The organism is Desulfobacula phenolica (assembly GCF_900105645.1).
Taxonomy (GTDB): Bacteria; Desulfobacterota; Desulfobacteria; order Desulfobacterales; family Desulfobacteraceae; genus Desulfobacula; species Desulfobacula toluolica.
This window is the reverse complement of sequence record NZ_FNLL01000001.1, coordinates 288,358-403,700: the sequence shown is the minus strand read 5'-3', so window position 1 is coordinate 403,700 and position 115,343 is coordinate 288,358. Positions and strand designations below refer to the sequence as shown.

Genomic DNA, 115,343 nt, shown 5'->3' with positions numbered 1-115,343 from the left:
AATAACTGTTTTTTTCATAATTTTTATTTTATATTCAATCAAATTACCGTAAAGACGGCAGAACAGCTTTTAAAAAAAGATCTTCGATTCTTTGATTCGAAAACCGGTGGATATTTTTTCTGCCTTCTCTTGCAACATAGTCACGATAGTTTTTGTTATTGGATAAAACATGGATGGCGGCTGCAAACCGTTGATAATCCGGCGTATCAAACAGAACCTGGTTTTCACCCAGGGTTTCCGGCACTGCGCCTGCATCCAGTGCAACAATGGCCAGAGAATGAAACTGTGCCTCTAAAATCGGCAGACAAAACCCTTCATGGCAGGACATCAGCAAAAAAACATGGGAAAATTGATAATAGGTGTGCAGCTCATCAAAGCTTACAGAGCCCCTTATATCCACCATCCCATTTAACCGGTTCACCCGGATTAAATGGTTCAGTTCCTCCAGATACCCGCTCAAACCGGGATCAATGCCACCCACAATGGTCAGCCGTATATTTGAATCATACATGGCGGCATAACCGGCAATAACCCCGAGCAGATGCTTGTGACCCTTGTTGGGCACCAGGCGGCCCACAAACAGGATGTTCACCTTGCCGTCGTCTAAACTGCAGGCCAGATCCGTATGGATGCCCGCGGTTTTAAAATCATCCAGTTTGTGGAAAGGGGGAATGATCCTGATTCTGGACGCATCTATTTTCTGCATTAAAAAATCTTCTGCATTAAACCGTGAATCGCATAAAAATGTCGTATCCTGCTTTAAGCCCGCAATGGCAAGGGTCTGGTCCATGCCGTGTTTACAATAGGTTTCATGGAACCGGTTGTAAGGTTCAAAAAATCCGGGTGGTGTGATGTTGTGATATTTAATAAAAATTCGGCACCTTGCTTTTTCCAAAACCTGTTGGCCATCACCCCAGCAACCGCCATGGTGATAAATCAATATATTGTCAGGATCATCAATCATATCATACAGGGTCGTCTTGTCTGTCACATATTGGGCCATGCGGTCATTTGCCGTTTCCTGGGCATAAATAACCGTTGGGATATGGTTGCTGGTCAGCAGGAAAAACTGATGGGAGACATCGTTTCCAATGGCATCATGTTCCAGCAGGGAACCGACGGCAATACAGATTTTCATGCCTTAAACCCAATAACCGAATAATCCCTGCCAATGGTAAAATAATGATTTAAAAATTGATCTTCGATGTGAATGGAATTTTCCGGGTGAAGTCTTAAAATTTCAGGATTTACAAATCCCCGCGCTTCAATCAAATATGCCAGCGTATTGGGCGGTATGGGATTCTGATGGGAGGGATCCGTGTAAAAATCACACGCCCCCACCATTAAATTTTCAGGATTCGGAGTTTCAAAAACAACCATCCCGCCGGGTTTTAATACTCTCAGGGATTCATCAAACAGGGCAATCATTGTTTTAAAGGGCAAATGCTCCACAATGTGAAAACCTGTAACAACCGAAAGGGTAGTGGATTTCTGATCTCTCAGATACGCCAGAACCTCCGATTCCACAACATCCAGGCCCGCCTCCCGGCATTTTCCGACCATCAAGCGGTTTAAATCCAGACCTGTGGCCGTAATCTTATTTTCTTTTAAAACCTTGAGCCATTCCCCGCGACCGCAGCCCACGTCCAGTACGAGTCCGTTGTTTGTCTTTTCACAAGCCTTTTGCACATAGGGCAGATAAACGCTTACCCGCTCTTTGATATCAGCTTCCTCACCCCTGAACCGGTCTTCAAAACTCAGGTACATGGCATCCATGATATGATCTTCTTCTTTGACCATGTTTGTAAGCGCTTCATTTGAAATAGGTTCAGGAAGCCTTTTCCGGGCCTCTTCCAGGAGTAACAGAATCCTGCGCTGCATATCCAGGAGCGTTATTTTTTGATCTTTTATCTGTTTTGGCAGTTTCAAAAAATCATTTTTATCTGCTTTGCCTATCATTAAAGCCTCTTCACCAAACCTGGCCTGTTCCCTGGATATCTCTGTAATCCGGGTGTCCCGAACAGCTCCGGCCCGGATGATATCTTTTTTCAGGTTTTCAATCTCATCTTTTAATTGGCGCAGTGTCTTTTCCATCTTCTCTTCCATCAAGAAAGTTTGCTCAATTGACGCACTTTCAAGCTTCCGTATGTTTTTCAAAACAGCGGGAAGATTCAACAAACAGGTAACAAATCTCAATCCCCATCCCAGCAAGGGTATTTTAAAAAAAATCCGGAGCAGAAAGGGAAGCAAAAGACCTTTTACCAAAACCTTTTTCCGGCGTCCTTCACGGGAATACCGGAGCCGGCCGATAATATCCACTTTTGTCAATTCACCACTCTGCAGTTTATCAAGATAAATTTTTCCCCCTTGGGGATCGGGTTCCCGGTGAAGAATTGAAGCATAAACCCGGTTGATAAACTCCTGCCCGTGAAACTGTAAAAAATAGTCTTTGGAAACATCCCTGGGGACAGATTCGACATCCCTGGAGTCTCTGGGGACGGATTTGAAATCCGTCCCTTTTAAAAGAGGATGCACCGTCTTGTGCTGTTGAAGCTCTTCCTCTATGCGGACCTTTATTTCATCGATATTTATCTCAGGATTATTAATTTCAATCATAATTTAATCTCCCCCCTGTACATTCAAATCCGGTGTAAGCCTTACCAGGCCGGTGAAAAAATATCCATCTCCTGCAACGACCTCAAACACTGCACATCCATCCATCCAGTGAACACACTCGTCAATATGACTTGGACCTGTGTGAATTGCTGCGGTGATGGAATATTTGCCGGCTCCCAGATTAAACTCTTTAAAGGCATAGGTCACATAACGGGTCTGTCCTGATTTGATACTGATCGGTGTTTTAAGATAAAAAGAATTTGTTCCGTATATATCCTGCCCGAACCTGTCCCGTATGACAATCCCCAGGGTAAGATTCTCCATGGCAACATGGCCTGTAAAACAAACCCTGATATTAACCGGATGACCGCTCATGAGTATTTCAGAAGCATTGTTATTTTCATCCAGAACTGCAACCTCATCAATCATGACCTTGTGGTTACCGTACCCGGAAGACGCAAGATCATCCCTGTAGCTGATCTCTTCGCCCCTGGATCGCTGCGCAATGAAAAAATTATAACGGTTAATGATGGCTTCCGGCTCGCCATATTCAACCGCTGTGCCGTGATCCAGCAAAATCGCCTTGTCACACAAAACTTTTACCGCATTCATGTCATGGGAAACAAAAACAATAGACCCCCCGTTGTCCTTAAACGCCTTGATCTTTTTCATGCATTTCTGCTGAAAATAAGCGTCTCCAACGGACAGGGCTTCATCTACAACAAATGCGCGGGGTTCCGCATGAATGGCAACGGAAAATGCCAACCGCATGACCATGCCTGAAGAATAAGTTTTCAAAGGTTCGTGGATAAACTCACCCAGTTCCGTAAACCCAATGATGGTATCCAGTTTTTTATCGATCTCCCGGCGGGAAAGCCCGAGATAGGTGGCATTATGAATAATATTGTCAATGCCTGAAAACTCAGAGTTAAACCCTGTCCCAAGTTCCAGCAGGCCCGTGATCTTACCGGAAATATGGATAGAACCTGAATCCGGTATGAGAATCCCGGTCAACAACTTTAAAATGGTTGATTTACCGGCACCGTTTTCCCCTACTATCCCAAGTGTTTCACCCTCCTGAACCTCAAAGCTGACCGCATTGACCGCATGAAACTCCTTGTGATAACACCGCCGTAACAAGATCTCCTTGAGCCTTTCCGATGGTTTCCGGTAAAGTTTAAATGTTTTTGAAATTTTTTTAACCGCTATCATTCTGCCACCCGTTTAAAAACATCAAGGGTTTGCCCGGCTGTTTTCTCCCAGGTAAAAGCGGCTGCCCGCAGCCGTCCTTTTTTCACCAGATCGTTTCTCGTTTCAGTGTCATGGACAAGAATTTCAATGGCATGGGCAAGATCATCGCTCCGGGCAGGATCGATCAAAACGGCAGCGTCCCCGGCAACCTCGGGCATGCTGGCCGTGTCGGAACAGATAACCGGACAATTGCAGGCCATGGCCTCAACAATCGGAAGCCCGAATCCCTCGTAAAGGCTGGGATACACCAGGGCAGTTGCCCCGGTATAAACCGCCCTTAAATCATGGTCGGGAATATGACCGGTGAGATAAATCCTGTTTTTAAAATTTTTGCCCTTAATTTTCTCAAGCCAGCGTTTTTTCCCCCATCCCTGCCAGCCCACAAAAACCATGGGAATATCGGTATGGGCAAGGGCAAGGGCATCAATTAAAAGATCAATATTTTTTCGGGGCTCAAGGGAACTGACAAACAGCAGGTAGGACTCGGGCAGATTGTAGTAACGCCTTACAGCTTTCACACCCTCATCACTACAGGGAAAAAACAAAGGATCCGGTGCCAGGGGAACGGCTGTTACCATAGAAGGCGGAACCTTGAATTCATCCATTATCTCCTGCCTTATGAACTCGGAAATAGTGAGGATATGTTTTGCATAGCGCAGCCGGATTTTTATGAAATATTCAAACAGCCACACCCGTTCTTTTGGATGGGTATCCCTATATCGGCGCAACGACAGATCATAAACCGAATAAACCGTTGGAATAGCTGTCAGCTTTGCCGGGGTAAAGGCAGTTTCATGATAAACGGAAAAAGCTGACGGGTCTTTTCTGCAGATTTTATTGAGATAATATTCATATTTAAACCACCGGGCGGCCCGCAAACCAAAGACAAGAGCATCCGGCAGGGTTCGCACCGACCGGTTGGTATTCTGCCAACTGAGCGAATCTGCCGACGGCGGCATGGCATCTGTTGTAGTCCTGCCGTTAAAATAGGCGACATCAACCGGGTCCATGCTATTCATGGTAGTGTACAAATTGCGCAGATACCTGGCAATGCCGGTCAAAAGCCCGCTCATAGGAATGGAATCAACTAAAATTTTCATAACCTGCCCGACATTGATAGAACGATTGGATATAAATAAAACAGTGTGGCAAGAAAAACCAGGTTCAGCAGAATCAAAAGATAAAGCCGGATACGATTGAGCAGCCGCCTCCAAATCAGAAAAGCCCCGGCCATAAACACGAATGTCAAGCACACGAGAAAAAGCAGCTCCATTATAAAAAGTCCCTGATATCTTTTTCCAGATAACGAAGCATCAGAAAAGAAAAAAACAATACAAAATGAGTCATAACCGTTAACAAAACAAGGGCCTTAAACGGTGGATAATCATTAAACACAAATATCCTGTGGTAGGATTGAATGAGAATATATGCCGGGTTATAAATCATGAATTTCTGTAAAACAGACGGAAGGATATCCGGAATATAAACAATGGGCGTAAACCAGAACCAGAGTTGCAGAATCACACCTGTGATTTCACGAACATCACGAATAAACACATTCAATACGGCTGCAAACAATCCAAGACCCAGCGCCAGCAGTTGTTGAAGGTAATAGAGAAAAGGAATCAACAAAAAAGATCCGTGAAAATCATACCCCTGAAAAACCAGGATGATAAAAAAAACCAGCATGGAGATGCCATAGGTAATGGTTTCAGACAGGTTGATATGCAGCAGTAAAGAGGAAAAGGATGTATTCACCTTGGTAATGATATGCTTTTTTTCCAGAAACACCGAAGCACTGCGATTGATCGTTGCAGCAAAGGCTGTCCAGGGAATAAGACCTGCAGCCAGATAAATGCCATAGGCATTCATCTGGGAGGTTCCCGGAAGACGCGCGCCCATGACCTTGCCAAAAATAACAATATAAATAAAAAGATTGACCATGGGCCATATAATGGCCCACAAAGACCCGAGTACCGACCCGGCAAACCGTTCTGCAAAATCACGCCGGGTGATTTCCATGATGTATGAGACATTCAGCGTTGACATGGTTATTCTATTCCGGGGACAGATTTATAAATCTGTCCCCCCTTGCATTGTTATTCAAATCTATTCATAAAAATTACAGACCTTGAATCCCTCCTGCCGGCAAAGGGCATCCCGTTTTGCTTCTTCCATGTCATGACAGACCATCTCCCGGACCAGTTCCTCAAAAGAGATACAGGGTTTCCAGCCAAGCTCCCTGTTGGCCTTGGAAGGATCACCCAGAAGAGTTTCAACTTCGGCAGGACGAAAATAGCGGGGATCAATTTGAACAATTACATCCCCGGGTTTTAAAGCCGGGTATTGATTCACATCCCCGGGGACAAATTTGACCTGGGGGACAGAATTCAAATCTGTCATCTTGAAATCCTCAACAATCCCTTTTTCCTCAACACCGTTTCCTTCCCATGCAAGGGTCACCCCCAGCTCTGCTGCTGCAATCTCTACAAACTGTCTTACAGAATGCTGGACACCCGTTGCAATGACATAATCATCCGGTGTCTCCTGCTGGAGCATAAGCCACTGCATCTCCACATAATCTCTTGCGTGTCCCCAGTCTCTTCGGGCATCAAGATTCCCCAGATAAAGACAGTCCTTGCTCCCCAGGACAATCCGGGCCAGAGCCCGGGTAATTTTCCGGGTCACAAAAGTCTCTCCCCGAAGGGGGGATTCATGGTTGAACAATATCCCGTTGCACGCATACATGCCATAGGCTTCCCTGTAATTCACCACAATCCAGTAGGCATAGAGTTTTGCAACAGAATAAGGACTTCTGGGATGAAAAGGGGTTTTTTCCGTCTGGGGCGTCTCCTGCACACTGCCATAAAGTTCCGATGTGGAGGCCTGGTAAAACCGACAGGTTTCATGAAGGCCAATGGTTTTAACGGCCTCGAGCAGACGAAGCGTCCCCAGGGCATCCGTATCAGCCGTATATTCAGGTGCCTCAAACGATACCGCCACATGGGACTGGGCTGCAAGGTTATAGACCTCGTCGGGCTGAACCGTCTGAACGATCTTGATCAGATTGGACGAATCCGTCATGTCACCGTAATGAAGTATGAGATGTCTGTCTTTTATGTGCTGGTCCTGATAAAGATGATCGATCCGATGGGTATTAAATAAAGAGGCCCGCCTTTTTATTCCATGTACTTCATAGCCTTTATTGATAAGAAACTCAGTAAGATACGCCCCGTCCTGCCCTGTAATACCTGTTATTAACGCTTTTTTCATTTATCGTCCTGGTGTCAGGGGACATATTTAAAATCTGTCCCCGAGTACTGTTAAATCTGTTAGGAGACAGATTTTAAATATGTCTCCAAGCCCTATCCGTTTTCCAGCTCAGCATCAACCATCATTTCGGCCACGTCACAGCCATGAAATTCGGCTTTCCAGCTCAGTTCTTTTTCTGCTTTTCCAGGGTTGGCACGGATGGTCTGTATGTCAGCGGGACGTAAAAGCCGAGTGTCGATTTTTACATATTTTCTCCAGTCCAGATCAAGGCGCTTAAAAACCTCGGCAATAAAATCTTTCAGGCTAATGGTGGTGCCTGTGGCAATAATATAATCATCCGGTTTTTCCTGCTGCAGCATCATCCACATGGCATTTACATACTCGGGTGCCCAGCCCCAGTCCCGCTCAATTAAAATATTCCCGAGCAAGAGTTCTTTGCTTTTTCCTCCGGCAATCCGGCAGGCTGTTTTCACAATCTTGCGGGTAACAAAATGTTCCGGCCTTAAATAGGATTCATGGTTAAACAAAATCCCTGTGCAGGCAAACATATTATAGGCTTCCCGATAGTTGGCTGTCAGCCGGTAAGCGGCCGCCTTGGCAATCCCATAGGGACTTCGGGGGCTAAAAGGGGTGTCTTCCGTTGCCGGTCGACCGTGAATATTGCCGAAACAATCACCTGAACCTGCATTGTATAACCTTACTGGAATGTTTAAAATTCGAATCACTTCAAGAATATTCAGGGTTGCCATACTGATACTTTCAAAGGTTTCAAACGGTTCATCAAAAGAACGGGCAACGGAACTTTGCCCAGTAAGATTGTAAACCTCATCCGGTTGATGCTCATTCATAACTTTTATAACATTTCTAAAATCGCATAGTGATGATGAAACCAGTTCTATATTATTCCGTATATTTAAACGGTCAAGATTATCAAAAGAAGCTGCATGGATATTTCGGGAAACGCCTGTCACCCGATAACCTTTTTTCAGCAATAAGTTAGCTAAAAAAGCCCCATCCTGACCTGAAACACCAAATATAACAGCCTTCTTCATTCACTTACCTAATTTTTAATTAATTTTTGCATGCCAAAGAATGCAATTATGTATCAAACATCTCTTTACATCGCAAGTTTTTCATGAAAAAAATGGAATATTCCTACAGAGGATGGGGGATGCAGGGCAACTTGACAAATTTATCCGTGGCTACAAAAATTTTTTCAGAGACAGAAGAACCTTCCGGTTCAGAGCTGAAAAAATAATTTTTATTGGATTCAAGTGTTATGGAAAAATGACCGGCATTATTGGTAACAACACTTTTAAGCGGGTTCAGGTCTTCATCATAAACCATAACCGTTTCCCGGGCAATTTCCTCTCCTGGCGTGTAAAGGCTGTTTTCATCATTATCCCAAAAGAGAATTCCATAGATCCTTGAATTTTGTTCATCCGTATCATTGACACCGATTCCGACATCAAGCGTTAAGACCATATCAAATTCTTTTTCGGAACATAACGATATCCCCAGGCCGGCATTTTGAAACTCACTCGAAAAGACAGTGGCACCAGCAGGCCAAGCTTTAAATTCATTCAGCACCAGGGATGAAAAAATTTTATTGACACATGCGACAGTATTATCTTTTTCACAGGCAACCTCTACAACTGATTCCAGGACAGACGGCCCGTTGTATCCATAATGAACACTTCTTTCCGAAGGAGTCATGGGAAATAGCAACGGTTCTGGATAAATTCCGTTGAGCATATAAAAAGAACCGGCAACGGCCGACAAGTGCAAAGAAGAATCAAAAAAAAGAGGGGAATACTCTCGTCCAAGCGAATGAAAAACATTCCAGTTTTCATAAAAAATTTCAATCAGTTCCTTATCAAGATATGCCTGTACCTTCCATGGTTCAGACCGAACCTGGTTTATCAGGTTTAAAACCTGTCCTTCAGATTTTAAAACCGAAGACCCCAGACGAATTGTAAAAAACCATGCATTCATCTGGGCTTCCGTAACACCTGATTTAATGGAAAAACCCACATAGGCGTAATCACTTGAAAGGATATATTGGAAATTTTTATTTTCAAGCTCTTGTTTAAAAAGGTAATCAATAAAAATTTTACCGGCAATATCTGAAGACATGAAATTTAAAAAAGTAACAACCCCGCCTGTTTCAACCGTCAAAAGATGGACTTGGCCGTTTTCCTCCGCCGCTGTACTTTTTTCATCCACAAAAATATTTTCATCAGCAGCCCCGGAACTTAAAGATTCATCCATCACATAAGGTTCCAATGCGGTATCCGGCAGAATGCCCTTCTCTTTCAAAAATTCCGTGTCATACCCCAGAGAGAGGGCATAAGAAAAAGGGGCCGTTCTGATCTGATTTATAAGACCCAGAAGAGAGGATTGATTCCCGGATGTCTCCGCAGATGAAAAGCTGCAGACACAAAAAATGATAATAGCCAAGACTGTCGTATATATTTTAATTTGTTTCAACATAATACTTAAATGAGAAAGCAAGATACATACCATATTATCAGCGAATTCTGGCACAACCTTGATGATTCGTTCATAAAAAGGCCTTGGCTAAGGGCCTTTGAACTTTTTTATCAGATGTTTTATTTTTTTTTTGGCAAGATACTGGGCATGGCCGCTGTTCAGAACTGGTCATATCCGGCCCCATTTGGTCAGGACCGAAGAAAAGATCTATAGATCCGGATATATTTATCTCCCTGAACAGCAGCCGTGAAATTGTCCAGGTAGTGGTGAAACGCATTTTTAGAAAATCTTTCACACAGCGCCTCATCGTTTACGATGGCATTGATTGCTCCTGCCAGAGCAACGCTTGATCCGGGCTGAACAACAAAACCGGTATAATTATGCCGGTTGACAAGGCTTGTGCCCGTACCCAGCTGTGTTGAAACAAGGGGTTTTGAAAAATAGAGCCCTTCGAGAAGGATCTGGCCGAATGCTTCGGCCGGCGTGATTGAAGGCAGGACAATAAGTTTTGATTTTTCAATTAAAAACTTAAGATTATTGTCACCCTGGAATCCCATCAAATGAACATTTCCCAGGTTTTCATTCTTTATTCTGGATGCAAGTTTGTAATACAGATCCCCTTTGCCCACTATCACAATATCATTGTCGATTTTCTTTGCGGCATCCAAAAGAATATCAAGCCCTTTATACCATCTTAACACACCGACAAACAATGCATATCCTTTGAATTTTTCCGTGAATTCAATGATATCAGGGTCTGGATCAGGAAGATTGAAGAATCGTTTTTCGTTTATAAAATAAGAGACCTCTTCTATTTTATCCCTGAATTGGGCAAGGTATGGTGTTATTTTTAAAAGGCCTCTGGTTGAAATGCAGATTTTATCCATTTTTTTAAAAAATTGCTTCATAAACGGAAGGTAAATTCTTTTTAAAGGCTTAATTTTATGAATATCACAGTGGAATGTCACCAAAGCGGGTTTTCTGATGGTATGAAAAAGTGCCAGAAGTTCTGCTGTCGGCCAGGGAAAATGAAAGTGAAGGATATCGGCATTCGCACATATTTCCCTGAATGAACGGGCAAAAGCCATACTGAACGGATTTGAAAAAACATCAACCGTTGTTTTGTAAAATTTTGTTTTTATACCGTCAGGTGTTTTAATGGTATAAGTTTCAGCCCCCACAGAGACAACTTCAACATCAAACCCGTTCTTTCGGGCATGGGTTCCGTACTGCCGGATGGCCTCTTCCAGGCCCCCATTGGTTTCCGGAAAATAGGTTTTAAAAATATGGGTTATTTTTGCCATAAATAATCTTTCTGGGGACAGGGACAGATTTCAAATCTGCCCCCAATGTCCCCAAAGCAGAACATTCGAGCATTCAACAGAGCAGAGCAGCCAAGCAGATTAGCTCTACTCCCGCATGGCCATGTCAACATTTTTAAGCAGAGGCCCCAAAAGATAGCTGATCACGGTGCGCTTATCGGTTGTAATATAACAGGACACGGGCATACCGGGTGACAAATAAGCATTTTTGGCTTTTAAATCATTTTTATCCACTTCCACATGGGCTTCATAATAGGACATGATACCCTGGGCCGTCTGCTGGCTCATTAAATCCGGAGACACATAGGTAACCATGCCTTTTACGGGGGGAGTGGATTTTCGTTGAAACGCAGCCAGCTGCACCTTGGTATCCTGCCCTTTTTTCACACTGATGATATCCTGGGGCCGTACCTGTGTCGTAATAATCATTTTCAAGTCTTCCGGCACGATTTCAAGCAAGGGCATACCAGGCCGGATCACACCGCTGTCTTCGGAATGTACCTGCATATTAATGACCACCCCGCTGACAGGTGCCCGTATTTCCAAGCGCTCCTTGGCATCCAGCTGAGGTTTGATCTGTTCTTTTATTTCAAATATTACATCAGTCAGATCTCCCAGCCTTGACACGGCCTGTTCCCTGTACTGGTTCTCTATGTCCACAATCCGAAGTTTGAGTTCCTCAATCATCTGAAGAAATTGTGCAATATCCTGGTTAAGTTTGCCTTTTTGTCCCTTGTAAGTGGACAGGCTTCTTTCAAGTTCAAGGATATTTGTTTTTCCCATATATTTTTCTTTTAGCAAAGGCCGTTTGCTCTTTAAATCTTCTTCCAGGTTCTCGATGATCTCCACCTGACTGGCAAGTTCTTCCCTGGCTCCTTCAATACGGTTTTCCAACTGCTTTATCTGTGAATAGTGCAGTTCTATCTTTCCTTGTATGTCAGAACGCCTGGATGTAAAAATATCTGTTTCAGTAGCGATATTCTCAACAATCTCAGGGTTGGTTTTTAATTTTTCAAACTCTTTGGGCCAGACAATCTCTGATTTCATGCCCGCTTCCGCCCGGAGCCTTGCCGCCTCTGCCTGCTTAGCCCGCAGCCGCCCCCGGAGCAGATCCACATTGGAACTGACCTGGGAACCTTTCAGCTCAATAAGAACATCCCCTTCCTTAACCGTGTCCCCTTCCTTTATAAAAATTTTATCAATGATTCCACCCTCAAGGTGCTGAACAACTTTTCTTTCTCCAGACACCTTGACCACCCCAGAGGCAATGACCGCACCCTGAAAAGGAAAATATACAGACCAGACCGTAATCCCCCCGAAAAACAGGGCAATAACAAATAACCCGGCAATGATATATTTCAAGGGATTTGTATTTAATATTTTATTTTGTTCTTCCATATCTATACTCCTGCTGCTCCTGCTGCCTGCTGGGGCTGTTGTTTGTTGGCAAGCTGACTTAAGACCTCCTTACCAGGTCCATACATAGCCACCTGGCCTTCCTTAATCACTAAAAGCTTATCCATGTTCACTAACAAATTGGGCCTGTCCGTGACTACGATGGTTGTAATTTTTTCCTGCTTCAAATTATTCAAAGCAACTAACAACATCCTAAGCCCCAGTTCATCCAAGTGGGTATGGGGTTCATCCAAAACCACGAACTTCGGATCATCATACAGGGCCCTGGCCATAGAAATCAACTGCCGCTGACCGGCAGCAAGATTTTTCCCGGTCCGGTCAATTTTTGTATCATACCCTTGAGGAAGTTTTAAAATCATCTGATGAACCCCGGCCTTTTGAGCCGCTTTCACAACTTTTTCCGAATCCACTTTCCGGAGTCTTGAAATATTTTGAGCCACACTTGCCGGAAACAATTCCGGTTCCTGGGGCAGATAACCCACATATGTTCCAAATTCATCGCGTGGCCAATGGGCAATCTCAGCCCCGTCCAGCCTTACTTTGCCTGCCAAAGCAGGCCAGATACCCAGCAAAACCTTGCACAAAGATGTTTTTCCGGACGATGAAGGCCCGAAAATACCCAAGGTTTCTCCGGGTTCCAGGGCAAAGGATATATTATGTAAAATTGTCCTGCTGTTTAATGCCAGAGTAACGGCCTGTGCATCAAATTTTCCGGCCGGTTCAGGCAAAGAAAGCTTCTTTTTCTGCTTCCTGGTATCCACAAACTGTTTTAACCTTTTGTATGCCGCCATGGCCTCAATGGAAATTTTCATATCTGACAGGCTTCGTTCAAACGGATAAAAAAGCCGTGCAAGGATTATCACACTTGCAAAAATAACCCCAACAGTAATCTCATCTCTGAAAAAAACAAAGGCTCCCACTCCAAATACCGCAGCCAGGGACATCACATGAAGCAAACGAAGAACAGCCCCGGCAAATGCTTGATATGCATCAGCCCCGGACCTTTCAGCCAAAATCTTTTGGTATCTGTCCCGGTATGTTTCCATAACATCCGGCAGCATCCCCATCCCGGAAACAATCCCGGCATGCTTCAGACAGGTTCCGGCAAAATCGGCATTTGCCTGAAACGCCACATCAGCAACCATATAACGCTTTTTTGCAAGCTTTCTTAGCAGAATCTGAAAAAGTGCTACCAGGAAAACCCCGGCAATGGCCACAACCCCGACCAGCGGATGCATGATATAAAGGATGCCAAGATAGATCAACACCCAGGGCAAATCAAGAATATAAAAAATATGACCGTGGACAACGGCATCCTTTAACAATTCAAGATCATACAACCCTCGGTTATAACCATGACCGGTAGTCCCTGCTGCATCAGCCTGCATACTTTTAACCACAAAGGGCATCATTTTTTGAACCAGGTTGTTTCCAGCCTGTCCCAGTATCAGCATACGCAAATAATCCATCAGGCCCATACCAATAAGGCTGATCAGCACACCCACGCTCAATGCATACAAGGTTGCTCTGCTGAAGCTGAACAGAACCCGGTCATACACGACCATCATGTAAACGGGTATGGCAAGGTAGATCAGGTTGATACACACCCCGAAAAGCCCCACAAAAATAAAATATTTAAACCAGGATTTAATTATAGTTTGCATTCACATCTCCCATCATTTGTCCAAAGACCTCATCCCTGTCACCGAACCGGGCCTGTTCTCCGTTTTTAAGCACTAAAATTTTATCCACTGTATACAAAAGACTTGGCTTATGCGTAATCATAATTGTTGTAGCTCCCATTTCCTTAAGGTTTTTTAAGGCTCCCAGCAGGGCCTGTTCCCCTGCTTCATCCAGATTGGAATTGGGTTCGTCCAGAATTACCAGTTTAGGATTACCGTAAAGTGCCCTGGCAAGTCCCACCCGCTGCCGCTGCCCCCCGGAAAGGCTCTGGCCTGCCTCCCCTATATCGGTGTCATACCCTTGGGGAAACCTTAAAATAGTCTCGTGGGCACCGGCTTGTGTTGCGGCATCCAGTATTTTTTTCGAATCAACCTTACCCATCCGGGCAATATTTTCCGTAACAGTACCTGTGAACAATTCAACATTCTGGGGCAGATACCCTAAAGATTGTCCAAGGGCATCATTATCCAGCTTGAACATATCATGACCATCCAGAGTGACCACACCCCGGGTCGGGACCCACATTCCCAAAATCATCCGGCACAAAGAGGTTTTGCCTGCGCCATTGGGCCCCACAAGCCCCATTATCTGACCGGGTTTTAATTCAAAAGAGATGGATTTCAACACCTTGGCTTCCCCGATATCAAGGCTGACATCATCAACTTTTAACTCCCCGTTCACAGTCTCGAGTTCCAGCGGATCTTCATTGTCAGATGTTTTTAAAAGTTTATTTAAATTATCATATGCGCTCCTGGCACCGGACGTCTGTTTCCAGGCTGCAATACCCTGGTTCACTGGTGCAAGGGCCCTTCCCATGATAATGGAAGCGGCAATGATTACCCCTGGATTGGCCTCGTGGGCCAGCACCAGGGCAGCTCCAGCCCCAAAAATAATCACCTGCATGAGAACCCCGAAACTCTGGCTGAAAGATCCCAGTATATGCCCGATATTGCCCACCTTGTCCTGCAATACAATTTCCTTATCATTGATTTTACAAAACCCGTCTGCCGCATGGTCAATCATTCCCATACTTTGAAGCTCCCTTGCCGTTCTAAAGCTTGTGAAAAGCCACTGCCGCCCTTGAATATTCAAGGCTCCTGTATTTTCAATATCTTTTTTTGTCAAGCTGTTTTGCAGCAGCCCGATGATAAATATCACCACTGCACCGCCAGTGGCTGTCAGGCCCAGTACGGGATGAACAAGATAAATCACCCAAAGATAAATAAAAATCCAGGGCACATCAAAAAAAGCAAAAATGGAATTACCACCAAGATAGTTTCGCAAGGTATTAATATCTTTAAGCCCCTGGGTGTATTTCATGCTGTCAGCACGACACAGATCCCGGAGCATATCCTTTAATACTCTCCGGCTCAACAGGCCGTCAAGCTTAACCCCTGCCCTGACCAGAAGTCTGGACCTGCAGAATTCAAGACTTCCCAGGACTGTCAGGGCCACAAGTGCCAGCGCAGTTATCGCATAAAGTGTTGGAAAACTGTAACTGGAAAGGACATTGTCATAAACTGCAAGCATATACAATGAAAAGGTTAGGTGCAGGGTATTGATAAACATGGAAAACAGCCCTGCAAATAAAAAATATTTAAAACAAGACCTCAGAAAAAAAATCATGCCGCCCCCGTAAACTTTGCAAACACTTCATCTTTTGGCCCGAACATTGCTATCTGGCCGTCCCGCATCACCAGAATCTTGTCCATGGAGTGTAACAGAGACGGTTTGTGCGTCACCATAATACAAGTGCATCCATTGTGCTTTTTCATAGAGGCTAATGCAGCTAATAACTGTTGTTCTCCCTGCTCGTCCAGATTGGAGGTGGGTTCATCCAGAACCAGGAACTTTGGGTTCTTATACATTGCTCTGGCAAGGCCGATTTTCTGTTTCTGCCCCCCGGAAAGACGGAGCCCGTTCTCCCCCTCCAGTTGTGTCTCAAGCCCCTGGGGAAAACTGTCCACCATATCTTTTATACCGCAGATATCCAGGGTATTTTCAACCTGTTCCCTATCCACTGTTCCAAGCCGTGCAATATTTTGTTCCACTGTTCCGGGAAACAATTCTATTTCCTGGGGCAAATACCCTATGTACTGTCCAAGTTCTTCCTTGTTCCAGGAAAAAATATCTTTCCCATCAAGATAAACCTTGCCGCCAAGGGAAGGCCATATACCTAAAAGCAATCGGCACAAGGTGGTTTTCCCTGCCCCGCTGGGTCCTATGACTCCTAAAAACTCTCCGGGTTTCAATTCAAAGGACACTCCTTTAAGCAGCACCTGATCTTTAATCCTGAAAACAGCCCCGGCCACATTGAGATGACCTTTTGGCTCCGGCAGGGGCATGGTTTGGGCCTGCTGTTCAAGCATGGCTGAAAACCCTTTCAAGCGCTGGTACGACTCTTTTGCCTGAGTGGTCAAACGCCAGGAAGACATGACTTGCATTAAGGGGGCAAGCCCCCTGCCCATGATTATGGAAGCCGCCACCATTAGTCCGACATTAAATCCCTCTTTCATGGCATAATAGGCCCCGGCACAATAAATCAGCACCTGGATAACATTCTGCATGGGCTTGATCAAAGCCTGTATAGTACCTGCATGACAACTGGATTTTGTCTGGTTCATCAGCACCTGATTATTTCCTTGAACAAATCTGTCACTTATGGCATTGATCATTCCCATTCCGTTGATCACCTCGGCATTTCTCATAAATGAATCCACAAAACGATAATTATGGGCATTTTTAATATTGGCGGCTTTCATGCTCTTACGGACAAGTATTTCCTGCAATGCGCTCAAACCAACCATAACAAGAGCCCCGCAAGTGGCAATAATACCAAGTACAGGATGAAACAAATAAATAAGTGCAAGATAAAAAGGAGCCCAGGGTGCATCAAACAATGCATAAATGGATGGAGAAGACAAATAATTATGCAATACTTCAAGATCGTTCAATCCACCTTGATATGCTCTTTTATTGTCCAGCACACACCCTTTGATCATGCCAGAATAGATTCCCTGTCTCAGCTCAAAACTTAAATCTTTTCCAGCCAGAGCCAGAAGCCTTGATCTAAGATAGCTGAAAAGCCCTAAGACCATGACTGCAAAAAAGGCCGCAGTCGTAATATTTGCAAGGGAAAACCCACTGTAGGAGATTATAACATTGCGGTATATGGTAAACATATAAAAGGGAAAGGTCAGTTGAAGAATATTAACAAAACAGCTTAAAAGCGCGGCAAAAGTAAAATATTTTTTCCATTTTTTAAAAAAAGCAGTCACAGGTCAGATCCGGTCCATATAAAGGTCAATATCATCATTTGTCCATACGGCAGGATCTTTTTTTCCGGTTATCTCATCCTGACTCTGCCGGACAGGTTTACCGGATCTGTCAAGAGAATCAAACAGAACATAAATGGCAAATAAAACAAGAGGCCCCAGAGTGGTATACAGCAACACAACATCAATAGCAATCAACGGTCCCGGACCAAGCATTTTTATCTCCTTAAAAAAAACTGTCAGTTCTGCGTTAACTTAAAACTCGGATCATTATAATAAAGCCCACGGTCAATGCGTTACGTTACAATAACCAGCATTAATATTGTGTCAATAGAACCGACAGCCAATCAAATAAATGGCGTGCATTTATCGTTTCTAAATTAACAGTTCCAGCCTTTTTTTATTTTTCTGCCGTCATCAATTTCAATTCCGATTTTGCCAGCTGATAGTCTAAAACAGCACGGGTCTGATTTCCCTGGGCACGAATCAAGCGGTACTGGGCATCCAAAAGCGATGGAACTGTTGAAAGACCTGCATTGAGGCGCTTTTCTTCCATCTCGTAATACTCTTTGGCAGCAATCAATGCTTCACCGGAAGTTAAGATGCGCTGCTGAGCTTCAGACATGGAATAAAGCGCCTTATGGATTCCTGTGGAAATCATGTTTTCTGCTTCTTTGATCAAAGATTTTATCTTTCTTGCTTGTGCATTGTATTTTTCTTTTTCATACCATGACCTGCCGCCGTCAAACATATCCCAGGTGGCATAAATACCGGTTGACCAGTAACGGTTTCTCTGATCCCTGTCATAGTCCCCGGATGTTGAAGTGCCCGGTTTGTCATAATCTCTGTCCTGGTCATAATACCCAATGTCAAATCTGACCATAGGCAGATATTTTCCCATTGCAATCCCGGCATCTTTGTTTGCAGCATCAAGCTGATATTCAAGACTCTTGATATCCGGCCGGTTTTCAAAGGCTTGCTGCAGGCATGATTCAAAAGAAGGATCATCCGTTACAGTATTATACTGTCCGCCGGAAAATTCCATGTCCGGATCCAGCGGCAGGTCCATCAGGGCGAACAATGCTACGCGCTCGCGGTTTAAATTATTTTTTGCGATCCCCAACTGCTCTTTTGCATCTGCCAGGTCCACGCGGGCCTGAAGGACATCCACATAAGGAACAAGTTCTTTTTCAAAAAACGCTTTGGCAGACTTGATGCTTTCACTCAACCTGTTGACTGACTCGGTAACTGTAATCACATCCTGCCGGGCTTTCATTACTCTATAAAAAGTTATTTCAATATTATAAATCAGCTCCAGCTTTTCAAGGTCCATCTGAGCCCGGGTTGCCTGCTCAAGGATTTTGGCTTTGCCATAAGCATTGACAACTCTTGATCCGGCATAAAGAATCTGGGTCATCTTGATATTGAATGTCCTGCTCTCCTGATCAAGATAATCGGTTTCCGTAGGGCCTTTTGAACTTATGCTGCCAAGCATGCTGTAAGAATAGCCCGATGATACGAACGGCAGAAAATCAGCCCTGGCCACCTTGATGTCATGGCCGGCAGCAGCCACGCCAAGCCCTGAGGCTTTAAGGGAAGGGTTGTTCTTGATTCCTGTTTCCAGGCATTGTTCCAGGGTCATGGTCTGTCCGGCAAATGCCGTACCATTTAACAGGGTCAGGGTAAAAATCAGTATAAAAGCGGTATAAAAAATAGGGTGTTTCACTTTGCCTCCATCTGCAGTTTAATCATCCCGGATGCCCAGGAATGGATATATGTATCAGCCATTTCCTTCCTGCGCAAATCTATCCAGGACTTGAAAATTTCTTCCCATTGTTTTGAAGATATCTGAACGATATTATCTTTTTCCGATGCCAGGTGACAAAACTCATCGTCTTTAAGTATTTCCTCATAATGAAGTATCACCATGTCAAAAACCGATCTTATATAAAACATTCTGGCGGCAATGCGCAAGGGAAAATCCGTTTTTACGGCCCAGTTCCTGAAGCCTTCAAGGGACTGCTCAGGCAGGGCTGCCATATGGGATGTATCATCGGTTGTACAGATCCTGAAAATATGGGCAAGATATCTGCGCAAAGACACAGGCACATTGTCAAACCAGTTGATAAATGCTTGCAAGGGTGTTTTCACAGGATTTCTCTCTTCGTTTTTTTGGTTAACCGTCAAATCAAACAACCGGTCTAAAGATACTGTAAAAATAAATTCCAAGTTCATTAATGCGCTACTATGGGCATTAATTGCCATGTTGTCAATAAAACCCTTCTTTAATATTGCCGTAATTGATCAGAAGAAAAACAACACAAAAACATGCCACAAACAATTCTGGTTTACCATTTGTATTTAAGGGTAATCCCTGCACTTACGGACTCGCTGGAATGGTCTGATGCCGCATCAAAGGTCTTATACTTGTTGCTGAAAACATTGTTTACAAACAAGTCAATATCCCAGGAATTGACATCCTCAAACCTCAAGCGCAGATTGCACAGCCACGCATCAGGATACTTCCGCGTTTCATCATCCATGGAATAATAAAGTTCCCGCCCGGAAAAATACTCGATCTGAGAAACCAGTTTGATATGCTCTGCCATCTGCCAAACCCCGCTCAAATTGAACATAATATCCGAGCCTGTGTCATAACTGTGGTGCAATACCGGATAATAATCAGGATAACTGATATGTTCGTAACTAAGAAAAGTTTCATAAGTTCCGTCATTGTCTAAAAAAGTGGCATTCCCTGAAAAAGACAGGGATTGAGTTGCCGCAAACTCCCATTCCAATTCAATACCATCAATTGTCTGGCTGTTTGACAAAGAGACCCCGGCCCCTTCATATCGGTCCCCCACCACATGATCCTTAATGTCGTTCCTGAAAACCGTTATAGAGAACAGGGTCTTGGGATTGGGTTTGTACTGCAGCTGGAGATTAATATTGTTAATCTGTTCAAGGCAGTTTTCCGTAATTGTATCCACCTGCTTGGCAAACGGCGTTCGATACCCCGAACCATATATGGCCTTGACCATCAGTTCAGAAGATAACTCCCAAGCAATACCGGAACTGAAACTGACCTTGTCTTCAAATTTTTCATGATCGTCGTTCCTGAAGCCGGCCCAGAACTCGATATCCTGTATTTTGTGGCGGTACTGGCCAAAAACGGAAAACAGGGTGTTTTCATAATCCTTTTGCGAGAAGTCCGGCAAAAAACCCTGGTTTTCGGGCACCAGGAATCCGGGATAAAAACTATTCCACACAAGAATATCCTTAAAATGATCCTCTTTATAGGAAGTTCCTACTGTTAACAGCGCATCTGAAGAGAACAAAGACTTCTCATAAATCAATTCTCCGAACACGGAATATTCATTCTGGTCAAACTGCCGGTCAATAAACGTCTTTTCAAGCCCGATATCCGAGTAATACACGGCAAACCGAATACCCGAATCAATGCTGATATCTTTTGACGCCTCCAGTTTAAACATTTTTGAACCATATGATTTTTGCTCTTCCCAAATATATTCGCGGTCCCAGTCGGTTACGGAAAAGGCCTTTTGACCGTCCGACAATTTTGCAGAAATCACCAGCCAGTCTGAAAACGACACGTTGCCGTACAAATCAACATATTGAGAATCATCCGGAGTACTGCTTCCAAACCGCTCTTCCGCCGGTGTAGGGTTAATGCCGTCATTCCAGAAACTGATAACATTGACGGGGGTGTCATCTTCTGTTGCCTGCCGGGCGGAAACACAGAAAAAAGAGGACCATGCCCCCTTGCTTGCCCCGTATCTTACATATGCCTGTTTGCCCTGGTCAGCAGACGACAGGGCCAAGCCGGTCTCAACCCCGGAAAAATCCCGACCCGTAAAGGGGACGGCATTGATCACACCGGCAAATGCATCCGGGCCCCACAGAACAGAACCCGCACCCCTTATAATTTCGATCCGTTTAATGGATGCCAGGGAGTTTTCATAATCTATCAGGTGATCGGATTTATCAGCCCCGGACCCAATGGGAACGGTGTCATATAACACCAGTGCTGAATTGGGTATACCCCTTAAATACGGAATGGACCCTTTGTTGGTTTTTTCAACATGAAAGCCTGCCACATCATCAATGGCCTCGGTAATAGTCAGCGCCCCAGACTCCGACAGATCTTCGTTGGTGATCACCTTGGCAATGGCAGGCGCACTCCAGGCGGATTCTTCTTTTCTTGAGGCAATGGAAAGCACATCCAGATCTTCTCCCACAAACATCAGCATGGTGTCGGATGCATGAACCGGAACGACAGACAAAAAAACAACAGATACAAGAACGACCGTGGCAATCATAACCAGTTTCATGTAAGTGTCTGATATCATTTATTGCTCACCATCCATATTTTTTAAAAGTACCCTGAGTTTTGACCGGCTCAGGCCCAGAAGTTTTGCCGCAGTTGTCTGGTTGTTACCGGCCGCCTGTAATGCCTGCTTGACCAGGCTGAACTGAACATGATGGAGTTGAACCCCTCCCGGCGGCAATTTGACAATCACTCTGCCGCCAGCCGCAGGTTCATTGGGTTTTAAAAAAGAAAGCGTATCAGATGTGATCTTTTGGGTTTCCCTGGTTAAAATCAGGCACCGTTCAATCACATTTGCAAGTTCACGCACATTTCCGGGCCAAGGATATTCATTGAGCTTGCGGCAGGCACCTTCGCTGATGGTATGGGATTTTCCAAAGGGAAATTTTTTCATCAGGTACATGGCAAGCGGAACCACGTCCTCTTTTCTCTGGCGCAGAGGCGGAATAGAAATGGGAAACACATTGATTCTGTAAAAAAGATCCTGCCGGAATTTTTTCTGCTGGACCATGTTTTCAAGATTTCTATTGGTGGCACATATAACCCTTACATCAACTGGAATCTCCTGGTTTCCCCCGACTCGCTGGAATTTTTTTTCCTGAAGGGCCCGCAACAGTTTCCCCTGGGAATCCAGGGGCATATCCCCTATTTCATCCAGAAAAAGAGTACCGCCGGTGGCATACTCAAATTTCCCTCTCCGCCGGGAATCAGCACCTGTAAAAGATCCTTTTTCATATCCGAACAATTCCGACTCAACCAGGTTGGAAGAAATTGCAGCACAGTTCACAGGAACAAACCGGTTGAGGCTTCTTTGGCTTTGAGAATGGATATGACGCGCAATAATTTCCTTGCCCGTACCCGATTCCCCCAGTATCAGGACTGCCGTATCAACCGATGCCACATTGTTTACAAGACCTACAACCCCCCCCATACTTTCGGATTCATAAATCAGTTGCCGGGTCTCCTGTTTTTCTTCAAGGGCCTGTTTCAGTTCAAGATTTTCACTTACAATACGAGAAAAATTTAAGGCCCGTTCAACCGTGATCTGAATTTTGGATTCGTCAAAAGGTTTAGTGACATAATCAGCAGCGCCCTGACGCATCATTTCAACGGCGGAATCAACCGTTGCAAAGGCTGTAATGAAAACAACAGGGGTTACAATGTTCTGTTTTCTCATCCGGTTTATCAGTTCTTTTCCATCCATTTCCGGCATTTTAATATCGGAAATCACAAGATCATATGTACCTACGGATACCTTTTTCAAGGCGTCTTTCCCGTCGGTTGCCTGATCAATCTGATATCCTTTTCTTTCCAGCATCATGGAAAGAAGATTTCTCATTTTTGCTTCATCATCAACAATAAGTATAGTGGATATGTCTGCCATTTATACCAAACTTCCTTGATTTTCCATATCGTTTAAACTTGAAAACAATGTCACACAAAACACAGCACCTCCGTGGGGACTGTTTTCGGCCTTAATGCTTCCGCCATGGGCCTTGACCACCTGGTCTGCAAAGGCAAGACCTAGCCCGCTCCCTTTTGCCTTTGTTGTAAAAAAAGGTTCAAAAATTTTTTTTAGTTTTTCTTCGGGGATACCCTTGCCCTGATCTTTTACCCAAAGCTGCCATTTTTTATTTTGGCACCCAATTGAAATATCAACACTACCCCTGCCCTGGTTTGCCTCGCAGGCATTCCTGATAATATTGGTTATCCCCCTTGAAAGCAGATCAAAATCAGCTTTGGCATAAAACGGGTTTTCCGGGACAAAGGATCTTATTTCAAGCCGGGTTGAATTGTATTGTATTTCAAAGCCCATAACCACCTGGTACATAAGCCGGTTTAAATCCGTTTTTTCAAAATTGGGCCGGGCCGGTCTGGCAAACATAAGAAAACTTTCGATCAGATCGTTTAAACTTTCTATTTCTTCTTCCGCATAAGTCAAAGCAATGTTTTCCTGAGGAATGGCAAGCTCGCGTTTAAGCATTTCAAGAGAACTTTTTATAATTCCCAAAGGATTTTTCACCTCGTGGGCAATCAGCATGGAAAATTTACCCACCTCGGCAAGAGTTTCCTGTTTTGCCATTTTTTCATATGCCTGAACAATGGTTTGCCGCCCCCGCGCAATGGAATCAAGCATGTCGTTAAATGCATCGGCAAGCTTGATGGTTTCAGGTGTGTTTCCTTCCGAAGCCCGGATCAAATGATTGCCCATTGATACTTTTCTGGCAATTTTTGCAAGGGATATCACAGGAGTAACCAGAGACCTGGAAATCACATAAAATATCAGGCCGGATACTATGATAAGAATCAGAGCGATCATTAAAAACCGATGTTTCATTGTTGTTACCAGATCTTCAATTCCTTTTGTGGAATAAGTTACTATAACCCTGCCTATCCTGTCGGCATCAACATGTCCGCCAACGAGATCCATGGTATCATTGTCTTCCATGATGTCAGACAAATAAACCCCTTTTCGGGTTGTTTCAAACGGTCCTGGAATCTGGCGAATTTCCCTTACCAGTTCCCGGCCCTGGCCATCCTCGATTACTACACCGGCAATATCATTTTCCCCAAGCATATTTATGGCCAGATCCCTTAAAAGTCCTTGTTCATTGATCAGGATGCCCAGCTCCGAATTAAGTGCCAGGTATTGAGTCATAAACTCAATCTGCCGGCTGAAACGGGATGTCACGAACTGGTTGATGATATTCACCCCCCAATACCCCAATGACATGGTGGAGGCACTGATAAGAATCACCGCTGCTGAAAGAACCCTTGCGTGTATGCCGATATTCCTGAAGTTCATTCTTTTGAAGTTCATTCTTATGGTCACTCCCTCACCTGAAGGCCGATTTTATCAACCATTTTACGGTTAATGACGGTCTTGAATTCCGGCGGGTCTGCGCTGCACTCACCGGTTTTAAAATAGGCCTCAATTTTTCCGGCAGTCTGTAATCCCAATGCCGTATAATCAAAATCAAAAGAAAAAATCGCACCTGAACGAATAAAAAAAGAATTATACCCGATCACGCCTGTTTTATGGTAAATACCAAGCCTGATAATATATTGTATGATTTTTTCAGAAATCACGGTCCGGTCCGGAATCATCCAGACACAGTCAATATTTTGCCAGTTTTTTGCCAGCACTCCGGGAATCTGCTTCATGGCTTCAACCTGCAACGGGATAAGGGCAATGCCATATTGTTGTGATGCAAAACCGGCTGTTTCATAAAACCCTTTATTGTTCCGGGCATCAAACAGCAACCCGATTTTTTTTACATTGATAAATGCTTGTGCAATTTCCCGAACCTGTCTATCAACTGGAATCCTCAAGGAAATACCACAGCTGGGGACAGATTGCATATTTGTAGAATCTGAATATTCAAAAGATTTGGAAATAAATTTGGAATCAGCTCCCAAACTAACGGGATCAAGAACGGCTGTGAACAATTTTTGAGGACTTATTTGAAATTTGTCCCCTGTTCTCCAAACCATTTTCGCCGCCTCGGGTCCGACAGCTACAATCAAATCAAACTGACCTTTTTCCAGTTTGTCTGAAACCTGTTCATTGTGTTGGGGATCTGAATCGGAAAGAAAAAACACCCGGATTGAGATTGTTTCTTTCAAGCCCTTTGTAATGCCTTCCATTACATTCATATATGGCCTGATCTTCTTTGAAACAACAACGGCAATACTATGGTCTTCACCGGCAAATGCATCACCGGCAAATACGGACAGATATCCGCAAATACAGATCATGACAAAATATATATATGGATATTTTTTTTTATTCATTCAAAATTGCACCAAAAATTTCATCATAATCACGTTCATATATCAGAACAATTTAATAAATACAAATGAGGGTTTTCGGGCAGCCGTAAATTATGGTATATGCACAACCAGGGGACACACAACCGAACCTGGAACGGATTTCCGGCAACCGCCGATGACGAAACCTATGACAGATTTTAAATCCATCCCCACATAACATACGCGAAGGGATTGAACAATGCCGGTTTATGAATACACTGCATTAAACAAAAAAGGAAAAAATATTTCCGGATTACTCAATGCAGACAACATCAAAGCTGCAACAGGCAAATTACGCAGTTCGAAAATATTTCCCATCTCAATAACAGAAATCACGACCCGTGCCGGAAAACAAAAAAAAGGGTTCTCTTTTTTCTATTCACCCGTCCGGTCATCTGAAATTGCAATGATGACAAGGCAACTGGCCACTCTTATTACAGCCGGATTCCCACTGACCACTGCACTGAACACCCTGCTTCCCCAGACAAAAAATCAATCTTTTAAACGAATTTTATCCGGGATCAAAGATGCCATTGAGGAAGGCAGCAGTTTTGCCGCAGCCCTGTCGCAATACCCTGGAATTTTTTCGGTTATCTATATTAATATGGTCAAGGCCGGAGAAGCCTCCGGCACCCTGGAGATTGTTCTGGAAAGATTGGCCGATATTTATGAAAAACAAAACAAACTGAACAGAAAAATCAAATCAGCAATGGCCTACCCTCTGTTGATGACGCTTGTGGGCATAGGTGTTTTGTTCTTTCTTCTGACGGTTATCGTTCCCAATATCACCTCCATCTTTGAAGAGATGAACCAGTCACTCCCATTGACAACACAAATCCTGATCAATACCAGCCGGTTTTTAAAACACTGGTGGTGGGTGATTGCCGGTATCATAGGGTTGTTGATGATTTTCTATCATATCATCAGCAAAAAATCTGCTGTTCAAACAGCCATTGATAAATTTATCTTAAATCTTCCAGTGGCAGGGGAACTGGTTCAAAAAATATCCGTTGCCAGATTAACCAGAACCCTGGGATCTTTGCTGGAAAACGGAGTCTCTTTGCTGGATGCCCTTGAAATCGTGAAAAATATTACGGGCAATAAAATTATAGCAAATGCCATTCTGGAAGCGAAACAAGAAGTTGAATGCGGCCGTGAGTTAGGGGATGTATTGAGTCAAAACGCCCATTTTCCCTACCTGGCAGTGCAGATGATAAAAGTGGGCGAACAAAGCGGCAATCTTGAATCCATGTTAAAAAAAACCGCCCGGGTATATGATGATGAAATCGAAACAACTATTATCGGCATGACCACCATTATGGAGCCTTTGATCATACTGGTAATGGGAGTTGTGGTAGGATTTATTGTTCTGTCTATCTGTCTGCCCATTTTTGAAATGAACCAGTTGGTAAGGTAATATTAAAATTTATATTTCAACATGAATGCCATGCCGTTTTTTACAAAACCGGGATGAAACGATACTTTATTTTTATGGTCACGATAGTCTTGTTTCAAACTATCAATAAACTGTTTTTGTTTTGTTTGATTGTATTTATGAGCGCTGGTGATAGACCCGTAAATATTACCGGTATAAAAACCGGCTTCGACAAAACAGATCGCTCCACCCAGAAACTTATTGTCGTTTTCAAATGATTCATAGGCCGCCAGCATAAGAGACGAATTCAACAAAAAGGAGACCAGGGCGTCTTGATATCTTTCACAATACAAAAACCCGCCCCCGGGGACAACGGACAATGCACCTGCCACAGCAGGGATTTTCTTTTTTAATTGACCTATTTTTTCAAGAGAAGCGATACTGTTTTCCATCCGGTATTTTTTTTTACCTTCAAGGCTGATCATTGAAAAATATTTTTCAGCCTCCCGGACCGGGTATACCGGATAATCACTCCGGGATTTTAACACATCTGCCTTGTCAAGCAGTAGCCATCCCAGCACAAAGCAGGCCCTGTCACCAATACTGCCAATTTCTGAGACAGATTGTGTTCCACCGGGGACCGGTTTCAAATCTGTTTCCAATGGCAATGGTGATATAAAATCTGCCCCGGATTTCAAATTTATCTCCAAGTCACCGGCCCGGGTCAGCGTTACCAGGTTTCGGAGAACAGATACGGCCATGCCGGGTTTATCCATGGCCACATAAACTTCACTTAGCTTAAACATGGCGTCGACTGCAAGGCCGGATTGTGTTCCATCAAATTTTGTTCCATCAAATTTTGTTCTACCTGATTTTAGTCTATCTGGGACAAATTTCAAATCCGTTCCCAATTCAGCCACTGCTGCAAGATGCCTTACAGCATCGTCAAACCGACCCGCATTAAAAAAAGAAACTCCAGTGTTATATCTGGCCTCAACCACCCGTTCATGATGGGGAAACAAATGAAAAAACCGAATATATTCATGGGCAGCAGCAGAAAACTCTTTTTCTTCAAACAAGGTCTGTGCAAGTTGATACTGTTTTTGGGCATCCACCATAACCACATCTGCCATCACCACATCTGCCGGGAATACGCTGACCGGAGAAAATAAAAGTATCGCCAAAGAAAGAATAAAAACCATGATTGAAAAAATACTGTTCATTTATTCGACCACCAAAAATCATTATTTTCAACCGGATCGTATATATATTTTTTCCCGTTTATCCATAACGGAGAAGAGGTTTTAACTTCATCCCTGCCGCAACGGACCAGCCGGTCCATTCCCATTATCCATCCCATAAAAACCCCGTGTTTTTTGACGCTGTTTTTTATATAGGTAGAACAGGACGGAACCATGGGACACCGATCACCGTCAACCGGCGAGATATAGACCTGATAAAAACCAATAAGGCCCGGAATATGGTTCAAAGAAGCCGTTTCCATAGAAAATGCAAAAGAAGCAGGAATCAGAATCAAAACAATGAATGCCCAGGCAATAGATGTCCGGATATTAAATACGCGGATACCAAATAGTTGTAAAAGCACACACAAATTACACCTGGGTAACACGTAACACTTCCTCAATGGTTGTCATACCTTTAAATATTTTTTCAATACCGTCATGGAGCAGGGTTGTCATATTTTGTTCAAGGGCAAGATCCCTTATTTTTGTTGAATCAGAGGTTTTTAAAATAAGAGATTTATGATGCTTATCTATAACAAGAATTTCAAATATCGGCATCCGTCCCTTATATCCGGTATGAAAACATTTGCCGCACCCTTTTGCCTGGAAAATATTTTTTTGAGCAACATCTGCCTCTGTCAGACCTATGCTTTTCAGGGCCAGAGCATCAGGACGACAGGGTTCTTTGCACTCATGGCACAACACCCGGATAAGGCGCTGGGCAATCACAGCCCGCACAGCCGAAGTGATCAAAAAGGGTTCTATCCCCATATCCACCAGACGGGTAATGGCACTGGCTGCATCATTGGTATGAAGGGTTGACAGCACCAGGTGGCCGGTAAGAGCCGATTGCACGGCAATGGAAGAGGTCTCATGGTCCCGGATCTCTCCGATCAGTATCACATCCGGGTCCTGCCGAACAATTGATCTGAGGCTTTTGGCAAAGGTCAGGCCGATTTTGGGATTCACCTGGATCTGGTTAATTCCTTCAAGCTTATATTCAACCGGATCTTCCACGGTAATAATATTAATATCCGGTTTGTTAATTTCCGACAGCATGGCATACAATGTGGTTGTTTTTCCACTGCCCGTCGGACCTGTCATCAGGATAATCCCATTGGGCATGGAGGAAAGTTTGCGGATAAGGTTAAGCCGTTCCTGGTCAATACCAAACTCCGACAAGGTCAAAAGGGAACTGGATTTATCCAGCAAGCGTAAGACGATCCTTTCGCCAAGGGTGGTGGGAATGGATGAAATTCTGATGTCAACATTCTTATTACCGATACGCACTTCAATGCGGTTGTCCTGGGGAAGCCGTTTTTCCGCGATATCCATATCTGCCATGACCTTAATCCGCGTGATCAAGGAGGCCTGTATCCTTTTTGGCGGCTCAAGCAGATCATAAAGGATGCCGTCAATCCGATACCGTATTTTCAAACTGTCCCGGCCCGGTTCAATATGAATATCACTGGCTTTTGCTTTCACTGATTGGGAAATCATATGATTCACAAGCTTGATTATGGGAGCATCACTGGTATCATCCAACAGATCCGACGTCTGAGCGATCTCATTGATGATGCTGTCATCACCTTCCATATCATCCACAATCTTCTGGGCATTGTCGCTCTTTTTATCGTAAAGATTATTAATAGTCGAAAGAATCTCACCTTTGGTGGACAGCACCAGTTGATACTTTTCAATCTTCAATATGGAAACCAGGTCATCCACTGCCTGCAGGGATGAGGGGTCATTCACAACAATGACCGGTTCCAGGGCAGACGGTTCTCCTTGCTCATCGTTTTTTATCAGAGGAACGATATGATAATTTTTAAAAAAATGAATCGGAATGATCCGGGTAAAGCCGGATCGGATATTTTGCACATCCAGCCTCTCCTGAAAAGGAATATCATATTGTAATTCAAGAGCTTTTAAAATTAATTTTTCCGGGGCAATCTTTTTTCTTATCAAAGCGTCCTGAAGTGATTCACCCTGCTTTTTAGCAGACTCTCTTGCCGTCGCAACCATATCCTCTGGTATGCCGAACCGGTTTTGCAGTATATTGGAAAGCGTTTCGATTTTCATCTCCTGCCTGTTGCTATTTTTTATCCTTGTATAATTTAATGGTGTTCTCCTTGACCTTTGAAATCTCTTTATGTTTTTCCCGGTACACGGTTTCCGCCTCAACAGGATTCTCAATAATATGAGGAGTCAAAAAAATATACAGATTTGTCTTGACCCCTTTCCTGCCGGTTGATTTAAACAAATTCCCAGCAAATGGAATATCCCCGAGACAAGGCACCTTATAATCAGTTGATGTCAGGTCTTCCCCGATCAATCCTCCAATAACAACGGTAGCGGCATCCTTTACCACAACCGTGGTTTGAGCCGTTCGTTTCAAGGTTGTGGGGGTGTTTTCTTCAGTTGATGCAACCTTTTCAACCTTTTGATAAATATTCAGCCTGACAAAACGCCCCTGGCTTATCTGGGGTGTGATTTTCAGAGTCACACCCACGTCTTTGTATTCAAAATTTTCATAATTTTGATCACCTGAACCGCTGGTTGTCTTATACGGAATATTTTCACCCACACTGATCTCAGCCTCCTCATTATCCGTGGTCATGATCTGAGGGGTGGAAATGATCTGCACTTTTTCATTTTTTTTCATGGCCCGAATAGCAGCGCCAAGATTGGGGAAGGAAATCCCGCCAATGGTTATATTTTCCGCCATGATTCCCAGGGCAAAACCGCCGGGAACATTAAGAATATTATTGGTAATGGTCGGCAAAGCAGAAATTCCATTGCTTGAACTTTCACTGGTAAATGCTCCATAAACACCGGCATCATTTCCATCAACACTGCCGGCAGACATTCCGGCCATCCATTCAACCCCCAGCATAAAGTCATCCGTATCTCGTATTTCCATGATCAAGGCTTCAATATAGACCATGGGCCTGGGGATATCGAGCTTTTGTATAATGGTTTCCAGCACAGGATAATCATCTTTTTCAGCCATGATAATCAGGCTGTTGGTGGCCTTATCCGCTGTAATTTTAACTGTATCAGACACCACCGGGGCTGTTTTTTTTCCTTTTTCCTGGACAGATGCTTTGCCGGAAAGCGACTGAAGTACGGTTGCCAGCTCTTCTGCGTTTGCATTTTCAAGATAAAAAACACGGATTTTTGAATCGCTTTTAGGCACCTGCTTATCCATGATCTCTACCAGTTCTTTGACCTTGACAGTATCAAACTCGTTGGCCAGGAGAACAAGGGTGTTTGTTCGTTCATCAGGTATGATTTTGACCATCTGATCCAAGGCTGTCTTTTTGCCCTTTGCTGTTTTTGTCTGGAAAAGCGTATTCAGTGTTTTCCCAAGCTTGAGGGCATCGGCATAGCTGACCGGTATCACAGATATCTGTTGCCCCACATCTTTTACATCAATGGCTGTAATGATTTTCACCAGCCGGTTAATATTTGAATACACATCCGTTATAATCAGGGTATTTGTGGGCGCGTATGCCAGTATCACACTTGTTTTGGACACAAGAGGAACAAAAAGCCTTTTAATTTCATTTGTGTCTGCGTATTTTAACGGAATCAGCTGGGTCACAATTTTATCTCCAGTTCCGCCGTAACCTTTTTCAAATCGTGTTTCTACATTTTTTGACGTGGCCATCTGCATAGGAATAATCTTTGAAATTTCACCTGCCTTTACCACAGTAAACCCATTCACTTCAAGCACGGATTCAAATACTTTGTATGCTTCTTGCTTTGTAATTTTGCCCGGAGATATAATATTCACCGTCCCCTTAACCCTGTTGTCAACAATAAAATTTTTATTAGTCAATTCACTGATAAACTTTATAAAAATCCGTATATCCACATCATTAAAATCAATAGAGACATATTTCTGCTGAGCGTTTTGTTCTTTATTGTCCTCTTTATTTTCCTCAGCAACAACCAGACTTAAATTAAAAATTATCCAGCAAAGAGCTGAAATAACAAATAAAAATTTACTGTTTTTCTGTAACAGTTTCATAATTCAACATACCTTTTTATATGAAAGTCTTAAAAAATCCAAACAGTGACTTTCAATCTTTGTTGTGGGCAAACCAAGCTGAAATAACAGGTCTGCCCGTGGCAGTCATATAAAAATCCGCCCAATATACTTTAATAAGCAAGTTGCGAACAAACCCGTATTAAATATCAGTTATGACCGTGGCAGTTACTCAAGTGAATATCTAATCTCCCCTGTCACTCCATTGCGTTTTATTTGAATAACCATGTCATTTTTACCTAATAATTTAAAATCATTATATAACCTTGTGAAATCAACTATAGATTTGACATCTTCCCCATTAACACCCGCCACAACATCACCATTTCTCAATCCCAGCTTTTCATAAAAAATCGAGTCGTTTTTAATATTGCTCAGCCTAAATCCATCCATTTTGCCTCGATAAAAGTGGTGCCGAACCCTGACATGTTTTCGTATATTTTTTAAATCATTAGCCAAGCCATTTACATCTGCCCATTTTAATTTGACGGTATCAAAAATTCTCTCACGCCCCCCCCCGGCAGGAACGCCTGAAAAAACACCAGGGCCTTTATTAAAAATTTCTTTAGGCTTGCTTTCTTCCATGAGAAGAGTTTCTTCATTTCCATCTACCAGCAAGACAACTCTTTTTCTGAATATCGCCTTTATAACGGCCCGATCAATCATGTCATCAGTTTTATAAAGTTCTTCTTTTTTTTCACCCTTTTTCTTAATAACTGCAAAAAGTTCTGATCCATTGCCTGTGATCGTACCTTTAAGCTCAAGCTTAAGCTCGGTTAGCCTGATCTTTTGAGCGGATGCAGATTTTGAGGATATTTGTTTTTCAGGGATTGCATTTTTTTTTGTTTTAAAAAGGTCACGCACGGTAATGGCATTATAATAGGATTGATTCTGATTTTTTTTGTTTTCAACCGGTTGAAGCTGAACATCAACGGTTTTGAAATCATCACTGGTTTCAAATTCTGTTGAAAAATATGTATAAAAGCCTGATACGGAAAAATCAATAATAAAAAAGATTAACACCAAATTTATGATTGTAAAAACTTGCTTCATTTGATCCCCGGGTCAATGGTAATTATCGGATATTGAATGGTTCCGCCAATCCGCAGATGAATAAAGGCATTATCGGAATCTGTTCTTGACACATCAACCGGCATTTCATCTCCCGCATTCATAAAAAACAAGGGGTACAATACAATTTTGGTCTTAAGGTTCAACCGGCTGTTTTGAAATATTTTGGCCATACTGATTATACCCGATAAATGCAGATCTATCTGCCGACCCGTTAAACTGCAATTTTCTACCTTGACAAGATGATCTTCAGACATGGAAAATTTTAACTTTCCGGAAGAAAAAGAATAGGTTTCAACAGAAAACAAGGCTTCTGGGAATTGCAAGACCAGATCTGCAAAATTCAGGTCTCCTTTATTTTGAAGAATATTGCCCTGCTCAAAAACTGCGGTCAGGGTTCCATTGAGTATTCCTGACAATTGACCGTCTGACAAAAGTTCACCCAGACGTATATCTTCTAATTTAAAATTGTCAAGCACAGCTTCAACACCGGCATCTCCTTTTGTTTCCTTTGACAGACGCATAAAAACTGACAGGGCACCATCTAAAACATTTGCCTTAAATGTGCCTGTCACAGGATTGCCCCAAAATGTGGTTAAATCAAAAAACAATCTGGAGTTGTCAAGAGTTGCGATGGGGACACCGGCATAATGGATTTGAACAGCATCTGCCTTTAGACCGGGGGGAAAACAAGGATTAAGCGTATCAATCCGTAAAGTTACGCCGGGATGTATCTGTGACAACATTTGTTCAATATATTTTGCTGCAGTCTTACCCGGAAAATGGACATATAAAGAAAAAAGGAGGCAAACGGCAATAAATATAAAGTATCCAAAAATTTTAAGTTTCATTCAACAATCTTCTGTTTTCAGCTCCTTATGGTCTCGACATGAAGAACAGCACTGATATAACCCTCATCTCTCCCATCCCTGGAGATGGCAAGACGTTTGACAAAAACAATATTTTGGGATGTTTCCACAAGATACAAATATGCTGCTAACTGGGATAATTTTATTGACTTTAACTTCATTTCAACCAGGGATAATTCAATTTTTGACGCCTTATCCAAAGAGGACGACGGTTTCATATAATCAATATTCCCATCAAGGCCTGCTTTAACGGCAAGCTTTTCAAGAAATGCAAACAATGTAAATGCTTTCTCTCTCTGGGAATTTATTTTTTTTAAATTGTTATTCTTATTTAAGAAGCTCTCATATTCCGACTTTAAGCGGTTAATTTGCACAAGCGCTGTCTTTTTGGATGCCAACTGCCGCTCAAAAAGCTTTTTTTTTTCTGTAAACGGAGCTATTCCAAACTGATACACGATGACGGCAAGTATTAGAATACAAGCAAAAAAAACAGAATACCTTTCCCGCCGGTTCATTCTTAAAGCCAAAGTATACTTTCTCCTAAGATTTAAATTCAGAGTACAATCTTCAGATTAAACTTCACACGTTTATCTGTTTTGTCCATTGAGGCCGACTGTATATCAACACCTCTAAACAACGTAATATTTTCAAATTTATTTTTCATATTATCAATGGTATTGAATTGATCCGCACTTCCGCTTAAAAGCAACTGATCTTCTGTTCTGACAAGTCGTGAAAAAACGATATCTAAAGAAGGCGGTAAGGATTTGCTTATTTCATTTAACACATCAATGCAAAGCAGATGCTCACCCAAAAAATTTGTATTTTTATTTTCCTGTAAGGCAGAAACTTTAACCTGCATTTGATGGACCGGATCAACAATTGTTTTTACATCCGGAAAACACGATTTAAAAACTCCAATGACCTTTTTGTCAAGCTGCTCTATACTGTTTTGCATCCGGTTAATCTGTATAATAGGATTAATCGTCCATGCCAGAAAAAGCAAGACAGACAAAACAGCAACCGCTGTTATATTAAATTTGTTTTCCTGATAAAACAATGTAAAATTCGAAACCTGGCGGCTGAAATTAAATATTTCAGCACCTTTTATTTCGTTGATACCCATGGCAATTGCATTTTGATAAAAATTGGTATGAGAGTCAGAAAATTGTCCTGATACAAAAGATAGCTTTTCAAGCTTGAAAAGATCAAATTCATGAACCGGTACAGCCATTTCTTTTTCGATATCACCACAAAGCTCTTTTAGAAAAGAAGCGGTTCCCGATATAATAATATCTTTGAGTTCAAGCTGATTGCCGATTGATTCGTTAAAGGACAAAAATGTATGGATAAGATTTGTTTTTACGGACCCAACCGGGTGACCGGAATCCAATAAAAAAGCTCTGCTAAAAGCCATTTCACCAAACCGCACTAAATGGATGGATGCCATAAGGGGTTCTGCATGAATAAAACAATAAAAGTCAGGTAGGTCTGCCGTTCCGGCATATACAAAGGCGGCTGCATAACCGCTTCCGACCGTGACCACATCAGGATGAACACCACACTGGTCAAAAAGGTTTTTGAACGGTTCCAGACAACTATTTTGTATGCCTGCAACCCCTGCCATATTAGTGTCCATAGAGCTATTAAAATTTTTATGAAGCATACAAAAATCAGCTTCAATCTCTTCAACCGGCCATGGCAGATAGCGCTCCAGCTCAAAAGAAAAAATCCGGCTGTTTTTTTTTCTGTTTTTAAATGGCAGGTCGATTGTTCTGAAAAAAAAACAAATACCTGGAATGCTTATAATACATCTGTCATACCGGGTATTCATTTTTATAAGGATTTGCTTAAGTGCGTCCTTAACCTCCTGAAAAGAGGGCGCTCCGTTTGTTTTTTGACCATTTGTGTTCTGAGCAATCGTGATGCAGGCTGCCTCAACGACACGAATCCCCTTAAGGCCATGGCTTAATAAAACAGATGCAATCTGATTCTGTTGAATATCAATTGTCAACACTCTGCTGCTCATATTTTTTTCCACAAAAAGGCAAATAGGAAGTTTAAGCTGATTTTATATCCTCTAACTTAGTTTTATGCAACCCTATTCAATAATTCAATTATCTGATACAAGCTGTGAAATAAACTTGAAAGGTTTGATTTCCAGCGATAAAATAATTTTATATGAAAGTCTTGAAAAATCCAAACCATGACTTTCCTGTTTTATTGTGGGCAAACCAAGGTGAAATAGCATGTCTGCCCGTGGCAGTTATTTAAAGAAACAAAATGGCTCGATAGAGGACAAAAAAAAAATGGTTAAAAAAACAGTGACCAATATCAGGGGTTTTTCTTTGATCGAATTAATGGTTGTCATTGTCATCCTTGGCATTCTTGCCGGAATGATCATGCCCAAGCTGATGGGAAGAACCGACGACGCAAAGCAGGTAAAAGCACAGGTTGATATTGCAGCCCTTACTACGGCGTTGCAGCTTTACAAACTGGACAATGGAGACTATCCCACAACCGAGCAGGGGCTTAAAGCCCTGATTGAGCCGCCGGACAAAGAAGAAGGTACGGGTAACTGGAAAAAGGGCGGGTATCTTGAAAAATCAACTCTGCCAAAAGATCCCTGGAAAAGGCAGTTTATATACCTGAGTCCTGGAATTCACGGAGAATATGATATCATCTCCTATGGGGCGGATGGCGTGCCGGGCGGAGAAGATAAGAACAAGGATATTAAAAGCTGGGAAATTGAATAGAATATCACCCCATTCCGGTTTCACACTAATGGAGCTGATTGTGGTTCTCTTTATCATCAGTATCATGATGACATTTGCTGTTCCTGAATTCAGCGGGAAAATTTTCAGAAGTGATACTGAAACCACCTTGAACTGGATTATTTTCAATGTCGGCAAATTAAAAACAGAATCCCGGCATCAGGGAAAAAATCTGTTTATGTGCATACGCCCGGACACAAACACCATAAGCATCAAAGAAACCCAACCTGATCCTGACATATCAGACGGCGAAACCATTTGTGAATTTTTACTGCCCGAAGATGTCCGTCTTGACGGAGTCGACTTCAATGTCCAAGGGCAGGAAGCCGACAATGGCCTATGTATTCAATTTTACAAAAAAGGATATTCGGATCATGCAATCATCCATATTTCAGACAATGACGGAAACACTTTTTCATGTTTAATCCAACCTTTTCTTCAAAAAGTCAACATTTATGAAAGATATATTCAATTTGACTAACTGCCAAAGGCAGACCGGGTATTTCTCCTTGATTTGCCCACAAAAAAACACAAAAGTCGCTGTTTGGATTTTTGAAGGTTTTCATATAAAAGCGAATCAAAAAGGGTTCACCCTTCTTGAAATCATGGTGGCTGTTTCCATTATCGCCATTGCATTTACAAGTGTAATAAAACTTCATACCCAGACCGTAGCCATGAATATTGCTTCAAATTTTTATGCCAAAGCACCGCTTCTTGCCCAGAGAATAATCGCGGAATGGGAAACCGGCATGGCAACTGATACTACCCCCTTGGCCGTAAGTGATTACCTGAAGGACTTCCCGGGTTTCGCCTTTGACATAAATCATGAAGCGCTTGCTTTTGAAGATCTGTATTCCGGGAACCCGGATGACAATGACAGGCTGCTTGTTGAAATTGTCTGTACGATTCTCTACAACCATGGTGAATATCATTACACCGCCAAATCCTTAAGATTCATATCCCAATGACAAAATCAAAGATGACAAGATCAAACCGGCATAAGGGATTCACTCTGATCGAAGTCCTGGTGGCCGTCACCATCTTTGGCATAGCCGTTTCAACGCTGTTTGCCTCATTTAATATCATCATATCCCATATTGATCCCATTAACACGGGGCTGGATGATTATGAAATGGCCCAGGCTGCCATGGACAGAATCAAAAAAGATCTCATGTCTCTGTGTCTGACCCAAGACCCCGTATACAGACCCCCGGACATGGAAGGATCGGATGATCCGGACCGGTTCAGGTTTGTATCAAAAACCATTTCTCTTGATGGAAATTCTTATACTCAACTGCGGTTTGCATCATTTGAACATATTGCTTTTAACCGGGGTCAACAAAGCAGGATTGGAATTATCAACTATTATGTGGAATCTTTGGAAAATGGAACCATTGTTCTGAAACGCTCTGATATCGGATCTGTTTTTTTTGATGATAGCCTGGAAAATAAAACCAAACATGATCCGCTGTTATGTGAAAGGGTAAAGGCATTTGAGCTGATTTTTATAGATCAGGACGGCAAATCCCATGAAGACTGGGATTCTGATTCCTCTGATTTTGATTATGCCACTCCTTATGCCATAAGAATCAAACTTGTGATTCAAAAGCCAGGAAGATCGGGTGAAAAATCAGGAGAACGATCAAATAGTTTTTCCACTACCCTTGTATTGCCTTTAATAAGGGAAAAAAATGAATCGTAAAATTCTTGTAAACATATTGAAAAATGAAAACGGCGTGGCCCTGCTGATAACGCTTTCCATTATTGCCATTCTTCTTACAATCTCACTGGAACTTAATCGTCGGGTTAAAATCAGAACCATTGCAGCACAAACCGGTAAAACAGACTATTGTTTAATGGAAATGGCCGAATCCGGCATCAATGTAGCAAAAGCCGCCCTTGTGAAAGATGCGAATCAAAATCATATTGATTCGGTTCAGGAGGAATGGTCGGATACTGAAGTCCTGGACAAAATAATACACTCCCTTGCATTTGATGAGGGTGATATCAAATTAAAAATTAATGATGAGATGGGTAAACTTCAGATCAATGCTTTGATCAATAACTATCCCGGCCATGAAGTCAATCAGGATCAAAAGCAGATCTGTGAAACTCTTCTGTCCTTTTTTATCAGCAAAGACAAGTCTGAAGACAAAAGAGATCCCAGGCAAATCACAAATTGCCTCATTGACTGGTTGGACGACAAAGATGGAGATATGATCACGGGAATTTCAGGTGCGGAATCCTCCTATTATGAATCCCTTAAAACCCCTTATAGATGTGCCAACAGGGAATTTTTTGATTTAAATGAACTGTTTTTTGTTAAAGGCATATCAAACAATTTACTTTCAAAAACAGAGAATATTGACTCTCTGTTTTTTGATCAAAAAGATCTGAAAAAAGAATTGCAATTGGATGACCTGTTCACTGTTTTTGGTGCTGAAAAAAACAAGAACAGCAAAAATAAACATTATCAATTTTCAGGAAAAATAAATATTAATACCGCCCCTATCAAGGTTATTGCGGCAATTCTTCCTTTTGACAAACAGGATCTTGCAGAAAGTATCAGTGAATACCGTCTTATGAAACCGGATGAGGAAAGCGGCTATGCCAATGACCTGTCCGTTAAGAACTGGTATGCGGGTATTGCAGGTTTAACCCAAAAGGAAACAGAACAGATAGCGAAAACAGTCACCTATTCAAGTGATATTTTTTCCATAGAATCCCATGCCCTTTTAAAAGGAAGATCTCTTGTTTTAAAAAGTTTTGTCAAAAGACAAAAGGATAAAAACGGCAAATGGTTTTGCAAGACACTCAGACAGCAGATTGATTAAGTATTGGGTATTAGGTTCTCTGGGTATTGAGGATTATCAGAACCCAAAACGAGGCAATCACCCTGAAAAAACGACCGTCACCTCTGCACGTCTTTCAAAGGTTTTCTGTTTTGACATTCCTTTTGCTGAAAATCGATATTTCCCTGGGGATGCTATTTTAAATATGGACGGCTTAAGCCCGGAATTTATCAGCAGATGAACAATATTTGCCGCCCTTTTTGCACCCAGTTCAAAATTGGACGGATATGTTTTATTTTTAATGGGAACCGTATCTGCATATCCGTTTACAAGAATTTTAACGTCATAAGGTTTTAAAAAGGTTGCCAGTTTTTTAAAAAAAGATTTGTATTCGCCTGCAACATCGGCACTGCCGCTTGAAAACAGAATCGGCAGTATGGTTTTCATTTGAAGACATGTACCTGTTCCGACTATTTCCACCCAGTCGCCCAAATCCGATTTATTTATGGCTGCCTGAAGATCTGATTTACTGATCTGATTATCATTATTGTTTAAATCAGCCACACTTTTATGCTCAATCAGGGCCGGGGGTTTCAGAATAGCCGATTTTTCAGGAAGAGGATTTTCAGAACCGTTTTTTTTCAAAATATTCTCAACCAGGCTCTGCTTATTATTTTTGGAAACTGCTGCAGAATAATACCGCACAAGGGATTCTATCCTGTTTTTGTTTTTATGCAATACATCCTTCTTTTTTTCTTTTATTGTAATTGCGTCTTTGAGTTTTGAAGATACGGTTCGTCCTGAATCCCGGATTTGATTTATTTTTAACACCAACCAGTCAATATCTTTTTCAACGACTTTTATCTGATGATCAATCACTTTAAGTTCTTTATTGTGAGTCTCAATTTTTTTAATCAACTCTTTTATTGAGTAAAAATCCCCGTCAAATAATTTTTGTTCCTGAAACCCTGCACTCCAAACAAGGGAAGGCAAACCCAGGTATATGATCAATAAAAAAATCAAAACACCTGTCATAAGCTTATGGTTAATCAAACGATATCCCATTCCAACCTCCAATAACTGTATGATTTAATGCTATTTTCAAGCGTAATTTTGCATTTGTGATTCCATGATCACCCTGATAAATTTCCATAATTTCCGCACCCCGGAGCCATGATTGGGTCTGAACCCGAATTGCATCATGAGTTATAATGCCCCGTCCTGATTGCATAACGGCGTCAACATAAACCCCATGGACCTTTTCCGCAAGCTGCCGATATCCATCTGCAACAGCAGCTCTTTGGGCCATTAAAACAGCCTCTGCTTTTGAAAGCGCGTTTTCAGGTTCAAGCCCTTTGCCGATGACCTGGAATGCAACCATTTTTTGATCATACCCCTCGCCACCTGCCATACCACATATATTACCCGGGCCTACGGCAATGGAAGAGATGTTAAACCTGCTGCATCCTGAAAAAAACAAGACGGAAAAAAAAAGTCCACATACCATAATGCTTGTTTTTTTCATTTTTCTTCCCTATTTTAAAAAAAATTCCCAACCAACAAACCGGAAGCAAACCCATTTAACATTGATTCCCGACATTTTTTTATGGTACTGATAGCAATCGTCAGGAGTTGCTGTTAACTTTAATCCGTACGGATCACTTCCATGATAAATTGTCATTATAAAAAAACACAACTAAGAGGCAACATATAAAAACAAGACTAAAAGACCATATAATAAAGACCACATGATAAAAATCATGCCTGAATATTACAAATACCTGTTGACATACACAATGGTTATGGTTCAATTCTTTTTCATCGCACCCATCAGCACAATAAATGCGGATGAAGGGATTGGAAAATACTATATAAGATATGATGTTAAATCATCAAAAAACAGAATAACAAATGATAATTTATTGATGGTCCCGGCAGAAAATGATTTCAGGGCGGAAAAATTTTCTCGAATTTCCACGGCAGGCTTGATATCTACCACTCCGGGAGAATCAAAAACATCTATTGAAAAGCGGATCAGAGAAAATTCTTTAAAAACAATTCTTGCCAATAAGGGGCTCAAATCCGTAAAAACAAAAGGCTATGACACAGTTATAAGCTATGAGGGGATCATCATACCCCCTTTAATTATCCTGAAAAATACTTACCATGAGGATCAGAATAAGCATTTTTATGAAGTTCAAATTGAGTTTTGTCCCATTGCTTTTCCGGATAAATGGAAAAACCTTAATATAAAGCATAAAATCAAACAGATATTTTATGACTTTTTTCAATTGTTAAAATAATGAAAGGTCATATCAATATAATTAGATTTCCAGAGACAAATTTCAAATCGACAGCGGGGACAGATTTGAAATCTGTCCCCAAGCAAAAAGGACAGATCAAATGAATAAAGCCCAGTTAAAAAAAATAAAAGACACTATTTTAAAAAAATCCCCCCTGGTTTTTGATCAGTTGAATAAACAACAAAAATCAGACCTGTTTAAATTTAATGAAACCTATAAACAATTTCTTAATAAATCCAAAACCGAAAGAGAGGCTGCCCGGCAAATCATTACGGCTGCAAAGGCCAGAGGATTTGTTGATATTGATACTTTGCTTAAAAACAAAACAAGCTCTGCAAAAAAAGTTTATAAAGTTTTTCAGGGGAAGTGTGTGGCCCTGGCTGTTTTGGGAAAAGAACCACTTGTCTTTGGTGCCAACATCATTGCTTCCCACATTGATTCACCCAGGCTTGATTTAAAGCAGAACCCCATTTATGAAGATTTGAGCATGGGATTGATGAAAACACATTATTACGGTGGGATTAGAAAGTATCACTGGCTGGCCATACCATTGGCACTCCATGGAACAATCATCAAATCCGATGGTGAAACAATCGATATCACAATTGGCGAAGACCCGGATGACCCGGTTTTCACCGTGACCGATCTTCTGCCTCACCTGGCCGGAAAAATCCAGGCAAACAAAAAATTATCAGACGCATTTGAAGGGGAAAAATTAAATCTGATTGCCGGAAGCATACCATTGGGAAGTGATGAAGAAAAAAACCGGTTCAAATTAGGGGTATTAAATCTTTTACATGAAACATATAAGATTACAGAAGAAGATTTTGTCAGTGCGGAAATTGAAGCCGTACCTGTAGGAAAAGCAAAGGATGTCGGATTTGACAAATCAATGATAGGGTCCTATGGCCAGGATGACAGGATATGTGCTTATACAAGCCTTGAAGCATTACTGGATCAGCAATCTTCTGATAAAACCGCCATTGCCATGTTTTTTGACAAAGAAGAGATCGGCAGTGAGGGAAACAGCGGAGCAAAATCCAGCTTTCTTGAAGATTTTATGTCTGATTTGCTTTTTATCAGTAACCAGGATACGGACAACCGCTCTCTTAGAAAAGCCCTGATCAACTCATCTTGTCTTTCTGCCGATGTAAATGCTGCCATGGATCCTGATTTTAAAGAGGTTCACGAAAAATTAAATGCTGCAAAACTTGGATTTGGTATCTGTATGACAAAATTTACAGGTGTGGCAGGAAAATCCGGATCAAGTGATGCAGGTGCAGAGTTTGTGGGCAAAATCAGACAAATATTTAATAAAAACAACATTGTCTGGCAAACAGGAGAACTGGGGAAAATAGACCAGGGCGGCGGCGGTACAGTGGCAAAATTCCTTGCCAAATACGGAATGAATGTGCTGGACTGCGGCCCTGCGATTCTTTCCATGCACTCACCGTTTGAAGTTGCAAGCAAGGCGGATGTATACATGACATACCTTGGTTATAAAGCCTTTTATGCTGAAAACAGATGAATTTTTTAAAACAAATACCCATTATTTTAATATGAAACTCTGCGCAACATACTGCCACAATAAAAATTTCAATTTTTATTGTGGCAGACAAATCTGCCATGTGGACTTACATGAAAGTCCCGACAAACCAGGTATTAACTTTCACCTTTTATTCCCGGCAAACCCAGGCAAAATATCAGATCTGCTCACAGCAGTTATAATTAGCTTGATCCTCTGCAGCGTCGGTCTATTGGCTCCGCCCTGTATTGTTGCAAAAAATTTGCCCGCAAGCATTGTTGCCGCAGATGATCCTATCGGCATTGTATTAGCCGATGACCAAGGAAATATACTGTATAGTCAAAACAAGGACCGACAATTTATCCCCGCCTCTATTTTAAAAATTCTGACCAGCCTTGCCGCCATTAATATCCTTGGACAAGACTATCGTTTTTCAACTGCTTATTTTTTTGATAAAAACTCAAAAAATCTTTATATCAAAGGCTTTGGTGACCCTTTATTGATTTCAGAAGTCATTGAAAAGCTGTGCTTGGACATTATTTTAACAACAAAAATCAAACAAATTCACCATATCATTCTTGATCCAACATATTTTTCAGAACAGATAACGGTTCCCGGCAAAAGCAATTCTTTAAATCCCTATGATGCCCCTGTCGGTGCCTTATGTGCCAATTTCAACACAATTATGTTCAAATGGAGTTCAAAACAAAACAGGTTTGTCAGTGCGGAACCACAGACACCGTTGCTTTCAGTCTTTTATGACGACATTAACAGATCAGGCCTCCGAAAGGGCAGAATAATTCTTTCAAAACAGCAAAGCCTCTTGTATCCGGGTCAGTTGATCAAATACTTTCTTGAAAAAAATCATATCAAAATCACCGGAGATATTTTACAAGGAAAAAGGGATACCAGAAAACTTGATATCAAAGAAAAAGACAAACACCTTTTTGTGTCCCCTTTTGAACTAAAAGAGATTGTTAAAAAGCTGTTGACATACTCCAGCAATTTTATTGCAAATCAATTATTGTTAACCATTGGGGCAAAGACATATGGGACACCTGCCACACTTGAAAAAGGAGTTAACTCGATTCTGGATTATTCTATAAACCATTTAAAAATCAGTCATCTTACTCTTTCAGAAGGATCAGGCCTGTCAAGAACAAACCAAATCTCTCCAGACCAGATGCTGAAGAGTCTTATTGAATTTATGCCGTTTTATTCATTATTAAACTGCAAAAAAAATGACTTTTTTAAAACCGGTACACTCTCAGATGTCAGAACCCGTGCAGGATATATTATGGGAGATGATCATCGGCTTTACCCATATATAATCATGGTGAACCAAAAAAATAGAGGCTATAAATCCATTCTAAAAAAACTGATCGTTAAAATTTCTCAAATAACAAATCAAAAAAACAAATAGAAAAAAGCTGATTTAAGAACCCAAATTCAAGAACCCTTATTTAAGAAATAACAGCCTTTTCAATATAAGCGTAAGCACTATGGTTATGGATGGATTCAAAATTTTCCGCGCTTACGGAAAACCAGGTAATATTGTCATCCTCCATCAGGGCTTTGGCTACATCTCTTGCTATATCTTCCACAAACTTGGGATTATCATAAGCTTTTTCCGTGACAAATTTTTCATCTTCTCTTTTCAAAACTGAAAAAATATCACAGGATGCACAGGCCTCAACAAGTTCAACAATATGTTCAATCCAGATCAATCGTTTAAACCGCGTACTGACCAGCACTTCTCCTCGCTGATTATGTGCCCCGTATTCACTTATTTCTTTTGAACAAGGACATACGGATGTTACAGGAACAGCAACGGTTAAGACAATATCCGTATCTGTTTTTCCGTTTGAAGACCCAATTATGGAGCAGGTATAATCCATCAAGCCTTTTGAACCGGTTTCCGGGGATTTTTTCTCAATAAAATAGGGAAAGGTGATCTCAATATGGGATGATTTGGCACCAAGAATCTTCTTCATATCTTCAAGGATATTTGTGATGGATTCCAAAGATACCTTTGTCCTGAACAGATGCAAAATTTCCACAAACCTGCTCATATGAGTTCCTTTGCACTGATGGGGCAGATCCACATACATACTGATCTGGGCGACGGTAGACTGAAGTCCCGTTGTTTTATCCAGAACTTTAACCGGGTATTTCAATCCCTTTATCCCAACCTTGTCAATTGGAATATTCCTGTAATCAGGTTGATTTTGAATGTCTATCATTTTTATTTTCTAAAAGATAATCAAGGGCAACATTGCTCATTGCCCTGAATATATTGCCTTTTATGTGTTTATTATGTTTATACAATGTTTCAAGTAAATTTTTTATTTCACTGCGTTTTGTCTTGTTTGCACTGGGGCAATTATTTTTAAACTCCGGCAAATCAAACAATTGGCCAAACCGTATAATATCTTTTTTCTCAACATATGCCAAAGGCCGAATGATATCAATAGCACCATTAAAAAAAGATTGCCTGGGTTTCATGGTACCAATTTTACCGGCATAACAGATGTTAATAAATAATGTCTCAATAATATCATCTTTATTATGACCCAAGGCAATTTTTTTACAGCCCTGTTCTTGTGCAATCTCAAAAAGCCTTTTTCTTCTCAACCAGGAACACAAAAAACACGGATTTGCCCTGTTTTCATCTGAATGGGCCAGCACACCATAATCTTTGTATTCAATTTTCAGGGCACCATATGCAGTCTCTACATAGTTTTCCAGATCTTTTGCAAATGACCCTTCAAACCCGGCATCAATGTGTACGGGCAGAAGTTCAAATTTTATTGGTGCCTTTTTTTGCAGGGCAAATAAAATTTTTAAAAGCGCCTGACTGTCCTTACCACCGGACAAACCGACCAGTATCCGGTCATTTTCAAGGATCATATCCCAATCATGAATTGCTTTTCCTACGGCACGATTGATTCTTTTTTGAAGCCCGGTTTTCAATCCTAACCCTATAATTTATTCGGCTTCGGGTTTCTTTTTTGCCACAATCCTGTTTGCCGCAATCTCTCTTAACACTGTCACAACATCCTCATTCTTGGATGATTTCACCAGCAGATCCGCTCCTTCTCTGACCTGCCTGATTCTTTTAGCAGCCAGATGAACAAGGGTAAATCTATTGTCTACATTTTTCAAACAATCTTCAATGGTAACTCTTGCCAAAACGCATCCCTCCAATATGTTTAGAGAATCTCTATGACCTCATATATTCTTTTACCGCCGGGGGCCTGCACGATTGCTTCCTCTCCGGGTTTTTTGCCGATAAGCGCACTGCCCAAAGGGGAAGACATGGAAATTTTTCCCAGTTTTATATCGGCTTCATCAGGACCAACAATCATGTATTCTATTTCTTCTTCCGAGTCAAGATTCTCAACACGAACCCTGCAGGCAAACCTGACAGCATCCTTTGGTACGGTTTCCGGATCAATTATTTTAGCATTTCCAATCTTATAGCTGATTTCACCAATCCTGCCTTCAAGAAATGACTGTTTTTCCTTGGCAGCATGATATTCGGCATTTTCAGACAAGTCACCATGGGCACGGGCCACTTCTATTGATTTGATGTTTTCAGGCCGCTCAATTGTTTTCAATCGTTCAAGTTCTTTTTTCAAGGCTGCATAGCCCTGTTTTGTTATAGGTATCTGCTCCAACGTTCAATTTACTCCATAATAATTATTATTTTTAAACCCTTTATAAATTTTAAATCGCTTTTTCAGTTTTGGATGTGTGATGATATAACAGTGATAAAACAGGTCCGGACACAACATATAATGAAAAAACAACAAAAAGAAAAATATAAGGTTCGGTGGCAAAGGCAACAAAAACAAGGACAAGCATGACAAGTTTGTTAAATTTCATGCTTTTAAAAAAAGATACCTTTTTTAAACTTTTGTACCTGAACGAACTTACCATGCAAAAAGAAAGCGCGAACATCAGTATCATAAAAATCAGCTTGAAGGATTCCGGACTAATCTGCAATCTGTAGAAAAAAAGAACTGCGGAAACATTCATTGCCGCAGCAGCAGGAATCGGCAACCCCTCGAAATCAATACCGGATGATTTACTGGTATTAAACCTGGCAAGCCTTAATGCGCCACATATCGTAAACAAGAGAGCTGCGGACCAACCCGGCCTGCCAATGGATTCAAGCACCCACAAAAACATTAAAAGCGCAGGTGCCAACCCAAAGGTAATCAGATCTGCCAGAGAATCATATTCAACACCGAATTTACTGGTGGTATGGGTTGCCCTGGCAATTTTACCGTCCAGCAAATCAAACACGGCACCAATCAATATTGCAATAGCGGCATCAACAAATCTTAGCTGGATAGTTGCCGTAATTGAATAGTATCCGCAAAATAAATTCATGGACGTAAATAGATTGGGGAGAATATAAATACTTTTTTTAAAATTCTGTTTTTGCATCCTTTAAGGTCTATCCCCTTTATTTCATATATCCAATGATAGTAGACCCGGCCTTTGTTTTTTGACCAACACTTACAGCGACTTTAAAATCCCGGGGCAAATACAAATCAAGACGGGAGCCGAACTGAATCATCCCATACCGATCCCCTTTTTTCAGTATTTCACCCTCTTTAACACAATTCACAATACGCCGGGCAATGAGACCGGCTATCTGAACCACTGCAAAATTTGCATCATCCGCTGTCTTGATAATCAATGCATTTCTCTCATTGTGAATGGATGCCTTGTCAAAAGACGCATTCATAAACTTTCCAGGATGATACACAACCTTTTGCACCATCCCGTCAAAAGGAACACGGTTTACATGAACATTAAACACATTCATAAAAATACTGACCTTGATGCAGGGATCGGATAAATAGTCACATTTTTCTTGTTTTTCAACACAAATGACCTTTCCGTCAGCAGGAGAGATAAGGCTGTTTTCCTCTTGAGGGGGCACACGATCAGGATCTCTAAAAAACCAGCATACAAATAAAGTCACTGCCAGACAGATCCAGAAAAATACTCCCCGCTCAAAATAAAAAAGCATCCCCGTAATGAGAATGGCTATAAATATAAATTTCAGGCCGGGTTGAGCAACCGGTAAAACCGCCCGCGCCGGCCATTTTGAATTATCCATAATTTAACTTTCTTCAATTATATCTGCGTCACACTATCAAACAATCTATCCTTATGTCAATGTCCTTATTTTTCAGCAAATTGCAATTGAGCATCAGACTGTCTGATATAAACCGGAGCAAGTCTATTTTCGGAGCAATTAAAAAAATCTTCTTTTGAACCCAGGGACCGGAGCAATGCGGTTGCGCTCACAGAATCCAAGAATCTATCCGCAAACTCAGGATTATCGGCTGTTTGTTCAATGATATCCCGGTACGCTTTTGATCCCGACCCTGCAAACACTACAGGCCCGCTTGTCATACCGATTGCCTCTTCAGGACTGACAACACTTTCCTTGGTTTTTGACATCAACCTGCCATGGTCAAAATGATAAACAGCGCAATAGACTTCATTTCTCCTGGCATCCATCATCACACAAACCGGAATGGAACAATGATCAAACCGGAACGCAATCCCATCCAGACTTGAAACACCTGCCGCAGGTTTCCCCATGGCATAGGCCAATCCTTTGACTACACTTATACCGATTCGAAGCCCTGTAAAGCTTCCCGGCCCCCTGGCAGCCACAAAACCTTCCATGTCACCCAGTGCCATAAAAGCGCGGTTTTCAAGCATATGCTCGATCATTTTCACAAGTCGCCTGGAATGCGTCAGCCTGGCATCCCAAAACTCTTCACAAACAAGTATGCTTCCATCAACAATTGCCAAGCTGCATCCCTGTTCTGCCGTACTCAGACAAAGAAGTTTCAATTATCTGCCCTTTTCTTGTCCGGTTTTTCTTCATCTGAATTTTCTTTATTTGATTTTTCTTCCAAAGCAATATCAAGAACTTCCCGTATATCACTTACACAGGTAAATTTCATTTTATTCTTAATCACCTTGGGCATATCATATAAATCTTTTTTGTTTTTTTCGGGAATGATCACATGGTCAATGCCTGCCCTTAAAGCACCAAGGGCTTTTTCTTTAAGCCCCCCGATGGGCAAAACCCTTCCTCGCAAAGAAATTTCACCTGTCATTCCCACTTTATTATTCACTTTGCGACCGGTAAATGCTGAAATCAATGCCGTTGCCATGGCAATTCCTGCTGAAGGACCATCTTTTGGAATTGCACCGGCAGGCACATGAATATGAATATCGTTATTATCAATATCTTCTTTGTTTATACCAAATTTATCTGCATTGGCTTTTGTATAAGTAAGGGCAGCCCTGGCAGATTCCTGCATCACGTCACCGATCTGGCCTGTGACCAGCAGCTCTCCTTTTCCCTGATACAATGACACCTCGATATACAACTGCTCTCCGCCGACTTCAGTCCATGCAAGGCCTGTTGCCAGGCCCACCTGGCTCTCTTCCTGATCAAGCTCTGTAAGATATTGGGGCGGACCCAGATATTTTGTAAGATTTTGACGGGTGATGGAAAATTTTCCCTTTTTCCCATCTGCAATCTGCCTTGCAATTTTTCTGCAGATGGCATCCAGCTTCCTTTCAAGCCCTCGTACACCGGCTTCCAGCGTGTATTCTGCAATAATCAACTCCATGGCAGCGGAACTGACATGAATGGACCTGCGAATCAAACCGTTATCCTTGAGTTTTCTGGGTAAAAGATGTTTTTGGGCAATCACTTTTTTCTCCTGGCGGGTATACCCGGAGATTCTGATCACTTCCATCCTGTCCAGCAAAGCAGACGGAATCGTGTCGGACATGTTTGCGGTTAAAATGAACAGCACATTGGAAAGATCAAAAGGCATATTCAGGTAATGGTCTGAAAATTCAAAATTCTGCTCAGGATCAAGAGCCTCTAACAGGGCAGAAGAAGGATCTCCTCTGAAATCATTTCCCAGTTTGTCGATTTCATCCAGCATGAATACGGGATTATTTGTACCACATTGCCGCAACCCTTGCAAAATCCGTCCCGGCATGGAACCGATATAAGTTCTTCGATGTCCCCTGATCTCAGCCTCATCCCGGATACCGCCCAAGGACAGCCGATGAAACTTACGCTTCATGGCTTTGGCAATAGCCTGTCCCAACGATGTTTTTCCAACACCAGGAGGCCCCACAAAACAAATGATCTGTCCTTTTTTCTGGGGATTTAATTTTCTGACACTCAAATACTCAAGAATTCTTTCTTTGACTTTATCCAGACCAAAATGATTTGCATCCAGAACCTCTTGTGATTTTGGAATATCAAGAAAATCTTTTGTTGCTTTGCTCCATGGCAAATCAACGATACAGTCAAGATAGGTTCTTACAACCGAAGCTTCAGAAGAGTCGGAATGCATCTGCTCAAGACGTTTGAGTTGCTTTTGTGACTCTTGTTCACAGTCCTGGGGCATTTTGCATTTTTTAATTTTTTCCTTAAACTCTTCTATTTCGGCAAGTTTCTCGTCATTCTCTCCAAGCTCCCTGTGAATTGCCTTTACCTGCTCTCTGAGATAATAATCCCTTTGATTTTTAGAAATCTCATCTTTGACATCTATTTGAATTTTAGCCTGAACCGTTGAAAGATCCAGTTCTCTTGCCAAAAGATCATTCACCTTTTTCAACCGTTCGGTTCCTTCGGTGATTTCAAGTAAAATCTGGGCATCCTCAACCTTTAAATTCAAATTGGAAGCAACAAGATCTGCCAATTTGCCGGGAGATTCAATATGAGACAACAAATCCCCCACATCCCCCGAAAACTCGCCCTTAAGGGCCAATAATTTTTCACTGGCTTCTTTGACATTACGCATCAAAGCTTCATCTTCAATGCTGAGTTCCACAGGATCGACATCCGTTAAAAATTCAATCCGAACTTTAAAAAAAGTTCTCTTTTTAACGTATTCCAATATCTTTGCCTTGGCTATTCCCTGAACCAGGGCCTTGATCCTGCCATCCGGCAACTTGATCATTTTTTGAATCCTGCCAACCGTACCAACGGCATAAACATCCTTTGCTGTTGGTTTTTCCAGTTCAGAATCTTTCTGGGCGCTCAAAAAGATATACCTGTCATACTCCACAGTCTCTTCAACTGCTTTAATGGATTTTTCCCGTCCGACAAACAATGGCAGCAGCATATCGGTAAATACGACAACATCTCTTACCGGCATCATGGGAAGAATTTTCGGGATATCCTCTATGTTGCTTTCTTTTTCTATAATTTCAATCAGGTCATCAATATCTGCTTCAGCCATTTTTGCTCCTTATTATTCATATAAAAAACACTGAATGAAAATTTTTTTGACAGTTAACTTTGCATTCAGTGTTTGACATTCACTTTTCATACCTTCATACTGGTGACTTTACAATAAAACACATTTTAATTTTTACAATATCCTTGAAAAAATATTTTTAACTATAATAAAAGAAAATAACAAAACCTAAACAAAAAGAGAACATGACAATGACAGACTATTTTTCTTATTCAAACTTAATAATTCCGGGAATGATTGTTTTTATATTCGGCACCTGTATCGGAAGTTTTTTAAATGTTTGTATTTACCGGATTCCTGCAAACAAATCTATTGTCACGCCGGGATCGTTCTGTCCCAATTGTAAAAACAGCATTCCCTTTTACTGCAATATTCCCATATTCAGCTACTTCTTTTTAATGGGCCACTGCAAATTCTGCCTGAACCCGATATCCATCAGGTACCCTTTTATAGAAGCGCTGACCGGTATCTTTTCCCTCCTGTTATTCCTTAAGTTCGGGCTAACTCCTTCCATGGCCTACTGGTTTGTTTTCATAAGCGCTTTAATTACCATTTCATTTATCGACATTGATTATCAAATCATCCCGGACAGCATCTCTCTTACAGGCATACCAATCTTTGCGTCTTCTTTCTATTTCATACCTGAAATGACCATAAAAACCACTCTATTGGGCATACTGGCCGGAGGGGGCAGTTTATATGCGGTAGCGCTTTTTTATTATTTACTAAAGAAACAAGAGGGCATGGGCGGCGGTGACATTAAACTTCTGGCCATGATTGGCGCTGCAACCGGAATAAAAGGGGTTGTTTTCACTATTTTTACAGGCTCATTATTCGGCACCATCACCGGAATTTTTATCATGCTTTACACCAGAATAGCAGATACAAAATTAAAGATTCCTTTTGGACCATTTCTGTCGTTAGGCGCAATTGTATATATTTTCTTTGGAAATCAATTGATTCACTGGTATCTGGTGAGTTTTGGATTTTAGGTGCCGGCTTCTGAGTATTGAGAAACAAATTGCCGCTCCGCCTCATCACCCATCATTCACACCTTCATAGCATATTTCTATAACCATCTTACCTTTTGTCGTATTAAAAGGAAGAACAAGAACATGTTTCACACCTTTAACGTGTTCTATAAATGCATCCTTGCCTATTTTGATCTCCGTAAACTTAACTCTTACCTTTTTATCCATCTCAGCAATTTTTGTCGCAACATGGCCGGCTACCATATTACAGATCTCACCTACCGCATCATTTATTTCTTCATTGAGTTGGGTCATATCCTCACCAAACATCGCCGAAACGATTCCAAGTATACTTTTTTCCGAAAAACTAATGGCGGCTGAGCCGGAAAGATCACCGGATATTTCAAGCAGCCCGGAAATATCACCCAATGCTTTTCTATCTTTTTTCAAAAACGGAATTTCCGGTTTTACTTTTACAAATGCCGTTGTATCAAGAATATGTAACGTACCCTCAATAAAGGGATTTACCAGTGCTGCATCCATATTTTCCTCCTGTTTAAGTTGATTTTATGATTTTCGCTTCATTCTGGCAACAAATTTAATAAAAAATGTGAATAAATACTTGACACGGGCCTCTCAACGACGTAACTTACGCAGAAAAGCTGATTCAATTTAACTTAAAAAATTATGTTATCGACGATTTTAGTATTTAAACATTTCTAAAACCTAAAAAAGGAGTGATCAAAATGAATAAAGGTGATTTAATAAACAAGGTTTCAGAAGTACTTAACAGCAAAAAAGATGCACAGTCTGCTGTTGACTGCACCATCAAGGCAATTACAGATGCTCTGTCCAACAATGATTCTGTTACACTGGTTGGTTTTGGAACATTTAAAACAGCTGAAAGAAAAGCCAGAAAGGGAAGAAATCCACAAACCGGCAAAGAAATTGATATTCCGGCCAGAAACGTACCAAAGTTCATCCCGGGAAAAGCATTAAAAGACGCTGTAAAATAATATCGACAGGTTTGGTTCAGGCAGTATGACGCATCAGGATAAATACTGCCTGGATAGTAATTAAACCATGGGCTTTGATATAAGCAAAATAATGCTGCCATCCGTTGGGGTGGATATGGTTTTCAATATTAATTCCCTGGCACCTTACTGCAGGCCATCCATTATTTATGATATTAATGTGGCCAATACGTCAATTATTATTGCCCAACCTCACATACCGTTTTTAAAAGATACGAATTTTAAAGAGTTACACCTGACCACTATTATTCAGGATAAAAACAGAAAAATAAGACTCGGCGTAACTTGTCGTCAGTTTAAAATCATTAATCACTTCGCGCTCGCCAATAATACAAAAGTACAAGCGGTGTTGTTAAGCTATGAGTTGCCTGTAAAAGAGACCAATATCAGGGGTGGTTTTCGATTGTTGCTTAATGCAAAGCATCTGGTTAAAGGAAAACTGCGATATAAAAATTTTGAATATTATACGTCAAGGGAATTTTCTATTAAAGATATTTCTCTTTCCGGGCTTAGCCTTGTGATTCCAAAAAAAACTAACAACAAACCAAATCCTTTGTGTGAAATAAAAATCAATGAGCATATTATGATAGGAATTATCCTGATCAATACGAATCAGGGCACACCTGTTGGTGTTCTATCTATCAAGACGCAAGTTGTCAGAATCAATACAAATAATTCCAGAACCTACGCTTTAGTGGGGCTAAAAATTTTAAACCTGGGAAATAAAAATGAAACACTTTTAAACCGGTTTATCCATGATGCCCAGATTGACGACCTGAAAACTCTAAGCAGAAGGAATTGATAAATTCATTATATACTCTTTTAACCATCCAAGCATCTTTTTTTGATCCTGATTCGGACTCAAAAGCTCCTGTTCCACTTCCTTTAATTCCCGCATACCTTGCTTACAATTAAATTTTATATCGTTTTTATAGCCGATAAACTGATCTTCAGGCAAAGAAGATCTTAACCTGTTCAAGTAAAGATGATATTCACTATCTTTTGATTGCCCTGTTTCATCTTTAAAATTCCTGTCAAAAATACGACCGGCTAATTTTTTTATCCTGGGGCTTTGAATTTTTTGTAAGGTTTCTTTTTTCCGGTTGTTCGAAGCCTTATGAAACAAATCACTTTGTTTTTTCTCAAGGGAGGAAAAAAAACCATCCTGGTAAAGCGCTGCGTCCGGGTCTATGTTGGGTACAAAAGGATATTTATAACTGCAATGGTACTCAATAAATTCAAAAAATTTTTCCCGGTGATGACGAATTTTATCCATATTTTCATTGGCAGATTTTTGCGAAGCCTCCGGCAATTTTTCCCAAAATCTTTCAAGGGCAGGCAATACGATCAATGCATCTCCGGGACGTTTTCTTATCACAAACGTATCCTTCAAATCCTGATCCGCATCCAGGCCTATAATGTCGTCTGAATCAAGTCGCAACCAAAGACTTTGATTTTTATACACCCTTGATTCTCCAAGACGGATAACAGGCACCAGGTAATTTTTCCCGGCCCCAAAAGATGCCGAAACCATAATACAAACACTGAAGCGCTCTGATTGAATATCAAAAGTTTTTTCAATGCGGCTTATCCTGATTTCATCCCGGGTTTTATTAAAAAATTCAAGACAATATTTCCAAATATCCTTTTGAAGAACCAATTTTCTGACAAGCTCAATGACAGCCTCAACATCATTCATTGCTTCATGAGCCTTGCCGGAAGTGACAAACCTGTTTTCAGAAGAAATCAAATCAAGTTTCAGACTTGGTTTTCCATCAATGCACGGCCACTTCAGACAAGATGGATAAAAGACCCTGAATACAGCCGTAATTGGCAGAATATCCATCCTATAGCACCCATTACCATATTGATGCAAATAGGGATCTAAAAGATTTCGATAAAAAAGAAACCTTAAGAAAACATCATCAAAACCAAGTGAATTATACCCCAGACTTATAGTACCCGGTGTGTTTAATATGTTATGAATTTTCAAAGCTGCTTCATATTCACTGATACCATGTTCTAATTCATCGTAAGTCAAACCGTGAGTTAAAAAAGCTTTTGGCGACGGCACAATGTCTTTACGCAACCGAATGGTAATGGTTTGCCTGTCTATTTCATTGAGTCCAAAATCAGTTCGGATGAAGGCAAACGTTAAAATCTGATCAAATGCAGGATTTAAACCACTGGTTTCAATATCGTAGAACAAAAAGGTCTTCATTTTTATCTTTCATTTCCCAACACAAAAAGGGACAAAAAAAAACATCTTTGTCCCTGGTGCGTTTGTACCGGATGATTCGATTGAATAAAAAAGGCTATCTTTTTGAAAACTGAAAGCTTGCTCTTGCGCCTTTTTTACCGTATTTTTTACGTTCTTTTTTCCTTGAATCTCTTGTAAGGAATCCTGCGTTTTTTAAAACACCTCGAAGATCAGGATCTGAAAGTTCAAGCGCTTTGGACACACCAAGACGTACAGCACCGGCCTGACCGGATTTTCCGCCGCCCATCACGGTAACTTTAATGTCAAAAGCATCGCTTTTTTCAGTAAGAACCAAAGGGGATAAAAGCAAATCTCTTGTTACATTTAATTCAAAGTATTCATTAAGATCTTTATTGTTGACTACAATCTTACCATTGCCGGGTGTTAACCATACTTTGGCTATAGAATCTTTTCTTTTACCAGTCGCGTAAAATACGTTTCCACTTTCCATTGATAATTATCGCGTCCTTTATTCCTTAGATTTCAACAACTTCAGGCTTTTGAGCAGCATGAGGGTGCTGATCGCCCGTATATACAAATAATTTTTTACCAAGTTTTCTGCCAAGTCGATTCTTAGGAAGCATTCCCTTAACCGCTTTTTTTATCAACTCTTCAGGCTTTTTCTCCAGCAATTCTTTTGCCGTAGTGGATTTAATGCCGCCAATATAACCTGAATGACGGTAATACTTTTTTTGATCCAGTTTATTACCCGTCATACGAATCTTATCTGCATTGATAACAATAATCCAGTCACCCGTATCAACATGAGGCGTAAAAAGAGGATTGTGTTTTCCACGAATCCTATACGCCACCTGAGATGCAAGCCTGCCGAGAATTTTATCCTTTGCGTCAATGACACACCAATTTTCACTATTGTCTGATCTTTTTGCACTATATGTATATTTTTTCAATTTCTTCAACGCTCCTCTTCATAAACACAATCTATAAAACTTACATAATTTTAATATCCATGTCAAGCAAAATTTAAAGCTCTATCTGTTTTCCTTTTTGTAAATCAGGGTTGTCAAGCGCAGTTGAATCTTTCCCTGCCGATAGTTTGCTTGAGGTCTTACAAAAAACTTCAGCATTTAAAACACCACCATTTTCAACAATAAGGTCTTTACACTCTACTTTACCTGCACATACCCCAGTGGCAAGAATAATCAATTCCCTGGATGCCGTAACTTCTCCTTGAAATTTTCCGCCAATCGTAATACTGGATACCTTTGTAGCACTGGAATTCACCTGCCCTCCCTCTGCAATGATCACCACCTCTCCTTCAATAGCACCTGTTACCTGCCCCTTTATAATCAATTTTCCGCTGCTTGATATTGATCCCTCAATTTTTAGTTCCCTATCAATAATTGAAAGGTTTTGGCTGTTTTTCTTTCCCACTTTATATCTCCCGGCCTGCCTATGATTGAATACCTTTTACCGCCTTAAGCCTCAGTGATATCGATCATCTTATCGAATATCAAATCACCTTGATCATTAAATATAAAAATAGCCGCTTTTTTAAAAAATTCAGGATCAGCCTGACTTTTGATCCTGAATTTAACTGGTTTAAAATGCGCAATTGAAAAATACTGCCCTTTTCCATACTCAGACGGAATACCATTTTTCAAGGCTGAGGCTGGCACCACAAGCCATTGATCTTCAATATTGTTATCAGGTTTCAACAGTGTGAAAATTCTTCCTGAAACATCTCCGGGTTTATTAGAACTATTTTTGATATTAAATCGAACCAGAAGATCGCCATTTGTTCCATCCTTTGTAACAGCAAATTTTTCTATCAAAACTGTTTTTTTCATCACTTTAGATTTGGCTGATGTGTCAGGCGGTTTATCAATAGTATTTAGTTTAGAGGCATTTAATTTAGATTGAACCCTGTTTTCTTGTTGTTCAGCCGTTGAAAGCTGATTTGTTTTGACCCTATTTTCAAGTTCCGAAACGCAATTTGCTTCCCGATTCTTTGAGACCACAGGTTTTTTTTCTTCAACTTCTTTTTTAATAATCTTTGGATCTTTTCCCGAAATCACCAACCTTGCCATTAATATTTCTTTTTCCCTGCTCAGTTCATCAACTCTGTTTTCAGATCGAACAAGCCTGGTTTTAATTAAATCCACACCCCTGGATATCCCGGTATAATAAAATATGGCCGCTGCCACAAAAAAAAGTATGCTGACGGCAGATAAAACACCTAAAAGAGGCTTTAAATATTCACCGGATCTTATTCCTCCGAAATCATCAATTATCATAATCCTTGACTTTCTGTTCTTTTTATATGGCTTTGGTCTGGATCGCCTTATTTCCCTTTCCAGCTCTCTTGATATATCTTCCATAATCCACCTTTATTAACTAATTTCAAACTTTTTACCCCCTGGGTTGTTAACCTGCTGGATTTATACTCCTGAAAAAAAGAAATCTCACATGTCATCCTGCCCGGCTTTACTTTGAATTCTCTACCGGAAACATGTATATAATCATATTTTTTTGATAAATTCTGTTTTCTTTTAACCCAAGCCTTTTTATTCATCCCGTCAGAGTAAAAATTTTCAGCATAAAATGAAGCATACTTGGTCATATCCTTTTTTGACCATGCCGCCAGCCATTGCTGAGTGGTATTAATGATTGATTCTTTTGTAAAAACCGGTGTTACAAGTGTATTTGCAGCTGTAATCAAAGGAACTTTTGCTTTTTGAAATTTTTTTGATACTGTTTGAAAAATATCGCCAATAATTTTATAGGTATTGTCTTGATACTCCAAAAATAATTTTCTTTTGCCTAAGCATACTTTTCCATTTTGGACTTTTCCATTTTTAGCGGTTAAAAACAAATCAAATAAAACCACAAAAACACGGTTATGATAATAGATCCCAGTTCTTTCCCTTTTCACCCCCAGGCTTAAATCAGACTTGTCCGCTTGTTTTCTTATTTTGAACCACTGCTCCCACCAATTGATATAGGGTAAGTATTCAGGAGAATAAAATGATAAATAATCATGATAATTTCCGTTTTCAATGGAAATTTCCCATTGCGTCAAGATAGAATCAATATTCATAGCCTGTTTGATGATTGTTTCGTTTTTAACCTTGTCAATTTCCTGAACCATAATCACAGGTGTTGAATCAAGGGTTACATAGTCTGAAAGCTTCAGGATATCAGCATTTTCCAATGCAATGCATCCGTTTGAATCCATGGGCTTGAGTTTTTTATTTGTACCATGTATCCAGATAGCTGATCCATTTTTCCCCACTCTTTTATCAATAAAATTGGGATAATCTGTTGGAAATGCTTTTTTCCCATATACCGGTGACAAGTATTTATCCTCATATTCGTTCTTCAAAAAATAAATACCCTCGGGTGTTTTCTTGTCGCCTGCCTTGAATTTTATACCGGATGCCTCTCCTGTCGAACAAGGAAACTGAAACACAACAACCATTTCATTGGCTCGGGAAGTATAAAGAAAAAGGGTTTGGCTTTTTTTCTCAACTAAAATTACATTTTCATTTTCAGGCAATTTAATAATTGCGGATGGAAATGATTTTTCATCTGAAAAAACAATAGAATCAAATGTTAAAAAAAACAGTCCCGCAAAAAGCAAACACAGGACATTTTGTTTATTTAAACTTATATTATTTTTCATCCAAATCAAAAAACACGGCTTATTTTATGGTTTAACTTTAAGATGGTGATATGCTTTTTCCGAAGTTTTTCTGCCACTGGATGTGCGAAGAACCAGGCCGATTTGCAATAAAAACGGCTCTACGACATCCACAAGCGTATCGGTTTCTTCCTGCAATGTTGCCGCAATGGCTTCAATCCCCACAGGTCCTCCTTTATAAAAATCCACTATGGTTTTCAGATAATTCCTGTCAAGGCATGTCAGACCCAGGGCATCAATTCCTTCGAGTTCAAGAGCTGCTTGAACACTGTTTCTGGCAATTTTTCCATGTGATTTTACCTGTGAATAATCCCTAACTCTTTTTAATAACCTGTTGGCAATCCTCGGGGTTCCTCTGGATCTTTGGGCCAGTTCCAGAGCGCCATCATCCGAGATGGTTATGTTCAAAATAGCAGCAGACCGTTTAATGATAATAACCAGTTGATCCACAGAATAAAAATCAAGTGTTCGAAAAAGTCCGAATCTATCCCTTAAAGGGGAGGATAAAAGCCCCACTCGAGTGGTTGCGCCAATAAGAACAAACTGGTTTAAGCGATATCTGTGACTTCTTGCATGAATCCCCTTGTCAAATATAAAATCCACGGCAAAGTCTTCCATGGCCGGGTATAAAAATTCTTCAACAACTTTTGGAATTCGATGGATTTCATCAATGAATAAAATATCCCCTTTGCCTATATTAGTTAATATTCCAATAAGGTCCCCTCCCTTCTCCAGGGTGGGTCCTGACGTGACGGTCAGCTCTTTTTCCATTTCATTGGCAATGATATGGGAAACGGTTGTTTTACCTAAACCAGGAGGCCCGTGAAGCAATATGTGATCTAACGGTTCATTCCTCATCTTGGCTGCCTGTATGGCAATCTTCAAGGTTTCTACCGTATCATTCTGTCCCACATAGTCATTAAAGCTTATGGGTCTTAAGGAAACAATATCCGAAGACAAATCATCGGATGTGCTGTTGGATGTAACAATCCCTTTTTTCTCAGAAGAATAGGAAATAATATCATCATTCATGGCTTATCTAATCTTTCCCAAAGATCTCATCAAAAAGTTCTTCCGGCGTTGAAATTTTATCATTAGTTTCCAAGGCTTCCCTGACCATTCTTTTTGCAGATGCAGGTGAATGACCCAGCTGCTCCACAAGGACATCCTCAACCTGCCGGCCAATGTCGGGTATCTCAAGCACAAAAGATTCAGTCTTCATTTCTTTTTTATCATGATTTTCACCCTGATTTGCCAGCATAAATTTTTCAACTTTTCCATGAAGGGTTGCAATTATTTTTTCAGCCGTTCGTTTACCAACCCCACTTAAACCGGTTAAAAACGAGACATCTTTTTTTTCAATAGCCCTTGCAATCTCACTGGACGGCCTAGTCATGGCTTTGACGGCTTTCATGGGACCGATGGCATCTACGGTAATAAATGTTTGAAAAAATTCTTTTTCCTCAGGAAATTCAAAACCGATAAGAACAGGCTTTGGCTGTCGATCTGTCTGGTGATAATAAATATACAGAGAAATCATGCTATCTGTGGTTTCCCGGGATGCCAGCTTCTCAACCATTTGAGGATTCAACAGCACCTCATATCCTACGTTACCCACAAGCAGCAGAATACCATCAGATTCAAACTGTAGAATAATTCCTTCCAGATATCCGATCATAGCATCCTTTTATACCTGTAATATCCTGTCAAAGCCAGCCCCAGTGCATCAGATGCATGAAAGGGCTTTATTGGCTCACCATGTCCCAATAAATTACGGACAGACCGTTCCACCTGATGTTTGTCTGCGCGCCCATTCCCGGAAACAATTTTTTTCATTTCCCTTACGGAAATTTCTTCCACATCAAGTCCTGCTTTATAAGCAGCCAGAAGAAGAACACCTGAAACTTTGCCCAGCATAATACCTGATCCAGGGTATTTTTCAAGTGAGTATATGTCCTCTATCACCACACGATCAGGTTTTTGTGCGCAAAGAAAAGACAGAACTTTAGAATAAATGGTGTGAAGTCTGAAATGAATCGGCTCCTTTGAACCAGTGGATATGCTGCCAAATGAATACGATAGGATTTCCCGATTATTTCCCTCTATAACGCCAATGCCAGTGCCGGCCAACCCAGGATCAATTCCAACTAGTTTTACCATAAAAATTGATAGACTTACTTTAAACTTTTTAATTTCTTTTGAGCATATTTGGCTTCATTTGAATCAGGGTGTTTTTTTAACAATTCTTTCAGGATAAGTCTTGCGTTAGCTTTTTCACCCAGTTCAGCAAACGCATACCCTTGTTTTAATCTTGCTGCAGCCAATTTATTGCTGTTAGGATACACTTCCAAGACTTTCTGGTACTCCAGGATTGCTTTTTCAAACCATTTTTCAGCATAATAACTGTCGGCAATCCAAAATCTTGCATTGTCCGCATTATTAGAATCCGGATATTTATTGATAAAGTTTTCAAACCGGATACGGGCGTTTTCCTTATCTCCCTCATCAAACAATTTCTTTGCAAACTCATACAATTCAAGTTCGGCAGTCTTTCCGGATTCTATTGATGAGACTGCTTTTTTTTCAATTTTTCCTGCTGCAGATGGTTCAAACCCCATATACTTTTCAAGCGCTATCACTTTTTCATAATTCTTTGAGACTGCCTGATCAAGTCGATCAATTTTTTTCTCAATTGATTCACTATCATTTTGGCGGTATTGTGCAAAACTGTGATTAATTTCTTCAATCATACCTTGAAGCCTCTGAATGTCTGATTTGATACTCTGAATAGTATCTTTCATTTCAGCATACTCTTCCTGGCTGATACTGTGACTTTCATTTAATCTTTTTTCGATACTTTCAATATTCTGCTCAAACTTCAAACGAATCTGTTCATTTTGCACGGCAGATTCTTTTGATTTTTCAGTTTGCCGCTTATTTTTCAATTCCAGAGTTGCCACCTTGTTTTCAAGAATCACAAAACTCTGGGATTCGACACAGCCGGAAAAAACCAATACAATAACCACAACACCAAACAAATATTTGATTCTCATAACTAAACTCCAGCAATCAAAAGAAATTTGTGGAAGGACAAATTTATAGTTGCAAGAACAGATTTTAAATCAATCCTGTATTAATCAATTGCAAAATGAGCGCGCCTGTTTTTTCTGTATGCATCTTCTGTTTTTCCAAAATCTTCAGGTTGTTCTTCACCATAGCTGATGGTGTTCAAACGAGAAGCCAAAACGCCCAGATTGACCAAATAAGCTTTTGCCGAAGTGGCACGCCTTTCACCCAGTGAAAGGTTATATTCAGTTGTACCGCGGTCATCACAGTGGCCTTCAATGGTTACGGATACCGAATAATTTGCTTTTAACCATGCTGCTTTCTCTCTTAAAATTGTTTTTGCCATGGGACTCAGTTGAGAGCTGTCATATTCAAAATGGATGTTCTGGTTCTCAAACCGTTTTTTTGCAGCCATTATTTTAGCTTGCTTCAGCGCTTTTTCATTGGCAATTCGATCTTCCAGTTCTTGCTGTGCAATACGATCTGCCTCTTCCCTTGCTTGCGCTTGAGCTTCTGCTTTAGCTTTGGCAGCATTTTTATCTGCTTCTACCTTAGCTTGATCCTCAATAGCCGTTGCATCTGACACAATTGTTTTTTTTGCGCATGAGACAGTAAAAAAAAGTCCTGCAACAAGGATTGCCATGGTCAGATTAATCCACACTCTGTTTTTCATTTTTTTATCTCCTCTTTGTTTGAGGGAACAAATTTGTCCCCGCCTATGATTCAACTCAACTAATTCAACTTTAGTAATTCAACCCTACTATGACAAAGAGAGCAGATTTAAAACCTGCCCCCGCCATATCATATTTATTCAGTACTTTGTTACATTGACCAATCCGGTTGGGTCTGTTTGCCGCTCAGACTTAAAAGTCTTCGCTGGTCTGATCCGGATGCAGTCATTACAAAAATTCTTGGAACCCCGTTTTCACGAGTTGATGTAAAAGTTATCATACTTCCGTCCGGTGACCATGCAGGATCTTCATTATCCCCCGTATTCATAGTCAATTGAACCGGCATTCCCGTATCAACATTGAGTATAAAAATATTAATATGATTATCTTTAATGTTGACATAAGCAATTTTCTTGCCATCAGGAGACCAGGCCGGCGATGTATTATTAAGACCTTTGAACGTCAGCCGCCGCACTTCTCCTGATTCAATATCCTTTATATATATCTGGGGAGTTCCGGCCCGTTTTGAAGTAAAAACTATTTTTTGGCCATCCGGTGAAAACTTGGGCGACACATCAATTCCCCAGCTTTTTGTTATTCTTTTAATAATTTCTCCGGTCAGGGTCAACAAATAAATTTCCTGATCCCCTGAAAAGCTTAAGGCTGCCGAAAGTTTCAGCTGTCCGGGCATCCAATCCGGAGAAATATTCATTCCCTTGTAATTGACAATTGCACCTTTGTTTTCATTGAAATTCTTAATAAATATATCCGGCTTCCCCTTTGCGTAGGAAACATAGGCCAGCCATTTCCCATCAAAAGACCAGGATGGAGAAAGACAAATACTTTTGTGGAAGGTCATCTGCTTGACGTTTTGCCCGTCAAAATCACAGGTGAATATTTCTTTTTTCCCGTTTACTGTTGAAACAAATGCAATTTTACTATTGAACACCCCCCATTTACCGGTAAGTGAGTGGGATATTTCACTGCAAAACAAATGGATCATCTTCCTGATTTGGGAACGCGAACCGCTATATACCTTGCCCACCAGAAGTTTTGTATTAAATGTATCAAAAAGTCTTAATTTCAGTTTTACTTGGCCATTGGCTTCAATAATCCCCCCGGTAACCAGCAGCTCAGTGCCAATGCCTGTCCAATCCCGAAAATTAATCTGGCCCAATTGAATGCCTGATTCAGCAGGATTTGATAAAAATGCAACAGGGTTCATCGTTTTAAGGTAGCCTGTAAAATCAAGTGCCTGTGTTAAAATACGCCTTGCTTTTTCTCCATCTTTTACCTCAACTTCATGCCCGTTAAACGCCTTAAATTCCGTCACAGCAATAGGTGTTTTCTTTAAAAACGGATTACTGATGTTGATATAATCATATTCTTGAGCGCATACAGTAGTACCCCATTGCAATAAAAAAAAACAAATACACACAAGAAAACATCTGTATACCATAGTTTTATTAACCATCTCATGGATACGATACCGTTTATTCATGACAATGAAACCCATTTTTATTTCAGCCCTCTTGGTGTAAAAATAACAATAACATCATAGGAATGCCTTCCACCCGGCAACTGCGGCAGTGGATTTGCTTTTTTAATTGCTTTTTTTGCAGATTCATCAAGATAACGATTTCCTGACCTGGTTTCATAAATAATATCCCGTATTTCACCACTTTTTAATACTTTGATCAGGATTCTGACTTCAAGGTTCTGGTTCATCCTGGCAAGGGTTTCATTAAACACCCAGTTCTGCTCTATTCTTGAACCTAAAACCATTTTATATAGCTCTATGGGTTTATATCCCTTCTTTCCATACCCGGCATATGCCCCCTTCCCTTGATCCTCATTTGTCTTACCCTGCTCCTGCACCTTTTTCTGAAGACGGCTCATGGCTTGTTCAAGCTTAGCCTGGGATTGATCCTCAACTTTTTTTTCCAATTGTTTCCTTGCTGATTCCAATACCTTTTCAGGATCAATTTCTTTTTTGGCCTTTTTCTTTTCAACCGGCCTCTTTTCAACCGGCTTGTTCTCTTTTTTCTTATCTAATGCTTTTCTTTTTTTCTCTTGCAGGGCGATCAAATCTTTCAAATTCTTGGGTTTTGCTTTTAAACTGATATCCGGTTTAAGATTTGGAATTTTCCTGCTCTTTTTTATAACAGGTGCTTTCGTTATAATGGGAGCCTTCTTTATTGGAACCCCTTTTTCCGTTAAATGCGCTTGACTTTTGGCAGGTTCTTCAAACACCGGTTCCGGTGAAAAAGATACCAAATCAATCTGAATAACCGGTGGCAGGGGTTTGGACAGTTTGATATCCTGACAAAAAATCATACCGCAAAAAAACAAACCATGCAAAACAACTGAAATAGAAAAAAAAACGATTCCTGTTTTCCTGCCATAATCAGGAGTAAGAAGTGAATCTTTTCTGATTTTAACTTTTATAGGGAGACTCATACCTGTCAATCAGGACGCATTTTCATCTTCAGGAAGGGTGATCATCCCGAGACTGTCAATACCGGATTGTTTTATCTTTGAGATCACATTGACAACGACTCCATAGGGCACTTTTTTATCCGCCCTGAGATAGACATTTTTTTTATCAAAATTTTCCAATACAGCCCCCAGCTTCAGGGTCAGAAATTCAACACTGACAACCTGTTCATTAATAAACACTTTTAAATCATCATCAATGGAAATAATCAAACGTTCTTCATTACCGTTTAATGCTTTTGAGGTCGCCTTGGGCAAATCCACATCAACCCCCTGAACCATCATGGGAGCCGTCACCATAAAAATAATCAGCAAAACAAGCATGACATCCACAAAAGGGGTGACATTGATCTCGGACATGAACTGATCATTACCTGAGCCTGATTGCATCATACCTCCATTTGCTTTTGAATATCACGTTCCATTATATTTAAAAGATCTGAAGAAAAACTCTGCAACTCAGAATCCAAGACCCTTATCCTGTCCGTAAAATAATTATAGGCAATAACAGAAGGAATCGCCACTGCAAGGCCTGCTGCCGTTGCGATCAATGCTTCCGATATACCCGGAGCAACTACGGCAAGGCTTGCAGATCCGCTCAACCCGATCCCATGGAAGGTATCCATGATCCCCCATACCGTGCCGAAAAGACCGATAAAAGGAGCGGTATTACCAGCTGTTGCCAAAAACGGCACCAATTGAACCAGACGTCTGACTTCTACGCCAATGGATCGATTTAACGATCGTTTTATACTGCCGACTGCTTGGAAATAGGAGTTATCTGTTCGCTTTACCTGTGTTTTTTCATTATCTTTGCTGTCAGATCTTGCCATCTCCATATATGCAGTGATAAAAATCCTTGCAACCGGACTTGATCTCAATGCCTTGGCTTTTGAAAATGCATCTGAAAGATTTCGGCACTGCCAGAAAACATCTGTAAAATCAGCAGATTCTTTAAATGCACTCCTTACATACCTGAATTTAATAAATATGATTGCCCATGAGGTTATTGAAAAGAACAGCAGCAGCAGCATGATAAACTTAACAACCGGGCCTGCATCACTCAGCATGTAAAACAATCCAACGGTTTCCGTGGTCATACAACCTCTCTTACAAATTTACCTTCCCAATAGAGATAACATAATAAATCAGTGGCAAGATAATAAATAAATTTTAATAAAACTAAGTATATGAGCCGGCATTTCATGTCAAGGTCTTAATTGTGATAACAAAAGCTTCAGACCCAAACGAAATGCCCCTTTTATAGATAGTTAAAAAAAATAAAGCCCTTGCACACCAAATGAGCAAGGGCTTTATTCAAATATTACGAATGGTATTATTGTTTAACGAAACATTACATCATTCCGCCCATTCCGCCCATTCCGCCCATTCCGCCGCCGGGCATTCCACCAGGCATTCCGCCGCCGCCAGCACCTTCTTCAGGTTTCTCAGCGATCATGGCTTCCGTGGTCAGCATGACAGAGGCAACACTGGCTGCATTCTGAAGTGCAAAACGAACCACTTTTTTAGGATCAATGACACCGGCTTCAATCAGATCTTCATAAACATTTGTCAAGGCATTGTAACCAAAGGCACCTGTGCCCTCTTTGACTTTATTGATAACAACAGATCCTTCAGCACCTGCATTGTCGGCAATTTTACGAAGAGGTTCTTCAATGGCGCGTGCAATAACATCCACACCCAGTTGTTCTTCGCCTTCAAGACTAAGTTCTTCAAGAGCTGCAATACATCTGACAAGAGCAACACCGCCGCCAGGCACGATACCTTCTTCAACTGCTGCACGGGTTGCATTAAGGGCATCTTCAACTCTGGCTTTCTTTTCCTTCATTTCAGTTTCAGTGGCAGCACCAACATTAATCACTGCAACACCGCCAACAAGCTTGGCAAGCCTTTCCTGAAGCTTTTCTCTATCATAGTCAGAAGAAGTTTCTTCAACCTGGGCACGAATCATTTTCACGCGGCCTTCAAGCGATTCTCTGGAGCCTGCACCATCAACAATAATTGTATTGTCTTTATCAATCGTAATGGTTTTTGCCTGACCCAGATCTTGAATGGTTACATTTTCAAGTTTGATTCCAATGTCTTCTGAAACAACCTGTCCGCCGGTTAATACGGCAATATCTTCCAGCATGGCTTTTCTTCTGTCACCAAATCCCGGGGCTTTAACTGCAGCAACATTCAAGGTGCCGCGAAGTTTATTGACAACCAGTGTGGCAAGAGCTTCGCCTTCAACATCTTCGGCAACGATCATGAGAGGTTTGCCTGTTTTGGCAATCTCTTCAAGAACCGGAAGAAGATCTTTCATGGAAGAAATCTTTTTGTCGCAGATTAAAACAAACGGACTGTCAAGGGCTGCAACCATTTTCTCTGAATCAGTTACAAAGTAAGGTGACAGATAACCGCGGTCAAATTGCATACCTTCCACAACGTCCAGAGTCGTATCCATTGATTTGGCTTCTTCTACGGTGATAACACCTTCTTTACCAACCTTATCCATGGCTTCGGCAATAATATTACCAATGGTTGCATCATTGTTTGCGGAAATGGTTCCAACCTGGGCAATTTCATTCTGGTCTTTGGTCGGTTTTGTTATTGTTTCAAGACTTTCAACAATCTTAGCAACCGCTTTGTCAATCCCTCTCTTGATTCCCATGGGATTGTTTCCTGCAACAACCAGCTTCTGGCCATTTTCATAGATTGCACGGGCCAAAACGGTTGCAGTAGTAGTACCGTCACCAGCCATATCAGAAGTTTTACTGGACACTTCTTTTACCATCTGAGCGCCCATGTTTTCAAATTTATCTTCCAGATCAATCTCTTTTGCAACAGTTACACCATCTTTGGTAACATTGGGAGAGCCCCAGGATTTTTCAATAACGACATTTCGTCCTTTAGGTCCAAGAGTAACCACAACTGCATCTGCAAGAGCCTGAACACCCCTAAGCATTGCTTCACGGGCCTTCGCATCATATTTAATTTCTTTTGCCATCTTCAATAATCTCCATTTATATCGTTAAATTATTCAATTACTCCGAGAACATCATCCTGACGAAGGATAAGATAATCAATACCGTCAATTTTTACATCTGTTCCACCATATTTGCTGAAAAGAACACGATCCCCTATCTTTACATCCATTGGAAGAAGTTTTCCGTCTTCACCCATGCGGCCATTACCTGTGGCAACGATTTTGCCTTCTGCCGGTTTTTCTTTTGCCGTATCAGGAATAATAATACCGCCTTTGGTTTTTTCGTCCTCTTCAACACGTTCAACAAGAATTCTGTCACTCAATGGTCTCAAACTCATGATCACTTTCTCCTTTAAATGGTATTTGTTGTGTTAATGCATATAGTTTGTTTTATTCAACTTCAATTTTTGGAACATTAATTTTTAGAATCAATTGTCTTTTTTGAAGTTGTTTTTGAAGTTGTTTTTGATTCTTTGGATTTAGTACCGGCTTTTTTATCAGATTTTGTTTCTGTTCCCGTTTTAGCACCGCCATAGTCTGTGACGTACCAGCCCGATCCTTTAAGATGAAATGAACTTTGTGAAATCAGCTTTTTCAGACTGCCCTTGCAATGAGGGCAAGTCGTAAGAGGGGAATCTGAAATTTTTTGAAGTGCTTCTTCTATTTGTCCGCACTCTGTACATTGATATTCATAAACTGGCATTTTACTTCTCCGTTTTTCTTTAGTCGTCTTGGAAAATCAAAGATAAAATAATAAGTTATTTATCCTTGTCAAGAAGGTGTATCTAAATTTTTTACCTATATGCCGGATCTCGAAATTATTAACCAATCTTTATAAAATCCAAATACTTGATTCAAACCTGGAATGGATAACTGGTTTAAAATAATATAAGTTAGCTGATGCACTTTTCGTTCTTCATCAAAGGTAACATCAGCTTCATTTTTATTTTCATACCGGTGTTGAAATTTTAAAAATCTGACAACATGAACCAGTTCATGGGTTAACACATACAAAAGAAAAGGTTCCAATAACACGCCCTCTTTTTCAACAATTGAAAGTATGGCGCTGTCCTGAAGACACACTTTATAGAAACTAAAAGAAGAAGACCCTAAAGGAACATCTTTTTTGCGCCCTTCATACTTGACAACCTGGGCAAATGGACCGTCAACATGCTCATGAACAGCCAGATCTTTTGCTGTCTTAATATCATACCTGTTTTTCAGCCACTGGCCGGAAGACAGTTTAAAATAGTTATTAACCAATTCTTCCGATACTTTTACGGCTTCATCAACCTTTAGAAGTTCTTCTTGATTAAAGTGTCGTAACGTTTGCATCCGGTGCCTTTTTATACCAAAATAAAAAATGGACATTTAAATAAACATTATGCTATAGTAACTATTTAGCGAATTTGAAATAAAAAAAATAATATAATGTATACAAAGGAGGTGATTTTTTTGGGTAGTGTGATTAAAAAGAGAAGGAAAAAAATGAGGAAACATAAACACAGAAAACTCCTTGCCAAAACCAGACACCAGAGAAAGAAAAAATAGCTGGTGTAATCTGCGGAGTATTGAGTTGCAAACCAATTCAACTCAATACTCGAATCTTCTTCCTACCGTTCAATACCCTTAAAGTATTTCATAAAATCAGAATCCGTTGAAAGAATCAGCGTACTGTCTTTTTTCATGGTCTTCTTATAGACTTCCATTGTCTTCACAAATGCATAAAAATCCGGGTCAACGCCATAGGCATCCGCATAAATCTTTGTGGCAGTTGCATCAGCATCACCCTTAATCTTCTGGGCATCTTTATATGCCTGGGATTTAATCACCTGGAGTTCTTTTTCTTTTTCACCCCGTATATTGCTTGCTTCACCCATACCCTCTGCCCGGTATTTTTCGGCGATTTGATTTCTTTCGGCAATCATCCTGTTATAAACAGCCTGCCGAACATTTTCAATATAGTTGATTCGTTTTATTTTTACATCCACAAGCTCAATACCGAACTGGATCAATTTTTCACCGGCTTGTTTTACGATTCTTTTTGTAATCTCATCGCGGCCCAGATTAATTTTATATTGAATACGCTTCCTGTTCTCATCAACAACCGATTCAAATGTATCCATGGGTCGATCCGTATTTCGAACACTTTCAACAAGGGGATAAGATGTCACAAGATTTCTCATGGCCGGATCAATAATATCATCCAGACGCTCAATTGCGGCCAATTCATTGTTAATGGTCTGAAAATACTTGACAGGGTCAACAATTTTCCATCGCGCAAAGGTATCCACCCAAATATAAGTTTTATCTTTTGTGGGCACCTGGCCTGGGTCACCATCCCAGGTTAACAGATTATTTGGAAAAAAATTGGCAATTTGAAAAAACGGCAGCTTGAATTTCAAGCCCGGCTCGGTAATAGGCTGCCCCACAACTCGACCAAACTGGGTTATCACAACCTGTTCGGTTTCATCAACAATGTAGGCAGAGCTGTAAGTTAATAAAACAGCAACAGCAACGACAATCAAAAACAACGGTTTTATAATACTATTCATTTTTTACTCACTTTTATTAAGGAATCTATTTTGAGGAACTGCCGCAGATTGACCACCACCCATATTTAAAAAAGGCAGCATATTTTTTTGTTCAGAGTCAATAATATACTTTGTCCCAAGATTGGGGAAAATTTCCAGCATGGATTCCAGATACAGTCGTTTTTTTGTCACATCCTTGGCTTTTGCATATGCTTGGTAGATTGCTGAAAATTTGGTGGCATCCCCCTGGGCACGGTTAATCCGGTCAATGGCATACCCTTCAGCATCCTTAATCACCCTTTTGGCTTCACCACGGGCTAAAGGAACAGCCTTGTTGTACTCTTCCCTTGCTTTATAAATCGTCTGCTCTTTTTCCTGAATGGCCTGATTAACCTCATTAAAAGAAGCCTGAACAGGTTCCGGAACATTTGTCTTTTTCATTTCAATTGTTACAATATTAATACCGGACTGGGCCTGATCCATCTCTTTTTGAAGAATCTCCTTGGCAGCCAGAGCAATCTCTTCTCGTTTACTGATGACCTCATTGATACTCCTGTCCCCCACAACTGTTCTCATGGTGGCTTCCGACATGTCCCTTAAAATAGCCCTGACATCTTTAACCTTGAACAGATAATCCCTGGGATTTGAAATCCTGTATTGCACAATCCAGGGAACCACTGCCACATTAAGATCCCCGGTCAACATCAAAGGCGTTTCCTGAGAAGAACTGCTTGCGAGTCTGTAATTGCCGGAACCTTTGACCGCTTGAAAACCGAACTCTTCCTTATAGACTCTTTTCACCTTTACCTTGGTGACTTTTTCAATACCCGACGGAAATTTAAAATTCAAGCCCGGTTGAGCGATTCTGTCATATTTTCCAAATCGCTGAATAACACCGACTTCATCTGTTTCAATGGTAAAAAACGTGGATGAACCGAAAAATAAAGCCGCAATAACAATCACAACAAGAAAAACCCCCGGAAATTTAAAGCTTTTAAACCTGCTCAAAAGCTCATCCATCTGGGGTGGCCTTGGCATACTTGGCCCCCCGCCTTCTCTCTTGTGTTCGAACTTCTGCTGATTTTCCCTTAATTTTTCCCAATCCCAATTCATAAACATTATCCTGTAAATTATTTTTATAAAAAATCATAGTATGAACGCAAAATATAACCATATTTATATTTATCAAGCCCAAAAGGCAATATTTATTTAAAACAGGTTCTTGAGAATGATTTCGGGCAAGCATCCAACCCCAAATATATTTGGGGTATATTCCGGTCTATTAATATGGTATGAATATGCTAAAAAAAATCATCCTTAAAGATAAGGAACACTCAATTGTATAAACACACTCAATTGAACAAAAAAAACAAAAACAGCGAATTGATTCACATCAAAGACATCTTAACTTCCGCGCTTGGCAAATACAGACCTGCGATGGATACCCAAATGACAAGGATATGGGACATCTGGGATCTTGCTGTCGGAAAACCCATTGCCATGAATGCCAAACCCGATGCTTTTAAAGATGGAATGCTAATCGTCAATGTATCAAGCTCCTCATGGATTCATCAGCTTAAATTCCTTGAAAAAGAAATGATCTTAAATATAAACAAACAACTTGACCATAAACTGGTGAAGCAGATTCGGTTTAAAATTGGAAAAATTATCAGCTGAGTCTTTTTTTAACAACAAGATAAAAATCTGTCAGCCTGAAAACGGCTATCGGTTTTCTATAGATCCGTTTATCCTTGCTGCACATATTCAGCCAACAGACACACAACATCTCCTTGATGTGGGATGCGGATGTGGCATAATGCCGTTGATCCTGGCTTACAGGCATTCTGAGATTAAAATCACGGGTATTGAAATACAAGAGGAATTATCCTTTTGTGCCAGACAAAACAGTATTAATCACAAGCTGGATAAAACAATTAGTATCATTAATAAAGATATTAAAAACATACTTATTTCCGATATAAACGGAAAAGCAGATATAATTATTTCAAACCCCCCTTATAAAAAAAAAAATTCCGGCAGACTGAATCCAAATACTCAAAAGGCAATTGCACGCCATGAAATCACTCTTGATATTGATCTGCTTTTCAAGTGTTCAAGCAGATTGATTCATAAACAAGGAAGGGTTTATATTATCTTTCCTGCAGAACGGATATCCGACCTGATACTGGCCATGGAATCGTATAAATTTTCCCCTGTTTATTTAAGGTTTGTACACATAAAAAAAAACACCGGAGCCAGGCGCGTCATTCTCTGTGCAGCTAAAAACAGCAACAAAACCTGTACTGTCTCACCGCCCCTGTATATCTATAATTCTGAAAATAAATTAACAAATGAGTATATTTCCATGTTTAAACCTTGACACAAATGCAAAAAGAGTCTATTTTGCCCGAAGCAAATTTAATAAGGAGAGGTGACCGAGATGGCTGAAGGTGCACGCCTGGAAAGCGTGTGTATCCTAACCGGGTACCGAGGGTTCGAATCCCTCCCTCTCCGCCACTGATCATAATCGATCATACCGGATAACATGTCATACCAAGTTTTAGCAATCAAATACAGACCTCAGACATTTGACGACGTTGTTGGTCAACATCATGTTACCACCACCCTTACCAATGCCATTTCTTCAGACAGGGTTGCCCATGCCCTTCTTTTTACGGGACCCAGGGGCACAGGAAAAACAACCATTGCAAGAATTTTAGCCAGGGCAATGAATTGCAAAAAAGGGCCGACTCCCTTTCCCTGCAACACCTGTAAAATTTGTACGGACATTATTGAAGGGCACTGCACAGATGTGTTTGAAATTGACGGGGCATCCAACAACAGCGTGGACCAAATAAGGGATCTAAGGGAAAATGTAACATATATGCCGTCATCGGCACCCTATAAGATATATATTATTGATGAAGTTCATATGCTGTCTACTGCTGCATTTAACGCCCTGCTCAAAACCCTTGAAGAACCGCCTGACCATGTGATGTTCATCTTTGCCACCACTGAAGTCCATAAAATCCCGATCACCATCCTGTCCAGGTGCCAGAGGCATGACCTGGGCAGAATTTCGCTGCCATTGATTTCCGGTCACCTGCAAATGCTTTGCAGCCGGGAAGGATTTAATATTGAAGCCCAAAGTCTTGACCTCATTGCTCAGGAAGCAGACGGCTCCATAAGGGATGCATTAAGCCTTCTTGACAGAATATTATCATCGGCCAAGACCCTGAAAATTGAGCATCAAACCGTTCTGGACGGGTTGGGTATCCTTGATCGGCAGATCCTGCATGATACGTCAGTTGCAATTTTTGAAAAAAACGGGGCGCAACTCATTGAGATGATTGAAGACATAAACGACTCCGGAATTGATCTGAAAAAATATTATTCTGATTTAATTGTTCATTTCAGGAATCTGAATGTCATTAAAATTTGCGGCAAAGACAGCCCCAATGCACATATCACTGATTCTGAAAAAGAAAAAATTTTTCAAGCAACAGCCATGCTGTCCAGCAGTTTTATCAACACTGTTTTACAAATTCTTCTGGATGAAGAATCCATGATCAAATATTCATCACATACCAAAATCGCTATTGAAATGGTTCTGTTAAGACTGCTTCAGGTAAACCCGGGGGCACAAATAGATCAAATCATCAGCAAGCTTGATAGTCTTGCAAATCAGATAAATTCAACTGTTTCATACTCCGATCATAAATTTGAACCGGTACAAGAACCTGCTGCAAAATTTTTGGAAACCAAGAACAATAACATACCGATTGACAAAGATATTCCGGTTAACAGGGATATTCCTATGGCAAATCATGCGCCGGCTGTCAGGGAAACTTTGCCGGCACATGGATATCATGCTGGTCAAAATGTTTCAAAACCACAAAAAGATGCCCCCCCTGAAAAAACATGGCAGGGATTTTTAAACAGAATAGAACAAACCCTCCCCTTTATGTTTGTCCTTCTCTCAAAAGGTGTTGCACAAGAAAATAATACCAATGAAATTATAGTTGAATTGAAAGATTGTTCGTCCTTTGATAAAAACCGGCTTGAAACAAAAAAAAATGAACTGAAAAAAGCCTGCAAAAACTTTCTTGGAAAAGATCTTACAATCAAAATAGTGTCTGAAAGCAAACCATTAACTGAAAGCAAAAAAAAAAATGAAATAAAAGCCAGACAAGCAGCTTTCAACCACCCCCTTGTTGTTGAAGCCCAAAAAATGTTTAATGGCGAGATAATCAACTATTAAGACAGGAGTGACAAAACATGAAAAACATGAATACCATGATGAAACAAGCTCAAAAACTTCAGAAAAAAATGCTTAAAACCCAAGAGGAGCTGGCAAAAAAAACTGTTGAAGCCTCTTCTGGCGGTGGTATGGTCAAAGTAATTGCCAATGGCGGCCAGAAAATCGAATCCATTGTTCTGGAAAAAGAAGTGGTTGACCCGGAAGATATTGAAATGCTTCAGGATCTCATTATGGCAGCCGTTAACGATGCCTTAAACAAATCCCAGGAAATGGTATCTTCTGAAATGGGTAAACTTACCGGGGGACTCAATATTCCCGGTCTGTAAAAAAAAACATGATGCATTATCCCGAACCGATTTTAAAATTGATCAACAGTCTGTCAAAGCTTCCGGGTATTGGAAAAAAAACTGCTGAAAGGCTTGCGCTTCACATTCTCCATGCCCCGGACCATGACGTCTCAACCCTGGCCGCCGATATCATTGAACTGAAAAGCAGCATTCGACTGTGTACTGTTTGCTTTGCCCTGAGCGACAAAGACAAATGCCGGGTATGCGCAGATCCGTTAAGGGATCAAACACTGATTTGTGTTGTGGAGAACCCCACGGATATGGGAGCCATCGAAAAATCAAATGCTTTTTTGGGGACCTATCATATATTGGGCGGTGTACTTTCTCCCATTGATGGCATAGGCCCGGATGACATAAGGATCAAAGAGCTATTTAAAAGAGCTGACCCACGAAAGGTAAAAGAGATTATCCTTGCAACCAAAACCAATGTTGAAGGCGAAGCCACAGCTTCCTACATCCTTGAAAAGCTTAAAAGAACAAACATCAAAATCACAAGAATTGCTTCGGGTATCCCCATGGGGGGAGATTTACAATATATTGACCAGCTGACCATGCAAAAAGCAATGGAAAAACGATATGGATTCTGAATATAGAACAGGCAATGATATTTTTGAGTGCCGGCAATGCGGGGATTGCTGCAAGGGATTTGGCGGTACTTATGTCACTGAGCAGGATATCATAAATATCTCAACATACATCAATTTTGATCCAAAAAAATTTGTTGCCAGGTATTGTGACACATCAGGATCACGCTATGTTTTAACACTGGGGATAGACGGATGCTGTATCTTCTTTGATAAAACCAGACAATGCACTATTCATCCGGTAAAACCCTATATGTGCAAAGCCTGGCCTTTCATTAAAACCGTCATAGGACATCCTGAAAACTGGAATGCCATGGCAAACTCCTGCCCGGGCATGAAAAAGGATATCCCATATAAAAATCTGGCAAACATCGTTACAATTGAAAAAGGAAAACTGGATAAATCTATTATACCGCATATTGAGTTATGAGTATTGAGTCGTGAGAGAAGCACTTTTTTTCTCATTACTCACATCTCAATACTATCCTATTTTCCCACACCCATATCGGCAAATTGTCTTGCAATACTGTCTCGTTCATAAACAATTTCAACCCGTCGGTTCAAAGCCCTCCCCTTTGCCGTATCATTTGTGGCTATTGGGTGATAGTGGGCATAACCTTCTGCTGAAATATATTGAGGGGGAACCCCGTTTTCAACCAGCAGGCGAACAACCGTTGATGCCCTGGCACTTGAAAGCTCCCAGTTTGAGGGGAAAATGGCGGATGAAATGGGAAAACTGTCTGTATGCCCTTTTATTTTAACATGGTATGCCAGTTTGGAAAGCACTGCAGCAACTTTTTTTAAAATATCATTTCCTTTGTCAGACAGGTTTGTTCCCCCTTCGGAAAACAATAAAAGATCAGACAAGGTAATCACAACACCATCTTCGGTTTTTATTACACTGACCTCACCTCCCAGCTTGTTGAACAAAACAAGTTCCCTTACTTCACTGACGATGTCCTCCATCTCTTTTTCGATCATCCCGCCAAGCTCATCAATCATCTGGTTTTCAGACGGTTCTTCAGATGGAACCGCGTGCATGTTAAGGCCTTCTCTTATACCTGCTTCAGGTACTGCTTCAGCTCCCAATGCGCTTCTCAATGATTTTACAAGCTCTTTATAGGTTTCCTGCTGGGTGGTACTCATGGCAAAAAGAAGAACAAAAAAGCACATCAAAAGAGTCACCAGATCAGCAAAGGTTGCCATCCAAGGAGGTGCACCTGCTTGTTGCTTTTTTTCCTCCGACGGCGGAGCCGAAAGAGTTAACTCTTCCTCTGCTTCCTCTGAAGCCATATCATCAGCCATATGTTATTCTCTTTTTAGTTAAGTTGTTCTTTGCTTTCTTTTGCGCCACCCAGATAAATATTTAACTTATCCTCCATAAGTTTCGGGTGTTCACCTTCTCGTATGGAAATAATCCCTTCGAAAATAATGGTCATATTGATCATTTCTTCCTCATTGCGCCCGGTCAGTTTATCTCCCATGGGAATGAAAAACAGGTTGGCCAGAACTGATCCGTAAAACGTAGTAATCATTGCAACCGCCATTTTCGGGCCAATGGACGAGGGATCATCAAGATTGGCAAGCATCTGTACCAGTCCGATCAATGTTCCGATCATTCCAAAAGCAGGTGCATACGATCCCATGCTGGCAAAAATATCGGCACCAACATCCAGTTTTTTTTTTGTCAATGCCATTTTTTTTTGCATAATCGCTGCAATATCAGTGGTTTTCACGCCGTCAACCGTCATCTGCAAGGCCTGTGCAAGATATGGGTTATCGGTATTCTGTATCTCCCCTTCAATGGAAAGAAGCCCCCCTTTTCTTGCTTTGTTGGAAATTTCAACCAGGTTGGTAATAATTTCATGTGTCGGCTGAAGTTTAAAGATAAAAATTTTCATGGCTGTCTTAAAAACACTGAGGAAATCCTTAAGAGGATAGGCTACCATTGAGGCTGCCATGGTGCCGCCCATAACAATCAAAATTGAAGGGATATTGACGAACGTCATGATCCCGCCACCAAGCAGTATGGTTCCAAGGACAAATCCCATGCCGGAAACAACACCGATAATCGAAGATAGATCCATTTGCTAAGCCCTTATATATACAGTTTCATTAACAGGATATTCCCTGTTATATTTTTTAATTTTATCAATAGCATCTTTTGTAAGCAAAGTATTCACAGAAAAAAGTTTGGTTCCCGTATTTGTAAACAAAGCGGTCCCAAGGCTCATCCCGGGTTCAAGCTGATGAACGCCGACACCTTTTACCCTATATGAATCAGATCCCATATGAAGCACTGCATATGTCTCAAGCCACACAACAATATTCGGATCAAGTCTTGTACCGGAAAATCCCTCTAATTTTTCCAGAAAGCGTTCAAGGGATGTCACATCTTTTTCGTTTTTAAGGGTATCAAACACATCCGCACCCGACAATATCCTTGATAATAAAGGGATATATCTTCTTTTTAATCTTTGCGGACTGCCGGTTCCATCGGCATTTTCATTCAAATACCGAATAATATGCGCACAATTACCAAATTCGGTACAGATTGAAAGAAGGTCGGCACCTTTGACCGGATACTGCACAAATAAATCTTTTTCATAATCCGTCAGCTGGTCTTTTGCTTTGTTTAATATGACCTGAGGAATAAAAAGAAGGCCAACTTCGTGCAACATAGCAGCTTTTTTAAGATCCTCCAACTTTTTTTCATCCAATTTAAGTTGTTTGCCTATAAAATGAACAATATGGGCAACGCGTTCGCCATGGCCCCTGTTTTTTTCAATTCCGGCTTTAATCAACCTGGAAAGAATTTCTCCAAAGCCTTCCATATTATCTGCAAGATTGTTTTTTAGTTCTCTTTTTTCTTTTTTTAACCGATTGCGCTCAACTGTCATATGGTTGATTTGTTTTAACGCATTATTTAGTGTCGTTCGCTCTTCAAAAAGCTCTGTCTTTGTTTTTTTAATCTCATTTTTAAATTTATCCAGATATTCAAAAGTTTTTTCTATTTTCCTGTCCCTGGCAAGGATCTTTTGTCTGAAATGCTTAAGCTGATGATAAATATTGTATTTTTCTTTAAGTTCCCGGATGAAAAACGGTTTGATTAAAAATTCATCAATCCCCATACCCAGAAACGCTAACCTGTTCTCAGGTTCCGGGAATTCAGATAAAACAAGAAAAACAGCGGGTTTGAAGTTGGATGCTGTTTTAATAAGTTCATTGACGCCTTTTTCAAGGCCCTTGAATGTATTGGCACCCGATTCTATAAGGATAAGATCCGGGGCTGTTAATTCAACCTGATCGGAGGCGTTAAAAAAATCATCACATGTGTTTAAAATAAATCCGTTCTGCTTTGAGAACTTCGACAGATCATCCCTGATCTTTGAATCATAAATATAAAGCAAAGAAACAAACTCTTTCTCCATAGCATCCTTAACGTTCCATTAAATCTGGTTTATTCGGACTTGTTTATTCGGAACCATCATTCAGCAACCATTCATTCCAACGGGTTTCCATGATGCTTTGGGCCATTTGCTTGCCCATGTCCGTTTCAAGTCTTTGAAGAACATCCGAAAACCATTTTTCCAGGCCTTTTGCTCCCGTATCGTCTAACTTCTTCAATTCAAGAATCAAAGATATCTGATCCGCATCCTTGGCTAATTTTGCTTCTTTTGTTTCTCCTGAATTAAACTCATCAATAAGATTTTTTATATCATTACCAAAAGAAATGTGCTTTATCAAATGAGAAACGGCTTTGGCCTCATCAACCGTTGAATATTTTTTTTCTACATAGTTAAAATCACCGGTTCGCGCCTCGGCAATATCATGAATCAATGCCATGGTCACTAATTTCTCACTATTAATATCCGCATCCATTTTGGCCATGGCAAAACATATAAAGGCTGTTATAAAACTATGTTCGGCAATACTTTCCTTTCCTGACCCTAGAAAAGCATATCCGGATCGAATAAGATCCTTTAACATTCGCGCTTCAAACAATAAGTTGGCAATCTGTTTCATTTTCATTCCAAAATTCTATGACCTTGATTACATATCCTTTGCAACAATTCTTGACTTTTTATAGAACAGGAGGTTAAATAAAGTCAAGTTTTTGAGATAAACCAGCACCATGCAGGAGGAAAATATGCGAAACCAGGGAACAATGATAGCAGCTTTTGCTTTAACCATTTGGGCAGTTGCTTTATGTTCAACAGGATTTGCTGGAGATTATAAAGAATTTATCATCGGCGAGGACTCAGGGTTTTATTATACCATACAAAAAGGAGATACCTTGTGGGATTTGTCTGAAAAATTTTATAGTTCCCAATGGGACTGGCCAGGGCTTTGGGAGATGAATGATGACATAAAAAATCCCCACCAGATTTACCCCGGAAAAAAAATACGGGTCTTTTTAAAAGAAACACCCCTACTTAAACCAAAAATTGTAACGGTCCGGGAAACAAAAGAAAAAAAGCCACCCATCAAGATTGAAACCTCTTTTTCTATTTCCGGAATGGATCATATAGGATTTCTCAGAAAAAAAGCACAGCCGTCCCTTGGCAGCATTATCAAAGAAAAGGACGATAAGCTGATGATGTCGACCAATAATATTATTTACATCAAACCATCAGGAAAAGGCCCACTGGTTCCCGGCAGGATCTACCAGATTTTCACGACCAGTGATGTTAAAGAAAAAATCAACGACAAAACCTTTAAGGCAGTAAAACACCTGATCAAGGCACAGGTAAAAATACTTGAACACAAACAAATGTATGCAACCGCATTAATAACCAATGCATATCGGCCTGTCTATAAAAATGATTTGATCATGGAATATTATAAGCGCGATTCAATATTAACGGTTGAAGAAGAGCCTGGGCCCATTGATGCAAGAATTATCTGTTCCGAAGATGATAACATAATGATCAATGACTATCGGATTGCTTTTATTGATGCGGGCACCAAAGTTAAACCCGGACAGATTTACTCGATTTTCAGAAAAAACAAGCTGACGGATAATACCCTCTGGCCGCTGAAAAAAAAGAACGATGCCATTCAGCTTGAAAACCTGGAATCCGGAAAACTGATTGTGCTTCATACCGAAGATATCGCTTCAACAGTGATGATTTTATCTTCAACCTATGCCATTCACCAGGATGATATGGTAAATTAACCGCTTATGATCAGCACTATCCGGTTAAGGAATTGTATGAATAAAATAATCAACTCCTTTCTGAAAACTCGTGAGTCATAAATTTTTTATGTAAATATTCGGGTTAGTCATCCATGAGTTGATTTAAGCAATAACCTGAAGTTTTTATCAAGAGGTAATACCAAATATCTTTGATAGGAACAACAATCTTGCCAGGCTTACCATCAAGCTTTCCACGACCTTTAGTTTCACCGACATTCTGCCAGTTTGCGGCTTTATAGCAAGTCCCTTTAAATCAATCTTTCTGCACGAACGATTCCAATAGCAACGACCGGATATTGTATCTGTTTTTTTTTAAATCCCTTCAATTTTATTTCATGTAAAAGGTGGGACACACCCATATTGTTGCCTTCCAAAAAATTTACTTGACCATCAATATTTATTTTAATAAGATTTAATTTTTTTATATTATAAATATTTGTTGTAACTAAAAGCTATGGCAGATTGATCTGCCACAAAAAAAACAAAAAGATTATGATTACAACTGGTTATATTGTTTTTTATAAATTATTACCCCCCCTTTTTTTACATTACCTATGAATTAATTATTTTTTAAATAAAAACATTAAACAGCTTGATTATGAGTATCAAAAGGATTCGTTTAGGATTGTTATTAAGTGCTGAGTCTGATATAAACCGTTCTCTTTATCAACTTTGTTTCTAGGAGGGATACAATGTCTTTATCTGAACTAATGGATTCTGAAACTAAATTATCCTATAAGTCAAAAAAAAAATTACATGCATGTCCATGTGATGAATCAAAAATGTATGATCAGTTCTTGATGCCAATAAAATCAAAGGGCATGTGGGTATGGTTCGACGGTGAGGAGGAGCCCTACCTGGATCTGGTTCTAAACTATAGTTCAGTGAATTTCGGGCACTGTTATCCGCCCATTGTAGAAATTGTCAACCAGGTAACTCAAAGGGTTGACCAGATTCACGCCTTTCATTCAAAAGACAAGCTGGATCTAAGCGAATACCTCTCGAATAAAATCAGTCGAGATGAACATTACAATGTTTATTTTAATGTAGGAGGGTCTGCTGCCGTTGCAGATGCGATTCGATTATGTCGATATGCAACAGGGAAAAAGCATATAATTTCATTTGACGGTTCCTTTCACGGCGTCAGCAATGAAGCGGTTTGTGTGACAGACAATCGTTTGGTGAAAAAAGAACAATATGGTATTCCCATTGCCGAGTATAACCTCAGTGTTCCATTTCCAAGCCTGCACAATGATATTAGCGTGGAAGCCTGTATGTCCATGATTGAAAGTCTGATAGCGGAATACGATGTTGCCGGTATCATTGTCGAACCTATACAGGGGGCTAACGGCTTCATCATCCCCAAGGATACATTTCTTGCCGAACTAAGCAATCTTTGCAAAAAACACAGTTTAAAGTTTATCATCGACGAAATTCAGGTAGGATTCGGCCGGGCAGGATCCTTTTTCGTTTTTCAGGAATACGGGGTGGAAACCCCGGATATCGTCCTCCTGTCCAAATCTATTGCTGGCGGATATTTTCCAGTCAGTGCCGTCATTGCCAAAGCTGATCTTTATGCCAAAGTATCAAACAGGGGAACCGCCTTTCAAACCACTTTTAACAACAGTTCCATGGGGCTTGCTATTTCAAATCAATTGATGCATCTGGTGGAAAGGGAAAAGCTTTTTGATAGTATTCCTGAAAAGGGACAATATTTCATGAAGAAAATCGACTTTTTCAGCAAAAGCCCCTATGTCGCAAATCTAAGGGGAAAAGGCCTGGCCATAGCCTTTGACATTGTGGATCCAGACTCAAAACAACCTTCAGACACACTGGCAAAACAATTTGTATCCATCTGTCTTCAATCCCGGGTGATCATCTATGCCTGCGGGGTAAACTTCAACAGCGTAAAAATCATACCTTCCATTGTCATAACCCGGGAGGAAACCGACCTCATTGCACGACGCCTGAAAAACTGCTTGAATTTATTCCACAAAAAAGTAAGTTGATGTCATTATGAATGTATTGTACATCGGCGTTTGCAAAAAAAACCTGGAGCTGTATTATCCGTCATATATCAGAGGTCGTTTTTTAGACAGCCCTTTCACGGACGATCAATTGGTTGCCACAGTAAAACAGCATCGGATCAATGTGTTGATGGTGGATGTATTTCATTCCTCTTTCAACAAATGTTTGCTGAACCGTTTAAAGGATCATGTCAGGCTCATTAATTTTTCATATCAATCGATTGAATCATTGATTGATATGCAGGAAGCCAAGCGCTTAGGCATTCTCGTTAAAAAACTGCCCGATGACCTGTATTGTAATGAGGTGGCTGAATTTGCCATAACCCAGTTATTATGTGCCTGTAAGGGAAGTTTCCGTTTTGATCGAGATATCAGAAACGGAGAATGGAACCAGGCTGCCCATACCAATTTTTCAATGAATGGCAAAACCCTCGGAATTGTCGGATATGGGAATATTGGCAAACGCATTGCCTCTTTATGCAAACCCTGGGGAATGAAAATTTTGGTGACAAAAAAGAGCCGGCACATGGGACCACAGCCTGCAGGCATTACTATTGTTGACTTTCCAACACTGATATCACAGAGCGATTTTATCATCCTGGCCGTGCCCATAAAAAAAGACACATATCAGATGGTGGACAGGGTTCATATACAAAAGCTTAAAAAAAATACCATAATCGTAAATATCTCCCGGGGGAATATTGTAGATGAAAAGGCCATAGCCGAAGGGCTGGAGAAAGGCAACCTGTATCAATACTGCACGGATGTTTTTTCTCAGGAACCCATTGACAAAAACCACGAATTGGTCAAAAGCAATAAAACTATTCTATCCCCTCACATTGCATGGGCAACTGATTCTTCCTTAAAAAAAACTTATGATATCTGGTTTGGCCAAACAACCATTTAAATCAAGTGATAAAAAAACAATGGATATAGAAACAAAAACTGATACGGAAACTGTCGAGGCCTTTGCCGACAAAACAAACGGTCTCAACGGAAAACCATATGAGTTATCCCCTCTCCAAGAGGGCATGCTGATCCATTCCCTGGCAGAACAGGGTGTTGGCATGTATGTGTCCCAAGGGGTTCACTCTTTCCGGCACATTGACGCAGAAGCCATGGAACATGCCTGGCAAAAAGTAGTGGACCGCCATGAGGTGCTAAGAACCTCATTCGTCTGGGAAAATTTGAATAAACCGCTTCAGGTCGTACATCCTAAGGTTGAAGTCAGATTTGAACACTATGACTTAAGAAAATTTTCAGAATGGGAGCAGAAAATAAAGCTGCGAGCTATATTAGGGGAAGATCGTGCCAAAGGCTTTGAGCTGACCCGGCCGCCATTGTTCCGGCTGCACCTGTTAAAAAGGTCGGAAGATTCCTATTATCTTATTTTCAGTCATCACCACCTGTTGTTAGATGGCTGGTCAAATCCTATATTGCTGGATGAAGTCCGGACATTTTATCAGGGCCTTCTAAAAAACATTGAAGTTGCAATGCCCCATCCCAAGCCCTTCCGATTGTATATCCAATGGTTGAGAAAACAGGAGTTGAAAAATGAAAAAAAATTTTGGGAAACATATCTCAAGGGATTCAAACGGACCACCCCCCTGCCCTATGATCTTGGCTCCCACCGCCAGGAAGGATACCCACTGAAATCCGAAGAACTGCATCTTGAAGTCAAGGATCCATTGTTCACGAATTTGAAAGCCACTGCACGAAAATGCAAAGTAACGCTGAATACCCTGATCCAGGCTGCCTGGTGTATTATTTTGAGCCGATACAGCGGCCATAAACACATAGTATTCGGATCCCTAGTCTCAGGTCGATCTTCTGTTCTAGAAGGCATAGAGACAATGATCGGCATGTTTCTCAACACCTTGCCCCTGCATATAAAAGTCGATGCAAAAGCCTCTTTTAAAGATTGGCTCAAATATGTTCACATCCAACAGACCTTACTTCATGAACATGAGTTCAGTCCTTTGGCAAAAATACAGCAATGGAGCGAACTGCCCCGGGGAATTCCGCTTTTTGAATCTGTTATTGATACCAATAACACCCATCAGGTTAAAGAAGAATCCGATGAAACGGTTCTGGCGCCCATAACCCAAAGCGTTCCCATGCTCTTGTTTACAAAACCCGCTGCAGGCAGGCTGTTGCTGATCCTTATTTATAACAACCGCAGGTTTATCAGGCCCTGCATCGCCCAGGTAGGCGAGCAGATCATTGCCCTGCTGTCAGACATGTGCAAAGATGTGCAAAGAACCGTGGAAGAACTGTCCATGATTTCGGAAGCCGAATCCCAGCGCACCTTGGTGACATGGAACAAAACCCGGAGACCCTATCCCGAAGCCAAAACCCTGCATCAATTGTTCGAAGCCCATGCCGAATCCTCACCTGATGCCCCGGCTGTTCATTACCTGGATAAAACCATGAGCTATAAGGTGTTCAACCAAAAGGCCAACCAACTGGCCCGCCATCTTGTTGCCCGGGGGATCGGCAGGGGGGAGCTGGTGGGATTCTGTCTGGATCGATCCTTTGATATGGTGATCGTACTCATGGCGATCTTAAAATCCGGGGCAGGCTATATCCCGCTCGACCCCAATTATCCCTTTGACCGCCTCGAAATGATGCTTAAAAATTCCGAAGCCAAGCTGCTGATAATCCAGGAAAAATATTTGTCGGAACTTGGCGGGATCTCACCCCATCATCTCTGTATTGATAAGGAAGCCCATCTCTGGTCTGATCAGGACTTTACAAACCTTGATCTTGAACTGAGTCCCGACGACATTGCCTATGTGCTGTACAGTTCAGGATCAACAGGAGTGCCTAAAGGCATAGTCATTCCTCACAAGCAGCCGGTTAACCGCATGTTCATTGAATTTGATCCCTTTGAACCTGATGAGGCCCTTTGTGCAAAGACATCCATATGTTTTGTGGATTCGGTATGGGAATTGTGGTCTGCCTGGGCCAACGGTCTGCCCCTTACTCTGATTCCCGAATCCCAGATCAAGGATCCGGCCAGCCTGATTGAGACTCTGGCGCTTTCCGGGTCCACCCGGATGGTTTTGGTACCGTCGCTATTACGTTCCATGATGGATACCGAGCCTGAACTTGAAAAAAAACTGCCCCGGATGAAACACTGGATTTGCAGCGGAGAGGCATTGCCCGGGGATCTATCGGAACGATTCGTCAAAACCCTGCCTAATGCCGTCCTGACAAATCTTTACGGTGCCACTGAGGTATGGGATGTAACCCGGTGTGATACCCGGGACAACCTGCCCTATGATCCCATGCCCATCGGTAAAACAATGGGGAACATGAAAGGCTATATATTGAATGACAAAATGCAACCCGTGCCAGTGGGTGTCATAGGAGAGTTGCATTTTTCAGGTGTGCATATGGCCCATGGCTATTGGAAACGCCCGTACCTGACCGCCCGGCAGTTCGTTCCCAATCCTTTCAGCAGCACACCCGGTCAAAGGCTTTACAAAACCGGGGATCTTGGCCGCTGGCTACCGGACGGAAATTTCGAATATATATGCCGAAGAGATCATCAGATCCAGCTGAGAGGATTTCGTATTGAGCTGGGAGATATCGAAAGTGTGATCCGGGGACATGCAGACATCAAACAGGCGGCAGTGGTGGTTTCAGATGATGAACGCCTGGTGGCATATATTGTTACAAAGACACAGACCGTTCCAAGCGCTGCCGAGCTTCGCAAACATGTCCGCCTGAAGCTGCCCGAGCATATGACCCCGGCCTTTTACCTGCCCCTTGCGGCCATCCCATTGACCCCCAACGGCAAAACCGACCGTCGGAAACTTCCCAAACCTAAAGCCCGGGAAATGAAGCAGCTCATCGAAAAGGAAGCAAGCTCAAGGGCTCCGGAAACCCCCACCGAAAAAACCGTGGCATCGGTATGGGCCAATTACCTGGGCCTTGACACAGTGGGTGCTGAATCCGATTTTTTTCAACTGGGTGGCGAATCTTTGATGGCTGTCCGTATCATTACCCAGCTGGGTAAAATTCTTAAGATAACGATTCCTTTAAGCGTATTGATGGAAACCCGGACCATAGCAGACATGGCAGCCTGGATTGATCAAGCCCTGAAACACGGTACCGCAGCCCTCAAAATGGATATGCCTGCCATTTCAAAAGCCGACCACGGCAAAAAAGCGCCTCTGTCCCATGCACAGCAGCAGATGTGGCTATTGGATCAGTTGAATCCGGGAAGCGTTTCCTATACTGTGCCCAATATTATACAACTTAGAACCATAGTGGATATGGATGCCCTGAACAAAACGCTGACCGAACTGATCCGGCGCCATGAAATTCTCAGGACAACCTTTTTGAGCCTTGATGGTGACCCTTTCCAGGTTATCAGGGAACCTGAAAATATATCGGTCCCCATCACAGACCTGACTGATCTGCCTGCAGCAACAAGGGAGATGGCTATCGATAAAAAGATAAGGGAACAGGCCCGGTTGCCATGGGATCTTGAAAACGGCCCGCTCTTCCGCTACCAGCTGATAAAAATCAATGACAAATATTTCTCCCTGGCCATGACCCTCCATCATATCATCACCGATGGCCGGTCCATGAGCATACTGACAAACGAAATCAAGGCCCTTTATAACGCATTCAGTAACGGAAAACCCTCCCCCTTGAACTCCTTGACCATTCAATATGCAGATTATGCCATATGGCAGCGGAAATGGTTGAAGGGAGATCAGATCAACAAACAAATCCAGTATTGGAAACACAAACTGGATGATACCAGCATATTGGAAATCCCTACTGATCATCCAAGACCTGCTGTTAATCGTTACCGGGGCGGTAACAGCAGCATTTGCCTGGACCCGGAACTTGTTCGCGAACTGCGCAGGCTGGGCCTTGAAGAAGGAGCAACCATGTTCATGGTACTTCTGGCAACATTCCAGCTGCTGTTGATGAGGTATACCGGCCAAAACGACATCTGTGTCGGAACGCCTTCAGCCGGAAGGTCTCAACACCAATTGGAAGCTTTGATAGGCTATTTTATCAATACCCTGGTACTTCGCACCAGAATTTCCGGCAATCCCAGTTTCCGGGAACTGATCCAAAACGTTCGCACCACCTGTATAGAAGCCTACGACAATCAGGATGTGCCCTTTGAAATACTGGTGGATAAATTGGGGGTTCAAAGAGATCTGAGCATTAATCCGCTATTCCAGGTGCTGTTTGTTCACCAGAGGCTCAGTGAAGCAGAAAGCGGTAAGACCTTTGAGCGTCGGACAGCCCCGGAACAAGAAACCGCTAATTTTGATCTGGTCTTGAATGTCCAAGAATCCCTGGACCGATTGGAATGCAAATTTGTTTATAACTCAGATCTATTTGAAAAGACAACCATAGACCGCATGGGGGCTCGCCTGGAATTATTGATACGACAATGCGTCACCCATCCGGACCAGGCGCTATCAAGGACTGTATTTCTTCTACCTGAGGAGCGCCGCCAGATTCTTCTGTCCTTCAGTCATCAGAAGAAAAAGCCGGTGCAAACCCGCTGTACTCACGAGATCATTGCCGATCATGCATTGGCATATCCGGAGAAAGCCGCTATAAGATTCAACAATGATACGGTCACCTACCTTGAACTGGAACAGCAATCCAATCGAATGGCCCGCCATTTAATAACACTCGGGGCTGGTCCGGAGACAGTTGTGGGATGGTGTGTTGAACGGAACTCTAATATTTTTGCCGGTCTTTTGGGAATCATGAAATCGGGATCGGCCTTTTTACCCCTGGACCCGGCACAGCCCAAGGAACGCCTGTCCTATATGCTCAAGGATACAAAATCCAAGCTTATAATTACCCAGAAAAAACTTGTGGACACACTTCCATCCGACCTTTGTAGAATCGTACTGCTGGACGATGACTCTGAATTTATAAAAAATACATATGACCCTTTACCAACAGACCTAAATGTCCGTCCGGAAAACCTTGCTTATATCATTTATACTTCGGGTTCCACCGGCATGCCTAAGGGGGTTATGGTCGAACACCGAAATCTTGTCAACCTGATATCGTCACAGATTCCCGAATTTCGGGTCACGGTCGAAAGCCGGGTATTACAGACCCTTTCTCTTAGTTTTGATGCGGCCTTGGGAGAAATTTTCAGGACATTCGTGGCAGGCGCTACCCTGCATCTGGCCCACAAGGATGATTTAATGCCGGGACCCGCCTTGATCGAATTGCTTAAAATCCAGAAAATCACCTCGGTGGCTTTTTCTGCCGCAGCACTGGCGGCTCTGCCCAAAGCTTCCCATGATCTTGTTGATCTGAAGAATCTTACAGTGGGCGGAGACACCATAAGTCCGGAGCTTGTTGCGCATTGGTGCCGGAACAGACGCTTTATGAACGGATATGGCCCCACCGAGACCACCATTGGCGCTACACTGGCAGCGAACTGGGATTCCAATGACAAACCCCCTTTGGGAAGACCACTGCCCAATGTCAAGGCCTATGTTCTGGACCGCTGGATGCAGCCGGTTCCGGTGGGCACCCCAGGTGAATTGCACATAGGAGGAGTCGGTGTGACCCGAGGATACCTGAACCGGCCGGACCAAACCGCAGCAAGTTTTATTCCCGATCCTTTTTCAAACCGGCCCGGCGAACGTCTTTACCGTACCGGAGACCTGGTACGCTGGCTTCCCGATGGAAAACTTGACTTTCTGGGCCGTATGGATCATCAGGTCAAAATCCGCGGCTTTCGTATTGAACTCAGTGAAATAGAATCTGTACTGGACCGGCACCCGAAAGTCAATCAAGCAGTGGTGGTGGTTCACAAAACCAACGGCATTAAACGTCTGGCTGCTTATGTGACGCCCATGAAGAAGGAAAAACCGGACAGCAGAGAGCTTCGCCTGTATTTACAGGCCAGTCTTCCCGATTACATGGTCCCGGCGTTTCTTATAATTTGTGATTCGTTTCCCATGACGGTGAACGGGAAAATTGACAGAAAAGCCTTGCCTGAACCCTCTTCGGAACAATTACAATTGGACAAAGAATATGTAGCGCCTAGAAATGATCTTGAAAAGCTTATCGCAAGGATATGGGCAGATGTACTAGGACTCGAACGGGTTGGAATTTTTTCCAATTATTTTGAACTGGGAGGGGATTCCATTATGAGCATCCGGGTGGTCGCTCGTATTACGGAAGCTGGCTATCAACTAAGTTTGAAAGATATGTTCACCCATCAAACTGTGGCAGAGCTGGCATTGAGTCTGGAATCGGGAAGTTCGGTGCTGGCTGCGGAACAGGGTATGATTAAGGGGGCGGTATCTCTGACACCTGTCCAACAATGGTTTTTTAATCAGGAATCCAGCAATATTCATCATTTCAACCAGTGGATGGCGGTCCCCACACCACCTGTACTGGATTGTGACAAGATGCGGCAAGCTGTGGCTGAAGTGGCCAGCCACCACGATGCTTTAAGGATGCGGTTTAAAAAAACAGACCGAAACGGTTGGACTCAATTCAATTCAGAAACCATTGAGCCGATTCCGTTCAACGAAGTGGATCTCACCTCCGTTCCCGACAACGAATGCCGAGAAATCATTGATCAGACCCTTCATAAGCTCCAGCGCACTCTGGATATGGAGCAGGGACCCCTGTTTCGGGTATGCTGGTTCAATCCCGGCCCCCATCGGCCCGGGCGCCTGCTGGTGCTGGTGCATCATATTATCATGGATATTGTATCCTGGACACCACTAATCGAAGACTTGATGGTCGTCTATCGGCAATTGAGCAAATCCCAACCGGTAAAACTGCCCATGAAAACCAGTTCCTTCAAACAGTGGGCCAAGGCGTTGAAGGATTATGGGACTTCTGAAGAATTAAAAAAAGAAATGCCTTACTGGCTGGATCTTGCCGAACATCCGCCCCAGCCTTTGCCCATTGATTTTTCCGATAAAGACCACAGCCATTCGACCACTCAATCCTTTTTCATGGATATTGAGCCGGCACATACCCGGCAGCTGATAGATATAGTTGCCCCCTGGTTCAATACCCCCTTCAGCAATATCTTGCTGGCCGCACTGGCAATAGCCTTTCACCGTTACAGCACCAATAAGCAGATACAAATAACCGTGGAAGGCCAGGGTCGCGAGGATATCGGAGTTGAAATGAACTTGTCGCGTACTCTCGGCTGGTTTACCAGCTTTTATCCAATGGCTTTTTCATTGGATTCCGGTCCGGCATTAGAAGATCAGATCAAAAAGATCATTCAGAAGATTGAAGCTGTTCCAAACCGGGGCATAGGTTATTCCGTGCTTCGATACTTGAGTGAAGACCAAAGAATACATGCGGTTGCCGAGTCTGAAATTTCTTTTAATTTTACCGGCCAATCCAGCAAAAATCTTTACGGTATTCAAAAGAACTCCAAAGACGATAAACAATTCTGGGGAGATCTGGCTGAAATGGGTAAAATAAAACTTTCTGAATCCACTCAAGGGCCTCGCCGCCACCTCATTGAAATCGGGGCAGGTGTAATGGATGACCGCCTTATTGTCCGATTTGCCTATGGTGGAAAACGGTTTAAACAAACAAGTATACAGAGCTTGGCCCAAAACCTGAAACACGTCTTTTCAGAAATGGTTCAGGTGTGTGAAATGGAATCGGAAAAAAGATTAAATTAAGATGCAATGTTTAATCATTTGTCTAAAGGAACGAATCTATGAAACTATGGAAAGGTATTTTTAAAAAATCAATATGGTTAGGTATTTCAGCAATAATATTTTTTGCATGTACAGGTTCAGATTATAATATGAAACCTCCCAGACAGTACTCAAATCATAGAACTAATTTGCAAAGACCAGGGAGCATTACCCCCCAGCCGTCCAAAGAATTATTCCGTCGTATGATAATACAAAATATAAAGCCGTATATCGGCCAGGGGTCTGCTGAAAAAAGTCCTGCCATTGCAGTGGGCCTTGTGACCCGACATGGAGAGGTTGTCGTAGCTCTGGGAAACCGTGATATTTTTACCCATAAGCCTCCTGATGGAAATACCCTGTTCGGCATTGGTTCTGTTTCAAAGTTGTTTACCGGCCTGATACTGGCAAATGCCGTTGCAAATAAAGAACTTTCATTATCGGACAAGGCAAATGACTGGCTGGAAGAACAAATACACATTGACGACCGGATTACATTGCAGCAACTGGTTTCCCATTTTTCAGGCCTGCCCAATTTTCCCGACAATATTATGGAGCAGACGGATAGATCTTGGAATCGGGAAACAGCTATGTTGATGCCGGCCAAGGATTACAGCCGAAAACACCTTAAAAACTGCCTTACAAAAAAACTGTGCTGTCCCAGGCATGTACCGGGAAAAAAATACCTGTACTCTAATATGGGTATCGGCCTGCTCAGTATTGTTCTGCAGAACAGATACGGATTTAATGATTTTAACACTCTCAATCAGGAAAAAATCACCCATGTCTTGAGTATGAAAAAAACTGCCACTAATATTCCAAGTTTTATCAAACAAAATAAAGCCAACCTGGCACAGGGATATCAATATATTCCAGAATATCACCGCCTCAAACCAGTTCCATTTTCAAATATGGGGGTTCTGGCAGGTGCCGGTGAGCTGATCAGCTGTGTCAATGACATGAATCTGCTTTTAAATGCATTGACCGGTCTGTCCAAAAGTCCGCTGGGAAATGCTGCAAAAGAATTGAAAAAAGAGTTGGGCGGATCGAACCAACCCAGTGTAAGTACCGCTTATGCCCATAAGGTCAGATCAGCGCGGGATGGCGGGAAAATCCATTTTAAAACCGGATATACGGCCGGATATTCAGCCATCGTAATCTGGCGGGACATGCCGAAAATTGGGTTGGTTGTGCTGTCAAACCGGGGGAAATTTCCTACTGTCCCATTGAGCCAGCGATTGATGGGACGGGTAACTCAATTGCTTAAACAATAAAAAAATATAATTTTATATTCAGGAGGAAAAAAGCGTATGGAAAAGAAAGAGAACGTGACACCCACAACATCATCAGGAATACAAGCACGCATGGAAGTGGCCATGAACCATGTGAAAGCCAAGAGGCTTGATGAGGCAATGGAAATTTATGAATCCATTTTAAAAGGAGATCCTGAAGTAGCGGCGGCCTACCTGGGCCTGGGTACCATTCATTTTTTCAAAGGGGATTATGAGGAAGCTGAAAATTATTTAAATGGTGCACTCCATTTGAACGATAAACTTTCTCAGGCCATGCATATGCTGGGAAACGTATCCGTTAAACGAGGAGAGACCCAACTGGGTCTAACTCAACATGAAGAAGCGTTGAAAATTAATCCCAAATTAAACATGGCAAGACTTGCCATGGGGAGAATTTTAACTCAACTCAAAAAGTATGACGAAGCCGAACAAACTCTTAGAGAGGCATTGCGGTACAACCCACAGTTTACCCAAGCTGCGTTAATGATTTCCCAAATCCTCCAAATGCAGGGAAAAACAGATAAAGCTATTGAAAACTTAAAAGATCTGACGGATAGAAGTCCGGATGCCTGGCAGGCGTATATTATTCAGGGCAAATTGTTAATGAGAAAAAAGGATTATGCCGAATCTATCGCAAGCCTGCAAAAAAGCCTGACCTTTAAATCAGACAACCCTGTGAGTTATCTGTTTCTCGGGCAAACCTATATGGCGGACGGCCAAAGCGACCATGCCATTACAGCGTTGAAAAAAGCTATTTCATTAAATCCGGATATGGTTATCGCCCAAATACAGCTGGCTAAAGCCTATACTGCCATTGAAAGGTATGAGGATGCCAAAAAAATATTACAAAAATTGAGTTTGGGGGAGAAAAAGCTCGGGCTCATCCACTTCAGATTGGCAGATATTTTTGTCAAACAAAGAAAATTCAAACAGGCAGTACTTGAATATGAAGCCGCATTACTGCATACTGAAAAGTTATTGGAAAAATACCCGGAACTGCTGAAAATACAAGAAGTGAACGATGAACCTGAAAAAACAGTGGCTGCCTATCAAACCATATTGGAAAAAATAAAACAGGACTTTGGTGATGATCCGGAAGCCTATGAAGAACAGACCATTGAAGCTGATCTTGTAACCGCTGATGAGTAAAAATATTATGAATAACGAAGATACGGCATCCAGTGAACAAATAAGGTACAAGGTTGTTGTCAATGATGAGGAGCAATACTCAATCTGGCCGTATGAATCAAAAGTTCCTTTAGGGTGGAAAGAGCTGCCCATATCCGGAAGCCAGAAGGAATGTCTGACATATATTGAAGAGGTATGGACAGATATGCGCCCCTTGAGTATTCGAAAGAATCATGAGGGTTGACCTGGTATTTCACCCAGGTTTGCACACAACAAAACATGAAAGTCGCTGTTTGGATTTTTGAAAACTTTCATATAAAAATAATTTCAAGGGATGTTTGAAACCCCTGCCCTCCGGGATGGGGTTTCTTTATCCCCAATTCAATAGGAACAGGCTTGTAACCATGATTTTAATTCTTTTTTGCTGTTTACTGATTTATGGTATAGGGGGATATTTTTCTCCTTATCCCTATTGGAAAACCTATTTCATCCTGTGGAAAACCCTGTTATTTCATAAAGAGCCTGGCATCGGCATAAAACCCAGAATCAAGCAGGCTGCTTTTCTGCTTAAATATGCCGTGTTCTGCCCCTTATGGGCGTTTTTATGGTTATTGGATGATATCTTATATTCAGAATACAAAAATATAAACATACGCCCGGTTTTTATCATGGGGCAACCCAGAAGCGGCACGACTTTTCTTCATAGAACCCTGGCATCTGATACTAAAAATTTTTTGGCCATACGGCATATTGAATGGCGGTTCCCGTTTATTTTTGTTCAAAAAATTTTATCCCGCTCAAGTATAGCCAGAAAACTTGTACAAAAAAATTATTGGTCGAACTCATCTGCTGGGCGCATTGCTTCAAAAATGCACCCAAATAAATTATCGGACTGGGAAGAGGACGGCATCTTTTACGAGGAGTGCTTCCTTCACCATTTTTTTGTTTTTCTCAGATTTCCCTACCCTCACCTTCTGACATACCTGGATGATTTTCCAGCACTACCGGACTCCGTACAGGATAAAATCCTTCAAGTCCATAATCAGGTGATTCAAAAAATCATGTTTCTCAGGGGCGATAATGAGAAATACTATTTATCAAAGGAAGTAACCAGTCATAATAAATTCCCGAGCATACTGAAGCGATACCCGGATGCAAAGTTCATTTTCAGCTTTCGTTCTTCGGTTGATTTTATGAACTCTTTGATCTCTCTTGTCAGGGTTTCGACAAAGTCTAAAATTGGTGTAGATCCAATGGATATAGCTTCCTGGGATCGTATTTTTCAAAATAGAATGCAAAAAGACAGTGAATTTTTAATTGAGCTTTGCAAAGAAAAAATTGAAAACCGTCAGCAGATAAAAATAATGTTCAACCGCTTTACAAAAGATCTTGTCGCCTCCATCGAATATGTATACTCCAAATTGGATTTTAACCTGCCTCAACCCTACCGAAGCCACCTTGAAACTTTGCAACAGGGCCAAAAAAATCGAGACCGGGGATATGATTATGAAACAAAAACATACAAAAATTTTGATAAATTTGATCAGTTTGTAAATGAAATAGATCTGGAATTCGAGGAAAACCTTGAAGAACGAACCCCATTAGAAGTCTCATGAACAAATTATTTCGCAATGATGTAACCATATCCCCGGATAAAAATGGTGGTCTTCTTGTCCAACACCCGTCAATATCTGAAAAGTTTTCATTCACACCTGAAGAAGCCTTTCTCATAAAAGAACTTAAAAAACCCTATAACATCAGGGTTCTTCTGATTAAATACAATGCAAAATTCAAGGAAAATAAAACCACCAATTTTATCAGCGAATTTGTAGCACGGCTTGATTCGTTGGGATTGCTTCAAGACAATGAATCAAGCCCCTCACCAGACATGGGAGAAAAAAAAGAGACGGAGGACTCCCGGGAAGAGTACACTCACAGCAAAATAAATTCTACAAGACTGAACCACTGGTCTTTTTTTTCTCCCCAGAAAATAATCGATTCAGTCGTTCGAATATTCGGCTTTTTTCGTTTCTTCCACGGGATATCTGTTCTTATATTCTGCATCGCCCTTTATTGCCTGTTTTACAATCTGCATCTGTTCAAAAGCGATCTTGCCAAGGTATCGTCAATATTGCCCTTGTTTAAGCAGCTGATGTTTACCCTTTTCACGGTAAACCTGTTTTCTCAGGTTTTTAAAGGGTGTATTGCAAGATATTACGGCATCCAGACTCCAAGTTTCGGGATAATTCTGGCATACGGCATTATCCCCAGATTTGACGTATGGATAGATATACCGGAGCAAACAAGCCAAAGGATAAAACTTTGGTTGACAGCCTCTGCAATATTGTCCAGGATCATTCTTTTCAATATCGGCATCATGGTATGGATTTTAACCCGCTCTACAGGTACAAATCTGTCTGTTTTTGGGGCAGCCCTCGCTCTTTTTTCAATCTTTTCCCTTCTTTTCATTGTCAATCCATTTTTCAATGGAGATGGCTATCGTTTCATCACTTTATATTATAATATGACCAATATAAGAGAGAAAGCGATTCGCAGCATTAAGAACCGTTTGTTTTCAACGCCGGAGGTTATTGCTCGACACACTGAAGATCGATTGGCCTTAAAAATTTACGGTTTGTTTTCCCTTTTATTCATTGTGTCTGTGGTTGCTTTTATCGGGTTTTCACTGGGCCATTGGCTGGAGGAACATTATAGAGGGCTGGGTATGGTACTGTTGTTCCTGATCACTGTATATCTGATAGTACGATTTCGATATCTTTCACAGGCCAGGAAAAAAAGGACTGCCGGTATCTTCCCGGAAAAAAACACACCCGGAACCACCTATGCATATCGTCAAAAGCCCCCAAAAAAAAATCGTTCTATTTTGATGCGTTTGGTACTTATTGCCGCATTTATATGGTGCCTTATTTTACCATACCAATATAAAGCCGGAGGAACTGCCGTTATCACGCCTGTGCATCATCAAAAAATTTATTCCGAAAACAAGGGGATCGTCAAAAAAGTATATTTCAACGGTGGAGAGTGGCTTGAAAAAGGAACAATGATTGCTGAAATGGAAAATTATCGGTATCAAAATGATGTTGATGTCACACGCCAAGCCATTGGTAAAATACAAGAGGAAATAAATATATTACTGACGACCCCGAGTAAGGAAGAAGTTGAATTGGCAAGGCAGGAGCTTATGACATCCAAAATGACATTGACACATAGTGAAGATGATTACAAAAGATTAAAAGCGCTTTACAAGGCCAATGCAGTGTCGTATGTGGACTACCTGACCACTCAAAAAAAAAAGGAACTCAATCAGCAGCAGGTTTTGGAAAAAGAAGCCAATCTGCGCTGGGTTGAACACCAAGTCAATTCTCATAAAATAGAATCAATGAAAAAAGAATTGGCAATGCTGGAAAGCGAGCTTAAATTTGTTGAGACCAAACTGGAAAAGACCAGGCTTCGGATGCCCAATAAAGGTAAGCTTATCACCATGAATTTAAAAAATTCTGAAAACAAATTCTTAGACGATGGTCAATTTTTTGCTGAAATTGAAGATTCAAGCCGGGTACAGATCGAAATACAGGTGCCGGAACTGGAAGCCAGCTACGTCTCTATAGGAGATCCCATGGTTTTTAAAGCCCAGCTTTATCCGGACAGAATTATCCATGGGAAGATTACCTCCATTCATCCGGTCATGACATCTACTGATGTTGGAAACATGTTGAAAGTCGTCAGTGTCGTGCCCAATGACAATTTTGTATTGAAAACCGGTATGACAGGCTATGCCAAAATAGAAGGGAAAAGTATGCTTGTCATACAGGCATTTACAAGATCATTAATCAATTTTTTCCTCATCGAATTCTGGTCATGGTTACCTTAAGGCATATTGTTGAACAAATAAAACATATCTCATCACCACTGTTTTTCAGGACTATATTCTATCCCAGGTGACCCTCAGGATTTCCTGGTATGTGGTCTGCCCCTTGAGCATTTTTTTAATACCATTCTGACGCACAAGAACAAGCCCTTCTTCAATAGCTTTTTTTCTCAGACTTCCCAATTGTACATCAGAAGTGGTCAGCCGTTTTAGAGCATCCGTATACGGCATGATTTCATATATACCCGTGCGCCCTTTATAACCGGTGTTCCGACATTTTACACACCCTTTGCCATGCTTGAGAAGGATCATACCCTGGGATTTAATATTAAGTCCAAGGTCGGCAAGATCTTTTGCATCCATTTCAACTTCCTGGGCACAATATGGACAGATTTTTCTCACCAGCCGCTGTGCCACAATCCCATTTAATGAGGAATGAACAAGATAAGGGGGAATCCCCAGATCAAGCAGCCTGAAAATGGTGGAGGCCGCATCATTTGTATGAAGCGTGGAAAGAACAAGGTGACCTGTTAATGCAGCCTGTACTGCCGCCTGGGCTGTTTCAAGATCTCTTATTTCACCCACCATGATAATATCAGGATCCTGACGAAGTATATTTCTCAAGACGGAATCAAAGGTCACATTAATCATCGGCTGCACTGCAATCTGGTTGAATTCCTCATGTATCATTTCAATGGGGTCTTCAATAGTCGTAATATTGACCTCCGGTGAAGACAGCATTTTCAAGCTTGAATAAAGGGTGGTGGATTTGCCTGATCCTGTTGGTCCTGTTACAAGAACGATACCAAAAGGCCGGGTAATCAGCTGTTTATATCTTTCAAAATCATCTTTAAAAAAACCCAGCATTTCCAGGTCCTGAAAAAGAACATCAGGATCCATGATTCTTAACACCACTTTTTCACCAAACGCCACCGGGATGGTGGAAACCCTGATTTCAACCTCTTTGTTGTGTTGCTCTATTTTAATCCGGCCGTCCTGGGGCCTTCTTTTTTCAGCCATATCCAGCCTGGAAAGGGTTTTAATCCTGCTGACCACGGCATTATGAAGTTTTTTGGGAAGCTTGTATACGGTATTGAGTACCCCGTCGATTCTCATCCTGATAAGGCAGATATCTCGTTTGGGTTCGATATGAATATCAGAGGCTTTCTGATCAAAGGCATAGGAAAACAAATGATTTACTGCATTCACAATATGCTGATCGGTTGAGGGAAGCTCATCAAAGGATTTTAAACTGACAAACTGTTCAAGGTTGCCGATATCAATCCCTTTTGTTGAAAAAAGATCTGCTGCCGCAGAAATGGAATACTGGAATCCAAAAAATTCATTGATCAGTTTTTCAATATCCGACTTTGAGCTGACAACGGTCTTTACTTTCAGCTTTGACACCATCTCGACATCTTTGATGGCCTCATAATTAAAAGGATCAGGGGTTGCGACAATAAGCTTTCCCTCCTCGACCTTTAACGGCAGCAGCAAATACTTTGCGGCAAATGATTTTGATATTGTCCCTGTCACAAGATTCAGTTCCAGTTTCAAGGGATCAATTTTTTTATAGGGTACTTTCCAGGCTTGTGCCAGGGTTTGGTAAATCAAATCTTCATCAATTATTTTTGATGGCTGATCCTTACGTTCTATTTTCATATACAAAAGGACATCTACAAAATAAACCGGGGCGGCTATGTGTCCTTTTGATCCATCTTTATCAGATTGATTGGTTTTCTGTTTGATGAGAATATTTTTTACCCTGTTCTCATTCTTTAAAAGATCCCTGGCCTGTTGTGTTGAAATCAATTTGGCAGCCATAAGAATTTTGCAGATGGTTTGTGAGGCAAATCGTTTGTCTGTTTGATTCTGCATAAAACATTTATCCTAAAAAGATATTTTTTGGGCTTGATCACAATGTCGGCCATAAAATAAAATGCCGGGGTGATGATAATCACGCCCGGCATTTTATCTATTGAATATTGCAAGTAAGATGTTTTTTTTAACTAATCTTCTTCAACTACAATAGCGTCTTCTTCACAAACTTCCACGCAGCTTTCGCAGCCCATGCATTCTTCTGCATTAACCGGAAATGATTTTTCATCTTGCATTTCGAAAACTTCTACGGGACATACGTCTACACATTCTTCGCAACCAACACATTTTGCCTGGTCAACAATTGGATGAAATGCCATTTTAATAGCCTCCTTAAAAAAAAAATTAACATTATTATATTATAAAACCATCTTTTATATATAATCTTGTGTAAAAAATGCTTTATAACATGTGATTAATTAAAATCAAGTTTTTTTATCACTTTAATTTGATCAAACATACAGGTATCTGCCTATCCGACATATTAAAGAGATTGTTAATACCATTACCGGAAAAATAACTGAACTTAATCTGCCCTAAAAAAGAACATCCGTCCTTTATTTTGGGCAAATTATTTTCCCGGTTGCCATTTCCCTGAATGACACCCATCAAATAGTCACAAAACTGATGTTGCCACTTGCTTTTGTTTTCACAACAATTCTCATGCACTTTTATCTGATCAATGTCAAGGGTATTTACAATATCTTTGCAATTCGACTCAAGATAATCAAAAACCGCTTCACTGGTCGTAACAAATAAAGGCATGTCACCGTCCGGTTTTATTCCCCCTTTTTGTGCCATACACCCTGACCAGGCACTGATCCGTTCCCGTGTCATTACAGTTCCAAAATCCTGATTATCTCCTGTTTTATCGGATTGGTCCTTTCTTAGGGGTTCTTCTAACCCACGCAAGACTGAAACCATTTTTTTACGGGTTTTATCCAGATTTTTTAACTCCAGATCAATGCGCTCATTCTGCTCATCAAACAGTTGCGCCATCTTCAAGAACAATAAATCGCGTTGCAAAACGGATTCAGCCGATTCAGCCGAGACAATATCTTCTTGAGTTCCTTTTATTTGAGATTTTATGGCAGCTACATGGGTATCACTTGTAAAATAAGGAGTGTCCCTTAAAATGGATTTAAGATTTACTTGATTTCCCTTATGGATACTGGCCCATGCAAGATATTGTTCAAGTTTTTGTTCAACCGGCTCAAGTTCCTTGGCTGATGAAAAAAACGGAGTGATTTTTCCCTGTTCAAATAAGTTCTGCAACACTTGGTTCTGCTTAAAATCAAGACTGACAGGCAAATGGTGAAATGAGGGGAAAAAAGTTAACAGGGTGTCCAACTGATTTTGGGTAATATGAGTGAATGGAAAAAATAAAAATTTTATTGTCATGGTTCTACCTTTTTATCATGAATACTTATGCCCAAAGCGGTCAACTGTTCTCGAATCTTGTCTGCCAGTTCCCAGTCATTTTGCTCTCTTGCGCAATCACGTTTTCTTAATAGATCTTGGATTTCATTTGAATATTTCGTTTTTTTATCAAAATTAAAAATCTGCAGAACAGAATCAATTTCTTTAAAGCAATGCAACAGTTTTTGGGCGCTGTCAGGATCAATTGAGTTCTCATTGATCAAACGGTTGATGGTTTTCACATTTGCCAGCAATGAAAACACAACACCTGATATCTTTAAATCATCCTCCATAGATTCAAGAAACGACGATTTTATATTGTATATTAATTGATCAATCTCTTCATAATGATTTCCCTTCTTAATAACACTCAAGGTAGCAAGGCAACGGTTAATTTTATCCAAGGTATATCCGGCCTGGTTCAAGGATTTTTCCGACAATACCAGAGTTTTCCTGTAATGATTGGAAATCAGCCAGAACCTAATGGTTTTAAGGGCCCAGCCCTGGTCTACAAGCTCATCAAGAGTCAATGTTTCTATTTTTGGCGCACCCAAAGACCCGTCATAATGAACCGGATCACAATGCAGCCAGTACCGTGCAAGACTTGCCCCCTTTGCCGACCTTGCAATGGCAACTTCATTTTCATGATGAGGGAAGACAAGTTCCCGGCTGCCGGTTTGGATATCAAACGACTCTCCTAAAAACTTCATGGCAATGGCGGCACATTGCAAATGAAGGGAAGGCCGCACATTACCCCATTGAGTCTTGATCCCCACCCCTCTTTTGAGTTCTGAAAGACGAACCCGTTTTAACAATGTAAAATCCTTTGGGTTTTGCTTTTCATACTCTTCAAGATCAACCGTTGCACCGATTTTTATCTTATCCAGATCAGTACTTGAAAAATCACCATACTCCGGCAGACTGGCAATATCAAAATACAGGGAATGCAATTTTTCATAGGCATGCTGTTTTGAATGCAATTGTTTTGCCAGATCAACCATTTCATCAAAATGGTCTGATACCTTTGGATAGGCATCGGCCGAACGGATATTCAATTTTGAAAGGTCTTGCTTGAAAAAATCAATATAGGTCTGCGTAAACTCGGGAAGGGTCATCCCGGCTTTTTGAGATCCTTGAATCGTCTTATCGTCATAATCCGTGATATTGACAACATGGTTGACGGCAATTTTATGATATTCAATGTATCTTACGAGCAAATCCGTGAAAGCATACCGTCTGAGCTGGCCGATATTGAGCCGTTCATGAACAGTGGGACCGCAGGTGTATACACAAATTTTTTCTTTTTCAAGCGGTTCAAACACCACCTTGGATTTTGACAGCGTATTAAAAAGTGACAGGGCAATATGTTTTTCCACACAAAAAAGAGTGGTGGACAGATACCTCTCACCACTGTCCGGGAAGATCACCACAATAACGCCTTTTTTAATATTTCGAGCTTCTTCAATGGCAACTGCCATGGCAGCACCACTGCTCATTCCGACAAAAAGCCCTTCTTTTACAGCAAGATTGCGGGCTGTCTCAAACGCCGTATCATCATCAATATTAATTTTTTTATCCAGGCGGGTTTTATCCATAATTTCTGGGGTGTAAGATTCCTTCATGTTTTTGAGCCCCTGAATCTTATGCCCTAGATACGGCTCTGCACATACGATCTGAATATCCTTGTTAAACTCTTTTAAGCTCCTGGAAAGCCCCATCAGGGTTCCGCTGGTCCCGATGGTGGCAACCACACAAGAGACCTTGCCACCGGTCTGTTCAATAATTTCAGGCCCCGTGGTATAATAATGGGCTTTCCAATTAGCTTCGTTATTATACTGGTCGGTCAAAAAATACTTGTCCGGGTTTTCACGGGCAAGCCTGTAGGCTTCTTCAATTGCACCATCAGACCCGAGATGCTTGGGGGTTAAAATAATCTGTGCCCCCCTTGCGCGCAAAATGCTTATCCGCTCAGCACTGGCATTTTCAGCCATGGTGAGCGCAATTTTATATCCTTTGACGGCACAGATCATGGCCAGTCCGATACCAGTATTCCCGCTGGTTGCTTCGATAACGATTTTATCGGGGGTTAATTCACCTGATTTTTCCGCCTCGTTGATCATATAGAGGGCTGCCCGATCCTTGATGGAACCGCCGGGATTCATATATTCAAGTTTGGCAAAAATTTTCACCCCTTTTTCAGGATTCATATGTGTTATTTCAACAATAGGGGTGTTGCCAATAGAATCAATAATTGAAACTGCCATTTTTCATTTACCCTTTGCCTTACGGACCTGTACAAATCCTGGTAATCCTGAAGGACTTGTCTAAATCCCGGTATTCTTAACTTGACTTTTAAAGTATAAAATGGCTTTATACAGTAATTTTAATTGATGTGCAATTTTTTTACTGGAAAGAATATGTTCTGTTGGTCAAGCCAAAAGTATCCATTACTTTTTGTAATGGTTTCTTTTTTTTACATTTTTATTTCAAACAATGGATTTGCCACAACAACTGCCGTACCTCAAAATTTTAAGGATATCCCCTGGCATATCGCCGCACGCACAGTGACTTTTGATAATAAAAGAGACCTTTATATCGCCCAGGACAATGTGGTGATAACCGGAGGCAAAACCCGACTTGAAGCCGATTACGCAGAATTTTCAAACAAAACAAAAGATGCGTTTGCCAAAGGCAATGTTATTTTAATATCCGGCGAAGATTCAATGTCCTGCAATGAAATGAATATCAATCTTAGAACCCAGACAGGCACTGTAGACAAAGGCACCATTTATATTCAGAAAAATAATTTTTATGTGCATGGCGAAAATATCAAAAAAACCGGGAAATTTTCTTATAGTGCGCAAAAAGGCTCCATCACTTCCTGTTCCGGAGACTCGCCTGACTGGAAAATCACGGCAAGAAACATCAAGGTTACGGTCGAAGGTTACGGAGTTGCTGATCATACGGTCCTGTGGGCCAAAAAAGTGCCGGCAGCCTACAGTCCTTTTCTGATTTTTCCGGTTCATACCAAACGGCAAACCGGTCTTTTAGCACCGAGAATCACTTCATCCGACAGAAAAGGATTTGAATTTGAGCAGCCTCTGTTTATAGACATATCAAGGAATACAGACGCAACTTTTTATGCAGATTACATGTCTGATCGAGGAACAAAATTAGGCACGGAATACAGATATATTCTTGATAACAAGACCAAAGGGACTGTATTCTTTGACGTGCTTGAAGATAAAAAAACAGATGATGGAACAGATCAGACAAAAAACTATAGTTTTTCAGGGACTCCCCAAAGAACCAACACCGACCGGTTCTGGTTAAGAATGAAACACAACCAGGATCTTCCCAATGGAGTTACGGCCAAACTGGATATTGATGTGGTCAGTGATGAAGATTACCTTCATGAATTCAAAGACGGATTTACCGGATACACTGAAACAAAGGACTATTTTGAAAAACAATTCGGTCGCAGCATAGATGAATATACTGACTCTATACGGAAAAACAGGCTGAATCTCAACAAAACATGGTCTACATACTCATTGAATATGGATGCCCTGTGGTATGACAATATTAATGCCCGGCGTCAGGATACGGCTGACACAACATTGCAGACACTTCCTGGCATCCGGTTTGATGCTTCAAAGCAGCAGATCCTTACTTCAAAATTCTATTATTCCCTTGATACCGAGCTTCGCTCCTTTTACAGGCAGGATACAACTAAAACCCTTGTAAACGGGCAAAGAGCAGATTTTTATCCTAAATTTTATATTCCTTTGAGACTTGGCAGGTTTTTGCATTTTGAGCCATCAATAGGCTTGCGGCAAACCATATGGCATACAAGCGAGTTTACGGACATTAAAGGCAACTCTGACAGTTTTAGGACCAGGCAACTGTATGATGTAGGCGCAAAAATGTCCACAAAACTGATCAAGCTTTTTGATCTGCAAATGAAATCCGCTGACAAACTCAAACATGAACTCATCCCTAAACTTGAATACGCGTTTACCCCTAATATTAATCAAGATGAACTGCCGGCCTTTGACTCTCTGGACAATATCCAGGAACAACACTTGATCACCTGGTCTTTGACCAATAATTTTATTTCCAGAAAATCCAATATCACGCCAAAAGGAAAAGAAATATCAACCTACCGGGACATTGCTTATATCAAATTGTTCCAAAGTTATGATATCAACAAAGAAAAAGACAACGACTCAAGGCCGTTTTCAGATATCGCACTGGACACACAATTTTTCCCAAACGACTTTATCCTCCTTGATATGGATCTTTCCTGGTCCCCCTATGACAACCATTTTAACGGTTTAAACATCGGCAACACTCTCTTAGACAACCGGGGAGACCGGTTAAGAACGGAATACCGGTATTCCAGAACTCTGTCGGAATCACTGTATTCAAAAATAGATATCGCCCTCACCCGGGAACTAACCGCATATTATTCCATTGAAAAGAACCTGAAAGAAGATAGGGATGTGGAAAAACAGGCAGGACTATCCCTAAAAAAGTCCTGCTGGACATTCAATCTTTATTTTTCAGAATCACAGGACGAACAGAGTATCAGCTTTCTAATAAATCTTCACGGTATAGGAGAGTTTGGAACAACATGATTGAAAAATCAAACTGGTTTGCCCTTCTGACAAGAAGTAACTTTGAGCAAACGGTCTACACGAGTATTGTTAAAAAAAAGGTTGAGGCTTTTTTACCAACAACAAGAAAAAAAAGCCTGCGCAAAGACCGAAAACTCATGATCGAAGTACCGCTTTTCCCGGGATATCTTTTTGTACAATCAACATTTAATGCTGCCGACCAACTCAATATTTTAAAAACCATAGGGGCTGTCAGACTATTGGGCAATCAATCAGGACCATTGCCCATTCCCCATTCACAGATTGAATCCTTAAAAATCCTTACCAGCGCAAAGAAGGATCTTATCACCGGGTCCAATATCCGCATGAAAAAAGGCGACCCTGTGATAATTTTAGAAGGCCCCATGGCCGGGGCAAGGGGAGAATTTACACACTACAAGGGAAAAGGTCGTGTTATTATCAAAATAGAAGTTTTAGGGCAGTATGCCGGTGTTGATATTCATGAAGACAATGTTGAGAAACTGCCTGACTTATTGTCATAACCCCTTGACTTTTTATCAAATCTTCATTAAAACCGTTTAAAAAATAACAAGCTTGCACCATTCAATATATTAAAGAGGAAGCATGAATAAACTTGAATTAATTTCCGCATTAAAAGATAGAGCAAACCTTACAAAATCCGAAGCATCAGAAATTATTAAAATATTTTTTGACTCGCTTTCAGAGTCGTTTATAAAAGGTGAAAGGGTTGAAATAAGGGGCTTTTGCAGCTTTCATATAAAAGAGTACAAAAGCTATACCGGCAGAAATCCGAAAACCGGTCAGAAAGTCACCATACCTCCCAAACGGCTGCCGTTTTTCAAATGCGGAAAAGAATTAAAGGAACGGGTAGATTATTAACAAATGGGTATCAAACCATGTCTGATTTTGATCAAGAGCAATATCAAGCAAGCGTCTTTCTTGAGTTAACACATATCATTCAGACAAACAAAATTCCAAATGCCCTTCTTTTCTCCGGCAATGAGAATACCGGAAGAAAAAAAGCGGCATTTTTCTTTGTAAAAGGGTGTAATTGCCTGGTAAAGACCCCAATTGCCTGCAACACTTGCAAATCATGCCTCAAAATAGATGCACAAAGCCACCCTGATGTCCTGTGTATTGACCTTCAAAAAGACAAAAAAATAATTTCCATATCCCAAATCCGTGAAATGGGATTGACCATTTCTTCCAGGCCTAATGAAGCCAGATTCAGGATGGTATTGATTTTGAACGCGGATCTGATGAATAACCAGGCCCAGAACGCATTATTAAAACTGCTTGAAGAGCCGCCTGAAAAGACATTTTTTATCCTTATTGCCAACAAAACTTCATTGCTGCTTTCAACCATTATTTCCAGATGCCGTAAAATCAAGTTCAAACCATTGAACGACAAACTCATTGAGCAATATCTGATAAATAATTTCAATGTTGACAGGACTTTTGCCAGGATTGCATCAAGAACAGCCGATTCTGATATAAAAAAGGCCATGATGTATTTGAATCTGGATGATGAAAAAAAAGAAACAGACTGGATCAAAAGGCGGCAGTGGCTGCTTGATACCCTGGCAGGCATCATTACAACAGACAAAAGCGCCTGCATATCAAAAACTTTGATGCTGTCACAAAAATTAAGCCTGGATCCCGACCTGATGAATGACACAATAGCCATTATGAAAACCTTTTTCCGGGACTTAATTATTTTTAATGTTCATCCAAAAAAAATAGTTAATCTTGATTTTTTTGACACTTTTGCAGATATTAACCTGATGATAAGATCAAATAAATTGTTAGAATGGACTAAAAATCTGTATGAAACAGAAAAAAGGCTGGCCTCAAACTGTTCCCTGAGATTAACCTTGGATAGATTTTTCCTTACAATTGTTACAAACAAAGGAAACGGTGTTTATGATTAAAGTTGCTGGTGTTAAATTTAAAACAGCAGGAAAAATATATGATTTCAACTCAGGTGCTTTTGTACTCAAAGAGGGCACCCGGGTCATTGTAGAAACAGAACAGGGCCTTGGATTTGGTAAAATTGCCATACCTCCCGTTGAAGTTGAAGCTGTTGAAAAAAAATTAAAAGAGATTGTCCGTGTTGCCACCAAAGAAGACTTTCTTAAAAGAGAAGAAATAAAACTACTTGAAAAAAAAGCATTCTCTTTTTGTATTAAAGCCATCAATGATCTGGATCTGTTCATGAACCTGTTCAGTGTTGAAAGTACATTTGACAAAAACAAGTTGACCTTTTTCTATACGGCTGACGGCAGAATTGATTTCAGAGAACTGATCAAACTGCTGGTAAAAGAATTCAGCATTCGCATTGAAATGCGCCAAGTCGGCATTCGCAATCTGTCAAAACATTGTGGCGGTGTGGGCAAGTGCGGACGAGAGCTTTGCTGCTCATCTTTTATGCACACGTTTGAACCGGTTTCCATCAAAATGGCAAAAGAGCAGGGACTGTCTTTGAATCCCACAAAAATATCAGGAGTTTGCGGTCGATTAATGTGCTGCCTGACCTTTGAAAATGAAACCTATAAAAGCCTTAAACGCCAAATGCCCAAACTTGGAAAAAGGATAACAGTAGAAGAAGGCCATGGAAAAGTTATCCGGCAGAATGTGTTAAAAGAAAGTATCACCATTCGTTTAGAGGATAATACTGAAATAGAAAAAACCATACGGCAACTGAATAACTCAAAAACAGGATCTACCCCACAATGAACACTCAAAAGCAATATTTCACAACCCCCATATATTATGTCAATGCAAAACCCCATCTGGGCCATGCCTACACCTCCATCTGCGCTGATGTTGCAACACGATTCAAACAGATGGACGACCATGAAACCTTTTTTTTAACCGGAACCGATGAACATGGGGACAAGATTGTCCAGGCGGCAAAAGCCAGGCAAACAACACCAAAAGAGTATGCCGACACCATAAGCAAGCTGTTTCAGGATTTATTGCCTGTATTAAACATTAAAAACAACCGGTTTATCAGAACAACAGATCCGAATCATATTCAAGTGGTCAAAAAGGTTCTGTCAAAAATTTATGAATCAGGAGATATCTATTTTTCAAGCTATGAGGGACTGTATTGTTTTGGATGCGAACGCTTTTACCAGGAAAGGGAACTTGTGGACGGCAAATGCCCGGACCATGGAACCGCACCCGAGATTATAAAAGAATCCAATTATTTTTTCAAAATGAGCAAATACCAGGAATGGCTTATCAATCACATTAAAACCAATCCTGATTTTATCCGGCCTGCCCAGTACAAAAATGAAATTCTTTCTTTTTTAAAAGAACCTCTGGAAGACCTTTGCATTTCAAGACCGAAATCCCGGCTTACCTGGGGGATCACCCTGCCCTTTGACAAAGATTATGTCACCTATGTCTGGTTTGACGCCCTTGTAAATTATATTTCAGCGCTGGGATACCCTGATGATAAACGATTCAAAAAATTCTGGCCCACAACCCGCCATTTTGTGGCAAAAGACATCATCAAGCCCCACGGGATTTACTGGCCCATCATGCTCAAAGCTGCCGGGATACCGATTTATAATGGCTTGAATGTTCACGGGTTCTGGAATGTCAAAGGCAGCAAAATGTCCAAAAGCATCGGTAATGTCACGGATCCTGTTCAGGTGACGGCGCAATACGGCGTGGATTCTTTCAGATATTTTCTCATGAGGGAAATGGTCTTTGGCCTGGATGCCAATTTCACAGAGGAAACTATTGTCTCCAGAATCAACTCGGACCTTGCAAATGATCTTGGAAATGTTTTTTCAAGAATCCTTTCCATGATCCATCGCTATTTCAATGGCGAGGTAAAAGGACCGGACCTGCAAATCGAACAAAAAAAATCCCTGTCCCTGGCATCTGATGCAAAAACTGCCGTTGATGCCTTTGAACAAGCCATGGCCGTGTGTGAATTTCATAAAGGCGTCGGGGCAATCTGGCAATTTATCAGTATCATGAACAAATATATTGATACAAATGAGCCTTGGGCTCTGTCCAAGGATGAGGCCAACACGCCTGTTCTTGAAACGGTTCTCTATAACCTGATCGAAGGATTAAGGGTTGTTTCCTGCCTGATTTATCCCATTATGCCTGACACATCCTATAAAATGCAAAAAACCCTTTGCATGGCTAAAAAGGACGCTGGCTTTTACACCATAGAAGAGATGTCTTCATGGGGGCAGATCAAACCGGGAACACTGGTAGAAAAACCCGGAATCCTTTTTCCAAGGATTGATACGGATAAAATCCCCCCCAAAGAACCGGTTTCAACTGCCAAGCCTTTTAAACCGGCATTAAAAAAAGAAATCACAATTGATGATTTTGCAAAAATTGATTTAAGAACCGGGACCGTTGTAAAGGCCGAGAAAATTGAAAAATCCAACAAGCTCTTAAAGCTTCAAGTGGATCTTGGTGCTGAGGTGCGGCAGGTCATTGCAGGAATTGCAAAGGACTATACTCCCGAACAGATCGTCGGCAAACAGGTGATTGTTGTTGCCAACTTGAAAGAAGCAAAACTTATGGGAGAACTCTCCCAGGGAATGATCCTTGCCGCCAACAACAAAAAGAAACTTGTGCTGTCAGGTTTTGATAAAAAAATTGAGCAGGGAAACCAGGTAAAATAATGGCAATATCTCTTGTATCAATTGCCATTGTATCGTATTGTTGCAGTTAAATTCATTGGGACAAAGGGTTTGGATTTAAAATGCCTAACAACCTTGACAGTGTGGATTGCTTTACGCTCCACACTGTCGGGATTAGCTGTTCACCAGCCTGATCTGACAATGCTGAATTTGCCACAAAAAACAGCACGATAAATCAAAATTTAAACACAATAGAAACGATATATTAACTACTCGCTGAAAATTGCTTGCATAGGTATTCATTTGATTAATAATAAAAAAGAAAACTCCTGGCGGGATTTTCAATCCAACTATATTGTTAAAAAAAGAAAAAAAAAAAAAAATTTAACAACAATAAAAGTGATAACCGGCTTGGTTTTCCTCTCGATTTTGATCACGGGCATCTGGATTTTTAAAATTCAAGCGCCGGGAAATAAAGATGCCTACAGCAAAACCGTTAAAAAAACGTATACAGCAACCTTAAAAAAAAATCCAGAAGACCAAACATGGTTGTCAAAAAATCAATTAAACCAAATTATCAGCACCACAAAATTTACCAAGACAGATAAAAACATCTTTTTTCTGGACACCCCGGAAACCAGCTATAAAATTACCACGAGCATTGATGTTGATCTTCAGGAATATTTATTGTCCTTGCTGGACCGGCTCAAAAATTTAACCCGTGGAAAACCGCAGCGGATCGCCTTTGTTGTCATGGAAGCTGATACGGGAAAAATCATTGCCATGACAGGATTTGATCTTGAAAATCCAAATGCCAACCCCTGTATTGCATCAAACTATCCTGCAGCAAGTATCTTTAAAATCATAACGGCTTCAGCCGCTGTTGAAACCCTGGGATACACCCCGGGAACACCATTGTACTTTAACGGAAACAAGTACACCCTGTATAAACGGCAACTTAAAGATGTTAAAAACAAATACTCCTGTAAAATTTCTTTTTCCAGGGCTTTTGCAGAATCCGTAAACCCGGTATTCGGTAAAATCGGTAAAAACCACCTTGGGGAAAAAAGACTTGAATCCTATGCAGACGCATTTGGATTCAACCAGATCATACATTCGGAACTGCCTTTTTTTTCCGGCCGGTTTGAAACAAACAGCAGCGATTACCACTTAGCTGAACTTGGATGCGGATTTAACACCGACACCACTATCTCTCCTCTATTCGGTGCTATGCTCATATCGGCCGTGGTCAACTCAGGTAACATAATGCTGCCCAGTATTGTTGAACATGTGACAGACCCTGATGGAAAAATCATTTACAAAAACAAACAAGCAACCTATAAAAAAGCCATCCGCCCTGAAACAGCAACAACGATGATGCAATTGATGAAAAGAACCGTATCAAAGGGCACTGCCAGAAAATCCTTCAGAGGCTCTTCAAAAGATGCCGTTCTTTCCAAGCTTACGATAGGTGGAAAGACAGGCTCTTTGTATAATAAAGAGCATACTGTTAAATACGACTGGTTCACCGGTTTTGGGAACGAAAAAAGAACAAACAGGAAAATTGCTTTATCTATTGTTGTTGGCCATAGAAAATATATTGGAACAAAAGCCGGTACATATGCAAAGATGATTTTAAAAAAATATTTTAAAAAAACTTACGCCACAGCACAATTGTAATGGTCAAAACTTTTTAACGGGGGAACAAATAATGACGCCACATGGAAAACTTTTTCCAAACCTTTTTTTCAATCGGATCAAAAAATTATTTGCAATAAATATTGAATTCGGAAAATCCATGACAGCGGCAAAAGAAAACAGCATTATTGTCTTTCCGGATCAACCCAATACCGTATCGTGTGGTATCTCGGCATTTATTGCATTTAAAAGCAACAATTCCCCTCAACAATTTGATTTAAATCAAATCCTGAAAATGGTCCTTTCTTTAAAGACCAGCTGTCTTTCCTCTAATACGGCCTCCATCACGGATGATTTTCTTTGCGGTGATGATTTTTTGAACCGATTATTTGAAAAATGCCAGGAGATCAAACAGGAAAATATGTTTTCCGATCTGTTTTTCAGCAAAGACAAAAAAGAACAGCTTGATTCTATTACAGGCCATATCGACAAATTAATTACGGATCAAACATCATTATTTAAAAAAAAGTCTGCAAATTTATCCTCAAAAGATGCAAAAACCATTTCCCTTTGTCTTGAAAAACTTCATGATATAAGCTGGTGCCTGAAAAAAGAAATTGCAGATAACATCACGGCAATCGGCAATCTTGCCAAGGGCCTTGAAGATTCCGGCAACACTGAAGGATTAAGTGTATTCAAAAGAATAAATGCCGTGTTGAACAGTATTGACCGGCTTGAGGTCAGGGGAAGGGATTCTGCCGGGATATCCGTTATGTTCACATTTCCAAAACAGGAGTTTGAAAATTTCAGGAACGATCTGATAAATAACGGACTTTCCGACCTGTTCAAACAGCGGACAAACCGCCGGGTACTTATCAATAACAGCCTTACCATAAATGATACATTCTTGCAGGACCAAAATAATTTTATTTCCATTTCCTTTGTATATAAATTTGCTGCGGAAATCGGTTCACTGGGGGATAATATATCCTTTATACGAAACCAGATCAAAAATGATCTCATACTTCAATTGCTTGTCAATTATAAATTTGTTGCAAATTCCATATCAGCTCACACCCGATGGGCGTCTGTCGGAGACATTACAGAAGCCAACTGCCACCCCCAGGACAATACCCCCATAGACAAGAAAATCGTTCAAACAGGCATCGTCCATGTCTGCCTGAATGGCGATATTGACAATTATCTTGAATTAAAAACAGAGTATGAGGCAAGATATGAAAAAATCCATGAAGATATCAATACAGACACGAAATTGATCCCCCTTCAAATCGAACACTACCTGAAGCAAGACAATACCATTGAAGAATCTTTCAGGCTGGCTGTCAAAGATTTTGAAGGTTCCCATGCCATCAGCATGCACACTGATTTAGCCCCCGGAAAGCTTTTTTTAGCCCAAAAAGGAAGCGGCCAGGCCATTTTTGTAGGAATTGCACAAGATCATTATATTGCAGCCTCCGAGCTGTACGGCATTGTCGAGGAGACTCCAAAATACATCAAACTCAATGGAGAAAACAAAGGGCAGATTGTTATTCTTGACCAGAAATCAGCAGGCGGCATATCAGGAATTCAATCTTTTTATTATGACAGCACCCCTATCCAGATAGAAAAAAATCAAGTTCTGACAAGCAAGATTACGTCACGCGATATTGACCGGCAAAATTTTCCCCACTATTTTTTAAAAGAAATTTCAGAATCCCCGGACTCGGTTGAAAAAACCCTTGAAAACAAATTCAAACTATCCCCAAAAACATCTTTGTTCACAACAATCCTTGACGAGACAATGATCCCAAGATCTCTGGAAGATGATATTAAAAACAACAAAATTAAAAAAGTGCATTTTATCGGCCAGGGGACTGCAGGAGTTGCGGCACAGGGCTGTGCAGACCTGTTGAATTTTTATATGAAGGATATGGCAATTGATATCAGAGCCTTGAAATCATCAGAGCTTTCCGGATTCTGTATTGCTCAAGGAGAGAATACTGAAAAAGCCATGGCCGACACCCTTGTTGTCGCCATCAGCCAGTCCGGCACCACAACCGATACAAACCGGACGGTTGACATGGTAAAAGCCTGTGGTGCAAAGACCCTGGCCATTGTAAACAGAAGAGACTCTGATCTGACCTTTAAAACAGACGGTGTTTTTTACACCAGCTCCGGCCGGGATATTGAGATGTCTGTGGCATCCACAAAAGCATTTT

105 protein-coding genes and 1 tRNA gene (2 of these 106 only partly in view) are annotated in these 115,343 nt (G+C 41.1%); 37 read left to right on the top strand and 69 right to left on the bottom strand.

Going from position 1 to position 115,343, the window contains the following annotated elements; all coding sequences use genetic code 11:
- From BLT94_RS01750 to BLT94_RS01645, 21 genes are all read right to left on the bottom strand, one after another.
- Nucleotides 1-18 carry the start of a glycosyltransferase gene (locus BLT94_RS01750; protein WP_139168963.1) on the bottom strand. Its footprint begins 3,360 nt before the window's first position, so 18 of the gene's 3,378 nt are visible here — the first part of the coding sequence; the start codon lies at nt 16-18; its stop codon lies off the left edge, out of view.
- A gap of 25 nt (nt 19-43) precedes the next feature.
- A complete protein-coding gene (locus BLT94_RS01745; protein ID WP_092229818.1) occupies nt 44-1,138 on the bottom strand; it encodes a glycosyltransferase in 1,095 nt (364 codons plus the stop codon).
- Entirely contained in the window at nt 1,135-2,616 is a 1,482-nt protein-coding gene (locus BLT94_RS01740; protein ID WP_092229816.1) for a methyltransferase domain-containing protein, read from the bottom strand. Before BLT94_RS01740 ends, BLT94_RS01745 begins: the two co-directional genes overlap by 4 nt.
- Nucleotides 2,617-2,619: 3 nt before the next feature.
- A complete protein-coding gene (locus BLT94_RS01735) occupies nt 2,620-3,828 on the bottom strand; it encodes an ABC transporter ATP-binding protein (protein WP_092229814.1) in 1,209 nt (402 codons plus the stop codon).
- Entirely contained in the window at nt 3,825-4,967 is a 1,143-nt protein-coding gene (locus BLT94_RS01730; protein WP_245742901.1) for a glycosyltransferase family 4 protein, read from the bottom strand. Before BLT94_RS01730 ends, BLT94_RS01735 begins: the two co-directional genes overlap by 4 nt.
- A gap of 172 nt (nt 4,968-5,139) precedes the next feature.
- Nucleotides 5,140-5,916 (bottom strand): ABC transporter permease, encoded by a 777-nt coding sequence (locus BLT94_RS01725; protein ID WP_092229811.1) that lies wholly within the window; start codon nt 5,914-5,916, stop codon nt 5,140-5,142.
- 60 nt (nt 5,917-5,976) lie between these two features.
- A complete protein-coding gene (gene gmd, locus BLT94_RS01720) occupies nt 5,977-7,140 on the bottom strand; it encodes a GDP-mannose 4,6-dehydratase (RefSeq protein WP_092229809.1) in 1,164 nt (387 codons plus the stop codon).
- 92 nt (nt 7,141-7,232) lie between these two features.
- A complete protein-coding gene (locus BLT94_RS01715; RefSeq protein WP_092229807.1) occupies nt 7,233-8,192 on the bottom strand; it encodes a GDP-mannose 4,6-dehydratase in 960 nt (319 codons plus the stop codon).
- A gap of 103 nt (nt 8,193-8,295) precedes the next feature.
- On the bottom strand, nt 8,296-9,600 hold the full coding sequence (locus tag BLT94_RS01710; RefSeq protein ID WP_139168962.1) for a hypothetical protein: 1,305 nt from the start codon (nt 9,598-9,600) through the stop codon (nt 8,296-8,298).
- A 221-nt stretch (nt 9,601-9,821) separates the two neighbouring features.
- On the bottom strand, nt 9,822-10,937 hold the full coding sequence (locus BLT94_RS01700; RefSeq protein ID WP_092229801.1) for a glycosyltransferase: 1,116 nt from the start codon (nt 10,935-10,937) through the stop codon (nt 9,822-9,824).
- 105 nt (nt 10,938-11,042) lie between these two features.
- Nucleotides 11,043-12,353 (bottom strand): HlyD family type I secretion periplasmic adaptor subunit, encoded by a 1,311-nt coding sequence (locus tag BLT94_RS01695; RefSeq protein WP_092229799.1) that lies wholly within the window; start codon nt 12,351-12,353, stop codon nt 11,043-11,045.
- A 2-nt stretch (nt 12,354-12,355) separates the two neighbouring features.
- Entirely contained in the window at nt 12,356-14,035 is a 1,680-nt protein-coding gene (locus tag BLT94_RS01690; RefSeq protein ID WP_175530236.1) for a type I secretion system permease/ATPase, read from the bottom strand.
- Nucleotides 14,019-15,680 (bottom strand): type I secretion system permease/ATPase, encoded by a 1,662-nt coding sequence (locus BLT94_RS01685; protein ID WP_092229797.1) that lies wholly within the window; start codon nt 15,678-15,680, stop codon nt 14,019-14,021. The genes BLT94_RS01690 and BLT94_RS01685 overlap by 17 nt, the downstream gene beginning before the upstream one ends.
- The gene (locus BLT94_RS01680) at nt 15,677-17,332 is read right to left on the bottom strand and encodes a type I secretion system permease/ATPase (protein WP_092229795.1); all 1,656 of its coding nucleotides are present in this window, start codon (nt 17,330-17,332) and stop codon (nt 15,677-15,679) included. The genes BLT94_RS01685 and BLT94_RS01680 overlap by 4 nt, the downstream gene beginning before the upstream one ends.
- Nucleotides 17,333-17,335: 3 nt before the next feature.
- Nucleotides 17,336-17,545, bottom strand: a complete 210-nt coding sequence (locus BLT94_RS01675; RefSeq protein ID WP_092229793.1) for a hypothetical protein — start codon at nt 17,543-17,545, stop codon at nt 17,336-17,338.
- A 184-nt stretch (nt 17,546-17,729) separates the two neighbouring features.
- Nucleotides 17,730-19,055, bottom strand: a complete 1,326-nt coding sequence (locus BLT94_RS01670) for a TolC family protein (protein ID WP_092229791.1) — start codon at nt 19,053-19,055, stop codon at nt 17,730-17,732.
- Nucleotides 19,052-19,594, bottom strand: coding sequence for a hypothetical protein (locus BLT94_RS01665; protein WP_245742898.1), 543 nt, complete (start codon nt 19,592-19,594; stop codon nt 19,052-19,054). Before BLT94_RS01665 ends, BLT94_RS01670 begins: the two co-directional genes overlap by 4 nt.
- An 83-nt stretch (nt 19,595-19,677) precedes the next feature.
- Nucleotides 19,678-21,699, bottom strand: a complete 2,022-nt coding sequence (locus BLT94_RS01660) for a TonB-dependent receptor plug domain-containing protein (RefSeq protein WP_092229789.1) — start codon at nt 21,697-21,699, stop codon at nt 19,678-19,680.
- Nucleotides 21,700-23,061, bottom strand: coding sequence for a sigma-54-dependent transcriptional regulator (locus BLT94_RS01655; RefSeq protein ID WP_092229787.1), 1,362 nt, complete (start codon nt 23,059-23,061; stop codon nt 21,700-21,702).
- Complete coding sequence (locus BLT94_RS01650; RefSeq protein ID WP_245742896.1) at nt 23,062-24,498, bottom strand: sensor histidine kinase; 1,437 nt, start codon at nt 24,496-24,498, stop codon at nt 23,062-23,064.
- A gap of 8 nt (nt 24,499-24,506) precedes the next feature.
- Complete coding sequence (locus tag BLT94_RS01645; protein WP_092229784.1) at nt 24,507-25,472, bottom strand: ABC transporter substrate-binding protein; 966 nt, start codon at nt 25,470-25,472, stop codon at nt 24,507-24,509.
- A 217-nt stretch (nt 25,473-25,689) separates the two neighbouring features.
- On the opposite strand from BLT94_RS01645, the gene gspF reads away from it, so the two are divergent.
- Nucleotides 25,690-26,907: a type II secretion system inner membrane protein GspF gene (gene gspF, locus BLT94_RS01635; protein WP_014956903.1), complete on the top strand. Its 1,218-nt coding sequence runs from the start codon at nt 25,690-25,692 to the stop codon at nt 26,905-26,907.
- Nucleotides 26,908-26,909: 2 nt separating this feature from the next.
- Here the strand turns inward: gspF and BLT94_RS01630 are convergent, their stop codons facing one another.
- The 8 genes from BLT94_RS01630 to pilM all read right to left on the bottom strand — a co-directional run bounded on the left by BLT94_RS01630 (nt 26,910) and on the right by pilM (nt 36,132).
- Complete coding sequence (locus BLT94_RS01630) at nt 26,910-28,088, bottom strand: tetratricopeptide repeat protein (protein WP_092229782.1); 1,179 nt, start codon at nt 28,086-28,088, stop codon at nt 26,910-26,912.
- On the bottom strand, nt 28,085-28,471 hold the full coding sequence (gene yidD, locus BLT94_RS01625; protein WP_139168961.1) for a membrane protein insertion efficiency factor YidD: 387 nt from the start codon (nt 28,469-28,471) through the stop codon (nt 28,085-28,087). Before yidD ends, BLT94_RS01630 begins: the two co-directional genes overlap by 4 nt.
- Before the next feature lie 7 nt (nt 28,472-28,478).
- Nucleotides 28,479-30,191: a type II secretion system ATPase GspE gene (gene gspE, locus BLT94_RS01620; RefSeq protein ID WP_092229778.1), complete on the bottom strand. Its 1,713-nt coding sequence runs from the start codon at nt 30,189-30,191 to the stop codon at nt 28,479-28,481.
- A gap of 13 nt (nt 30,192-30,204) precedes the next feature.
- A complete protein-coding gene (gene gspD / locus BLT94_RS01615) occupies nt 30,205-32,145 on the bottom strand; it encodes a type II secretion system secretin GspD (protein WP_092229776.1) in 1,941 nt (646 codons plus the stop codon).
- Nucleotides 32,146-32,331: 186 nt separating this feature from the next.
- Nucleotides 32,332-33,216 carry a type II secretion system protein N gene (locus BLT94_RS01610; RefSeq protein ID WP_092229774.1) on the bottom strand — a complete coding sequence of 295 codons (885 nt, stop codon included), beginning with the start codon at nt 33,214-33,216 and terminating at the stop codon, nt 32,332-32,334.
- Nucleotides 33,213-34,085, bottom strand: coding sequence for a type II secretion system protein GspN (gspN, locus tag BLT94_RS01605; protein ID WP_092229772.1), 873 nt, complete (start codon nt 34,083-34,085; stop codon nt 33,213-33,215). Before gspN ends, BLT94_RS01610 begins: the two co-directional genes overlap by 4 nt.
- 17 nt (nt 34,086-34,102) lie before the next feature.
- Nucleotides 34,103-34,630, bottom strand: coding sequence for a type II secretion system protein M (locus BLT94_RS01600; RefSeq protein WP_139168960.1), 528 nt, complete (start codon nt 34,628-34,630; stop codon nt 34,103-34,105).
- A 26-nt stretch (nt 34,631-34,656) separates the two neighbouring features.
- The gene (pilM, locus tag BLT94_RS01595; RefSeq protein ID WP_092229768.1) at nt 34,657-36,132 is read right to left on the bottom strand and encodes a pilus assembly protein PilM; all 1,476 of its coding nucleotides are present in this window, start codon (nt 36,130-36,132) and stop codon (nt 34,657-34,659) included.
- 280 nt (nt 36,133-36,412) lie between these two features.
- On the opposite strand from pilM, the gene gspG reads away from it, so the two are divergent.
- Genes gspG through BLT94_RS01570 form a run of 5 tightly spaced genes read left to right on the top strand, consistent with a single transcriptional unit; the run spans nt 36,413 to nt 39,711 of the window.
- Nucleotides 36,413-36,859 carry a type II secretion system major pseudopilin GspG gene (gene gspG, locus BLT94_RS01590; RefSeq protein ID WP_014956894.1) on the top strand — a complete coding sequence of 149 codons (447 nt, stop codon included), beginning with the start codon at nt 36,413-36,415 and terminating at the stop codon, nt 36,857-36,859.
- Nucleotides 36,852-37,358: a pilus assembly FimT family protein gene (locus BLT94_RS01585; protein WP_175530235.1), complete on the top strand. Its 507-nt coding sequence runs from the start codon at nt 36,852-36,854 to the stop codon at nt 37,356-37,358. The genes gspG and BLT94_RS01585 overlap by 8 nt, the downstream gene beginning before the upstream one ends.
- A 28-nt stretch (nt 37,359-37,386) precedes the next feature.
- Nucleotides 37,387-37,845, top strand: coding sequence for a type IV pilus modification PilV family protein (locus BLT94_RS01580; RefSeq protein WP_175530234.1), 459 nt, complete (start codon nt 37,387-37,389; stop codon nt 37,843-37,845).
- Nucleotides 37,842-38,579 (top strand): PulJ/GspJ family protein, encoded by a 738-nt coding sequence (locus tag BLT94_RS01575; protein ID WP_092229762.1) that lies wholly within the window; start codon nt 37,842-37,844, stop codon nt 38,577-38,579. Before BLT94_RS01580 ends, BLT94_RS01575 begins: the two co-directional genes overlap by 4 nt.
- Complete coding sequence (locus tag BLT94_RS01570; RefSeq protein ID WP_092229760.1) at nt 38,569-39,711, top strand: type II secretion system minor pseudopilin; 1,143 nt, start codon at nt 38,569-38,571, stop codon at nt 39,709-39,711. The genes BLT94_RS01575 and BLT94_RS01570 overlap by 11 nt, the downstream gene beginning before the upstream one ends.
- 57 nt (nt 39,712-39,768) lie before the next feature.
- Here the strand turns inward: BLT94_RS01570 and BLT94_RS01565 are convergent, their stop codons facing one another.
- Together BLT94_RS01565 and BLT94_RS01560 are read right to left on the bottom strand one after the other, a co-directional pair.
- Nucleotides 39,769-40,734 carry an OmpA/MotB family protein gene (locus BLT94_RS01565; protein WP_092229758.1) on the bottom strand — a complete coding sequence of 322 codons (966 nt, stop codon included), beginning with the start codon at nt 40,732-40,734 and terminating at the stop codon, nt 39,769-39,771.
- On the bottom strand, nt 40,715-41,194 hold the full coding sequence (locus tag BLT94_RS01560) for an LPP20 family lipoprotein (protein ID WP_092229756.1): 480 nt from the start codon (nt 41,192-41,194) through the stop codon (nt 40,715-40,717). Before BLT94_RS01560 ends, BLT94_RS01565 begins: the two co-directional genes overlap by 20 nt.
- 235 nt (nt 41,195-41,429) lie before the next feature.
- On the opposite strand from BLT94_RS01560, the gene BLT94_RS01555 reads away from it, so the two are divergent.
- The 3 genes from BLT94_RS01555 (at nt 41,430) to BLT94_RS01545 (ending at nt 44,920) form a co-directional block, all read left to right on the top strand.
- Nucleotides 41,430-41,972, top strand: a complete 543-nt coding sequence (locus tag BLT94_RS01555) for a hypothetical protein (protein ID WP_092229754.1) — start codon at nt 41,430-41,432, stop codon at nt 41,970-41,972.
- Between the two features lie 100 nt (nt 41,973-42,072).
- Complete coding sequence (locus tag BLT94_RS01550; RefSeq protein ID WP_092229752.1) at nt 42,073-43,500, top strand: aminopeptidase; 1,428 nt, start codon at nt 42,073-42,075, stop codon at nt 43,498-43,500.
- A gap of 205 nt (nt 43,501-43,705) precedes the next feature.
- Nucleotides 43,706-44,920 carry a D-alanyl-D-alanine carboxypeptidase/D-alanyl-D-alanine-endopeptidase gene (locus tag BLT94_RS01545; RefSeq protein ID WP_175530233.1) on the top strand — a complete coding sequence of 405 codons (1,215 nt, stop codon included), beginning with the start codon at nt 43,706-43,708 and terminating at the stop codon, nt 44,918-44,920.
- A gap of 40 nt (nt 44,921-44,960) precedes the next feature.
- Here the strand turns inward: BLT94_RS01545 and folE2 are convergent, their stop codons facing one another.
- The 8 genes from folE2 to lon all read right to left on the bottom strand — a co-directional run bounded on the left by folE2 (nt 44,961) and on the right by lon (nt 51,809).
- The gene (gene folE2 / locus BLT94_RS01540) at nt 44,961-45,740 is read right to left on the bottom strand and encodes a GTP cyclohydrolase FolE2 (RefSeq protein WP_092229748.1); all 780 of its coding nucleotides are present in this window, start codon (nt 45,738-45,740) and stop codon (nt 44,961-44,963) included.
- Nucleotides 45,715-46,470 carry an ATP-binding protein gene (locus tag BLT94_RS01535; RefSeq protein WP_092229746.1) on the bottom strand — a complete coding sequence of 252 codons (756 nt, stop codon included), beginning with the start codon at nt 46,468-46,470 and terminating at the stop codon, nt 45,715-45,717. The genes folE2 and BLT94_RS01535 overlap by 26 nt, the downstream gene beginning before the upstream one ends.
- A 15-nt stretch (nt 46,471-46,485) precedes the next feature.
- The gene (rpoZ, locus tag BLT94_RS01530) at nt 46,486-46,689 is read right to left on the bottom strand and encodes a DNA-directed RNA polymerase subunit omega (RefSeq protein WP_014956882.1); all 204 of its coding nucleotides are present in this window, start codon (nt 46,687-46,689) and stop codon (nt 46,486-46,488) included.
- Between the two features lie 20 nt (nt 46,690-46,709).
- Nucleotides 46,710-47,177 carry a transcription elongation factor GreA gene (greA, locus tag BLT94_RS01525; protein WP_092229744.1) on the bottom strand — a complete coding sequence of 156 codons (468 nt, stop codon included), beginning with the start codon at nt 47,175-47,177 and terminating at the stop codon, nt 46,710-46,712.
- A 49-nt stretch (nt 47,178-47,226) separates the two neighbouring features.
- Nucleotides 47,227-47,952, bottom strand: coding sequence for a CDP-diacylglycerol--serine O-phosphatidyltransferase (gene pssA, locus BLT94_RS01520; RefSeq protein ID WP_092229742.1), 726 nt, complete (start codon nt 47,950-47,952; stop codon nt 47,227-47,229).
- 19 nt (nt 47,953-47,971) lie between these two features.
- A complete protein-coding gene (locus BLT94_RS01515; RefSeq protein ID WP_092229740.1) occupies nt 47,972-48,634 on the bottom strand; it encodes a phosphatidylserine decarboxylase family protein in 663 nt (220 codons plus the stop codon).
- Between the two features lie 65 nt (nt 48,635-48,699).
- Entirely contained in the window at nt 48,700-49,383 is a 684-nt protein-coding gene (gene tsaB, locus BLT94_RS01510; RefSeq protein WP_092229737.1) for a tRNA (adenosine(37)-N6)-threonylcarbamoyltransferase complex dimerization subunit type 1 TsaB, read from the bottom strand.
- Nucleotides 49,380-51,809 carry an endopeptidase La gene (gene lon / locus BLT94_RS01505; RefSeq protein ID WP_092229734.1) on the bottom strand — a complete coding sequence of 810 codons (2,430 nt, stop codon included), beginning with the start codon at nt 51,807-51,809 and terminating at the stop codon, nt 49,380-49,382. The genes tsaB and lon overlap by 4 nt, the downstream gene beginning before the upstream one ends.
- 209 nt (nt 51,810-52,018) lie before the next feature.
- Between lon and BLT94_RS01500 the strand changes: the two genes are divergently transcribed.
- The gene (locus BLT94_RS01500; protein WP_092229732.1) at nt 52,019-52,819 is read left to right on the top strand and encodes a prepilin peptidase; all 801 of its coding nucleotides are present in this window, start codon (nt 52,019-52,021) and stop codon (nt 52,817-52,819) included.
- Nucleotides 52,820-52,864: 45 nt separating this feature from the next.
- Here the strand turns inward: BLT94_RS01500 and BLT94_RS01495 are convergent, their stop codons facing one another.
- Nucleotides 52,865-53,341, bottom strand: coding sequence for a chemotaxis protein CheX (locus BLT94_RS01495; RefSeq protein ID WP_092229730.1), 477 nt, complete (start codon nt 53,339-53,341; stop codon nt 52,865-52,867).
- 203 nt (nt 53,342-53,544) lie between these two features.
- Between BLT94_RS01495 and BLT94_RS01490 the strand changes: the two genes are divergently transcribed.
- Together BLT94_RS01490 and BLT94_RS01485 are read left to right on the top strand one after the other, a co-directional pair.
- Nucleotides 53,545-53,814: an HU family DNA-binding protein gene (locus tag BLT94_RS01490; RefSeq protein WP_014956874.1), complete on the top strand. Its 270-nt coding sequence runs from the start codon at nt 53,545-53,547 to the stop codon at nt 53,812-53,814.
- 67 nt (nt 53,815-53,881) lie between these two features.
- Nucleotides 53,882-54,634, top strand: a complete 753-nt coding sequence (locus tag BLT94_RS01485) for a PilZ domain-containing protein (RefSeq protein ID WP_092229727.1) — start codon at nt 53,882-53,884, stop codon at nt 54,632-54,634.
- Here BLT94_RS01485 and BLT94_RS01480 read toward each other — a convergent pair.
- From BLT94_RS01480 to BLT94_RS01390, 19 genes are all read right to left on the bottom strand, one after another.
- Nucleotides 54,617-56,053: an exodeoxyribonuclease I gene (locus BLT94_RS01480; RefSeq protein ID WP_092229724.1), complete on the bottom strand. Its 1,437-nt coding sequence runs from the start codon at nt 56,051-56,053 to the stop codon at nt 54,617-54,619. The two genes, BLT94_RS01485 and BLT94_RS01480, sit on opposite strands and share 18 nt — an antisense overlap.
- Before the next feature lie 94 nt (nt 56,054-56,147).
- On the bottom strand, nt 56,148-56,543 hold the full coding sequence (rpsI, locus tag BLT94_RS01475) for a 30S ribosomal protein S9 (protein ID WP_092229722.1): 396 nt from the start codon (nt 56,541-56,543) through the stop codon (nt 56,148-56,150).
- Between the two features lie 25 nt (nt 56,544-56,568).
- Nucleotides 56,569-57,003, bottom strand: coding sequence for a 50S ribosomal protein L13 (rplM, locus tag BLT94_RS01470; protein ID WP_092229719.1), 435 nt, complete (start codon nt 57,001-57,003; stop codon nt 56,569-56,571).
- Between the two features lie 73 nt (nt 57,004-57,076).
- Complete coding sequence (locus tag BLT94_RS01465) at nt 57,077-57,487, bottom strand: bactofilin family protein (protein ID WP_092229715.1); 411 nt, start codon at nt 57,485-57,487, stop codon at nt 57,077-57,079.
- Nucleotides 57,488-57,531: 44 nt separating this feature from the next.
- A complete protein-coding gene (locus BLT94_RS01460; RefSeq protein ID WP_092229711.1) occupies nt 57,532-58,434 on the bottom strand; it encodes a hypothetical protein in 903 nt (300 codons plus the stop codon).
- A complete protein-coding gene (locus tag BLT94_RS01455) occupies nt 58,398-59,612 on the bottom strand; it encodes a L,D-transpeptidase family protein (protein ID WP_175530232.1) in 1,215 nt (404 codons plus the stop codon). The genes BLT94_RS01460 and BLT94_RS01455 overlap by 37 nt, the downstream gene beginning before the upstream one ends.
- Nucleotides 59,613-59,762: 150 nt before the next feature.
- Nucleotides 59,763-60,788, bottom strand: a complete 1,026-nt coding sequence (gene ruvB, locus BLT94_RS01450; RefSeq protein ID WP_092229707.1) for a Holliday junction branch migration DNA helicase RuvB — start codon at nt 60,786-60,788, stop codon at nt 59,763-59,765.
- A gap of 7 nt (nt 60,789-60,795) precedes the next feature.
- A complete protein-coding gene (gene ruvA, locus BLT94_RS01445; RefSeq protein ID WP_092229705.1) occupies nt 60,796-61,434 on the bottom strand; it encodes a Holliday junction branch migration protein RuvA in 639 nt (212 codons plus the stop codon).
- Nucleotides 61,431-61,916 (bottom strand): crossover junction endodeoxyribonuclease RuvC, encoded by a 486-nt coding sequence (locus tag BLT94_RS01440; protein ID WP_092229702.1) that lies wholly within the window; start codon nt 61,914-61,916, stop codon nt 61,431-61,433. The genes ruvA and BLT94_RS01440 overlap by 4 nt, the downstream gene beginning before the upstream one ends.
- Before the next feature lie 14 nt (nt 61,917-61,930).
- A complete protein-coding gene (gene ybgF, locus BLT94_RS01435) occupies nt 61,931-62,809 on the bottom strand; it encodes a tol-pal system protein YbgF (RefSeq protein ID WP_092229700.1) in 879 nt (292 codons plus the stop codon).
- A gap of 80 nt (nt 62,810-62,889) precedes the next feature.
- Nucleotides 62,890-63,495, bottom strand: coding sequence for a peptidoglycan-associated lipoprotein Pal (gene pal, locus BLT94_RS01430; RefSeq protein WP_092229697.1), 606 nt, complete (start codon nt 63,493-63,495; stop codon nt 62,890-62,892).
- A 149-nt stretch (nt 63,496-63,644) separates the two neighbouring features.
- The gene (tolB, locus tag BLT94_RS01425) at nt 63,645-64,994 is read right to left on the bottom strand and encodes a Tol-Pal system beta propeller repeat protein TolB (RefSeq protein WP_245742894.1); all 1,350 of its coding nucleotides are present in this window, start codon (nt 64,992-64,994) and stop codon (nt 63,645-63,647) included.
- 17 nt (nt 64,995-65,011) lie between these two features.
- Nucleotides 65,012-65,953: a cell envelope integrity protein TolA gene (locus BLT94_RS01420; protein ID WP_139168959.1), complete on the bottom strand. Its 942-nt coding sequence runs from the start codon at nt 65,951-65,953 to the stop codon at nt 65,012-65,014.
- Nucleotides 65,954-65,962: 9 nt separating this feature from the next.
- Complete coding sequence (gene tolR, locus BLT94_RS01415) at nt 65,963-66,379, bottom strand: protein TolR (RefSeq protein WP_092229689.1); 417 nt, start codon at nt 66,377-66,379, stop codon at nt 65,963-65,965.
- Entirely contained in the window at nt 66,379-67,089 is a 711-nt protein-coding gene (gene tolQ, locus BLT94_RS01410) for a protein TolQ (protein ID WP_092229687.1), read from the bottom strand. Before tolQ ends, tolR begins: the two co-directional genes overlap by 1 nt.
- 254 nt (nt 67,090-67,343) lie before the next feature.
- Nucleotides 67,344-68,999, bottom strand: coding sequence for a chaperonin GroEL (gene groL, locus BLT94_RS01405; protein ID WP_092229685.1), 1,656 nt, complete (start codon nt 68,997-68,999; stop codon nt 67,344-67,346).
- Nucleotides 69,000-69,028: 29 nt separating this feature from the next.
- The gene (gene groES, locus BLT94_RS01400; RefSeq protein WP_092229683.1) at nt 69,029-69,316 is read right to left on the bottom strand and encodes a co-chaperone GroES; all 288 of its coding nucleotides are present in this window, start codon (nt 69,314-69,316) and stop codon (nt 69,029-69,031) included.
- A 77-nt stretch (nt 69,317-69,393) separates the two neighbouring features.
- A complete protein-coding gene (locus BLT94_RS01395) occupies nt 69,394-69,681 on the bottom strand; it encodes an FmdB family zinc ribbon protein (RefSeq protein ID WP_092229681.1) in 288 nt (95 codons plus the stop codon).
- 95 nt (nt 69,682-69,776) lie between these two features.
- Nucleotides 69,777-70,313: a hypothetical protein gene (locus tag BLT94_RS01390; RefSeq protein WP_092230086.1), complete on the bottom strand. Its 537-nt coding sequence runs from the start codon at nt 70,311-70,313 to the stop codon at nt 69,777-69,779.
- A 96-nt stretch (nt 70,314-70,409) separates the two neighbouring features.
- Between BLT94_RS01390 and BLT94_RS01385 the strand changes: the two genes are divergently transcribed.
- A complete protein-coding gene (locus BLT94_RS01385) occupies nt 70,410-70,529 on the top strand; it encodes a 30S ribosomal protein bS22 (protein ID WP_456072996.1) in 120 nt (39 codons plus the stop codon).
- A 62-nt stretch (nt 70,530-70,591) separates the two neighbouring features.
- On the opposite strand, the gene hflC is transcribed toward BLT94_RS01385, so the two are convergent.
- Both hflC and hflK read right to left on the bottom strand, forming a co-directional pair.
- Entirely contained in the window at nt 70,592-71,533 is a 942-nt protein-coding gene (gene hflC / locus BLT94_RS01380; protein ID WP_092229679.1) for a protease modulator HflC, read from the bottom strand.
- Between the two features lie 3 nt (nt 71,534-71,536).
- Complete coding sequence (gene hflK / locus BLT94_RS01375; protein ID WP_092229677.1) at nt 71,537-72,625, bottom strand: FtsH protease activity modulator HflK; 1,089 nt, start codon at nt 72,623-72,625, stop codon at nt 71,537-71,539.
- Nucleotides 72,626-72,850: 225 nt separating this feature from the next.
- Here hflK and BLT94_RS01370 point away from each other — a divergent pair, with 225 nt between their 5' ends.
- The 7 genes from BLT94_RS01370 to BLT94_RS01340 all read left to right on the top strand — a co-directional run bounded on the left by BLT94_RS01370 (nt 72,851) and on the right by BLT94_RS01340 (nt 77,134).
- Nucleotides 72,851-73,189, top strand: a complete 339-nt coding sequence (locus BLT94_RS01370; protein WP_092229675.1) for a DUF721 domain-containing protein — start codon at nt 72,851-72,853, stop codon at nt 73,187-73,189.
- Nucleotides 73,170-73,892: a tRNA1(Val) (adenine(37)-N6)-methyltransferase gene (locus BLT94_RS01365; protein WP_092229673.1), complete on the top strand. Its 723-nt coding sequence runs from the start codon at nt 73,170-73,172 to the stop codon at nt 73,890-73,892. The genes BLT94_RS01370 and BLT94_RS01365 overlap by 20 nt, the downstream gene beginning before the upstream one ends.
- A gap of 45 nt (nt 73,893-73,937) precedes the next feature.
- Nucleotides 73,938-74,029: transfer RNA gene (locus BLT94_RS01360), tRNA-Ser, on the top strand.
- Nucleotides 74,030-74,057: 28 nt separating this feature from the next.
- Nucleotides 74,058-75,773 (top strand): DNA polymerase III subunit gamma/tau, encoded by a 1,716-nt coding sequence (gene dnaX / locus BLT94_RS01355; RefSeq protein ID WP_092229671.1) that lies wholly within the window; start codon nt 74,058-74,060, stop codon nt 75,771-75,773.
- 17 nt (nt 75,774-75,790) lie between these two features.
- Nucleotides 75,791-76,099, top strand: a complete 309-nt coding sequence (locus tag BLT94_RS01350) for a YbaB/EbfC family nucleoid-associated protein (RefSeq protein ID WP_014956851.1) — start codon at nt 75,791-75,793, stop codon at nt 76,097-76,099.
- An 8-nt stretch (nt 76,100-76,107) separates the two neighbouring features.
- A complete protein-coding gene (gene recR / locus BLT94_RS01345) occupies nt 76,108-76,707 on the top strand; it encodes a recombination mediator RecR (protein ID WP_092229669.1) in 600 nt (199 codons plus the stop codon).
- Nucleotides 76,697-77,134: a YkgJ family cysteine cluster protein gene (locus BLT94_RS01340; protein WP_092229667.1), complete on the top strand. Its 438-nt coding sequence runs from the start codon at nt 76,697-76,699 to the stop codon at nt 77,132-77,134. Before recR ends, BLT94_RS01340 begins: the two co-directional genes overlap by 11 nt.
- Nucleotides 77,135-77,190: 56 nt before the next feature.
- Here BLT94_RS01340 and BLT94_RS01335 read toward each other — a convergent pair whose 3' ends face one another.
- From BLT94_RS01335 to BLT94_RS01320, 4 genes are read right to left on the bottom strand one after another with little or no spacing between them, the layout of a single operon-like run.
- The gene (locus tag BLT94_RS01335; protein ID WP_092229665.1) at nt 77,191-78,009 is read right to left on the bottom strand and encodes an OmpA/MotB family protein; all 819 of its coding nucleotides are present in this window, start codon (nt 78,007-78,009) and stop codon (nt 77,191-77,193) included.
- Nucleotides 78,010-78,023: 14 nt separating this feature from the next.
- Complete coding sequence (locus tag BLT94_RS01330; RefSeq protein ID WP_092229663.1) at nt 78,024-78,791, bottom strand: motility protein A; 768 nt, start codon at nt 78,789-78,791, stop codon at nt 78,024-78,026.
- A gap of 3 nt (nt 78,792-78,794) precedes the next feature.
- A complete protein-coding gene (locus BLT94_RS01325; RefSeq protein WP_092229661.1) occupies nt 78,795-80,135 on the bottom strand; it encodes an HD domain-containing phosphohydrolase in 1,341 nt (446 codons plus the stop codon).
- Between the two features lie 43 nt (nt 80,136-80,178).
- Nucleotides 80,179-80,730, bottom strand: a complete 552-nt coding sequence (locus BLT94_RS01320; RefSeq protein ID WP_092230084.1) for an HD domain-containing protein — start codon at nt 80,728-80,730, stop codon at nt 80,179-80,181.
- 124 nt (nt 80,731-80,854) lie between these two features.
- Here BLT94_RS01320 and BLT94_RS01315 point away from each other — a divergent pair, with 124 nt between their 5' ends.
- The 9 genes from BLT94_RS01315 (at nt 80,855) to BLT94_RS01270 (ending at nt 98,933) form a co-directional block, all read left to right on the top strand.
- Nucleotides 80,855-81,883, top strand: coding sequence for a LysM peptidoglycan-binding domain-containing protein (locus BLT94_RS01315; RefSeq protein WP_175530230.1), 1,029 nt, complete (start codon nt 80,855-80,857; stop codon nt 81,881-81,883).
- Nucleotides 81,884-82,596: 713 nt separating this feature from the next.
- Nucleotides 82,597-83,913, top strand: coding sequence for an aspartate aminotransferase family protein (locus BLT94_RS01305; protein ID WP_092229657.1), 1,317 nt, complete (start codon nt 82,597-82,599; stop codon nt 83,911-83,913).
- A 7-nt stretch (nt 83,914-83,920) separates the two neighbouring features.
- The gene (locus tag BLT94_RS01300) at nt 83,921-84,838 is read left to right on the top strand and encodes a 2-hydroxyacid dehydrogenase (RefSeq protein WP_092229655.1); all 918 of its coding nucleotides are present in this window, start codon (nt 83,921-83,923) and stop codon (nt 84,836-84,838) included.
- 19 nt (nt 84,839-84,857) lie between these two features.
- Entirely contained in the window at nt 84,858-92,606 is a 7,749-nt protein-coding gene (locus tag BLT94_RS01295; RefSeq protein WP_175530229.1) for a non-ribosomal peptide synthetase, read from the top strand.
- 221 nt (nt 92,607-92,827) lie between these two features.
- Nucleotides 92,828-93,895, top strand: coding sequence for a serine hydrolase domain-containing protein (locus BLT94_RS01290; RefSeq protein WP_175530228.1), 1,068 nt, complete (start codon nt 92,828-92,830; stop codon nt 93,893-93,895).
- 36 nt (nt 93,896-93,931) lie between these two features.
- Entirely contained in the window at nt 93,932-95,062 is a 1,131-nt protein-coding gene (locus BLT94_RS01285) for a tetratricopeptide repeat protein (protein WP_092229649.1), read from the top strand.
- 7 nt (nt 95,063-95,069) lie between these two features.
- Nucleotides 95,070-95,285, top strand: a complete 216-nt coding sequence (locus BLT94_RS01280; protein ID WP_092230082.1) for an MbtH family protein — start codon at nt 95,070-95,072, stop codon at nt 95,283-95,285.
- A 160-nt stretch (nt 95,286-95,445) separates the two neighbouring features.
- The gene (locus BLT94_RS01275; RefSeq protein ID WP_092230080.1) at nt 95,446-96,657 is read left to right on the top strand and encodes a sulfotransferase; all 1,212 of its coding nucleotides are present in this window, start codon (nt 95,446-95,448) and stop codon (nt 96,655-96,657) included.
- Nucleotides 96,654-98,933 (top strand): efflux RND transporter periplasmic adaptor subunit, encoded by a 2,280-nt coding sequence (locus BLT94_RS01270; RefSeq protein WP_092229647.1) that lies wholly within the window; start codon nt 96,654-96,656, stop codon nt 98,931-98,933. Before BLT94_RS01275 ends, BLT94_RS01270 begins: the two co-directional genes overlap by 4 nt.
- 51 nt (nt 98,934-98,984) lie before the next feature.
- On the opposite strand, the gene BLT94_RS01265 is transcribed toward BLT94_RS01270, so the two are convergent.
- From BLT94_RS01265 to BLT94_RS01250, 4 genes are all read right to left on the bottom strand, one after another.
- Nucleotides 98,985-100,808 (bottom strand): GspE/PulE family protein, encoded by a 1,824-nt coding sequence (locus BLT94_RS01265; protein ID WP_092229645.1) that lies wholly within the window; start codon nt 100,806-100,808, stop codon nt 98,985-98,987.
- Between the two features lie 131 nt (nt 100,809-100,939).
- Nucleotides 100,940-101,128, bottom strand: a complete 189-nt coding sequence (locus BLT94_RS01260) for a 4Fe-4S binding protein (protein WP_092229642.1) — start codon at nt 101,126-101,128, stop codon at nt 100,940-100,942.
- A 118-nt stretch (nt 101,129-101,246) separates the two neighbouring features.
- Nucleotides 101,247-102,209, bottom strand: coding sequence for a hypothetical protein (locus BLT94_RS01255; protein ID WP_092229640.1), 963 nt, complete (start codon nt 102,207-102,209; stop codon nt 101,247-101,249).
- The gene (locus BLT94_RS01250; RefSeq protein ID WP_092229638.1) at nt 102,206-104,491 is read right to left on the bottom strand and encodes a cysteine synthase; all 2,286 of its coding nucleotides are present in this window, start codon (nt 104,489-104,491) and stop codon (nt 102,206-102,208) included. Before BLT94_RS01250 ends, BLT94_RS01255 begins: the two co-directional genes overlap by 4 nt.
- A 153-nt stretch (nt 104,492-104,644) precedes the next feature.
- Here BLT94_RS01250 and BLT94_RS01245 point away from each other — a divergent pair, with 153 nt between their 5' ends.
- From BLT94_RS01245 to BLT94_RS01210, 8 genes are all read left to right on the top strand, one after another.
- A complete protein-coding gene (locus BLT94_RS01245) occupies nt 104,645-106,867 on the top strand; it encodes an LPS-assembly protein LptD (RefSeq protein ID WP_245742893.1) in 2,223 nt (740 codons plus the stop codon).
- The gene (locus BLT94_RS01240) at nt 106,864-107,388 is read left to right on the top strand and encodes a UpxY family transcription antiterminator (protein ID WP_092229633.1); all 525 of its coding nucleotides are present in this window, start codon (nt 106,864-106,866) and stop codon (nt 107,386-107,388) included. The genes BLT94_RS01245 and BLT94_RS01240 overlap by 4 nt, the downstream gene beginning before the upstream one ends.
- 82 nt (nt 107,389-107,470) lie before the next feature.
- A complete protein-coding gene (locus BLT94_RS01235) occupies nt 107,471-107,746 on the top strand; it encodes an HU family DNA-binding protein (protein ID WP_092229630.1) in 276 nt (91 codons plus the stop codon).
- Nucleotides 107,747-107,763: 17 nt separating this feature from the next.
- Nucleotides 107,764-108,798, top strand: coding sequence for a DNA polymerase III subunit (locus tag BLT94_RS01230; protein WP_175530227.1), 1,035 nt, complete (start codon nt 107,764-107,766; stop codon nt 108,796-108,798).
- A complete protein-coding gene (locus tag BLT94_RS01225; protein WP_092229625.1) occupies nt 108,791-109,603 on the top strand; it encodes a PSP1 domain-containing protein in 813 nt (270 codons plus the stop codon). Before BLT94_RS01230 ends, BLT94_RS01225 begins: the two co-directional genes overlap by 8 nt.
- Nucleotides 109,600-111,528: a methionine--tRNA ligase gene (gene metG, locus BLT94_RS01220; protein ID WP_092229623.1), complete on the top strand. Its 1,929-nt coding sequence runs from the start codon at nt 109,600-109,602 to the stop codon at nt 111,526-111,528. The genes BLT94_RS01225 and metG overlap by 4 nt, the downstream gene beginning before the upstream one ends.
- A gap of 261 nt (nt 111,529-111,789) precedes the next feature.
- Nucleotides 111,790-113,166, top strand: a complete 1,377-nt coding sequence (locus BLT94_RS01215) for a penicillin-binding transpeptidase domain-containing protein (RefSeq protein WP_245742892.1) — start codon at nt 111,790-111,792, stop codon at nt 113,164-113,166.
- Between the two features lie 31 nt (nt 113,167-113,197).
- Nucleotides 113,198-115,343: the 5' portion of an SIS domain-containing protein gene (locus BLT94_RS01210; protein WP_092229621.1), read on the top strand. The gene runs 1,565 nt beyond the window's last position; only the first 2,146 of its 3,711 coding nucleotides appear in the window; the start codon lies at nt 113,198-113,200; the stop codon falls past the right edge of the window.

Coding starts and splice junctions, on each gene's coding strand:
- BLT94_RS01730 (WP_245742901.1), bottom strand. CDS start 4,967: ATGAAAATTTTAGTTGATTCCATTCCTATGAGCGGGCTTTTGACCGGC.
- pilM (WP_092229768.1), bottom strand. CDS start 36,132: ATGAGCAGCAGAGTGTTGACAATTGATATTCAACAGAATCAGATTGCA.
- BLT94_RS01325 (WP_092229661.1), bottom strand. CDS start 80,135: ATGGAGAAAGAGTTTGTTTCTTTGCTTTATATTTATGATTCAAAGATC.
- BLT94_RS01655 (WP_092229787.1), bottom strand. CDS start 23,061: ATGGCAGACATATCCACTATACTTATTGTTGATGATGAAGCAAAAATG.
- BLT94_RS01255 (WP_092229640.1), bottom strand. CDS start 102,209: ATGACAATAAAATTTTTATTTTTTCCATTCACTCATATTACCCAAAAT.
- BLT94_RS01715 (WP_092229807.1), bottom strand. CDS start 8,192: ATGAAGAAGGCTGTTATATTTGGTGTTTCAGGTCAGGATGGGGCTTTT.
- BLT94_RS01440 (WP_092229702.1), bottom strand. CDS start 61,916: ATGGTAAAACTAGTTGGAATTGATCCTGGGTTGGCCGGCACTGGCATT.
- BLT94_RS01660 (WP_092229789.1), bottom strand. CDS start 21,699: ATGATATCAGACACTTACATGAAACTGGTTATGATTGCCACGGTCGTT.
- groES (WP_092229683.1), bottom strand. CDS start 69,316: ATGAGTTTGAGACCATTGAGTGACAGAATTCTTGTTGAACGTGTTGAA.
- BLT94_RS01315 (WP_175530230.1), top strand. CDS start 80,855: ATGCGAAACCAGGGAACAATGATAGCAGCTTTTGCTTTAACCATTTGG.
- BLT94_RS01265 (WP_092229645.1), bottom strand. CDS start 100,808: ATGCAGAATCAAACAGACAAACGATTTGCCTCACAAACCATCTGCAAA.
- BLT94_RS01330 (WP_092229663.1), bottom strand. CDS start 78,791: ATGGATCTATCTTCGATTATCGGTGTTGTTTCCGGCATGGGATTTGTC.
- BLT94_RS01650 (WP_245742896.1), bottom strand. CDS start 24,498: ATGAACTTCAAAAGAATGAACTTCAGGAATATCGGCATACACGCAAGG.
- BLT94_RS01675 (WP_092229793.1), bottom strand. CDS start 17,545: ATGCTTGGTCCGGGACCGTTGATTGCTATTGATGTTGTGTTGCTGTAT.
- lon (WP_092229734.1), bottom strand. CDS start 51,809: ATGGCTGAAGCAGATATTGATGACCTGATTGAAATTATAGAAAAAGAA.
- ybgF (WP_092229700.1), bottom strand. CDS start 62,809: ATGAGAATCAAATATTTGTTTGGTGTTGTGGTTATTGTATTGGTTTTT.
- BLT94_RS01480 (WP_092229724.1), bottom strand. CDS start 56,053: ATGAAGACCTTTTTGTTCTACGATATTGAAACCAGTGGTTTAAATCCT.
- BLT94_RS01500 (WP_092229732.1), top strand. CDS start 52,019: ATGACAGACTATTTTTCTTATTCAAACTTAATAATTCCGGGAATGATT.
- recR (WP_092229669.1), top strand. CDS start 76,108: ATGATGCATTATCCCGAACCGATTTTAAAATTGATCAACAGTCTGTCA.
- BLT94_RS01560 (WP_092229756.1), bottom strand. CDS start 41,194: ATGAAAAAAACAAGCATTATGGTATGTGGACTTTTTTTTTCCGTCTTG.
- folE2 (WP_092229748.1), bottom strand. CDS start 45,740: ATGATAGACATTCAAAATCAACCTGATTACAGGAATATTCCAATTGAC.
- BLT94_RS01665 (WP_245742898.1), bottom strand. CDS start 19,594: ATGGCAATTAATGCCCATAGTAGCGCATTAATGAACTTGGAATTTATT.
- BLT94_RS01490 (WP_014956874.1), top strand. CDS start 53,545: ATGAATAAAGGTGATTTAATAAACAAGGTTTCAGAAGTACTTAACAGC.
- BLT94_RS01685 (WP_092229797.1), bottom strand. CDS start 15,680: ATGATTTTTTTTCTGAGGTCTTGTTTTAAATATTTTTTATTTGCAGGG.
- BLT94_RS01420 (WP_139168959.1), bottom strand. CDS start 65,953: ATGAGTCTCCCTATAAAAGTTAAAATCAGAAAAGATTCACTTCTTACT.
- BLT94_RS01740 (WP_092229816.1), bottom strand. CDS start 2,616: ATGATTGAAATTAATAATCCTGAGATAAATATCGATGAAATAAAGGTC.
- BLT94_RS01270 (WP_092229647.1), top strand. CDS start 96,654: ATGAACAAATTATTTCGCAATGATGTAACCATATCCCCGGATAAAAAT.
- pal (WP_092229697.1), bottom strand. CDS start 63,495: ATGAAAAACAGAGTGTGGATTAATCTGACCATGGCAATCCTTGTTGCA.
- BLT94_RS01275 (WP_092230080.1), top strand. CDS start 95,446: ATGATTTTAATTCTTTTTTGCTGTTTACTGATTTATGGTATAGGGGGA.
- BLT94_RS01395 (WP_092229681.1), bottom strand. CDS start 69,681: ATGCCAGTTTATGAATATCAATGTACAGAGTGCGGACAAATAGAAGAA.
- BLT94_RS01295 (WP_175530229.1), top strand. CDS start 84,858: ATGGATATAGAAACAAAAACTGATACGGAAACTGTCGAGGCCTTTGCC.
- BLT94_RS01280 (WP_092230082.1), top strand. CDS start 95,070: ATGAATAACGAAGATACGGCATCCAGTGAACAAATAAGGTACAAGGTT.
- BLT94_RS01515 (WP_092229740.1), bottom strand. CDS start 48,634: ATGGATAATTCAAAATGGCCGGCGCGGGCGGTTTTACCGGTTGCTCAA.
- BLT94_RS01225 (WP_092229625.1), top strand. CDS start 108,791: ATGATTAAAGTTGCTGGTGTTAAATTTAAAACAGCAGGAAAAATATAT.
- groL (WP_092229685.1), bottom strand. CDS start 68,999: ATGGCAAAAGAAATTAAATATGATGCGAAGGCCCGTGAAGCAATGCTT.
- BLT94_RS01610 (WP_092229774.1), bottom strand. CDS start 33,216: ATGAAGCAAGTTTTTACAATCATAAATTTGGTGTTAATCTTTTTTATT.
- BLT94_RS01495 (WP_092229730.1), bottom strand. CDS start 53,341: ATGGATGCAGCACTGGTAAATCCCTTTATTGAGGGTACGTTACATATT.
- BLT94_RS01285 (WP_092229649.1), top strand. CDS start 93,932: ATGGAAAAGAAAGAGAACGTGACACCCACAACATCATCAGGAATACAA.
- BLT94_RS01695 (WP_092229799.1), bottom strand. CDS start 12,353: ATGGAAGAACAAAATAAAATATTAAATACAAATCCCTTGAAATATATC.
- tolQ (WP_092229687.1), bottom strand. CDS start 67,089: ATGACCACGGAAACCGTTGGATTGTTTTACATGCTGAGTGATGCAGGC.
- BLT94_RS01390 (WP_092230086.1), bottom strand. CDS start 70,313: ATGCAAACGTTACGACACTTTAATCAAGAAGAACTTCTAAAGGTTGAT.
- gspN (WP_092229772.1), bottom strand. CDS start 34,085: ATGAAACTTAAAATTTTTGGATACTTTATATTTATTGCCGTTTGCCTC.
- BLT94_RS01645 (WP_092229784.1), bottom strand. CDS start 25,472: ATGAATAAAAAAAAATATCCATATATATATTTTGTCATGATCTGTATT.
- BLT94_RS01735 (WP_092229814.1), bottom strand. CDS start 3,828: ATGATAGCGGTTAAAAAAATTTCAAAAACATTTAAACTTTACCGGAAA.
- tolR (WP_092229689.1), bottom strand. CDS start 66,379: ATGCAATCAGGCTCAGGTAATGATCAGTTCATGTCCGAGATCAATGTC.
- gspD (WP_092229776.1), bottom strand. CDS start 32,145: ATGAAACTGTTACAGAAAAACAGTAAATTTTTATTTGTTATTTCAGCT.
- BLT94_RS01260 (WP_092229642.1), bottom strand. CDS start 101,128: ATGGCATTTCATCCAATTGTTGACCAGGCAAAATGTGTTGGTTGCGAA.
- rpsI (WP_092229722.1), bottom strand. CDS start 56,543: ATGGAAAGTGGAAACGTATTTTACGCGACTGGTAAAAGAAAAGATTCT.
- hflK (WP_092229677.1), bottom strand. CDS start 72,625: ATGAATTGGGATTGGGAAAAATTAAGGGAAAATCAGCAGAAGTTCGAA.
- metG (WP_092229623.1), top strand. CDS start 109,600: ATGAACACTCAAAAGCAATATTTCACAACCCCCATATATTATGTCAAT.
- BLT94_RS01690 (WP_175530236.1), bottom strand. CDS start 14,035: ATGCAAACTATAATTAAATCCTGGTTTAAATATTTTATTTTTGTGGGG.
- pssA (WP_092229742.1), bottom strand. CDS start 47,952: ATGCAAAAACAGAATTTTAAAAAAAGTATTTATATTCTCCCCAATCTA.
- BLT94_RS01350 (WP_014956851.1), top strand. CDS start 75,791: ATGAAAAACATGAATACCATGATGAAACAAGCTCAAAAACTTCAGAAA.
- BLT94_RS01235 (WP_092229630.1), top strand. CDS start 107,471: ATGAATAAACTTGAATTAATTTCCGCATTAAAAGATAGAGCAAACCTT.
- gspE (WP_092229778.1), bottom strand. CDS start 30,191: ATGAAAATCGAAACGCTTTCCAATATACTGCAAAACCGGTTCGGCATA.
- BLT94_RS01550 (WP_092229752.1), top strand. CDS start 42,073: ATGAATAAAGCCCAGTTAAAAAAAATAAAAGACACTATTTTAAAAAAA.
- BLT94_RS01230 (WP_175530227.1), top strand. CDS start 107,764: ATGTCTGATTTTGATCAAGAGCAATATCAAGCAAGCGTCTTTCTTGAG.
- BLT94_RS01340 (WP_092229667.1), top strand. CDS start 76,697: ATGGATTCTGAATATAGAACAGGCAATGATATTTTTGAGTGCCGGCAA.
- ruvB (WP_092229707.1), bottom strand. CDS start 60,788: ATGAATGATGATATTATTTCCTATTCTTCTGAGAAAAAAGGGATTGTT.
- hflC (WP_092229679.1), bottom strand. CDS start 71,533: ATGAATAGTATTATAAAACCGTTGTTTTTGATTGTCGTTGCTGTTGCT.
- BLT94_RS01745 (WP_092229818.1), bottom strand. CDS start 1,138: ATGAAAATCTGTATTGCCGTCGGTTCCCTGCTGGAACATGATGCCATT.
- BLT94_RS01240 (WP_092229633.1), top strand. CDS start 106,864: ATGATTGAAAAATCAAACTGGTTTGCCCTTCTGACAAGAAGTAACTTT.
- BLT94_RS01700 (WP_092229801.1), bottom strand. CDS start 10,937: ATGGCAAAAATAACCCATATTTTTAAAACCTATTTTCCGGAAACCAAT.
- ruvA (WP_092229705.1), bottom strand. CDS start 61,434: ATGATCGGATATCTGGAAGGAATTATTCTACAGTTTGAATCTGATGGT.
- BLT94_RS01305 (WP_092229657.1), top strand. CDS start 82,597: ATGTCTTTATCTGAACTAATGGATTCTGAAACTAAATTATCCTATAAG.
- gmd (WP_092229809.1), bottom strand. CDS start 7,140: ATGAAAAAAGCGTTAATAACAGGTATTACAGGGCAGGACGGGGCGTAT.
- BLT94_RS01570 (WP_092229760.1), top strand. CDS start 38,569: ATGAATCGTAAAATTCTTGTAAACATATTGAAAAATGAAAACGGCGTG.
- BLT94_RS01575 (WP_092229762.1), top strand. CDS start 37,842: ATGACAAAATCAAAGATGACAAGATCAAACCGGCATAAGGGATTCACT.
- BLT94_RS01250 (WP_092229638.1), bottom strand. CDS start 104,491: ATGGCAGTTTCAATTATTGATTCTATTGGCAACACCCCTATTGTTGAA.
- BLT94_RS01245 (WP_245742893.1), top strand. CDS start 104,645: ATGTTCTGTTGGTCAAGCCAAAAGTATCCATTACTTTTTGTAATGGTT.
- BLT94_RS01335 (WP_092229665.1), bottom strand. CDS start 78,009: ATGGCTGATGATATGGCTTCAGAGGAAGCAGAGGAAGAGTTAACTCTT.
- BLT94_RS01725 (WP_092229811.1), bottom strand. CDS start 5,916: ATGTCAACGCTGAATGTCTCATACATCATGGAAATCACCCGGCGTGAT.
- BLT94_RS01565 (WP_092229758.1), bottom strand. CDS start 40,734: ATGGGATATCGTTTGATTAACCATAAGCTTATGACAGGTGTTTTGATT.
- BLT94_RS01320 (WP_092230084.1), bottom strand. CDS start 80,730: ATGAAACAGATTGCCAACTTATTGTTTGAAGCGCGAATGTTAAAGGAT.
- BLT94_RS01385 (WP_456072996.1), top strand. CDS start 70,410: ATGTATACAAAGGAGGTGATTTTTTTGGGTAGTGTGATTAAAAAGAGA.
- gspG (WP_014956894.1), top strand. CDS start 36,413: ATGGTTAAAAAAACAGTGACCAATATCAGGGGTTTTTCTTTGATCGAA.
- BLT94_RS01555 (WP_092229754.1), top strand. CDS start 41,430: ATGCCTGAATATTACAAATACCTGTTGACATACACAATGGTTATGGTT.
- BLT94_RS01630 (WP_092229782.1), bottom strand. CDS start 28,088: ATGAACAGTATTTTTTCAATCATGGTTTTTATTCTTTCTTTGGCGATA.
- tolB (WP_245742894.1), bottom strand. CDS start 64,994: ATGAATAAACGGTATCGTATCCATGAGATGGTTAATAAAACTATGGTA.
- gspF (WP_014956903.1), top strand. CDS start 25,690: ATGCCGGTTTATGAATACACTGCATTAAACAAAAAAGGAAAAAATATT.
- BLT94_RS01460 (WP_092229711.1), bottom strand. CDS start 58,434: ATGGAAGATATATCAAGAGAGCTGGAAAGGGAAATAAGGCGATCCAGA.
- dnaX (WP_092229671.1), top strand. CDS start 74,058: ATGTCATACCAAGTTTTAGCAATCAAATACAGACCTCAGACATTTGAC.
- BLT94_RS01485 (WP_092229727.1), top strand. CDS start 53,882: ATGGGCTTTGATATAAGCAAAATAATGCTGCCATCCGTTGGGGTGGAT.
- BLT94_RS01300 (WP_092229655.1), top strand. CDS start 83,921: ATGAATGTATTGTACATCGGCGTTTGCAAAAAAAACCTGGAGCTGTAT.
- BLT94_RS01290 (WP_175530228.1), top strand. CDS start 92,828: ATGATAATACAAAATATAAAGCCGTATATCGGCCAGGGGTCTGCTGAA.